The sequence below is a fragment of the Streptomyces sp. NPDC007205 genome, assembly GCF_040634095.1.
In the GTDB taxonomy this organism is placed as follows: domain Bacteria; phylum Actinomycetota; class Actinomycetes; order Streptomycetales; family Streptomycetaceae; genus Streptomyces.
This window is the reverse complement of sequence record NZ_JBEYEW010000017.1, coordinates 57,672-159,663: the sequence shown is the minus strand read 5'-3', so window position 1 is coordinate 159,663 and position 101,992 is coordinate 57,672. Positions and strand designations below refer to the sequence as shown.

At 71.4% G+C, this 101,992-nt stretch carries 89 protein-coding genes, 1 pseudogene and 1 riboswitch (1 of these 91 running past the window's edge); of the genes and pseudogenes, 57 read left to right on the top strand and 33 right to left on the bottom strand.

The features are described 5' to 3' along the window. The 8 genes and pseudogenes from ABZ624_RS26440 to ABZ624_RS26405 form a co-directional block, all read left to right on the top strand. Nucleotides 1–100 (top strand): annotated as a pseudogene (locus tag ABZ624_RS26440) (IS481 family transposase); the annotation flags it as partial. Nucleotides 101–287: 187 nt separating this feature from the next. Continuing rightward, nucleotides 288–1,847 (top strand): DUF4192 family protein, encoded by a 1,560-nt coding sequence (locus tag ABZ624_RS26435; protein ID WP_360093823.1) that lies wholly within the window; start codon nucleotides 288–290, stop codon nucleotides 1,845–1,847. 467 nt (nucleotides 1,848–2,314) lie between these two features. Then, on the top strand, nucleotides 2,315–4,498 hold the full coding sequence (locus tag ABZ624_RS26430) for a glycogen debranching N-terminal domain-containing protein (protein ID WP_360093820.1): 2,184 nt from the start codon (nucleotides 2,315–2,317) through the stop codon (nucleotides 4,496–4,498). Between the two features lie 129 nt (nucleotides 4,499–4,627). Then, on the top strand, nucleotides 4,628–5,386 hold the full coding sequence (locus ABZ624_RS26425) for an NUDIX hydrolase (protein WP_360093817.1): 759 nt from the start codon (nucleotides 4,628–4,630) through the stop codon (nucleotides 5,384–5,386). 164 nt (nucleotides 5,387–5,550) lie between these two features. After that, a complete protein-coding gene (locus ABZ624_RS26420) occupies nucleotides 5,551–8,526 on the top strand; it encodes an ABC transporter ATP-binding protein (RefSeq protein ID WP_360093814.1) in 2,976 nt (991 codons plus the stop codon). Between the two features lie 162 nt (nucleotides 8,527–8,688). Further along, nucleotides 8,689–9,576: a FadR/GntR family transcriptional regulator gene (locus ABZ624_RS26415; protein WP_360093811.1), complete on the top strand. Its 888-nt coding sequence runs from the start codon at nucleotides 8,689–8,691 to the stop codon at nucleotides 9,574–9,576. A 436-nt stretch (nucleotides 9,577–10,012) separates the two neighbouring features. Beyond that, the gene (locus ABZ624_RS26410) at nucleotides 10,013–11,554 is read left to right on the top strand and encodes an RNA polymerase sigma factor (protein ID WP_360093808.1); all 1,542 of its coding nucleotides are present in this window, start codon (nucleotides 10,013–10,015) and stop codon (nucleotides 11,552–11,554) included. A gap of 121 nt (nucleotides 11,555–11,675) precedes the next feature. Continuing rightward, complete coding sequence (locus ABZ624_RS26405; RefSeq protein ID WP_360093805.1) at nucleotides 11,676–12,536, top strand: serine protease; 861 nt, start codon at nucleotides 11,676–11,678, stop codon at nucleotides 12,534–12,536. Between the two features lie 96 nt (nucleotides 12,537–12,632). Here the strand turns inward: ABZ624_RS26405 and ABZ624_RS26400 are convergent, their stop codons facing one another. After that, entirely contained in the window at nucleotides 12,633–12,869 is a 237-nt protein-coding gene (locus ABZ624_RS26400) for a hypothetical protein (protein WP_360093802.1), read from the bottom strand. 440 nt (nucleotides 12,870–13,309) lie between these two features. Between ABZ624_RS26400 and ABZ624_RS26395 the strand changes: the two genes are divergently transcribed. From ABZ624_RS26395 to ABZ624_RS26370, 6 genes are all read left to right on the top strand, one after another. Further along, a complete protein-coding gene (locus ABZ624_RS26395) occupies nucleotides 13,310–15,433 on the top strand; it encodes a DNA topoisomerase IV subunit B (RefSeq protein ID WP_360093799.1) in 2,124 nt (707 codons plus the stop codon). A gap of 529 nt (nucleotides 15,434–15,962) precedes the next feature. Continuing rightward, nucleotides 15,963–16,484: a DUF1453 domain-containing protein gene (locus tag ABZ624_RS26390; protein WP_360093796.1), complete on the top strand. Its 522-nt coding sequence runs from the start codon at nucleotides 15,963–15,965 to the stop codon at nucleotides 16,482–16,484. Further along, nucleotides 16,481–17,632: a histidine kinase gene (locus ABZ624_RS26385; RefSeq protein WP_360093794.1), complete on the top strand. Its 1,152-nt coding sequence runs from the start codon at nucleotides 16,481–16,483 to the stop codon at nucleotides 17,630–17,632. The genes ABZ624_RS26390 and ABZ624_RS26385 overlap by 4 nt, the downstream gene beginning before the upstream one ends. Beyond that, nucleotides 17,629–18,318, top strand: a complete 690-nt coding sequence (locus ABZ624_RS26380; protein WP_360093791.1) for a response regulator transcription factor — start codon at nucleotides 17,629–17,631, stop codon at nucleotides 18,316–18,318. The genes ABZ624_RS26385 and ABZ624_RS26380 overlap by 4 nt, the downstream gene beginning before the upstream one ends. Before the next feature lie 69 nt (nucleotides 18,319–18,387). After that, on the top strand, nucleotides 18,388–18,939 hold the full coding sequence (locus tag ABZ624_RS26375; protein ID WP_360093788.1) for a DUF485 domain-containing protein: 552 nt from the start codon (nucleotides 18,388–18,390) through the stop codon (nucleotides 18,937–18,939). Next, nucleotides 18,936–20,528, top strand: coding sequence for a cation acetate symporter (locus ABZ624_RS26370; RefSeq protein WP_360093785.1), 1,593 nt, complete (start codon nucleotides 18,936–18,938; stop codon nucleotides 20,526–20,528). Before ABZ624_RS26375 ends, ABZ624_RS26370 begins: the two co-directional genes overlap by 4 nt. Before the next feature lie 18 nt (nucleotides 20,529–20,546). Here the strand turns inward: ABZ624_RS26370 and ABZ624_RS26365 are convergent, their stop codons facing one another. After that, a complete protein-coding gene (locus ABZ624_RS26365) occupies nucleotides 20,547–21,239 on the bottom strand; it encodes a response regulator (protein ID WP_360093782.1) in 693 nt (230 codons plus the stop codon). Between the two features lie 157 nt (nucleotides 21,240–21,396). Between ABZ624_RS26365 and ABZ624_RS26360 the strand changes: the two genes are divergently transcribed. From ABZ624_RS26360 to ABZ624_RS26350, 3 genes are all read left to right on the top strand, one after another. Further along, complete coding sequence (locus tag ABZ624_RS26360) at nucleotides 21,397–22,212, top strand: ABC transporter ATP-binding protein (RefSeq protein WP_360093779.1); 816 nt, start codon at nucleotides 21,397–21,399, stop codon at nucleotides 22,210–22,212. Beyond that, nucleotides 22,202–23,065 (top strand): ABC transporter permease, encoded by an 864-nt coding sequence (locus ABZ624_RS26355; RefSeq protein WP_360093776.1) that lies wholly within the window; start codon nucleotides 22,202–22,204, stop codon nucleotides 23,063–23,065. Before ABZ624_RS26360 ends, ABZ624_RS26355 begins: the two co-directional genes overlap by 11 nt. Nucleotides 23,066–23,137: 72 nt before the next feature. Continuing rightward, nucleotides 23,138–24,190, top strand: coding sequence for an ABC transporter substrate-binding protein (locus ABZ624_RS26350; protein ID WP_360093773.1), 1,053 nt, complete (start codon nucleotides 23,138–23,140; stop codon nucleotides 24,188–24,190). 32 nt (nucleotides 24,191–24,222) lie between these two features. Here ABZ624_RS26350 and ABZ624_RS26345 read toward each other — a convergent pair whose 3' ends face one another. The 4 genes from ABZ624_RS26345 to ABZ624_RS26330 form a co-directional block, all read right to left on the bottom strand. Then, nucleotides 24,223–24,903, bottom strand: coding sequence for a response regulator (locus ABZ624_RS26345; protein ID WP_360093770.1), 681 nt, complete (start codon nucleotides 24,901–24,903; stop codon nucleotides 24,223–24,225). Beyond that, entirely contained in the window at nucleotides 24,900–26,579 is a 1,680-nt protein-coding gene (locus ABZ624_RS26340) for a sensor histidine kinase (protein ID WP_360093767.1), read from the bottom strand. Before ABZ624_RS26340 ends, ABZ624_RS26345 begins: the two co-directional genes overlap by 4 nt. An 85-nt stretch (nucleotides 26,580–26,664) precedes the next feature. Beyond that, a complete protein-coding gene (locus ABZ624_RS26335; RefSeq protein WP_360093764.1) occupies nucleotides 26,665–27,606 on the bottom strand; it encodes a sucrase ferredoxin in 942 nt (313 codons plus the stop codon). Between the two features lie 54 nt (nucleotides 27,607–27,660). Then, the gene (locus ABZ624_RS26330) at nucleotides 27,661–28,920 is read right to left on the bottom strand and encodes a citrate synthase (protein WP_360093761.1); all 1,260 of its coding nucleotides are present in this window, start codon (nucleotides 28,918–28,920) and stop codon (nucleotides 27,661–27,663) included. A 113-nt stretch (nucleotides 28,921–29,033) separates the two neighbouring features. On the opposite strand from ABZ624_RS26330, the gene ABZ624_RS26325 reads away from it, so the two are divergent. Continuing rightward, nucleotides 29,034–30,200 carry a citrate synthase/methylcitrate synthase gene (locus ABZ624_RS26325; RefSeq protein WP_360093758.1) on the top strand — a complete coding sequence of 389 codons (1,167 nt, stop codon included), beginning with the start codon at nucleotides 29,034–29,036 and terminating at the stop codon, nucleotides 30,198–30,200. A gap of 119 nt (nucleotides 30,201–30,319) precedes the next feature. Further along, nucleotides 30,320–31,393: a GTP-binding protein gene (locus ABZ624_RS26320; RefSeq protein ID WP_360093755.1), complete on the top strand. Its 1,074-nt coding sequence runs from the start codon at nucleotides 30,320–30,322 to the stop codon at nucleotides 31,391–31,393. Here ABZ624_RS26320 and ABZ624_RS26315 read toward each other — a convergent pair. Beyond that, a complete protein-coding gene (locus ABZ624_RS26315) occupies nucleotides 31,390–33,849 on the bottom strand; it encodes a DNA topoisomerase IV subunit A (RefSeq protein ID WP_360093752.1) in 2,460 nt (819 codons plus the stop codon). The two genes, ABZ624_RS26320 and ABZ624_RS26315, sit on opposite strands and share 4 nt — an antisense overlap. A 258-nt stretch (nucleotides 33,850–34,107) precedes the next feature. Here ABZ624_RS26315 and ABZ624_RS26310 point away from each other — a divergent pair, with 258 nt between their 5' ends. From ABZ624_RS26310 to ABZ624_RS26295, 4 genes are all read left to right on the top strand, one after another. Then, nucleotides 34,108–35,502, top strand: coding sequence for a pitrilysin family protein (locus ABZ624_RS26310; RefSeq protein WP_360093749.1), 1,395 nt, complete (start codon nucleotides 34,108–34,110; stop codon nucleotides 35,500–35,502). After that, nucleotides 35,499–36,887: a pitrilysin family protein gene (locus tag ABZ624_RS26305; RefSeq protein WP_360093746.1), complete on the top strand. Its 1,389-nt coding sequence runs from the start codon at nucleotides 35,499–35,501 to the stop codon at nucleotides 36,885–36,887. The genes ABZ624_RS26310 and ABZ624_RS26305 overlap by 4 nt, the downstream gene beginning before the upstream one ends. A 213-nt stretch (nucleotides 36,888–37,100) precedes the next feature. Further along, nucleotides 37,101–37,296: riboswitch (cyclic di-AMP (ydaO/yuaA leader) on the top strand. 12 nt (nucleotides 37,297–37,308) lie between these two features. Beyond that, a complete protein-coding gene (locus ABZ624_RS26300; protein WP_360093743.1) occupies nucleotides 37,309–38,052 on the top strand; it encodes a M23 family metallopeptidase in 744 nt (247 codons plus the stop codon). A 197-nt stretch (nucleotides 38,053–38,249) separates the two neighbouring features. Continuing rightward, nucleotides 38,250–38,936 (top strand): GntR family transcriptional regulator, encoded by a 687-nt coding sequence (locus ABZ624_RS26295; RefSeq protein ID WP_360093740.1) that lies wholly within the window; start codon nucleotides 38,250–38,252, stop codon nucleotides 38,934–38,936. Nucleotides 38,937–39,076: 140 nt separating this feature from the next. On the opposite strand, the gene ABZ624_RS26290 is transcribed toward ABZ624_RS26295, so the two are convergent. Beyond that, nucleotides 39,077–39,358, bottom strand: coding sequence for an HPr family phosphocarrier protein (locus ABZ624_RS26290; protein WP_114255742.1), 282 nt, complete (start codon nucleotides 39,356–39,358; stop codon nucleotides 39,077–39,079). A gap of 178 nt (nucleotides 39,359–39,536) precedes the next feature. Between ABZ624_RS26290 and ABZ624_RS26285 the strand changes: the two genes are divergently transcribed. The 4 genes from ABZ624_RS26285 to ABZ624_RS26270 all read left to right on the top strand — a co-directional run bounded on the left by ABZ624_RS26285 (nucleotide 39,537) and on the right by ABZ624_RS26270 (nucleotide 45,054). Then, on the top strand, nucleotides 39,537–42,422 hold the full coding sequence (locus ABZ624_RS26285; RefSeq protein WP_360093737.1) for a GNAT family N-acetyltransferase: 2,886 nt from the start codon (nucleotides 39,537–39,539) through the stop codon (nucleotides 42,420–42,422). Between the two features lie 160 nt (nucleotides 42,423–42,582). Next, nucleotides 42,583–43,170 carry a DUF5998 family protein gene (locus tag ABZ624_RS26280; protein WP_360093734.1) on the top strand — a complete coding sequence of 196 codons (588 nt, stop codon included), beginning with the start codon at nucleotides 42,583–42,585 and terminating at the stop codon, nucleotides 43,168–43,170. After that, the gene (locus tag ABZ624_RS26275) at nucleotides 43,170–44,360 is read left to right on the top strand and encodes a nucleotide pyrophosphatase/phosphodiesterase family protein (protein ID WP_360093731.1); all 1,191 of its coding nucleotides are present in this window, start codon (nucleotides 43,170–43,172) and stop codon (nucleotides 44,358–44,360) included. Before ABZ624_RS26280 ends, ABZ624_RS26275 begins: the two co-directional genes overlap by 1 nt. 43 nt (nucleotides 44,361–44,403) lie before the next feature. Beyond that, nucleotides 44,404–45,054, top strand: a complete 651-nt coding sequence (locus ABZ624_RS26270) for a thymidine kinase (protein WP_360093728.1) — start codon at nucleotides 44,404–44,406, stop codon at nucleotides 45,052–45,054. A 531-nt stretch (nucleotides 45,055–45,585) separates the two neighbouring features. On the opposite strand, the gene ABZ624_RS26265 is transcribed toward ABZ624_RS26270, so the two are convergent. Further along, nucleotides 45,586–46,377 (bottom strand): VOC family protein, encoded by a 792-nt coding sequence (locus tag ABZ624_RS26265; RefSeq protein WP_360093725.1) that lies wholly within the window; start codon nucleotides 46,375–46,377, stop codon nucleotides 45,586–45,588. Between the two features lie 322 nt (nucleotides 46,378–46,699). Between ABZ624_RS26265 and ABZ624_RS26260 the strand changes: the two genes are divergently transcribed. After that, a complete protein-coding gene (locus ABZ624_RS26260; protein WP_360093722.1) occupies nucleotides 46,700–47,551 on the top strand; it encodes a sulfurtransferase in 852 nt (283 codons plus the stop codon). 56 nt (nucleotides 47,552–47,607) lie between these two features. On the opposite strand, the gene sepH is transcribed toward ABZ624_RS26260, so the two are convergent. From sepH to ABZ624_RS26245, 3 genes are all read right to left on the bottom strand, one after another. Further along, on the bottom strand, nucleotides 47,608–48,648 hold the full coding sequence (sepH, locus tag ABZ624_RS26255) for a septation protein SepH (RefSeq protein WP_360093719.1): 1,041 nt from the start codon (nucleotides 48,646–48,648) through the stop codon (nucleotides 47,608–47,610). 443 nt (nucleotides 48,649–49,091) lie between these two features. Further along, the gene (locus tag ABZ624_RS26250; protein WP_360093716.1) at nucleotides 49,092–50,411 is read right to left on the bottom strand and encodes a D-arabinono-1,4-lactone oxidase; all 1,320 of its coding nucleotides are present in this window, start codon (nucleotides 50,409–50,411) and stop codon (nucleotides 49,092–49,094) included. Then, the gene (locus ABZ624_RS26245) at nucleotides 50,371–51,609 is read right to left on the bottom strand and encodes an MFS transporter (RefSeq protein ID WP_360093713.1); all 1,239 of its coding nucleotides are present in this window, start codon (nucleotides 51,607–51,609) and stop codon (nucleotides 50,371–50,373) included. Before ABZ624_RS26245 ends, ABZ624_RS26250 begins: the two co-directional genes overlap by 41 nt. Before the next feature lie 173 nt (nucleotides 51,610–51,782). Between ABZ624_RS26245 and ABZ624_RS26240 the strand changes: the two genes are divergently transcribed. Beyond that, nucleotides 51,783–52,910, top strand: a complete 1,128-nt coding sequence (locus ABZ624_RS26240) for a ferrochelatase (protein WP_360093710.1) — start codon at nucleotides 51,783–51,785, stop codon at nucleotides 52,908–52,910. An 8-nt stretch (nucleotides 52,911–52,918) separates the two neighbouring features. Further along, a complete protein-coding gene (locus tag ABZ624_RS26235; protein WP_360093707.1) occupies nucleotides 52,919–53,734 on the top strand; it encodes an inositol monophosphatase family protein in 816 nt (271 codons plus the stop codon). Nucleotides 53,735–53,938: 204 nt separating this feature from the next. Here ABZ624_RS26235 and ABZ624_RS26230 read toward each other — a convergent pair whose 3' ends face one another. Next, entirely contained in the window at nucleotides 53,939–54,112 is a 174-nt protein-coding gene (locus ABZ624_RS26230) for a hypothetical protein (RefSeq protein WP_023546087.1), read from the bottom strand. Between the two features lie 414 nt (nucleotides 54,113–54,526). Here ABZ624_RS26230 and ABZ624_RS26225 point away from each other — a divergent pair, with 414 nt between their 5' ends. From ABZ624_RS26225 to ABZ624_RS26210, 4 genes are all read left to right on the top strand, one after another. Beyond that, nucleotides 54,527–55,180 carry a response regulator transcription factor gene (locus tag ABZ624_RS26225; RefSeq protein WP_360093703.1) on the top strand — a complete coding sequence of 218 codons (654 nt, stop codon included), beginning with the start codon at nucleotides 54,527–54,529 and terminating at the stop codon, nucleotides 55,178–55,180. Nucleotides 55,181–55,186: 6 nt separating this feature from the next. Further along, nucleotides 55,187–56,443 (top strand): HAMP domain-containing sensor histidine kinase, encoded by a 1,257-nt coding sequence (locus ABZ624_RS26220; protein ID WP_360093700.1) that lies wholly within the window; start codon nucleotides 55,187–55,189, stop codon nucleotides 56,441–56,443. Between the two features lie 392 nt (nucleotides 56,444–56,835). After that, nucleotides 56,836–57,132, top strand: a complete 297-nt coding sequence (locus ABZ624_RS26215) for a DUF4193 domain-containing protein (RefSeq protein ID WP_003997302.1) — start codon at nucleotides 56,836–56,838, stop codon at nucleotides 57,130–57,132. 13 nt (nucleotides 57,133–57,145) lie between these two features. Continuing rightward, entirely contained in the window at nucleotides 57,146–58,099 is a 954-nt protein-coding gene (locus ABZ624_RS26210; RefSeq protein WP_360093697.1) for a hypothetical protein, read from the top strand. On the opposite strand, the gene ABZ624_RS26205 is transcribed toward ABZ624_RS26210, so the two are convergent. Continuing rightward, the gene (locus ABZ624_RS26205) at nucleotides 58,096–58,560 is read right to left on the bottom strand and encodes a DUF3093 domain-containing protein (RefSeq protein WP_360093694.1); all 465 of its coding nucleotides are present in this window, start codon (nucleotides 58,558–58,560) and stop codon (nucleotides 58,096–58,098) included. The two genes, ABZ624_RS26210 and ABZ624_RS26205, sit on opposite strands and share 4 nt — an antisense overlap. A 58-nt stretch (nucleotides 58,561–58,618) precedes the next feature. Between ABZ624_RS26205 and ABZ624_RS26200 the strand changes: the two genes are divergently transcribed. The 7 genes from ABZ624_RS26200 (at nucleotide 58,619) to ABZ624_RS26170 (ending at nucleotide 65,240) form a co-directional block, all read left to right on the top strand. Beyond that, the gene (locus ABZ624_RS26200) at nucleotides 58,619–59,203 is read left to right on the top strand and encodes a PaaI family thioesterase (protein WP_360093691.1); all 585 of its coding nucleotides are present in this window, start codon (nucleotides 58,619–58,621) and stop codon (nucleotides 59,201–59,203) included. Beyond that, nucleotides 59,200–59,751, top strand: a complete 552-nt coding sequence (gene dut, locus ABZ624_RS26195) for a dUTP diphosphatase (RefSeq protein WP_360093688.1) — start codon at nucleotides 59,200–59,202, stop codon at nucleotides 59,749–59,751. The genes ABZ624_RS26200 and dut overlap by 4 nt, the downstream gene beginning before the upstream one ends. Before the next feature lies 1 nt (nucleotide 59,752). Beyond that, a complete protein-coding gene (locus ABZ624_RS26190; RefSeq protein WP_360093685.1) occupies nucleotides 59,753–60,517 on the top strand; it encodes a DUF3710 domain-containing protein in 765 nt (254 codons plus the stop codon). A 200-nt stretch (nucleotides 60,518–60,717) separates the two neighbouring features. Then, a complete protein-coding gene (locus ABZ624_RS26185) occupies nucleotides 60,718–63,300 on the top strand; it encodes a sensor histidine kinase KdpD (RefSeq protein ID WP_360093682.1) in 2,583 nt (860 codons plus the stop codon). Continuing rightward, the gene (locus ABZ624_RS26180; protein WP_360093679.1) at nucleotides 63,297–63,986 is read left to right on the top strand and encodes a response regulator; all 690 of its coding nucleotides are present in this window, start codon (nucleotides 63,297–63,299) and stop codon (nucleotides 63,984–63,986) included. Before ABZ624_RS26185 ends, ABZ624_RS26180 begins: the two co-directional genes overlap by 4 nt. Before the next feature lie 60 nt (nucleotides 63,987–64,046). Next, nucleotides 64,047–64,445: an OB-fold nucleic acid binding domain-containing protein gene (locus ABZ624_RS26175; protein ID WP_076095565.1), complete on the top strand. Its 399-nt coding sequence runs from the start codon at nucleotides 64,047–64,049 to the stop codon at nucleotides 64,443–64,445. 3 nt (nucleotides 64,446–64,448) lie between these two features. Beyond that, nucleotides 64,449–65,240, top strand: a complete 792-nt coding sequence (locus ABZ624_RS26170) for a DUF3159 domain-containing protein (protein WP_360093676.1) — start codon at nucleotides 64,449–64,451, stop codon at nucleotides 65,238–65,240. A 62-nt stretch (nucleotides 65,241–65,302) separates the two neighbouring features. Here the strand turns inward: ABZ624_RS26170 and ABZ624_RS26165 are convergent, their stop codons facing one another. The 3 genes from ABZ624_RS26165 to ABZ624_RS26155 all read right to left on the bottom strand — a co-directional run bounded on the left by ABZ624_RS26165 (nucleotide 65,303) and on the right by ABZ624_RS26155 (nucleotide 66,919). Next, nucleotides 65,303–65,974 carry a TrkA family potassium uptake protein gene (locus tag ABZ624_RS26165; protein WP_360093673.1) on the bottom strand — a complete coding sequence of 224 codons (672 nt, stop codon included), beginning with the start codon at nucleotides 65,972–65,974 and terminating at the stop codon, nucleotides 65,303–65,305. Beyond that, nucleotides 65,974–66,645, bottom strand: a complete 672-nt coding sequence (locus ABZ624_RS26160) for a TrkA family potassium uptake protein (protein WP_360093670.1) — start codon at nucleotides 66,643–66,645, stop codon at nucleotides 65,974–65,976. Before ABZ624_RS26160 ends, ABZ624_RS26165 begins: the two co-directional genes overlap by 1 nt. A gap of 127 nt (nucleotides 66,646–66,772) precedes the next feature. Continuing rightward, nucleotides 66,773–66,919, bottom strand: coding sequence for a hypothetical protein (locus ABZ624_RS26155; protein ID WP_360093829.1), 147 nt, complete (start codon nucleotides 66,917–66,919; stop codon nucleotides 66,773–66,775). A 161-nt stretch (nucleotides 66,920–67,080) separates the two neighbouring features. On the opposite strand from ABZ624_RS26155, the gene ABZ624_RS26150 reads away from it, so the two are divergent. From ABZ624_RS26150 to ABZ624_RS26140, 3 genes are all read left to right on the top strand, one after another. Next, on the top strand, nucleotides 67,081–69,135 hold the full coding sequence (locus ABZ624_RS26150; RefSeq protein ID WP_360093667.1) for an APC family permease: 2,055 nt from the start codon (nucleotides 67,081–67,083) through the stop codon (nucleotides 69,133–69,135). Between the two features lie 146 nt (nucleotides 69,136–69,281). Further along, a complete protein-coding gene (locus ABZ624_RS26145) occupies nucleotides 69,282–70,610 on the top strand; it encodes a TRAM domain-containing protein (RefSeq protein WP_360093664.1) in 1,329 nt (442 codons plus the stop codon). A 437-nt stretch (nucleotides 70,611–71,047) separates the two neighbouring features. Next, nucleotides 71,048–71,185 (top strand): hypothetical protein, encoded by a 138-nt coding sequence (locus tag ABZ624_RS26140; protein ID WP_360093661.1) that lies wholly within the window; start codon nucleotides 71,048–71,050, stop codon nucleotides 71,183–71,185. Nucleotides 71,186–71,435: 250 nt separating this feature from the next. On the opposite strand, the gene ABZ624_RS26135 is transcribed toward ABZ624_RS26140, so the two are convergent. The 5 genes from ABZ624_RS26135 to ABZ624_RS26115 all read right to left on the bottom strand — a co-directional run bounded on the left by ABZ624_RS26135 (nucleotide 71,436) and on the right by ABZ624_RS26115 (nucleotide 76,375). Then, nucleotides 71,436–72,131 carry an MBL fold metallo-hydrolase gene (locus tag ABZ624_RS26135; protein WP_360093658.1) on the bottom strand — a complete coding sequence of 232 codons (696 nt, stop codon included), beginning with the start codon at nucleotides 72,129–72,131 and terminating at the stop codon, nucleotides 71,436–71,438. 89 nt (nucleotides 72,132–72,220) lie between these two features. Continuing rightward, nucleotides 72,221–72,739, bottom strand: coding sequence for a 3-isopropylmalate dehydratase (locus ABZ624_RS26130; RefSeq protein WP_360093655.1), 519 nt, complete (start codon nucleotides 72,737–72,739; stop codon nucleotides 72,221–72,223). Next, nucleotides 72,739–73,992, bottom strand: coding sequence for an aconitase/3-isopropylmalate dehydratase large subunit family protein (locus ABZ624_RS26125; protein WP_360093652.1), 1,254 nt, complete (start codon nucleotides 73,990–73,992; stop codon nucleotides 72,739–72,741). Before ABZ624_RS26125 ends, ABZ624_RS26130 begins: the two co-directional genes overlap by 1 nt. Continuing rightward, nucleotides 73,992–74,903: an isocitrate lyase/PEP mutase family protein gene (locus tag ABZ624_RS26120; RefSeq protein WP_360093649.1), complete on the bottom strand. Its 912-nt coding sequence runs from the start codon at nucleotides 74,901–74,903 to the stop codon at nucleotides 73,992–73,994. The genes ABZ624_RS26125 and ABZ624_RS26120 overlap by 1 nt, the downstream gene beginning before the upstream one ends. A gap of 26 nt (nucleotides 74,904–74,929) precedes the next feature. After that, nucleotides 74,930–76,375, bottom strand: a complete 1,446-nt coding sequence (locus ABZ624_RS26115; protein ID WP_360093646.1) for an MmgE/PrpD family protein — start codon at nucleotides 76,373–76,375, stop codon at nucleotides 74,930–74,932. 120 nt (nucleotides 76,376–76,495) lie between these two features. On the opposite strand from ABZ624_RS26115, the gene ABZ624_RS26110 reads away from it, so the two are divergent. Further along, entirely contained in the window at nucleotides 76,496–77,185 is a 690-nt protein-coding gene (locus ABZ624_RS26110; protein WP_360093643.1) for a GntR family transcriptional regulator, read from the top strand. Nucleotides 77,186–77,315: 130 nt separating this feature from the next. Here ABZ624_RS26110 and ABZ624_RS26105 read toward each other — a convergent pair whose 3' ends face one another. The 3 genes from ABZ624_RS26105 to ABZ624_RS26095 form a co-directional block, all read right to left on the bottom strand. Next, complete coding sequence (locus ABZ624_RS26105) at nucleotides 77,316–77,471, bottom strand: hypothetical protein (protein ID WP_360093640.1); 156 nt, start codon at nucleotides 77,469–77,471, stop codon at nucleotides 77,316–77,318. A gap of 403 nt (nucleotides 77,472–77,874) precedes the next feature. Then, nucleotides 77,875–78,273, bottom strand: a complete 399-nt coding sequence (locus ABZ624_RS26100; RefSeq protein WP_360093637.1) for a PIN domain-containing protein — start codon at nucleotides 78,271–78,273, stop codon at nucleotides 77,875–77,877. Next, on the bottom strand, nucleotides 78,270–78,590 hold the full coding sequence (locus tag ABZ624_RS26095) for a hypothetical protein (RefSeq protein ID WP_360093634.1): 321 nt from the start codon (nucleotides 78,588–78,590) through the stop codon (nucleotides 78,270–78,272). Before ABZ624_RS26095 ends, ABZ624_RS26100 begins: the two co-directional genes overlap by 4 nt. Before the next feature lie 357 nt (nucleotides 78,591–78,947). On the opposite strand from ABZ624_RS26095, the gene ABZ624_RS26090 reads away from it, so the two are divergent. The 3 genes from ABZ624_RS26090 (at nucleotide 78,948) to ABZ624_RS26080 (ending at nucleotide 81,620) form a co-directional block, all read left to right on the top strand. Then, nucleotides 78,948–80,261, top strand: a complete 1,314-nt coding sequence (locus ABZ624_RS26090; protein ID WP_360093631.1) for a phosphatase PAP2 family protein — start codon at nucleotides 78,948–78,950, stop codon at nucleotides 80,259–80,261. A gap of 47 nt (nucleotides 80,262–80,308) precedes the next feature. Next, the gene (locus ABZ624_RS26085; protein ID WP_360093628.1) at nucleotides 80,309–80,674 is read left to right on the top strand and encodes a hypothetical protein; all 366 of its coding nucleotides are present in this window, start codon (nucleotides 80,309–80,311) and stop codon (nucleotides 80,672–80,674) included. A 124-nt stretch (nucleotides 80,675–80,798) separates the two neighbouring features. Then, entirely contained in the window at nucleotides 80,799–81,620 is an 822-nt protein-coding gene (locus ABZ624_RS26080; protein WP_360093625.1) for an SDR family oxidoreductase, read from the top strand. A gap of 27 nt (nucleotides 81,621–81,647) precedes the next feature. Here the strand turns inward: ABZ624_RS26080 and ABZ624_RS26075 are convergent, their stop codons facing one another. The 6 genes from ABZ624_RS26075 to ABZ624_RS26050 form a co-directional block, all read right to left on the bottom strand. Then, nucleotides 81,648–82,808 (bottom strand): MAB_1171c family putative transporter, encoded by a 1,161-nt coding sequence (locus ABZ624_RS26075; protein ID WP_360093622.1) that lies wholly within the window; start codon nucleotides 82,806–82,808, stop codon nucleotides 81,648–81,650. Beyond that, on the bottom strand, nucleotides 82,795–83,295 hold the full coding sequence (locus tag ABZ624_RS26070) for a regulator component (protein WP_360093619.1): 501 nt from the start codon (nucleotides 83,293–83,295) through the stop codon (nucleotides 82,795–82,797). The genes ABZ624_RS26075 and ABZ624_RS26070 overlap by 14 nt, the downstream gene beginning before the upstream one ends. Nucleotides 83,296–83,470: 175 nt before the next feature. Then, complete coding sequence (gene meaB, locus ABZ624_RS26065) at nucleotides 83,471–84,475, bottom strand: methylmalonyl Co-A mutase-associated GTPase MeaB (RefSeq protein ID WP_360093616.1); 1,005 nt, start codon at nucleotides 84,473–84,475, stop codon at nucleotides 83,471–83,473. A 6-nt stretch (nucleotides 84,476–84,481) separates the two neighbouring features. After that, a complete protein-coding gene (gene scpA, locus ABZ624_RS26060; RefSeq protein WP_360093613.1) occupies nucleotides 84,482–86,644 on the bottom strand; it encodes a methylmalonyl-CoA mutase in 2,163 nt (720 codons plus the stop codon). Then, nucleotides 86,644–88,446: a methylmalonyl-CoA mutase family protein gene (locus tag ABZ624_RS26055; RefSeq protein WP_360093610.1), complete on the bottom strand. Its 1,803-nt coding sequence runs from the start codon at nucleotides 88,444–88,446 to the stop codon at nucleotides 86,644–86,646. Before ABZ624_RS26055 ends, scpA begins: the two co-directional genes overlap by 1 nt. Nucleotides 88,447–88,531: 85 nt before the next feature. After that, nucleotides 88,532–89,041 carry a MarR family transcriptional regulator gene (locus tag ABZ624_RS26050; RefSeq protein WP_360093607.1) on the bottom strand — a complete coding sequence of 170 codons (510 nt, stop codon included), beginning with the start codon at nucleotides 89,039–89,041 and terminating at the stop codon, nucleotides 88,532–88,534. A 114-nt stretch (nucleotides 89,042–89,155) separates the two neighbouring features. Between ABZ624_RS26050 and ABZ624_RS26045 the strand changes: the two genes are divergently transcribed. Continuing rightward, entirely contained in the window at nucleotides 89,156–89,671 is a 516-nt protein-coding gene (locus ABZ624_RS26045) for a YceI family protein (protein WP_360093604.1), read from the top strand. Nucleotides 89,672–89,673: 2 nt separating this feature from the next. Here ABZ624_RS26045 and ABZ624_RS26040 read toward each other — a convergent pair whose 3' ends face one another. After that, the gene (locus ABZ624_RS26040) at nucleotides 89,674–91,383 is read right to left on the bottom strand and encodes a hypothetical protein (protein WP_360093826.1); all 1,710 of its coding nucleotides are present in this window, start codon (nucleotides 91,381–91,383) and stop codon (nucleotides 89,674–89,676) included. 279 nt (nucleotides 91,384–91,662) lie between these two features. On the opposite strand from ABZ624_RS26040, the gene ABZ624_RS26035 reads away from it, so the two are divergent. The 5 genes from ABZ624_RS26035 to ABZ624_RS26015 all read left to right on the top strand — a co-directional run bounded on the left by ABZ624_RS26035 (nucleotide 91,663) and on the right by ABZ624_RS26015 (nucleotide 96,004). Next, nucleotides 91,663–92,052 (top strand): cell division protein SepF, encoded by a 390-nt coding sequence (locus ABZ624_RS26035; RefSeq protein WP_360093601.1) that lies wholly within the window; start codon nucleotides 91,663–91,665, stop codon nucleotides 92,050–92,052. Nucleotides 92,053–92,729: 677 nt separating this feature from the next. Further along, a complete protein-coding gene (locus ABZ624_RS26030) occupies nucleotides 92,730–93,935 on the top strand; it encodes an ATP-binding protein (RefSeq protein WP_360093598.1) in 1,206 nt (401 codons plus the stop codon). Further along, on the top strand, nucleotides 93,932–94,300 hold the full coding sequence (locus ABZ624_RS26025; RefSeq protein WP_360093595.1) for a nucleotide pyrophosphohydrolase: 369 nt from the start codon (nucleotides 93,932–93,934) through the stop codon (nucleotides 94,298–94,300). The genes ABZ624_RS26030 and ABZ624_RS26025 overlap by 4 nt, the downstream gene beginning before the upstream one ends. A 166-nt stretch (nucleotides 94,301–94,466) precedes the next feature. After that, a complete protein-coding gene (locus ABZ624_RS26020) occupies nucleotides 94,467–94,955 on the top strand; it encodes a DUF6099 family protein (RefSeq protein WP_360093592.1) in 489 nt (162 codons plus the stop codon). A 125-nt stretch (nucleotides 94,956–95,080) separates the two neighbouring features. Next, nucleotides 95,081–96,004: an LLM class F420-dependent oxidoreductase gene (locus tag ABZ624_RS26015; protein ID WP_360093589.1), complete on the top strand. Its 924-nt coding sequence runs from the start codon at nucleotides 95,081–95,083 to the stop codon at nucleotides 96,002–96,004. Nucleotides 96,005–96,055: 51 nt separating this feature from the next. Here ABZ624_RS26015 and ABZ624_RS26010 read toward each other — a convergent pair whose 3' ends face one another. Next, nucleotides 96,056–96,973 (bottom strand): D-alanyl-D-alanine carboxypeptidase, encoded by a 918-nt coding sequence (locus ABZ624_RS26010; RefSeq protein WP_360093586.1) that lies wholly within the window; start codon nucleotides 96,971–96,973, stop codon nucleotides 96,056–96,058. 122 nt (nucleotides 96,974–97,095) lie between these two features. Here ABZ624_RS26010 and ABZ624_RS26005 point away from each other — a divergent pair, with 122 nt between their 5' ends. The 3 genes in view from ABZ624_RS26005 to ABZ624_RS25995 are tightly spaced (at most 58 nt apart) and all read left to right on the top strand, a layout consistent with a single transcriptional unit that may run on beyond the window. Next, nucleotides 97,096–98,034 carry a hypothetical protein gene (locus ABZ624_RS26005; RefSeq protein WP_360093583.1) on the top strand — a complete coding sequence of 313 codons (939 nt, stop codon included), beginning with the start codon at nucleotides 97,096–97,098 and terminating at the stop codon, nucleotides 98,032–98,034. A gap of 58 nt (nucleotides 98,035–98,092) precedes the next feature. Then, nucleotides 98,093–99,556 (top strand): 3' terminal RNA ribose 2'-O-methyltransferase Hen1, encoded by a 1,464-nt coding sequence (locus ABZ624_RS26000; protein ID WP_360093580.1) that lies wholly within the window; start codon nucleotides 98,093–98,095, stop codon nucleotides 99,554–99,556. Next, nucleotides 99,553–101,992: the 5' portion of a polynucleotide kinase-phosphatase gene (locus ABZ624_RS25995; protein WP_360093577.1), read on the top strand. 107 nt of this gene lie beyond the right edge of the window; only the first 2,440 of its 2,547 coding nucleotides appear in the window; its start codon is at nucleotides 99,553–99,555; its stop codon lies off the right edge, out of view. The genes ABZ624_RS26000 and ABZ624_RS25995 overlap by 4 nt, the downstream gene beginning before the upstream one ends.

Here is a 101,992-nt window from a genome sequence, read left to right as displayed (position 1 = left end):
AGACTTCCTGCACACCTACAACCACCACCGCTGCCACACCGCACTCGGCGGCCACCCACCGATCAGCCGCGTGAACAACGCTTCAGGTCAATACATCTAGCGCGGCCCGGGATAGGCGTTGCTCGTCCTGTTCCATGCGTTCCATGCGTTCCATCGAACAGGACGGCACCGACAAGCGGGCGGCCTCCGGGCGCGGGTGTGGACAACCCCGACGGCCTTGTCGTGTCCCTGGCCCGACTTATCCACAGACGCAACCGGAATCTCAAGATCCGCGGGATCGTCGGCGCATGACGAACCACAGCGAAACGACCGGACCGTTCGAAAACAGCGACATCTCGGGACGGGAGCCGTTCACGGACCTGTCCGCGCGTGACACGCAGGTCACGCTGCGCACCCCCGCCGAACTGGCCGACGCCCTGCCCTACCTCCTCGGCTACCGCCCGGAGGACAGCATGGTGCTGGTGGCCCTGCACGACCGCGAAGGCCAGGGCAGGTTCGGCGGCCGGGCCCGGCTCGGCATCCCCGCGAACGAGGAGGACTGGGAGGCGGCCGCACGCCAGCTGGCCCAGGGACTGGTGACAGGCAGCGAACGACGAGGCGCCCGGCCCGAGCAGATGGTGGCCTACGTCTGCCAGGAACCCGCCCCGGGCGAGTCCGGCCGCGACGTCAAACGACGGCTCGAGCGGCTGGCCCACCTCCTGCGCACCCAGTGCGGGGACCTCGACGTCCCGGTCATCGAGGCACTCTGCATCTCCGACGGCCGGTTCTGGTCCTACTGCTGCCCGGTCCAGGGCTGCTGCCCCGAGGACGGCTCGCCGATGGGCCTTCCCGGCACATCCGTGCTGGCCGCCGCGGCCACCTACGCCGGCATCCAGGTGCGCGGCACCCTCCGGGAGTTGCGCACCAGGCTGCAGCCTTGGGAGACGACCGCGGCCCTGGAGCAGGAGATCGCCCTCGACGCGGCCGGGATGACCTTGGTGCCCCGCATTCTCGACGAGGGGTCCCGCGCGGAAGTGGCGGAGGAGACCCTGGGCCTCGCCGAGCAGCTCATCCGCCGCTTCGCCGCCGCCGCACCGGTGTCCGGCGCCCACCCGGCGGACCTGCGTGACGACGGCCTCCTGACACATGACGAGGCGGCGACGCTGATCCTCGGACTCCAGGACCGCACGACCCGCGACCGGGCGGCCGTCTGGATGGAGGACGACGAGGCGGCTCCCGCTCTGCGGCTCTGGCGCGCCCTGGCCCGCCGCTGCGTCGGCCCCTACGGCGAGCACGCCGCGGCCCCGCTGACCCTGGCCGGCTGGGTGGCCTGGTCCACGGGTGACGAGTTGGAGGCGCGTGAGGCGCTGGCCATGGCACTGGGCGCGGATCCCGACTATCTGTTCGCCCGGCTGCTTCACCAGGCCTGCAACGACGGCATCGATCCGGAAGCGATCCGCCGCTGCCTGCGCGCGGATCGCGCGGGGCATACACCGGCGGACTACACCGCACAGCCGCATCCGGAGAGGAAGGCGGCTCGGGCCGCGCTCCCGGCAACCGAAAGCGCGACGCCCGGCGCGAGTGCCGGTGCGAACGGCGAGAGCCCCGAGGAGGCCCGGGGAACGGGCACGCGCCGACGGCGCCGTGTGCGATCCGCCGACGGAAGTGACGCCCCTCGCACGGCTCGCTCCACGGACGGCCGGCGCAGGCCGGCCGGCTCCCGTCCGGGCTCCTCGGCAGCCGAGCCCGTGCGCCCCGGCAGCCGTGGCCAGGGCGGCACGCGTGCGCGGGCGGCAGAGCCGGGCACCCCCACGACCAGCGCAGCCCCGTCGGCAAGCGACCGCCGCAAGCCCGAGGAGGAAGGGTGAGCGTCGTGCGGGGGAGCGCGGGCGGAGCCCTGGTCCAACAGGTCCGCGTGAGGAAGACACGCGGCCCGGCAGCGGAATCCGCGGGATGCGGCGCACGCGCCTGGAGGTCGCCGCGGAACCGCTCTCGTGCGAGCCGGAGCGGCTGCCGTGACGGCGGCACACTTCTGGCCCGCCTGGCCGGCAGGGCCCACCGGGCACGCACGACCGCTCGGCCGGCACGCGGCGGCCCGTCGCGCATGCGTGGGTGGCAGCGGATCACCACCGGCCTGAATCGCACCACCTCCCTCGCGCGTCGCCATCGGGCCGGCTGCCCCGAGGCCGGCCGTGACCCGGACGACTCTCCCTCCGTTCACCTGAGTGGCGGAACGCCTGGACGGGCCCTGCCGCCGTACGACCCTTGTTCCCCGGGGCGTCTCCCCGGTCGCCCAGCACGGCATAGGCGCACCGAGCGCAGAGGAAGCCATCCCATGCACCAGCAGCCGACTCCGCCCTCCACCGCCGCCGACGAACGCCCGCCCTGGAACCGGCACGACCTGTTCCCGCCGGACGGTGCCGCCCCGGCACGGCGCACGGTCGGTGCTCTGACCTCGGCCAAGAGCCCCCGGCCGAACGCCTCGGCAGGTCACCCGAGGCCACCGGCCCCGGGCCGCGGCAGCCGGCTCACCGCAGCCCCGCCGGTGCCCACCCCCCGGGGCAACCGCGCGGCGCCCGAGCTGCCGTCGACGCACGCCGCCTTGATCTGTGTCGCCCTGCCCGGCCTCGCCATCTCCGGTGACGGGCAGCTGGCCGGCCGGGGGCTGGACGGGTTCTACCGAGGTGGCAGGCGTCTGCTCTCACGGTGTCAGGTCCGCGTGGCCGGCCGCGAACCGCTGGCCGTGCAGGCCAGGATGACCGGTGCCGACAGCGCCCGCTTCGTGGGGACACTGCGCGCTTCCCCGTCGGCGGGCCCCGATCCGGATGTCGTGGTCGAACGGACCCGTCGTGCCGACGGAACCGAACGGATCACGCTGCGCAGCACAGCCGCGCGACCGCTGAGGCTGCCCCTGGAGATCGCCCTCGGTACAGACCTCGCCGAACTCGGCACCATCGCCTCCGGCCGGGCAGGGCCCGAACTCCCGGCCACCGTCCACGACTCGGGCCTGCGCTGGGCCACCGCTGGTGCCGCAGCCTCCGTCACCGCCGACCCGCCGCCCTCCGACGCCCTCGCGTCCGCCGGACTGCTGCGCTGGGAACTGGAAGTGCCTCCGGGCGGCACAGCAGCGGTGGAGCTCCGGGTGCGGCTCGACGGCGCGGGCCCGCTGCGGGCGGCGGGTCACGTCACGACCAGTCCGTTCGGTCCCGCCAAGGCGACAGGCGACGATCACCGAGTGGGTCCGCTGCTGCACACGGCGGTGGCCGACCTCCAGGCTCTGCTCCTGCGCGACCCCGCCCACGCCGCCGACACCCATCTCGCGGCGGGCGCGCCCTGGCGCTGCGGACTGGCCCCCGCCGAGGCCCTGGCGGCGGCCCGCATGGCGCTGCCGCTCGGCACCCGGCTCGCCGCCGGCACCCTGCGCACCCTGGCCCGCACCCAGCTCCCGGACCGGAGCCCGCAGCCCGGCATGGTCCCCGGTCCACGACGTGACGCCGGTCCGCTCCTTCCACCGGGATGCACGGGCACGGAGGCCACACTGCTCTTCCCCGTCCTGCTCGCCGAGGCCCGCCGCTGGGGACTGCCCGAGCAGGAGACGAGGGAGCTGCTGCCCGCGGCAGAACGCTGTCTCGCCTGGCTGCGGGCCACTGTCGGCGACGGCCCCTACCTTCACGACCCCCAGCCCGGGGGCCCGGCGCGCTGCGAGACGCAGGCACACGCGCATCGGGCGGCCCTGCTCGGCGCCGATCTTCTGGACGCGTACGACCGCCCCGGCGCCGACGGGTTACGCCAGTGGGCCCAGGCCTTGCAGGCGGCCTTCCGAGCCGACTTCTGGGTCGCGGACCGCGGCGGCGGACGCCCGGCCGCCGCCCTGGCACCGGACGGTCGCCCCGTGCCGCACCTCGGCTCCATCACCGTCCACCTCCTCGACACCGGCCTGCTCGGTTCCGGCCGGTTCGCCCCGGGCCTGCTCGACCCCGTACAGACCGACCACCTCGCCCGGCTGTTCGGCGCCCCCGCCATGGACGCGGGCTGGGGGCTGCGCGGTCTCGGCGCCAAGGAGACGGGACACAACCCGTTCGGCCACCGGACCGGAGCCGTCCGGGTGCACGACACCGCGCTCGCCATCGCCGGACTGGCCGCCGCCGGCTACGAGAAGGAAGCCGGCGGCCTGCTGAGAGGTCTGCTGGAAGCGGCGGAACACTTCGGCCACCGGCTGCCGGAGATGTTCGCCGGTGAGCAGCGCACCACCGGGAGCGCGCCCCTTCCGCACCCCGCGGCCTGCCGGCCGGCGGCCACCGCGGCAGCGTCTGTGGTCATGATGCTCACCTCGCTCGCGGGTATCCGCCCCGACACCCCCGCCCGCACGGTCACCCTGTGCCCGGTGCGGAGCGCGCCGCTCGGCGAACTCGGCCTGACCGGGTTGCGGGTCGCCGGCGCGCCGTTCGCCGTGCGGGTCAGCCGGCTGGGGCTCGCCATGGTCGAGGAGGCGGCGGACGGCCTGCAACTGGGAGTGTGACATCGCCGACGCCGCTGGGACGAAGAGCGGGTGCCGGTGCTGCGCCCCGTACCGGAACGAAGCGGAACCACCGCCGATACGCCCACCGAAGGGAGTGCTTATCGTCAGGAAGACGACTATGATCGCCGCATGCCCTACGACCCGTCAGCCTTTCCGCCCTTCGCCGTCACCGTGGACCTGGTCGTGCTGACCGTGCGCCGCCATGCCCTGTGCGCGCTGGCGATCCGCAGGGGCGAGCCACCGTTCCAAGGGCGCTGGGCGCTGCCCGGCGGTTTCGTACGGGCCGACGAGGACCTCACCCAGGCGGCGGCGCGTGAGCTCGCCGAGGAGACCGGGCTGTGCGCACACGACCCCGAGGTCCCGGTCCAGGACAACGGGGCACACCTCGAACAGCTCGCCACCTACGGTGACCCCAAGCGGGACCCGCGCATGCGTGTGGTGAGCGTCGCACACCTCGCGCTCGCGCCCGACCTGCCCGCCCCGCGGGCGGGCGGCGACGCCAGCAACGCGCGTTGGGCACCGGTCGAGGAACTGCTCCAGCAGAGCGGTTACGGCCGCGACGGCGAGCCCGTGGCGCCGCTCGCCTTCGACCACGCCCAGATCCTCGCCGACGGTGTGGAGCGGGCCCGGTCCAAGATCGAGTACTCGTCGCTGGCCACCGCGTTCTGCCCGAGCGAGTTCACCGTCGGCGAGCTGCGCAGGGTGTACGAGGCGGTCTGGGGGGTGGCGCTCGATCCGCGCAACTTCCATCGCAAGGTCACCGGAACCCCCGGATTCCTCGTCCCCACCGGAGGAACGACCACGCGCCAGGGTGGCCGGCCGGCGCAGCTCTTCCGGGCTGGTGGCGCCACCCTGCTCAATCCGCCGATGCTGCGCCCCGAGGTCTGAGGCGTACAAGCCGCCGAGCCGCCCGGATGGTCCGGCGCGGCGAGTGCACATGCCGAGGCGGGCTCCATCGAACGGTGGACGCGAACGGGCTCGGCCCGCATTGCGTGCGACAGTAGACCGGGTTATACCGGAAAAACCGGACATTGCGCGCTATCTTGCTGCAGGTGATCCATGCCTTCGGACTGACCAGCGATCCCCGCAAGGCGCACCCGCCCGCCGTCGACGACGTCTCCTTCGAAGCGCGCGCGGGAGATGTCACCGTGCTCCTCGGAGGCGCCGGCGCGGGCAAGACGACGGCGCTCAGACTGATGCTCGAGCTGCAACAGGGGCGCGGCATCACCTACTTCAGAGGGCGGCCCCTGCACCGGATCGCCCATCCGGCACGGGAAGTCGGCGTGCTCCTCGGCGACGTACCGGGGCATCCGGCCCGCTCGGTCCGTGGCCATCTGCGCATGCTGTGCGCGGCCTCGGGAGTTCCCGCACGGCGGGCCGACGAGGTCCTCGAAGCGGTCGGCCTCGTCAGCCTCCGCGAGGAGCGCCTCGGTACGCTCTCGCGCGGTATGGACCGCAGACTCGGCCTGGCCTGCGCCCTGCTGCCCGACCCGCACACGCTCGTCCTGGACGAACCCACCGACGGACTCTCCGCCCGTGAGGCGCAGTGGGTGCACGGCATGCTGCGGGCCCACGCCGAGCAGGGCGGCACGGTGTTCCTCACCTCCGCCGACCCCAAGGAAGCCGCGCGCACAGCCGACCGGGTCGTCACCCTGGATGGCGGCAGACTCGTGGCCGACCAGGACGTGCGGGAGTTCAGCCGTACCCGGCTGCGTCCGCGCGTGGCCGTCCGCAGCCCGCACGCGGCGCGACTCGCGGCTCTGCTCACCAAGGAGGCCCGTACCGGCCGCCGCTCCGTCGAAGTCGTACACGAGGGCGGCAACCGCCTCTCGGTGTACGGCTCCACGACCGCCGACATCGGCGAGACGGCGTTCCGCCACGGCATCCTCGTCCACCAACTCGCCGACGAAGTGGGCGACATGGGACCGGGTGCCGGTGCCGGACCCGACATGCTCGCGTCGGAGGAGACGGGTGCGGCGGCGCCGAAGGAGTCGGCGGTGGAGCGGGATCAGGTCGCCATGCCAGGCGCTTCGCCGGCGGAACCGGAGCCGACCGTGCGCGGCCTCCCGGCGGGGGAGTCAGGCGCACCGGGTGCCGGTGCGGGACTCGCCGCCGTCCCGTTGGGGGAGGCGGGCGCGGGAGCGGCGATCGAGTCGGCGGCGGAGGGGGACCAGGCTGCCGTGCCGGGCGCTTCGCCGGTGGAACCGGAGTCGATCGTGCGTGGTTTGTCGATGCTGGAGCCCGAGACGGCCGTGTGCGACTTGCTGACGGTGGAGCCGGGCGCCTCAGGCCTCGGTGTGGCGGCGTCGGCGTCAAAGCCCTCGGCGTCAAACTCCTCGGCGTCCGGCTCGTCGTCGGCCGAGCCGGGTGTGTCGACGCTCGGCTCGTCCGTGCCGGAGCAGGTCGCGGTGGTGTCCGGCCTCTCGTCGGCAGAGCCGGGCGTCACGCCGCCGGGTGCCTCGGCGAGAGAGCGCGGCACCATGCCGTTCGGGTTCTCGGTGGGCAACCGCGAGAACGCCGCAGCAGACACCTCGGCGCCGCAGCGGGCGGCGCCCGGCGGCTCCCTCGGCGAAGAACCGCCGGTGGAGGAAGCACCCCCGTCGGAGCAGAAGGGGCGGGCCCTCGGTGCCGAGGTGGCGTCGCTCGGGCAGGCAACCGACGTCTCCTCGGATGAAGAACCCTCGGCGGCAGAGACGGCGCAGGCCCTCAGCGATGAGGTGCCGTCGCGCGGAGAGACATCCGACGCCCGGCCGGGTGCTGAGCAGACAAAGACCACTCGCCCCGTGACGACCGAGGGCGCGTCGCCTGACGACACCGCCACGGAGGCCAGAGGGGCGGCGCCCGGCGTCGAGCCGGACGCCGTGGACGCGCCAGGCGGCGTGGACGGGCCCGTCGGTGTGGGCGCGCCCGAAGTCGTCGCGCGCGACGGCGACGACGGGCCCATCGGCGAGGACGCGCACGGCGAAGGCGGAGCCGGAGCTGTCCCCGCAGGGGTGCTCGCGGGAGCCGCCGGCAGCCGGACCGCCGAAGCCGCGACCACGGCGAGCATCCGGCATGACGCGACTTCGCCGGCCGGGGACCCGCAGACCGGCGGCACGAACATCGCGGCCCGCGGTATCACCGCCCTCCGTACCCGACTCCCCGGCGCCAGGAATCCCGGCAACGGTCAACCGCACTCCGCACGAGCCGCCCGTCCCGACGACGTCAGCACCCCCGACGCCCTGCCCCCGCTCCCGCCCCCCATCTCCGTCCGCCCCGCCCCCAGCCCCCTCCGCCCCCTGCGCTACGAGATCCGACGCGCCACCGGCATCGGCGTCGGCTTCCTCACCTGCGGTGCCGTACTGGTGGTGTCCGCGCTCACCGCCGTACTGCTGGCCAGGCTCGGCCACACCCCGCAGGCTCGGCTGTTCGGCGCGTGGCCGCGGGAACTGCCGCTGCCGCCCGCGGCCCTCGCGGCAGGGCTGCTCGGTGCGCTGGCCTTCGGGGACGAGTTCCGCCATCCCGCCCTTGCGGCGGACCGCGGCACCGTGCCCCGCCGGCTGGGGCTGCTCACCGCGAAGCTGCTCGTCTCCGGAGCCACCGCGATGATGCTGGCCTTCCTCACCGTCGGCTGCGACGCCGAAGCGCTCTACATCGTCTACGGACGGGAGCTGACGCAAGTTCCCGCCGACTGGCTTTCGCTGAGCGTCAGTTGGTTCGGTCTGATCATCGGCTGCGCCTGGGCGGGTGTGCTGGCGGCCGGCGTGTTCCGGTCCACCACGGGTGGCCTGGCGGCCGTACTCGCCGTGCCCGTTGTCGTCGCCCCCCTCGTACACGAGGTCATGCGGGGACCGGCCCTCCACATGGCGACCGGGTTCCCGGTGCGGATGCGGGAGGTCCACCTGCTGCAGTGGCCCTTCGGAGGCGAGCGCTACCTGCTCGGGCTGGCGCGCGTGCTCACCCAACCCGTGGGCACCGCACTGGTGTTGTCGCTGTCGGCACTGCTGTGCGCGTATCTGTTCACGACGCTGCGCACCCGGTTCCGGTGACGAGCATGAGCACACTTCCGATCCTGCCGTGCGCACAACTCCCCGCGGAAAGCCCATTTCTTTCCGATAAGGCGTCAATTGCGACGGGGTGAGCGATCACCCTTTCGTGTGCTTTTCACCAAAGACCTCAAGGGAGTTGGAGGCGACGCCGACAAAGGATCCGTGAGTACCCTTGCGCACACCATGATGACCGCCGCCCGCTCCACCGACTCCGGTCTGGCCGGCCCGGGCGATCTCGACCGCTACCCCTACGCGGAGTCCCAGGTGGGTGATCGCGTCGCAGCGCCCTCCTGGGAAGGCGCGGACCCCGACCTGGGCCGCGTCGGCCGTCGTGCCGCGGGCAGCCGCGGACGTGGACTGCACGGCCAGCTCGTCCAGCAGCTGGGCCAGATGATCGTCTCCGGCGACCTCGGCGCCGACCGTCCGCTGGTGCCCGAGGAGATCGGCCAGCGCTTCGAGGTCTCCCGCACCGTCGTCCGTGAGTCCCTCCGCGTCCTCGAAGCCAAGGGCCTCGTCAGCGCCCGCCCGAACGTCGGCACGCGCGTACGTCCCGTCAGCGACTGGAACCTGCTGGATCCGGACATCATCGAGTGGCGGGCCTTCGGCCCCCAGCGCGACGACCAGCGCCGCGAGCTGAGCGAGCTGCGCTGGACGATCGAGCCACTCGCCGCCCGGCTCGCCGCCGGACACGGGCGCGAGGAGGTGCAGCAGCGCCTCTGTGACATGGTCGAGATCATGAGCCACGCCATGGCGCAGGGCGACGCGCTCACGTACTCGCGCGCCGACAGCGAGTTCCACTCCATGCTCATCCAGATCGCCGGCAACCGCATGCTGGAGCACCTCTCCGGCATCGTCTCGGCCGCGCTGCAGGTCTCGGGCGGCCCGGTCACGTCATGTGACCGGCCGAACGAGGCGTCCCTCGCGCAGCACGCGCGGATCGTCGACGCGCTCGGTACCGGCGACGGCACGGCGGCCGAGGCGGCCATGCGTCAACTGCTCACGGTCCACCCCGAGGTCGAGCGCGTGGTGCCCGCGCCGCGCGAGCACTGACCTCCGCGGCCAAGGCGGTGCGGTCGCCGGTGCGTGGCATCCTCGTGGTGCTCGCGGCGGCGCCGGACTCGGATGCTGGCCGTCGCCGGACCCTGCCGGACCCTGTGCGGTCCGGCGGGGTCCAGCGGTGCGAGGGGTCTCCGAGGTCATGCGCGCGACCGGGTATGAGCCCAGATTGATCTCATATGTCTATGTCTGACTGCTTTTGATGGCCTACGGGGTGTGACTCGGGCCACGCAGATTGGGCGTAACGCTCCTGGAAACAGCGCGATGACCTAAGAGGTGACAGCCGCGAAGGGAATACGGACGCCATGACAGGCGCTGTGCATCTTCCCGGCCCCGCCCGCGCCGTCGGCCCATCCCCAGGCCGGTGGTCGGCTCCTGTCCGCAGTGGACGGTGCCGGAAGCCGTTTTCCAACGTTCCGAGAGGTTGTTCGTGTCGGCCAGCACATCCCGTACGCTCCCGCCGGAGATCGCCGAGTCCGTCTCTGTCATGGCGCTCATTGAGCGGGGAAAGGCTGAGGGGCAGATCGCCGGCGACGATGTGCGTCGGGCCTTCGAAGCTGACCAGATTCCGGCCACTCAGTGGAAGAACGTACTGCGCAGCCTCAACCAGATTCTTGAGGAAGAGGGTGTGACGCTGATGGTCAGTGCCGCAGAGCCCAAGCGCACCCGCAAGAGCGTCGCAGCGAAGAGTCCGGCGAAGCGAACCGCCACCAAGACGGTCGCGGCGAAGACGGTGACGACCAGGAACGCCACCGCCACCACGGCCGCCCCCGCGGCGCCCGCCGCTCCGATCGCGGCCGATTCCGCAGAGGAAGCCGCACCCGCCAAGAAGGTCGCGGCTAAGAAGACGACCGCCAAGAAGGCGGTCGCCAAGAAGACCGTCGCAAAGAAGACGGCCGCAAAGAAGACCACGGGCAAGAAGGACGACGCCGAGCTTCTCGAGGACGAGGTTCTCGAGGACACCAAGGTCGCCGACGAGCCCGAGGGCGCCGAGAACGCGGGCTTCGTCCTGTCCGACGAGGACGAGGACGACGCGCCCGCCCAGCAGGTCGCCGCGGCCGGCGCCACCGCCGACCCGGTCAAGGACTACCTGAAGCAGATCGGCAAGGTCCCCCTGCTCAACGCCGAGCAGGAGGTCGAGCTCGCCAAGCGCATCGAGGCGGGTCTGTTCGCCGAGGACAAGCTGGCCAACGCCGACAAGCTGGCGCCCAAGCTCAAGCGCGAGCTGGAGATCATCGCCGAGGACGGCCGCCGCGCCAAGAACCACCTCCTGGAGGCCAACCTCCGCCTGGTGGTCTCCCTGGCCAAGCGCTACACCGGCCGCGGCATGCTCTTCCTGGACCTCATCCAGGAGGGCAACCTCGGTCTGATCCGCGCGGTCGAGAAGTTCGACTACACCAAGGGCTACAAGTTCTCCACGTACGCCACCTGGTGGATCCGTCAGGCCATCACCCGCGCCATGGCCGACCAGGCCCGCACCATCCGTATCCCGGTGCACATGGTCGAGGTCATCAACAAGCTCGCGCGTGTGCAGCGCCAGATGCTCCAGGACCTGGGCCGCGAGCCCACCCCGGAGGAGCTGGCCAAGGAACTCGACATGACCCCGGAGAAGGTCATCGAGGTCCAGAAGTACGGCCGCGAGCCCATCTCGCTGCACACTCCGCTGGGTGAGGACGGCGACAGCGAGTTCGGTGACCTGATCGAGGACTCCGAGGCCGTCGTCCCCGCCGACGCCGTCAGCTTCACGCTCCTGCAGGAGCAGCTGCACTCCGTTCTGGACACCCTGTCCGAGCGCGAGGCCGGCGTCGTCTCCATGCGGTTCGGTCTCACCGACGGTCAGCCGAAGACCCTCGACGAGATCGGCAAGGTGTACGGCGTGACGCGGGAGCGCATCCGCCAGATCGAGTCCAAGACCATGTCGAAGCTGCGCCACCCGTCGCGTTCGCAGGTGCTGCGCGACTACCTCGACTAGGTCGCAGTCGTACGACGGCGAAGGCCCGGCTCCCCCGCGGGAGCCGGGCCTTCGCGCTGCGCGCAGCCGTGTCGTGGATCACCCTGGGTGTCCCAGTACCAGCCCAGAGTGAGGAGCCTGCATGCGTCTTTCCGTTGCCCGGTCACTGATCCGGCCGCTTGCCCTGGCGGCCACCATGACCGTGATACCCCTGGTCAACGCGACCCCTGTGGCCGCCGACAGCATTGTCGTCGGTGGCTTTTCGATAGACGTCTCCCAGGCCCCGTGGACGGTCGCGCTGTCCAGCCGTGACCGGTTCGGCGGTACGCGGGCGGGCCAGTTCTGCGGCGGCGTGGCGGTCGCCCGCACGACGGTGCTCACCGCGGCTCACTGCGTGGGCGAAGACGTCCTCGGGGCCCCGCCGAGCCGCGTGCGCGACCTGAGGATCATCGCGGGCCGCACCGATCTGCTGTCGGACGGGGGCGAGGAGATCGCCGTACGTGACGTCCGGATCAACCCGGGATACGACAGCGAGACCCACGCCGGCGACTTCGCCGTGCTCACTCTCGCCAGGGAACTGCCGCAGAGTGCGGTCGTCGCCATGGCGGGTGCGGGTGACCCGGCCTACGCGCCAGGCACCCAGGGCCTGGTCTCCGGATGGGGGGACATCACGGGCGCGGGTGCCTACCCGCACACGCTGCACGCCGCACGCGTGCGCGTGCTGGCCGACGACCTCTGCACCCGCGCTTACCCGGGCGGCCCCGACGGCAGCTACCGCGCCGACAGCATGCTCTGCGCCGGAGAACCGGCCGGCGGCCCGGACGCCTGCCAGGGCGACAGCGGCGGCCCGTTGGTGGCCGCAGGGCGGCTGATCGGGCTCGTGTCCTGGGGGAGCGGCTGCGGCAGGCCGGGCAAGCCCGGCGTCTACACGCGTGTGTCCGACGTCGTACAAGGCCTGGGGGCGGCCTCAGGGAGCCAGAAACGGCTCCACGGGCGCTCCTGAAGCGTTCACGGCAATGACGCGGGCGGTCGCTCCTCGAGAGGAGCGACCGCCCGTTCACCGGCCTGTGCCGGGGCTGGCTCGTCGTGTATGCGAGATTCAGCGCTCTTCTTCAGAAGCAGCGGTGTTGTTCGGAACGGAGGTCAGCCGCTCCGACTCGTCCTGTATCTCAGCGGCGATCTTCTTGAGTTCCGGCTCGAACTTGCGACCGTGGTGGGCGCAGAAGAGCAGTTCTCCGCCGCTCAGCAGGACGACGCGCAGGTATGCCTGGGCGCCGCAGCGGTCGCAGCGATCGGCGGCCGTCAGCGGGCTCGCGGGGGTCAGAACAGTAGTCACGTCGCCTCTTCTCTAGCTCGACGAGCTGTCGTACCAGGGTCAACATCCAACCAGCCCGAAAACGTTCCCGCTCGTGGCTTTTCCTCGAAAAAAATCTTCCGGGGCGGCCGGTTGCTGCCGGTTGGCGGCGAATGTGCCGTAGTGCGTCTCTTGGGTGCTTACGGTTTCGCGCGGTGGTGGGTCTTGGTCCTCCCGGCCGGGTTGCCGGTTGTTCATGAGGACGTGCCCGGAGCCTAAATGGTTCATGCCTCCAAGGGAACGTGATGTGTACTTCACCCCATCGAGGGATCGAACGTGTATGCGAGCTTGGACTAGTCTGAGTTCTCGACGAGGGTGGCGTTACACCGGCTCTACCAGGCCTCGGTACCCTCTGAGCGGCGACCGAAGCCGTCCCCTTACCCAGTAGGGGGCCAACTGAAATTCAGCGAGGAGCGAACCGCGTGACCGCCGATACGTCCGTGCCGTCCACAGCGCTGCTGGCAGGAGCAGACCGGGACGGTTCCAACTACACCGCGCGGCACCTGCTCGTCCTCGAGGGCCTCGAAGCCGTGCGCAAACGCCCGGGCATGTACATCGGCTCGACCGACAGCCGCGGTCTGATGCACTGCCTGTGGGAGATCATCGACAACTCCGTGGACGAGGCCCTCGGCGGCTACTGCGACCACATCGATGTCGTCCTCCACGACGACGGCTCCGTCGAGGTGCGGGACAACGGCCGCGGCATCCCCGTGGACGTGGAGCCCAAGACCGGCCTGTCCGGCGTCGAGGTCGTCATGACCAAGCTGCACGCCGGCGGCAAGTTCGGCGGTGGCTCGTACGCCGCCTCCGGCGGTCTGCACGGCGTCGGCGCCTCCGTGGTCAACGCCCTCTCCGCCCGCCTCGACGTCGAGGTGGACCGTGGCGGCCACACGCACGCCATCAGCTTCCGGCGCGGTGTGCCGGGCGCCTTCGCTGCCGACGGTGCCGACGCGAAGTTCGAGGCCAAGAGCGGCCTGCGCAAGACCAAGAAGATCCCCAAGGCCCGCACCGGCACGCGCGTGCGGTACTGGGCCGACCGGCAGATCTTCCTCAAGGACGCCAAGCTCTCCCTGGAGAACCTGCACCAGCGCGCCCGCCAGACCGCTTTCCTCGTGCCGGGCCTGACCATCGTCGTCCGCGACGAGTTCGGCCTCGGCGAGGGCGGCAGCAAGGGCGAGGAGTCGTTCCGCTTCGACGGCGGCATCAGCGAGTTCTGCGAGTACCTGGCGGGCGACAGGCCGGTCTGCGACGTGCTGCGCTTCTCGGGCCAGGGCACCTTCAAGGAGACCGTCCCGGTCCTGGACGAGCACGGCCAGATGACCCCCACCGAGGTCACGCGCGAGCTGGGCGTCGACGTCGCGCTGCGCTGGGGCACGGGCTACGACACCACGGTCCGCTCCTTCGTCAACATCATCGCCACGCCCAAGGGCGGCACCCATGTCGCCGGCTTCGAGCAGGCCCTCACCCAGACGATGAACGACGTACTGCGGGCCAAGAAGATGCTGCGGGTGGCCGAGGACAACATCGTCAAGGACGACGCCCTGGAGGGCCTCACCGCCGTCGTCACCGTGCGCCTGGCCGAGCCGCAGTTCGAGGGCCAGACCAAGGAGGTCCTCGGCACGTCGGCGGCCCGCCGCATCGTGAACAACGTGGTCACCAAGGAGCTGAAGGCGTTCCTGACCGCCACCAAGCGGGACGCCGCCGCCCAGGCCCGGGTCGTCATGGAGAAGGTGGTGGCCGCCGCCCGTACCCGCGTCGCGGCCCGCCAGCACAAGGATGCCCAGCGGCGCAAGACCGCCCTGGAGTCCTCCTCCCTGCCGGCGAAGCTCGCCGACTGCCGCAGCGACGACGTCGACCGCAGCGAGCTGTTCATCGTCGAGGGCGACTCCGCGCTCGGTACGGCCAAGCTGGCGCGGAACTCCGAGTTCCAGGCTCTGCTGCCGATCCGCGGCAAGATCCTCAACGTGCAGCGGTCGTCGGTGACCGACATGCTCAAGAACGCCGAGTGCGGTTCGATCATCCAGGTCATAGGAGCCGGCTCGGGCCGTACCTTCGACATCGACCAGGCCCGCTACGGCAAGATCATCATGATGACCGATGCCGATGTGGACGGCTCCCACATCCGCTGCCTGCTGCTCACGCTGTTCCAGCGCTACATGCGGCCGATGGTCGAGGCCGGCCGGGTCTTCGCCGCGGTGCCGCCGCTGCACCGCATCGAGGTCGTCCAGCCGAAGAAGGGCCAGGACAAGTACGTCTACACGTACTCGGACCGCGAGCTGCGCGACAAGCTCATGGAGTTCCAGAGCAAGGGCATCCGGTACAAGGACTCCATCCAGCGCTACAAGGGTCTGGGCGAGATGGACGCCGACCAGCTGGCCGAGACCACGATGGACCCGCGTCACCGCACCCTGCGGCGGATCAACCTTTCCGACCTGGAGGCCGCCGAACAGGTATTCGACCTGCTGATGGGTAATGACGTGGCGCCGCGCAAGGAGTTCATCTCCAGCTCGGCGGCGACGCTGGACCGGTCGCGCATCGACGCGTAGCCGCTGCGCTGGGCCTTGGCCGACGGGGCTTCGGCCAACGGGGTGCTTTCCTTGGGCGGGCTGAAAGGGCCTGCCTGAGGCGTGCGGCACGAGCGGAGGCGGCTGCAGCAGGGGCCGACGGGGCTTGTCGGCCGGCGAAGGGTGATGATCGGTCGTTCTTCGCCGGCCGGGTGGTCGCTCGGGGGGTGTTCGGGTTCCGGCGGGGTGTGGTCGGTCGTGGCCGCCGTCGTGTTGGTCGTCCGTCGGCTCACCCATTCCACGCCCATGTCGGCACTCCTGCCACGGTCGGGTGGGAGTCCGCGTCGCCTGCGCCGGTCGCCCCGGTACGTCGCCATGTCCGACCACTGCCTTCGCCCCACCCCGCTTCTGCCCCTGCTCGGTCTCTACACCCGTGGGTGGAGACCAACCGCTCCAGGTTTCCACCCTTGATCCACCCCGGCGCCGATCTCCCGACCTGTGCTTTTCCGTAGCTTCGTAGGTGTCGGCAGCGCCCGCTCCCGGCACCACCTTCTTGCTCACGGAGGATCCGATGTCCGGGCTCGTCAACGCGCTGGTGATCGTGGCGGTCGCCGCCACCGTGATCGCGCGGCAGTTCCGCGCCCGCGCGATCAACACCGACCGGCGCTGGTGGCTCCTCCCGGTGATCCTCGCCGTCGTCGCGCTGCGCGAGCCCGGCATCCTCGACGCCCATCACCGCGCGGAATCCGCCGTACTGCTCGCGGTGGAGTTGCTCATAGGCGTGGCCACCGGCGCCGGCTGGGCGTGGACGACCCGCGTCTGGACGGCCCCGGACGGCGTCGTCTGGACCAAGAGCACCAAGGCAAGCCTCGCCGTATGGGGCGTGGGCATCGCCCTGCGGATCGGTCTCTTCGCCCTCGGCCTCGCGCTCGGCCTGCACCAGAACAGCTCCGCTCTGATGCTCACCCTCGGCACCACTCTGCTGGTCCGCGACGGCATCCTGGTCTGGCGGGCGCAGTCCCTCGGCACCGCGGACCGTCCGGCCCCGGCGTACGGTGACGACGTGCGGTCGGCCCGGAAGGAGCGCGCGTGACGGAGTACGCCTTGACCCGCTGGCCGTCGCGAGAGGCGCTCGGCCGCGAGGGAACCTCCCGCCCCCGGCGCATGATCGCCTGGGCCGTGAGACTGCTCGTGCTCGCACTGCTGCTGTGGAGCGCCTTCAGCCAGAGGCATGTCGGCGTCTGGAGCGGACTCGCGGCAGCGGCGGGAGTACTCCTCGCCGCTCTCGTCTCCTGGGCCTTCTTCCGGACCACCTACCAGCACCGGCTGGTGCCCTCCCTCGCGCTCATCGGCATCCTCCTGGGGATCGCCGTCGTCGCCGAGACCACGGGATTCAGAGCGCCGGCCCTGGTGCTCTGGTGCGGCTGCGGAATCAGCGCCCTGGAACGGCTCCCGCTGGGAGCAGCAGCACCCGTCGCGTCGGTCGCGTTGGCTTCGTACTCCGTGTTCAACAACGACGCGTGGCTGACCACGGCCGCCACCGTGGCCGGCATGGCCCTCGCCGGATACGTCCTGCGGCTGGACGCGGAGGCCCGCGGCAACGCGCAGCGGCTCCTTGCCCAGGAGCGCGCCGCCCGGGCAGCCGAAGCCGAGTCCGCAGCGCTGGGCGAGCGAGCGCGGATCGCACGAGAGATCCATGACGTACTGGCCCACAGCCTCTCGGCGCAGCTGGTGCACCTGGAGGCGGCCCGGCTGCTGATCGAGAACGGCGCGGACCGCGAGCGGATCCTGGAGCGGGTGGTGGCCGCGCGGGGCATGGCTCGCGACGGACTCGCCGAGACCCGGCAGGCTCTGTCCGCGCTGCGGGGCGAGCTGACCCCGCTGGAGGACTTTCTGAGCGAACTCGTCAGCGGAGCCGACGGCGCCGAGGTCACCGTGACGGGTGACCGCAGGCCCTTGCCGGCCGAGGCCTCCCAGGCCGTGCGCAGAGTGGCCCAGGAAGCGCTGACGAACGTCCGCAAGCACGCGCACGGAGCCAAGGTGCAGCTGCGGCTCGACTACAGCCGGCACGAAGTGACCCTGGAGGTACGGGACTCGGGCGGGCGGCCGGGTGAACTGACGGGGTCAGGAGGGGGATACGGTCTGCTGGGCATGCGGGAGCGTGCCGAGTTGCTGGGCGGCTCTCTGGACGCGGGGCCGGGCGAGGAGGGGTTCGTGGTGACGCTGAAGGTGCCCGTATGACGGAGACGGAAGGGGAGAAGAAGCCCGCACGGGTGGTGGTCGCCGACGACCAGACCGTGGTCCGGGAGGGCATCGTGATGCTGCTCGGGCTGCTGCCCGGCGTGGAGGTCGTGGGTGCCGCGGGAGACGGCGAGGAGGCGGTGCGCCTGGTGGCGGAACTGGCACCGGACGTCGTCCTGATGGATCTCAGGATGCCCCGCTGTGACGGCGTGGAGGCCACCCGGCGGATCCGGGCGCAGTACCCCGGGACCCAGGTCGTGGTGCTCACCACGTTCGCGGACGACGAGTCGTTGTTCCCCGCGCTGCGCGCCGGCGCCCGGGGCTATCTGACCAAGGACGCAGGAGGTGACGAGATCGTGCGTGCCGTGGAAAGCGTGCTGTCGGGGGACGCGGGCCTGTCGCCGAGCGTCCAACGCCGGCTGCTGGAGCGGCTGTCACAGCCCGAGCCCGGCCCGCCGGTGACCGCCGATGCGCCGCCCGACGGACTGACCGCGCGGGAGACCGAGGTCCTGCTGCTGATCGCCGAAGGACTCAGCAACCAGGAGATCGCCCGCAGGCTGCATGTGTCGACCGCGACCGTGAAGACACACATCAACAATCTCTTCTCCAAAACGGGACTCAAGGACCGGGCGCAGGCGGTGCGTTACGCCTACAGCAAGGGGCTGGTGCGGCCGCCCGCGCAGTGAATCACCTGATGGGGTGAAGAGCCCAGGGAAGAAGAGTCGGAGATCTTCCCGGTCTGTCCATCCTTGGGCATGCAGTCAAGCAACGATCGTCCTCGGGGAGCCGGGGACGGTCCCGAGAGCTCGGCCGAGAACCGGGAAGACCATGACGTGCCGCCCTCCCGCGACGCGGCGTACGAGGACCCTTGGCACGACGCGTCGGCCTCGTGCTGGGGCGAGCTGGACGGCACCGGTGTGCCGGCGCCGGCCGTGCCGCCCGCTCGCGCGGAGCGGAGCGGAACGTCCGTCCGTGCCCGGGACGTGTACGCCGAGGTGCAGCGCAGCGCAGCCTTCCAGGAGGTGCGCACCAGGTACCGGCGGTTCGTCGTACCGGCAGTCGCCGTGTTCCTCGTCTGGTACGTGAGCTATCTGGTCACCGCCACGGCAGCTCCGGGGCTCATGGCCCGGCCCGTGGCCGGGGCGGTGAACGTGGGCATGCTGGCCGGGCTGGGACAGTTCGTCACCACGTTCCTGTTCACCTGGGCCTATACACGGCATGCGCGGCTGCGTCGGGACCGGGCGGCGCTGGAGCTGCGCTGGGACACCCAGGAACTGACCCGCGGAGCACGGGGAGACGCCTCGTGACCGGTCACCACCAGACGCTGGCGCTGCTGCTGTTCAGCGGCTTCGTGGCCGTCACCCTCGGGATCACGACGTGGGTGAGCCGTCGCCGGCACGGTTCGGCCGAGGAGTTCTATGCGGGAGGGCGGTTGTTCTCTCCGATGGAGAATGGTTTTGCCATCGCGGGTGACTACATGTCGGCCGCCTCCTTCCTCGGGGTCACCGGGCTGATCGCGCTGTACGGGTACGACGGGATGCTGTACGTCGTGGGCTTTCTCGTGGCCTGGCTGGTGGTGCTGTTCCTGGTGGCCGAACTGGTCCGTAACTGCGGGCGGTTCACGCTGGCCGACGTGGTGGCCGCGCGGATGCGTGAGCGGCCGGTGCGGATCGCGGCGGGAACTTCCTCGGTGATGGTGTCCGTTCTGTATCTGGTGGCACAAATGGTCGGCTCGGGCAGCCTGGTGGCGCTGCTGCTGGGGCGGACGAGCGGGGCTGCCGGGGCCTGGGCGGTCATCGGGGTCGGGGCGCTCATGGTGATCTATGTGTCGTTGGGAGGGATGCGGGCCACCACCTGGATCCAGATCGTGAAAGCGGTCCTGCTGCTGAGCGGCACGATCGCGCTGACCGTGCTGCTCCTGCTGCGCTTCCACGGCGACGTCGACCGGTTGCTGCTCACGGCCGCCGAGCGCAGCGGTCACGGAAGGGCGTTCCTGGCGCCGGGCCTCAAGTACGGCGGCACCTGGACCGCACGCCTGGACTTCATCAGCCTGGGACTCGCCCTGGTGCTGGGCACGGCGGGACTGCCGCACATCCTGTCGCGCTTCTACACGGTGCCCACCGCGCGGGCCGCCCGCCGTTCCGCGGTGTGGTCGATCGGGCTGATCGGCGGGTTCTACCTGATGACGATCGTGCTCGGCTTCGGAGCGGCCGCGGTCGTCGGGCCGGATGCGGTACGCGGTTCGAACGCGGCAGGGAACACAGCGGTGCCCCTGCTCGCGCTCGAGCTGGGCGGCGGCGCGGGTTCCACTGGCGGAACGGTTCTCTTCGCGGTCGTCGCCGCCGTCGCGTTCGCCACGATCCTCGCCGTGGTCGCCGGCATCACGCTCGCCTCATCGGTGTCGGTGGCGCACGATCTGTACGCGTCGCTGCGGCGCTCGCGCCCCACGGTGCGCAGCGAGGTGGCGGTGGCGCGGTGGGCGGCGGTCGGCATCGGCGTCGTGGCGATCGCGCTCGGTCTGCTGGCCCGTGATCTCAACGTCGCTTTTCTCGTCGGTCTGGCGTTCGCCGTCGCCGCGTCGGCGAACCTTCCGGTGCTGCTGTATTCGCTGTTCTGGCGGGGTTTCACCACCCGCGGAGCGGTGTGGGCCGTGTACGGCGGGCTGATCCCGGCGCTGGGACTCGTGCTGCTCTCGCCGGTGGTGTCCGGCAGCCCGGCCTCGCTCTTCCCGGACGTCGACTTCCAGTACTTCCCCTTGCAGAACCCGGGCATCGTCTCCATCCCGCTCGGCTTCCTCGCCGGCTGGCTCGGCACGGTCACCTCGGTCGAGGCCGCGGACGAGGCCAAGTACGCCGAGACGGAGGTACGGTCGCTGACCGGCGCCGGGGCTGCGTAGCAGGGCGCGCGGCTCACCCTAAGGCGCCACCCAGGCGTACCGGTGCTCGGGCCGGCCGGTGTCGCCGTACTTCAGGGAGAGCCGGAGGCGGCCGACCTGTTCCAGGTGGCGGAGGTAGCGCTGGGCCGTGGAGCGGCTCAGGCCGGTCCTGGCGGCCACCTCGTGGGCCGACAGCGGCTGGTCCGCGCGGTGCAGAACGCCGCAGATCAGATCGGTCGTGGGCTCAGAGTGGCCGCTCGGCAGGCCGGGCGCCGACGGTGCGGCAGTGGTGCGCAGCGCCCCGAAGATCCGGTCGACCTGCTCCTGCCCCGTCAGGCCCCGGCCGCCGACGCGGTCCACCGTGCGACGCAGGGCGGCATAGGAGTCGAGGCGGGCGCGCAGGGCGGCGAAGGTGAAGGGCTTGACCAGGTAGTGCAGGGCGCCCAGGCGCATCGCCTGTTGGACGGTCGTCACATCACTGGCCGCGGTGATCATGATGACATCCGTGCCGTGGCCCTGCTCCCGCATGAGATGCACCAGGTCGAGACCGGTCCGGTCGGGCAGATAGTGGTCGAGCAGGACCAGGTCGATGCCGCCGCGTTCGACGGCGGTCAGGGCCTGGGCGGCGCTGTGCGCGCGGGCGGCCACCCGGAAGCCGGGAACCTTTCCCACGTACTTGGCGTTTATCTCAGCGACGCGGAAGTCGTCGTCCACGACCAGGACGTCAATCATCAGGCCTCTCCTAAGGCCGGCGAGCGTTAAGCCCGTGTTTCGTGCTCCGCAGTTCTAGCGCGAGCAAAATGAGCACAACAGGCTCTTGCGAGCAAAAGAAAGGCTTGTGCTCACAAGACTCCTGCTGTGGCCGGGGCCACACCTACCGTCCCGGGCCATGAGCGCACACACCAGCCCCGCCATTGAGCTGCGGGGCGCGAGCAAGACCTTCAGAACCCCGTCAGGGGGACTGCACACGGCCGTGCGCGGTCTGGACCTCACCGTCCGACGCGGCGAGTTCGTGGCTGTCGTAGGACCGACCGGCTGCGGCAAGTCCACCACGCTGACGCTGGTCAGTGGCTTGGAGGAGCCCACCGAGGGCGACGTGCTGGTGGCCGGCGAGCCGGTCGACGGCGTCGGCGACAAGGTCGGCTTCGTCTTCCAGCAGGACGCCACGTTCCCCTGGCGCACGGTCCTGTCCAACGTCATGGCCGGCCCGCGCTTCCGGGGCATACCCAAGGCCGAGGCCAAGGAGAAGGCACGGGAGTGGCTGGCCCGCGTCGGACTCGCCGCCTTCGAGGACCGCTACCCGCACCAGCTCTCCGGTGGTCAGCGCAAGCGCGTCGCCCTCGCCGCCACGTTCGTCAACGACCCCGAGATCCTGCTGATGGACGAGCCGTTCTCGGCGCTGGACGTGCAGACCCGGGCCCTGATGTCGGACGAGTTGCTGGAACTGTGGGAGGGCACGGGAGCCTCCGTCGTCTTCGTCACCCATGACCTGGAGGAGTCCATCGCGCTCGCCGACAAGGTCGTCGTGATGACCGCCGGACCCGCGACCGTGAAGCAGGTCTTCGACATCGACCTGCCCCGGCCGCGCAAGGTCGAGTCGGTGCGCCTTCAGCCGCGGTTCATCGAGATCTACCGTGAGATCTGGGAGTCCCTCGGCGAAGAGGTCCGCATCACCCGTGAGAGGGGTGCCGCTCATGTCGCCTGAGGTCATCAACGCGCCGGTCGTCGACACGGCCAAGGTCCCGGGCCGCGCCGAGTCGCGGGCCCAGGCCGCCCGCAGACGCAAGCTGGTCGTCTCCGCCGCGCGGGTCCTCCTCCTGGTGGCCGTGCTCGGCCTGTGGGAAGGGCTGTCCCGGGCCAAGATCATCGATCCGTTCAACTTCTCGATGCCGTCGCAGATCTGGGACCAGATCTGGACCTGGGTGATGCACGGAACCGCGCTCGGATCGCTGGGCGAACAGATCTGGTACACCCTCTACGAGGCACTCCTCGGCTGGGTCTTCGGTGTGGTTGCCGGTGTGTTGCTCGGCATTGCGCTCGGGCGGATCAGATTGCTCGCCGAGGTCCTTGGTCCATACATCAAGGTGCTCAACTCGATCCCCAGGATCGTCCTGGCGCCGATCTTCCTGATCTGGTTCGGACTCGGGCCGTCCTCCAAGGTCGCCTCCGCCGTCGTGCTGGTCTTCTTCCCGGTGTTCTTCAACGCCTTCCAGGGCGCCCGGGAGGTGGACCGCAACCTGGTGGCCAACGCCCGCATCCTGGGCGCTAGCGACCGCCGGGTCACGCTCCAGGTGGTCATCCCGTCGGCCACCTCCTGGATCTTCACCAGCCTCCACGTCAGTTTCGGCTTCGCGCTCATCGGCGCCATCGTCGGCGAGTACATCGGCGCCACCAAGGGCATCGGCCTGCTCGTCTCGCAGTCGCAGAACACCTTCAACTCGGCCGGTGTGTACGCCGCGATGGCCATCCTCGCGGTCGTCGCCCTCGCCGCCGAAGGACTGCTCACCTTCGCCGAGCGCCGCATCTTCCGCTGGAAGCCCGCCGGTTCCGACGACTGACCGGCCCCGCCCCGGAGCAGACCCGCCCCCCACGCCTTCCCCGCACCGCCCTCTCACAAGGACGTGAACCGCATGCGCAACACCGCCAGATACGCTTCCCTGGCCGCCGCCGGCCTGCTCGCCCTCTCCTCGCTCACCGCCTGCGCCAACGACGCGGCCGGCTCCACCGTCGACACCGGAAGCGGCGGCGGCAAGGGTGAGACGGTCAAGATCATGGTCGGTGGCCTGGACAAGGTCATCTACCTGCCCGCCATGCTCACCCAGCGCCTCGGCTACTTCCAGGCCGAGGGTGTGAATGTCCAACTCCTCAGCGAGCCCGCCGGTGTCCAGGCCGAGACCGCGCTCGTCTCCGGCCAGGTGCAGGGAGCGGTCGGCTTCTACGACCACACCCTCGATCTGCAGACCAAGGGCAAGTCGGTGGAGTCGGTCGTGCAGTTCTCGCACGCGCCCGGCGAGGTCGAGGTCGTCTCGAACAAGGCGGCCGGCGACCTGACCTCGCCCAAGGACTTCAAGGGCCGCAAGCTGGGCGTGACCGGTCTCGGTTCCTCCACCGACTTCCTCACCAAGTACCTGGCGGTCAAGAACGGCGTGAACGTCAGCGAGTTCTCGCCCGTGGCCGTGGGGGCAGGGCCCACGTTCATCGCGGCCCTGCAGAAGGGGGCGATCGACGGCGGTATGACCACCGACCCGACCGTCGCGACCGTTCTGGACAAGAAGGCCGGCAAGATCCTCCTCGACATGCGCACCCCCGAGGGCTCGCAGAAGGCACTCGGCGGGCCGTACCCGTCGTCAAGTCTGTACATGCAGACGGACTGGGTCAACGGACACAAGGACACCGTCCAGAAGTTGGTCAACGCATTCGTCAAGACGCTCAAGTGGATGTCCACCCACAGCGCCGACGAGATCGCCGCGAAGATGCCCGCCGACTACTCCCAGGGCAACAAGACGCTCTACGCACAGGCCATCAAGAGCACCCTGCCGATGTTCACCGACGACGGCGTGATGCCCCAGGGCGGCCCGGAGACCGTTGAGAAGGTCCTCAAGTCGTTCAACCCCAACATCAAGAACGCCAAGGTCGACTTGAGCAAGACCTACACGACCGAGTTCGTCAACGCTGCCAAGTAGCTGCCAAGCAGCCGCCAAGCAGACGAGCCCGCTCAGCCGCGGGTCGCCCACACGTAACGGTGTTCCGGGCGGCCCGCGTCGCCGTACTTGAGGGTCAGCCGCGCCCGTCCCGTGCGCTCCAGGAGCTTCAGATACCGCTGGGCCGTCTGCCGGCTCACCCCGGTCCGCTCGGCGGTCTCCTGGGCGGACAGCGGCCCTCCGGCGTTCATCAGCGCCTGGCGCACCAGCTCGGCCGTCGTGGGGGAGTGCCCCTTGGGCAGTTCTGGCTCCGACGGCGCGGACAGGGCGCGGAAGATGCGGTCCACCTGGGCCTGCTCGGCCTCGCCGCCGCCGTCCAGGGTGCGCCGCAGCTGCGCGTACGCCTCCAGCTTGGCGCGCAGACCGGCGAAGGCGAACGGCTTCACCAGGTACTGCAGCGCCCCCTGCCGCATCGCGGCCTGGACGGTCGACACGTCCCGCGCCGCCGTCACCATGATCAAGTCGGTCTGGTGGCCGCGCCGGCGCATCTCCCGCACGACCGCGAGACCGGTGTCGTCGGGCAGGTAGTGGTCCAGCAGGACCAGGTCCAGCCACGGCAGCGCCTCCACCTGGCGCAGCGCCTCGGCCGCGCTGTGCGCCTCGCCGGCCACATGGAATCCCGGCACCTTCGCCACGTACGCGGCGTTGACCCGGGCGACGCGGATGTCGTCGTCCACGACCAGGACCTCGATCATCGGGCCTCCTCCCCGGTGAGGGCGGCAGGCTCGGCGGACTCCTTGAGTACCGCGGGTTCCAGCTCGGGATCGGTCAGCGCCTCCGGCAGAACCACGGTGAACTCCGCACCGCCGCCGTCCGCCGCGTCCACCCTCGCGGTCCCGCCCTGCCGTTCGGCGAGCCGGCGCACCAGCGAGAGCCCGATGCCCCGCTTTCCGTGCGCGGGCGGCTTCTTGGTGGACCAGCCGTCAGTGAAGATCAACTCCCGCTGTTCGGCCGGGATTCCGGGGCCCGTGTCGCGGACCCTGAGCACGACCGTACGTCCCTCGGTGCGCAACTCGACCTCCACGCGCGCGTGCAGTGTGCCGGCGACCGCGTCGAGGGCGTTGTCCACCAGGTTGCCCACCACCGTGACCAGACCCCGCGGATCGATCAGCCGGTCCGGCAGCCTGGTGCGCTCCGACACCCACAGTGCGACACCGCGCTCGGCCGCCACGGTCGCCTTGCCGACCAGCAGTGCGGCCAGCAGGGGATCCTGGATCTTCTCGGTGACCTGCTCGGCGGTGACCCGGTGGTCGCCGACGACCTCGCCGACGAACTCCACGGCGTCGTCGTACATCTCCAGTTCCAGCAGTCCGAGCAGGGTGTGCATGCGGTTGGCGTGTTCGTGGTCCTGGGCGCGCAGGGCGTCGATCAGCCCGCGCGTGGAGTCCAGTTCGCGCCCCAGCTGCTCCAGCTCGGTGCGGTCGCGCAGGGTGGCCACGGCGCCGCCGTCGTCGGTGGGCATGCGGTTGGCGACCAGCACCCGCTGCCCGCGCACGGTGAGCAGGTCGGTGCCGGTCACCCGGCCGGCCAGCACGTCCGTCGTACGGCCTGCGCCGAGTGCCTCGTCGGGGGTCTGTCCGACGGCCTCGTCGCCGATGCCCAGCAGCCGCCGCGCCTCGTCGTTGAACAGGCGGATACGGCCGCCGCGGTCGAGGGCGACCACGCCCTCACGGATGCCGTGCAACATCGCCTCCCGCTCCGCGAGCAGCGCCGAGATGTCGGAGAAGGCCAGGTCCCGGGTCTGCCGCTGGACCCGGCGCGAGATCAGCCAGGCGGCCAGCGCACCCACCGCGAGAGCGCCCCCGGCGTACGCGAACAGCCCCGGGATCGCGCTGATCAGCCGCGCCCGCACACTGTCGTAGGCGATACCGACCGAGACCGCCCCGATGATGCGGTGGTGGGCGTCGTACAGCGGCACCTTGCCGCGCGCGGATCGGCCCAGGGTGCCCTTGTCGATCTCCATGACCTCATGGCCGTTCAGGGCGTCCTCGGGACTCGTGGAGACCTGCTGGCCGATCTGCGAGGTGGTGGGGTGCGACCAGCGCAGCCAGTGCCGGTCCAGCACCACGATGTACTCGGCGTGCGTGGTCCTCCGGATCCGCTCGGCCTCCTTCTGCACCGGGCCGTCCGGAGTCGGCGGGGTGGTCAGGACGCCCTCGGCGATCTGCGGGTCCTGGGCCGTGGTCTCGGCGATGGCCAGCGCGCGGCGCATCGCCTCCTGGTCCAGCTGCTTGCTCAGCGGCGCCAGGAACAGCCCGGTCGCGAGCACCGCGACCCCCGCGGCGATCGCCACCTGCATCAGCAGCACCTGCGAGAAGACCCGCCGTGGCATACCGAGGCGCAGACGGCGTGCGGAGGGCGTGGGGCTCATACCCATGACGGTACGTGGAAGGGATCAGCACGCCCCAGGGGGTGTGGTGGGGATCTCTTGGCCGGTTCTTGAACGAGGTGGCCGCTCAGCTCGCCAGCGCCGTGGGCCTCAGCTCGCGCACGTCGACCACGTCCATCCGCGCGGGCGTCCCCAGCACCGCCGCGCCGCAGCTCTCCGGACGGGGCGGCAGCGACGCGCCCTGGGCCACGGTCACCCGCCAGCGCCGGCCGTCGGCGTGTCCGACGGTGACCTCCCAGCGCGGAGCCCGGCCTTCGGTCCGTACGACGCCCAGCACCTCCGCCCGGTACTCGCCCGCGGCCGACCGGACGGCCAGCTCGGCCGCCTGACAGGGCCGTTCCCAGGCCGAGCACCCGCGGCACCCCTCGACCACGACGCGCCCTTCCTGGACACCGTGCAGCGCCTCCTTGACGGTGTGCGCCTCTACGCGGCCGTAGGCGTAGCCGTACGGCAGCACGAGCACCGTCGGCGAGAAGCGATGTCCACCCAGATGGGTGACCTCCCAGACGCCGCGCACTCCGGAGGCGGCCAGTTCGGCGGCCAGGGGGCGGCCCAGGAGGGCGCAGCAGCGGTCCCGCTTGCCGTTGGTGCACACGAGCGCGAGCGGGTCGCCGCGGTGCGGCCGCCCGCCGAGCGCGGTACCGAAGGAACGGTGGTCACCTGCTCCGAGGGCGGCGAAGTCGAGCCCGAGCAGCCGCCGGGGGTCGCGGATCCTTGCGCTGTGCAGCCATACGCGGCCCGGCACGGTGTGGGCGGCGTACAGCTGCCGGACGGCGGGCCTGCCCGGGTCGGCGTGACGTCCGGGGCGCCGGATGAGCGCGACGCGTACGCCGGTTCCCTCGGCGGCCGACTCCAGGGCCCGGCCCAGTGCGGGGTCGAGGTGGCTCGAAGTGAGCGCCGTGGCGCCCCACGGGCCGGCCTGTTCCAGCAGCAGCCACGTCGTCGCCGTGGCCGCCGTACCGGAAACGGGCTCGTCGAGGCTTCGGGAGACGGTCGCGCACCTACTCACAGAGGTGAGCCTAACCTGACTCTCTTCGCGGCGACTTCCGGCCGTCGTAGTGTCCTACTCCGGGAGGGGCTGGGGAGGCCGCGGGCCGACGTAGTGGCCGACGGGGCGCATGCGCAGGGGGCGCTCGCCGTACTCCTCCAGGGCGTGCGCGATCCAGCCCGCCGTCCGTGCGACGGCGAAGATCGTCTCGCCTGCCGTGGCCGCCATGCCGCTGGACGCGGTGAACACCGCCAGGGCCAGGTCGACGTTGGCGTGCAGCGGGGTGTGCCGCGCGGTCGTGGCGACGATGTCGCGGGCGGCGAGCAGGGCGGACTCCGCGCGCGGGACCTGCTCCAGGAGGCCGAACAGCACGCGCGCGCGGGGGTCCTCGCCGGTGTACAGCCGGTGGCCGAGCCCGGGGACGCGGCGGCCCGCGCGCAGTTCGTCGGCGATCACCGGGACCGCCGTGCCCTGGTCGAGGACGTCGAGCAGCATGCGGTGGGCCATGCCGCTCGCGGCACCGTGCAGCGGGCCCTCCAGGACGCCGAATCCGGCTGAGACGGCCGCGTAGGCGTGTGCGCGGGCCGAGGCGGCGACGCGGACCGCGAGCGTGGAGGCGGCCAGGTCGTGGTCGGCGAGCAGGGCGAGGGCGGTGTCCAGGACGCGCAGCGACGCCTCGTCGGCGGGGCGGCCGGTCAGCCGGGCCCACAGCCGGTGGGCGAGCGGGCCGTCGTCCTTGTGGGCGTGCCGGGCCGGCGGCAGCGCGGCCACGAGGGTCGGGATGAGGATCCGCGCGGTGTTCAGCACGGCGTCCTCCGACAGGTCGAAGCGCAGCGGGTCCTCGGCCGCCGCGGCGATCGCCGCGACGCGCAGCCGGTCGGTGGGGGAGGCGTGCTCGCTCAGGGCGTCGACCGCGCGGCGGGCCACCTCGACGGTGGGTCCGGGCGCGGAGAAGGTGACGCCCGGGGTCAGCCGGCCCGTCCACAGCCATTCCGCGACCTCCTCGTAGGAGTGACGCAGGGACATCTCCACGGCGTCCACGCCCCGGAAGAAGTACTGGTCCCGCTCGATCAGCGTGATCCGGGTCCGGACGGAGAGGTCCCCGCCGGAGCCCGGGCTCACGGCCGCCTCGCGCCGGTGGCGCCGGGCGAGGGCCTCGACCTCCTTCGCCTCGAAGGTGCTGGCGCGACCGCCGGGCTCGCGTCTGCTGCTGAGCAGGCCGCGGCTCACGTACGCGTACACGGTTTCGGGCTTCACGCCGAGCAGTTCGGCGGTCTCCTTGGTGGTCAGCCTCCGCCCGGGACGGCCGGGGGGAGCGGGTTCGTGATCGCGCATGGGGGTCACCGTAGCCGCCTCCGCATATCTTGATCGCGCCACATTGATTAAATCAACATTGACAAAGAATTAGTCAAGCATGGACAGTCTGATCAAGTCCAGGGAGGAGAACCATGGCCAACAACAGGACCGCAACCCCGCTCATCGACGCACCGCGCGGTCTCGCCGGCGTCGTCGTCACCGAGACCGAGATCGGCGACGTCCGCGGGCGGGAGGGCTTCTACCACTACCGCCAGTACTCGGCCGTCGAACTGGCGCGGACCCGGGGCTTCGAGGACGTCTGGCATCTCCTGGTGCACGGCTCGCTCCCGGACGCCGAGCGCCGCGCCGCCTTCACCGCCGAGACCGCGGCGCTGCGCCGGCTGCCCGACGAGGTCCGCGCGGCGCTGCCCGCGATCGCCGCGGCCAGCCGCCTTTCCGGCCCGCTGTCCGGACTGCGCACGGCCCTGTCGCTGCTGGGTTCGGCGCGGGACCTGCGACCGGTGTACGACATCGACGCGGACCGGCGCCGCGCCGACACCGTGGCGGTCTGCGCGGCCGTACCCACGCTGCTCACCGCCCTGTACCGGCTCGGACAGGGCCTCGACCCGGTCGAGCCGCGCGAGGACCTGTCCTACGCGGCCAACTACCTGTACATGTTGAACGGCGAGGAACCCGAGCCGCGGCGGGCGCGTGCTGTCGAGCAATACTTGATCTCAACCATTGATCATGGATTCAACGCGTCGACCTTCACCGCCCGCGTCATCGCCTCCACCGGCGCCGACGTGGCCGCCTGCCTGACCGGAGCCGTGGGCGCCCTGTCCGGTCCGCTGCACGGAGGCGCGCCCAGCCGGGCCCTGGACACCCTGGACGCCATCGGCACCCCGGACCGGATCGACCCCTGGATCCGGGAGCGGGTGCTCGCCGGCGACCGGATCATGGGCTTCGGACACGCCGTCTACCGCACGGAGGACCCCCGTTCGCGGATGCTGCGGGAGATCGCCCTCGGATTCGGCGGTCCGCGTGTGGACTTCGCGGTGGAGGTCGAGCGCCGGGTCGAGGCGATCCTCGCCGAGCTGAAGCCCGGCCGCGAACTGCACACCAACGTCGAGTTCTACGCCGGCGTGGTCATGGAACTCTGCGGCCTGCCCCGCGAGATGTTCACCCCCACCTTCGCCGCCGCACGGGTGGTCGGCTGGAGCGCCAACATCCTGGAACAGGCGGCAGACTCGAAGATCATCCGGCCGGTGGCGCGGTACGTGGGGCCGCAGCCGCCGGTCGCGGTACCGGCCGCCCGCTGACGGCGCGAGGCGACCGCAGCGCCCTCTTATGCTGGTCCGGCAGCCGGTCCACAGGGGCCCGGCCTCCGATGGGCCCCGGTCCACCGGGGCCGCCCCGTCCACAGCAGAGAGGTCACCCGTTGGGGAACAGCAGCGGTCCGCAGATCCCGGTCGTCGTGCTCGCCGGTTTCCTGGGCTCCGGAAAGACCACACTCCTCAACCACCTCCTGCACCGCAGCGGAGGCAGCCGCATCGGGGCGATCGTCAACGACTTCGGGGCCATCGAGATCGACGCGATGGCCGTCGCGGGCGCCCTCGGCGACTCCACCGTCTCGCTGGGCAACGGCTGCCTCTGCTGTGCCGTCGACGCCGGCGAACTCGACCTCTACCTGGACCGGCTCGCCGACCCCGACACCGGCATCGACGTGATCGTCATCGAGGCCAGCGGGCTCGCCGAACCCCAGGAACTGGTGCGGATGGTGCTGGCCAGCGAGCATCCGAGGGTCGTCTACGGCGGCCTGGTCGAGGTCGTGGACGCCGCCGAGTTCGACGACACCCGTGCCCGGCACCGCGAGATCGACCGGCACCTGGCCCTCGCCGACCTGGTGGTGGTCAACAAGCTCGACCGCGCCGCGGACGGTGAGCGGGTCCTCGGCCTGGTGCGGTCCCTCACGGACCGTGCCGCCGTGGTCCCCGCCACCTACGGCCGGATCGACCCCGAGTTCCTCTTCGACTGCCGGCCGGGCGAGGAGCGGATCGGACAGCTGTCCTTCGACGACCTGCACGAGCACACCGGGGACGACGGGCACGAGGAGCACGCCGGTCATCTGCACACCGGCTACGACAGCCTGTCCTTCACCTCCCAGGTCCCCCTGGAACCCCGCCGGCTCATGCGGTTCCTGGACAGCCGGCCCGAGGGGCTGTACCGCATCAAGGGGTACGTCGAATTCGGGCCGTACGACCCCCTCAACCGGTACGCCGTGCACGCCGTCGGCCGGTTCCTGCGCTTCTACCCCGAGCCCCCGGGCGCTGTCGGCGACCGCCTCACCCAGCTCGTGCTGATCGGCTCCGGCATCGACACGGAGGCTCTCGGCCAGGAGCTCAAGGGGTGCGAGAACGACGCCCCACACGCCGACGAACACGGCATGTGGGGCGTCCTGCGCTATGTCCAGGGCTCCGAGGAGGAGCCCGACGCGGTGTCCTACGAGGCCTAGAGCACCGGCCCCGCGACCACCGACACCGTCTTCGGCAACGACGTGCCCGAGCCGTCCCGGCGCGGGTCCAGCTCCGGCAGCTCCGCGGGGGTGCCGGTCTTCTGCGCCGCGCGCGCGGGAGCCGGTCCCGCCCAGGCCAGCGCCAGGCAGTCCTCGCCCTTCAGGAACCGCTGGCAGCGCACGCCGCCCGTGGCCCGGCCCTTGCGCGGGTACTGGTCGAACGGTGTCAGCTTGGCCGTCGTATGCACCGAGTCGTCCAGCGTGCCGCGCGAACCCGCCACGGTGAACACCACCGCGTCGGCCGCGGGGTCGACGGCCGTGAAGGAGATCACCTTCGCGCCCTCGGTGAGCTTGATGCCCGCCATACCGCCCGCCGGGCGGCCCTGCGGGCGCACGATGGACGCCTGGAAGCGCAGCAGCTGCGCGTCGTCGGTGATGAACACCAGGTCCTCGTCGCCGGTGCGCAGCTCCACCGCGCCGACGATCCGGTCGCCCTCCTTGAGGGTGATGACCTCCAACTCCTCCTTGCTGGACGGATAGTCGGGCACCACACGCTTGACGACACCCTGCTCGGTGCCGAGCGCGAGCCCCGGCGACGACTCGTCCAGCGTGGTCAGGCAGACCACCGTCTCGTCGTCCTCCAGGGAGACGAACTCCGCCAGCGGCGCGCCTCCGGACAGGTTCGGGGCCGCCGCCGTGTCCGGCAGCTGGGGCAGGTCGACCACGTTGATCCGCAGCAGCCGGCCCGCCGAGGTCACCGCCCCGATCTCGCCGCGCGCGGTCGCCGGGACCGCCGAGACGATCACGTCGTGCTTGACGCGCTTGGCGCCCTCCTGCTCCGTGAACGGCTCGGCGGTCGCCGTACGGGCCAGCAGACCCGTCGAGGACAGCAGCACCCGGCACGGGTCGTCGGCCACCTGCAGCGGCACCGTGGCCGCGGTGGCACCGGCGGACTCCAGCAGGACCGTGCGCCGGTCGGTGCCGAACTTCTTGGCCACCGCGGCCAGTTCGGCCGAAACCAGCTTGCGCAGCTCCGTGTCGGAGTCCAGGATCCGGGTCAGCTCCGCGATCTCCGCGGTGAGCTTCTCCTTCTCCGCCTCCAGCTCGATCCGGTCGTACTTGGTGAGCCGGCGCAGCGGCGTGTCGAGGATGTACTGCGTCTGCACCTCGCTCAGCGAGAAGCGCTCCATCAGGCGCTCCTTGGCCTGCGCGGAATTCTCGCTGGACCGGATCAGCCGAATGACCTCGTCGATGTCGACCAGCGCGGTGAGCAGGCCCTCGACCAGGTGCAGCCGGTCGCGCCGCTTGCCGCGGCGGAACTCGCTGCGGCGCCGGACCACGTCGAAGCGGTGGTCGAGGTAGACCTCCAGCAGCTCCTTCAGACCCAGCGTGAGCGGCTGGCCGTCCACCAGGGCGACGTTGTTGATGCCGAAGGACTCCTCCATCGGGGTCAGCTTGTACAGCTGCTCCAGGACCGCCTCCGGCACGAAGCCGTTCTTGATCTCGATGACCAGGCGCAGGCCGTGCTCACGGTCGGTGAGGTCCTTCACGTCGGCGATGCCCTGGACCTTCTTCGCGTTGACCAGGTCCTTGATCTTCGCGATGACCTTCTCGGGACCGACAGCGAAGGGCAGTTCGGTGATCACCAGGCCCTTGCGGCGGGCTGTCACCGTCTCCACCGACACCGTCGCGCGGATCTTGAAAGTGCCGCGGCCCGTCGCGTACGCGTCCCGGATGCCGTCCAGGCCGACGATCCTGCCGCCGGTGGGCAGGTCGGGGCCCGGGACGTGCCTCATCAGCGTGTCCAGGTCCGCGCTCGGATACCGGATCAGGTGGCGGGCGGCGGCGATCACCTCGCCGAGGTTGTGCGGCGGCATGTTCGTCGCCATGCCGACCGCGATGCCCGAGGAACCGTTGACCAGCAGGTTCGGGAAGGCGGCGGGCAGTGCCACCGGCTCGCGCTCCTGGCCGTCGTAGTTGGGCGCGAAGTCGACGGTGTCCTCGTCGATCGACTCGGTCATCAGGCTCGTCGCCTCGGCCTGGCGGCACTCGGTGTACCGCATGGCGGCCGGCGGGTCGTCGTTGCCCAGCGAGCCGAAGTTGCCGTGGCCGTCGACGAGCGGCACACGCATGGAGAACGGCTGCGCCATGCGCACCAGTGCGTCGTAGATCGACGCGTCACCGTGCGGGTGCAGCTTGCCCATGACCTCGCCGACGACACGCGCGCACTTCACATAGCCGCGGTCGGGGCGCAGGCCCATCTCGTTCATCTGGTACACGATCCGGCGGTGCACCGGCTTGAGGCCGTCACGGGCGTCCGGCAGTGCGCGCGAGTAGATGACCGAGTACGCGTACTCGAGGTAGGAGCCACGCATCTCGTCCACGACGTCGATGTCGAGGATCTTCTCCTCGTACGAATCGTCGGGCGGCGGGGTCTTCGTGCTGCGGCGGGCCATCGCTGCCGGCTCCTTGCTGAAGCGATTGACTGATCTGACGCGGACCATTGTGGACCGCGGCACTGACAGCCCGTGCCAGCACCCGGTCACAGCGTGCTTCCCGGATCTCGCGAGCCGGGTCCGGGGCAGGCTACGCGATCCGCTCTGGGCGTACGTCCGCGGGAACTTCGCCGAGCCCCCGCACGCTGTGCATACAGTGGCAGGAACGGCAGGAAGACCGCGGTTTTCACAACCGCATCCGCTCGCGAAGGGACGTACATGCCCATGGGTCACACGACCACAGCCGAGGCAGGCTCCGGGGGCCTGACAGCGACCGAGCACCGCCTGGCCAACGGTCTGCGCGTGGTGCTTTCCGAGGACCACCTGACCCCCGTGGCGGCGGTCTGCCTCTGGTACGACGTCGGCTCCCGCCACGAAGTCAAGGGACGTACCGGCCTGGCTCACCTTTTCGAGCACCTGATGTTCCAGGGCTCGGCACAGGTCAAGGGCAACGGTCACTTCGAGCTGGTGCAGGGCGCCGGCGGCTCGCTCAACGGCACCACCAGCTTCGAGCGCACCAACTACTTCGAGACCATGCCCGCCCACCAGCTGGAGCTCGCCCTCTGGCTGGAGGCCGACCGCATGGGCTCGCTGCTCGCCGCCCTGGACGACGAGTCCATGGAGAACCAGCGGGACGTCGTCAAGAACGAACGCCGCCAGCGCTACGACAACGTCCCCTACGGCACGGCCTTCGAGAAGCTGACCGCCCTGTCGTACCCGGAGGGCCACCCCTACCACCACACGCCGATCGGCTCCATGGCGGACCTGGACGCGGCCACCCTGGAGGACGCCCGCCAGTTCTTCCGCACCTACTACGCGCCGAACAACGCAGTGCTCTCCGTGGTCGGCGACATCGACTCCGAGCAGACCCTCGCCTGGATCGAGAAGTACTTCGGCTCGATCACCGCGCACGACGGCAAGCCCGCCCCGCGCGACGGCTCCCTGCCGGAGGTCATCGGCGAGCAGAAGCGCGAGGTTCTCGTCGAGGAGGTTCCGGCGCGCGCCCTGATGGCCGCCTACCGGCTCCCGCACGACGGCACGCGCGCGTGCGACGCGGCCGACCTCGCCCTGACCGTCCTCGGCGGCGGCGAGTCCTCCCGCCTGTACAACCGGCTGGTGCGCCGCGACCGTACGGCCGTCGCGGCCGGCTTCGGCCTGCTGCGCCTGGCCGGCGCGCCCTCGATGGGCTGGCTGGACGTGAAGACCTCCGGTGACGTCGAGGTGCCGGTCATCGAGGCCGCCATCGACGAGGAGCTGGCCCGGTTCGCCGAGGAGGGCCCCACGCCCGAGGAGATGGAGCGCGCCCAGGCCCAGCTGGAGCGCGAGTGGCTCGACCGGCTCGGCACGGTCTCCGGCCGCGCCGACGAACTGTGCCGGTACGCCGTCCTGTTCGGCGACCCGCAGCTCGCCCTCACCGCCGTCAAGCGCGTCCTGGAAGTGACTCCTCAGGAGGTCCAGGAGGTCGCCAAGGCCCGTCTGCGCCCCGACAACCGCGCGGTCCTGGTCTACGAACCGAAGGCCCCGGAGGAGGCCCCGGACGCCGACGTCCCCGAGGACCCGGAGCAGGAAGCGACCGTAGAGGCCGGTAACGAGAACGAGGAGACGGCCAAGTGACCGAGCTCGCCACCATGGAGTTCCACCCCCAGCCGCAGCCCGGCGAGGCCCGGCCCTGGGCGTTCCCGGCGCCCGAGCGCACCGCGCTCGACAACGGCCTGACCGTGCTGCGCTGCCACCGCCCCGGACAGCAGGTCGTCGCCGTCGAGGTACTGCTCGACGCGCCCCTGGACGCTGAGCCGGCCGGCCTGGACGGCGTTGCCACGATCATGGCGCGGGCCTTCTCCGAGGGCACCGACAAGCACTCCGCCGAGGAGTTCGCCGCCGAGCTGGAGCGCGCGGGCGCCACGCTCGACGCGCACGCCGACCACCCCGGCGTCCGGCTCAGCCTGGAGGTCCCCGCCTCCCGCCTGGCCAAGGGCCTTGGCCTGATCGCCGACGCGCTGCGCGCGCCCGCCTTCGCCGAGAGCGAGGTCGAGCGGCTGGTCCGCAACCGCCTGGACGAGATCCCGCACGAGCTGGCCAACCCCTCCCGCCGGGCCGCCAAGGAACTCTCCAAGGAGCTGTTCCCGGCGACCTCGCGCATGTCGCGTCCCCGCCAGGGCACCGAGGAGACCGTCGAGAAGATCGACGCCACCGCCGTACGCGCCTTCTACGACCGGTACGTACGCCCCGCCACGGCCACGGCCGTCGTGGTCGGCGACCTCACCGGCATCGACCTGGACGCGCTGCTCGGCGACACCCTGGGCGCCTGGACGGGCACCACGGGCGAGCCGCGGCCCGTGCCACCGGTGGCCGCGGACGACACCGGCCGCGTGGTCATCGTGGACCGGCCCGGCGCCGTCCAGACCCAGCTGCTCATCGGCCGCGTCGGCGCCGACCGGCACGACCGTGTGTGGCCCGCCCAGGTGCTCGGCACCTACTGCCTCGGCGGCACCCTCACCTCCCGCCTGGACCGCGTCCTGCGCGAGGAGAAGGGCTACACCTACGGGGTGCGCGCCTTCGGACAGGTCCTGCGGTCCGCACCGGACGGCACGGGCGCCTCGATGCTCGCCATCAGCGGCTCCGTGGACACCCCCAACACCGGTCCCGCGCTGGAGGACCTGTGGAAGGTGCTGCGGACCCTCGCGGCGGACGGCCTGACCGACGCCGAGCGGGACGTGGCCGTGCAGAACCTCGTCGGGGTGGCGCCGCTGAAGTACGAGACCGCGGCGGCCGTGGCGAGCACGCTGGCCGACCAGGTCGAGCAGCACCTGCCCGACGACTTCCAGGCGACGCTGTATCAGCAGCTGGCCGCGACGGGCACGGTGGAGGCCACGGCGGCCGTCGTGAACGCCTTCCCGGTGGACCGCCTGGTGACCGTCCTCGTCGGTGACGCGGCCCAGATCAAGGCGCCGGTCGAGGCGCTCGGCATCGGCGAAGTGACCGTGGTGGCGGCCGAGTAACAACGGCACGCACGCGTGGGGCCCTGACGGTCTACACACCGTCAGGGCCCCAGCTCTTCCACTCCCTTCCCCAGATGCCCGATTTGAGGCGGAGGTTGCCTGTCTGCCCTGTGGGATGCGCTACAAAGGCCCGGATTCGTTTGGGATTCGAAAGCCGCCTTCCGTAGCGTCGTCCGGGCTGTTCGTCAGGCAGTGCGCCGCACCCGCGGCACCGGACAGCCATCGCCGAGTCCCCGTACGGCGCGAGCCAGGGGAGCCGGGGACCCACCCTCCTGTCGCCGCCTTCGCGGCTGGAGGGGCCCAAGTCCCTGGGGTGAATCGGACGCCCACGCGTGAGCGAGGGGGTCCGTAGGAGACCTTCCTGCTCCGAACCCGTCAGCTAACCCGGTAGGCGAGAGGGAAGGAAAGGACCAGCCACTTCATGGCGTTCATGTGCGCCACCGGGAAGCACCGCAAGCCCGGCCGGGTCAAGCGCACCACCGCTCAGGCGGCCGGCATCGCGGCCCTCACCACCACCGGCGTCATCGGCACCCTCGCGGCGTCCCCGGCGACGGCCGCCGAGAACACCGCCGAGCAGACCGGCCTCACCCCGGTGATCAGCGTCGGCGACGACATCGCCGAGCAGATCGACGCACAGGCCGCCGCCCAGCAGCAGGCCGCCAACCAGAAGGCGGCCGAGCAGGCAGCGGCCAAGAGGGCCCAGGAGATCCGCGAGGCCAGGGCGCGCGCCGCCAGGGAGGCCGAGCGCAAGCAGCTGAACGCCTTCGTGGTCCCGATAGCGAACTCCTACGTCTCCACCGGCTACCAGGCCGGCAGCTCCCTGTGGTCCTCCGGCCACCACACGGGCATCGACTTCCACGCGGCCAGCGGCACGCCCGTTCACGCGGTCGGCACGGGCACCGTCGTCTCCACCGGGTGGGGCGGCGCGTACGGCAACGAGATCGTGATCAGGATGGCCGACGGCATGTACACCCAGTACGGCCATCTGTCGTCGATCGGCGTCACGGTGGGCCGGCAGGTCACCCCGGGCCAGCAGATCGGCCTGTCCGGCGCGACCGGCAACGTCACCGGTCCGCACCTCCACTTCGAGGCCCGTACGACCCCCGACTACGGCTCGGACGTCGACCCCGTCGCCTACCTCCGCAAGCACGGCGTGAACGTCTGACGACCCTGCCTCCCCCCGCGCAGCCCCGGCCCGCACCGGCCGGGGCTTTCGCTGATTTCCGGGGCGCCCACCGGATCCGCTGACCAAAAAATATCCATGGATTCCGGCCCGCCGTCGGAATGTCCGACGCATTGGAATAGAGTCACGGAACACGCGTCCATCGTCGACGTTTCACGGGGATTAGACGGAGGTCGGTCATGCGTATTCCGGCGCACTCGGTGTGTACGGCGATCCGGGACGACATCGTCGCCGGTGTCCACGAGCGCGGCGGCCGCCTCACCGAGGAAGTCCTGGCCCGCCGCTACGGCGTCTCACGGGTCCCCGTCCGCGAGGCCCTGCGCACCCTGGAGGCCGAGGGCTTCGTGGTGACCCGCCGGCACGCGGGCGCATGCGTGGCCGAACCGACCGAGCAGGAGGCCGCCGACCTGCTGGAGATGCGCAAGCTCCTGGAGCCGCTCGGGGCCGCCCGGGCCGCCCAGCGCCGCACGGAGGCCCACCTGAAGGTGCTGCGCGGCCTGGTCAGGCTCGGTCAGGAGCGGGCCAGGCGGGGCCACAGCGACGATCTGCGCTCCCTGGGCGGCTGGTTCCACGAAACGCTCGCCCAGGCCTGTGGCAGCCCCTCGCTGACCGCGATGCTCGGCCAGCTGCGGCACAAGATCGCCTGGATGTACGCGGTGGAGGCGCCGCCGAGCCCGGTGGAGGCCTGGGCGGAACACGGCGCCATCGTCGACGCGGTGGCGCGCGGCGACGGCGAGCGTGCGCGGGCGGTCACGGCGCTGCACACCGAGCGGGCGACGGCCGCGCACCGGCTGCGTTTTCCCGGGTCCGCCGATCGTGTGAGGACTTCGCAACACGCCGTAAACATGTCGAGTCTTCGGCATTAACACGGGCGCCGTATACAAAGAAGGGTCTATTCGTCGGGAGTGAATTTCCGACGCCCTTTTATCATGCGCCCTGAATTCACGGTCCGGAAAACGCGGAAGCCGCGCCACCCGGAATGGGCGGCGCGGCTCCCGCGCCTTGCTCAGACGGTCTCGGGCAGCTCTTCCAGGCCCTCGGAGACCAGCTTGGCCAGACGGTCCAGGGCGGCGTCCGCGCCCTCGGCGTCGGAGGCGAGGACGATCTCCTCGCCGCCCTGGGCGCCCAGGCCCAGGACAGCCAGCATGGAGGCCGCGTTGACGGGGGTGCCGTCAGCCTTGGCGATCGTCACCGGGACGCCTGCGGCCGTGGCGGCTCGGACGAAGATGGAGGCGGGGCGGGCGTGGAGGCCCTCGGCCCAGCCGACGTTGACGCGGCGCTCAGCCATGTGTTGCTGCCCTTCAGTCTTCAGGGTTGTCTAGACCAGTTTCCCATATCGTGAAGCGTGCCCGGAGCGGGCCTTCGGCCTGCCCCGGCGTGTCGTCGGACCGCGGCCTCGGTCCGAGTCGTCGTCCTCCACAGACTGCCCCGCGCCGTTGTCGTACGCGAGCCGTACTCTGGGGCCCATGCAGACCTCGGCGGACCGGCAGGACCGGCACCAGTACCCCGCCCACTGGGAGGCGGACGTGGTGCTGCGCGACGGGGGAACCGCCCGCATCCGGCCCATCACCATTGATGACGCCGACCGCCTGGTCAGCTTCTACGAGCAGGTCTCGGACGAGTCGAAGTACTACCGCTTCTTCGCGCCGTACCCCAGGCTCTCCGCCAAGGACGTCCACCGCTTCACGCACCACGACTTTGTGGACCGGGTGGGACTCGCGGCCACCATCGGCGGCGAGTTCATCGCCACCGTACGCTATGACCGCATCGGTGCCGACGGTCTGCCCGCCTCCGCGCCCGCCCACCCGTCTCCCACCGCCCTTGCCGGAGGGCGCTCCGCGCCCGCCCCTCCTGAAACGGCCGAGGTCGCCTTCCTCGTGCAGGACGCCCACCAGGGCCGCGGGGTCGCCTCCGCCCTGCTGGAGCACATCGCCGCCGTCGCCCGCGAGCGCGGCATCCGTCGCTTCGCCGCTGAGGTGCTGCCCGCCAACAGCAAGATGATCAAGGTGTTCACGGACGCCGGCTACACCCAGAAGCGCAGCTTCGAGGACGGCGTCGTACGCCTGGAGTTCGATCTCGAACCCACCGACCGCTCCGTCGCCGTGCAGCGCGCGCGGGAACAGCGCGCCGAGGCCCGCTCGGTACGGCGGCTCCTCGCGCCCGGTTCCGTGGCGGTCATCGGCGTCGGCCGCGCCCCCGGCGGCGTCGGCCGCAGCGTCCTCGGCAACATCAGGGACGCCGGGTACGGCGGCCGGCTGTACGCCGTGAACAAGGCCTTCCCGGAGGGCGTCGAGGAGGTCGACGGGGTGCCGGCGCACCGGTCCGTGCGGGACATCGACGGCCCGGTGGACCTCGCCGTCGTCGCCGTACCGGCCGGGTACGTGCCCGCCGTGGTCGCCGAATGCGGAGAACACGGGGTGCAGGGGCTCGTGGTGCTCTCCGCCGGGTACGCCGAGAGCGGGCCCGAGGGGCGCGAGCGGCAGCGGGCGCTCGTGCGGCAGGCGCGCGCGTACGGCATGCGGATCATCGGCCCGAACGCGTTCGGGATCATCAACACCGCACCGGACGTCCGGCTGAACGCCTCCCTGGCCCCTGAGATGCCCCGCCCCGGCCGCATCGGCATGTTCGCGCAGTCCGGCGCCATCGGCATCGCCCTGCTGTCCCGGCTGCACCGGCGCGGGGGAGGGGTCACCGGGGACACGGGCGTGTCCACCTTCGTGTCCGCCGGCAACCGCGCGGACGTCTCCGGCAACGACGTCCTCCAGTACTGGTACGACGACCCCGAGACCGACGTCGCCCTCATGTACCTGGAGTCCATCGGCAACCCCCGCAAGTTCACGCGCCTCGCACGGCGGACGGCGGCGGCGAAACCGCTGGTCGTGGTGCAGGGAGTAGGCTCCGCGCCCCAGGGGCACGCGGTACGGGCGACCCGGCTGCCGCACGCGACCGTCTCCGCGCTGCTGCGGCAGGCCGGGGTGATCCGGGTCGAGACGATCACCGAGCTGGTCGACGCCGGGTTGCTGCTCGCGCGGCAGCCGCTTCCGGCGGGGCCCAGGGTGGCGATCCTCGGGAACTCCGAGTCGCTGGGGGTGCTGACGTACGACCGCTGTCTCGCCGAGGGGCTGCGGCCGTCGCGTCCGGTGGATCTGACGACGGGGGCGACGGCGGAGGATTTCCATCGGGCGTTGACGCGGGCGCTGGCCGACGACACGTGCGACTCCGTCGTGGTGACGGCGATACCGGCCATCGGGGAGGCGTCGCCGGGGGATGCGGAGTTGGCGGAGGCGTTGCGGTCGGCTGCGGCGGCGGTTCCCGGTAAGCCGGTGCTGGTCGTGCATGTGGAGCTCGGAGGGCTTGCGGAAGCGTTGTCGGCCGCGGCCAGTACGGCACCTCAGGCCGTTGACAAGGCACCCGGTACCGCGGACGGTGCCCACCCGTTCCCCCCTGCGGAACGACTGCCCAGCACGCCTGCGGCTCCTCCGGAAGGCACGCATCTCATCCCCGCCTACCCCGCCGCCGAGCGGGCCGTTCGAGCGCTCGCCGAGGCTGTCAAGTACGGGCAGTGGCGGCGGGAGGCCATGGATCAGGGGAAGGTGCCCGAGTACGACGACATCGACGAGAAGGGTGCCGCGCGGCTGATCGGCGAGCTGCTCGCGCGTGGGGAGGGGCTCACGATCTCCGACGCCGAGACCTGCGAGCTGCTCGGGAAGTACGGCATCCCGGTGCGGCGAGCGCTCCCCGCCCCCACGCCCGATGCCGCCGCCGAGGCCGCCCGCACCCTCGGCTACCCGGTGGCTCTCAAGGCCACCGCCCCGCACCTCAGGCACCGCGCCGACCTGGGCGGCGTACGTCTCGACCTCGCGGACGAGGAGCAACTGCGCCGGGCCTACGCCGAGTTGACGGAGCTGTTCGGCGAGCCGGAGGAGCTGCGGCCGGTGGTGCAGGGCATGGCGCCGCGCGGCGTCGACACCGTCGTACGGGCGGTGATCGACCCGGCGGCCGGGGCCGTGCTGTCCTTCGGGCTCGCCGGGGCCGCCTCCCAGCTGCTCGACGATATGGCGCACCGGCTCGTCCCGGTCACCGACCGGGAGGCGACCTCGCTGGTGCGCTCGATCCGTACCGCGCCGCTGCTGTTCGGCTGGCGCGGCTCCACGCCCGTCGACACCCCGGCGCTGGAGGAGCTGCTGCTGCGGGTGTCCCGGCTGGTCGACGATCACCCGGAGGTGGTCGCCGTCACCCTGGAACCGGTCGTCGTCGCCCCGCACGGCGTGAGCGCCCTCGGCGCCACGGTACGGCTCGCGCCCCCGCCCGCCCGCGACGACCTCGGCCCGCGCACGATGCCGGCCTACTGACCGGGCGTGGGGGAGCGCATGGAGATCGCCGGCCTGGAGGCCGACTTCGTCGCACCCGCCCACGGGACCCGTCCCGGGGCCGCCACGCGCGTGTGCGCAGGTTCCCGGGGTCTGCGCGACTGGCCCGGACCCCCCCTGCCCACGGATTAGGATGGACGCCATGGCCAAGACCAGTACGACGACCCAGGGGCTGCGCGCGGCGATCGAGCGCAGCGGCTACTACCCGGCCCTCGTGGCCGAGGCGGTGGAGGCCGCTGTGGGCGGCGAGCCCATCCGGTCGTACCTGGTCCACCAGGAGACGACGTTCGACCAGAACGAGGTCCGCCGGCATGTCACGGTGCTGGTCCTCACCGGCAACCGCTTCATCGTCAGCCACACCGACGAGCAGGCCGCCGACAGCACCTCCCCGACGCCGTACGCCACCACCTCCACCGAGTCCGTGAAGCTCGGCCGGATCTCCTCGGTCGTGGTCAGCCGTGTGGTCGCGAACCCGGAGCAGTACGTGCCGGGCACGCTGCCCCGGGAGGTCGTGCTGACGATCGGCTGGGGCGCGGTCAGCCGCATCGACCTGGAGCCCGCCGCCTGTGGCGACCCCAACTGCGACGCCGACCACGGTTACACCGGCAACTCCACGGCGGACGACCTCAGCCTGCGCGTCAGCGAGGCCGGGGACGGTCCGGAGACGGTGCGCCAGGCGCTCGCCTTCGCCCAGGCCATCTCGGAGGCGACCGCGGACATCGCGCGCTGATGTCCCAGCTCTCCGCCTGGGACCACCCGGAACCGCTCGCCCTGGACACCGCGCCGCTGCCCGAGTACGGCACCGGCTCGCTCGCCGATCTGCTGCCCACCCTGGCCGCCGGAATGGACGTCCCCGGCATGACCGCGACGATCCCGGAACTGACCGCCGCCGACCGCGTCTGTGTCTTCCTGATCGACGGGCTCGGCTGGGAGCAGCTGCGGGCCCACCGGGACGAGGCGCCCTTCCTGACCTCGCTGCTCGGCACCTCGCGCGGCGGCACCGGCCGCCCGCTGACCGCCGGCTACCCGGCGACCACCGCGGTCTCCCTCGCCTCCGTCGGCACGGGCCTGCCGCCCGGCGCCCACGGCCTGCCCGGCTACACGGTCCGCAACCCGGCCACCGGCGAACTGATGAACCAGCTCCGCTGGCAGCCGTACACCGATCCGCGCGCCTGGCAGCCGTATCCCACCGTCTTCCAGCTGGCCCAGGCGGCCGGGGTGCACGCCGCCCAGGTGACCTCCCCCATCTTCGAGCACACTCCACTGACCAAGATCGCGCTCAGTGGCGGCAGCTTCCACGGCCGGCTGAGCGGCGAGGACCGCATGGACCTCGCGGCCGGGCAACTGGCCGCCGGGGACCGCTCGCTGGTCTACACGTACTACTCCGAGCTGGACGGCGCCGGGCACCGCTACGGCGTCGCCTCCGACACCTGGCGCGGCCAGCTGATGTACGTCGACCGGCTCGCCCAGCGCCTCGCCGAGCAACTGCCGCCGCGCAGCGCGCTCTACGTCACCGCCGACCACGGCATGGTCGACGTCCCGTTCGACGAGGAGCACCGCCTCGACTTCGACACGGACTGGGAGCTGCGCGCCGGGGTCGCCCTGCTGGGCGGTGAGGGCCGAGCGCGGCACGTGTACGCGGTGCCGGGCGCCGAGAACGACGTACTGACCGTCTGGCGCGAGGTGCTCGGCGAGCAGTTCTGGGTGGCCTCGCGGGACGAGGCGATCGCGGCGGGCTGGTTCGGGCCGCACATCGACGAGCGGGTGTACCCACGGCTCGGGGACGTGGTCGCGGCAGCCCACGACGACGTCCTGATCATCGCGTCCGAGCGGGAGCCCAAGGAGTCGGCGCTGGTCGGCAACCACGGTTCGATGACGCCTGCCGAGCAGCTGGTCCCGCTGCTCGAAGTACGCTCCTGAAACCCTCCGTTCCGACTGTTTGCCGAAAGGTGCTCAACTCCTCATGCCCGAGCTGGTGTTCTTCTCCGGAACGATGGACTGCGGGAAGTCGACGCTGGCTCTGCAGATCGAGCACAACCGCTCCGCGCGCGGCCTCGTCGGCATGATCTTCACCCGCGACGACCGCGCGGGCGAGGGCAAACTGTCCTCCCGGCTCGGCCTGGTCACCGACGCGGTGGAGGTCGCCGACGGCCAGGACCTGTACGCCACGCTCGTGGAGCATCTCTCGCAGGGCCGCCGGGCCGACTACGTGATCGCGGACGAGGCGCAGTTCCTCGGCCCCGAGCAGATCGACCAGCTCGCGCGCGTGGTGGACGATCTCGGACTGGACGTGTACGCCTTCGGGATCACCACCGACTTCCGCTCCAAGCTCTTCCCCGGCTCGCAGCGGCTGGTGGAGCTGGCCGACCGCATCGAGGTGCTCCAGGTGGAGGCGCTGTGCTGGTGTGGCGCCCGCGCCACGCACAACGCCCGCACGGTGGGCGGCGAGATGGTCGTGGAGGGCGCCCAGGTGGTCGTCGGCGACGTCAACCAGGCGGCGGGCGAGGTCGGCTACGAGGTGCTGTGCCGTCGCCACCACCGCCGCCGGATGACCGCCGCAACGGCCCGCGCGGCAGCCCTCTCCCCGGACGTCCTCCCCGTCTCCCTGTCCTGACCCTCCCGCCCCCCGAGCGCCTCTCCCGCCCCCAGAGCGCCTCTCCCAGCCCGTCCCGGCCCGTCCCGGCCGCGCTGAGCCCGACCCTGACGCATCTTGAGCCCGCCCCGCTTCCGGCCCGCCCCGCCCCGCTCCCGGCCCGCCCCGCTCCCGGCCCGGCCTGGGCCTCTCCGCTCGGCTCGGCGGTCTTGAAGCCGGGTCCGGTCCGGGCCCGGCCTGGGGCCTCTCCGCTCGGCTCGGCGGTCTTGAAGCCGGGTCCGGTCCGGGCCCGGCCTGGGCCCCTCCGCCCGGCCTGGCGTGCCCTGAGCCAACCCCGCTCGTTCCCGGCACGCCCCTGAGCCCGGTCGGCCCCGTTCAGCCACGTCCCGAGCCGGTCCGGCGCCCTCGCGTGCCCCGCGTCCTTGGCCGGTCCCGGTGCTTCCCGAGCCTCGCCGAGCCCCGCCGAGCCTCGCCGGGTCCGGCCGAGCCCCGCCGGGTCCCGCCGGGTCCGCCTGGGCGTCCTGGGCCGGTCCGGGGGCGCCGCCGTTTCGCTCAGTGCGGGTTCTGGACCATCGAGAACTCCGCGCCCTCCGGGTCCGCCACCGTGGCCACGCGGCCGTGCGGGCTGTCGTGCGGTGGCCGGATGACCCGGCCGCCTAGGTCCGCGACCTGACGCGTCGTCGCATCGGTGTCGGCGACTTCGAAGTACGTCTGCCAGTGCGGTCCGCGATCACGGGGCAGGGCGTGGCCCACGCCGTGCAGTCCGGCCACCGGGCGCCCGGCGAGGTGGAGGGTCACGTAGTCGAAGTCGGCGGACACCACCGGCTCCTGCTCGTAACCGAACACGGTCGCGTAGAACTTGGCGACACTCTCGGTCTCGAAGGTCACCAGCTCGTTCCACGCCGGCGTTCCGGGCACACCGGTGATCGCGGTGCCGAGATGCACGGAGCCCTGCCAGATGCCGAACACCGCCCCGGAGGGGTCCGCCGCGATGGCCAGCCGCCCGGCCTCCGCGGCGTCCAGCGGGCCGACCGCCACGGTGCCGCCGCACTCCCGTACCGTGTCGGCCGTGTGGTCCACGTCGTCCGAGGCGAAGTACGGCGTCCAGGCGATCGGCAGCCGGCGGTCCGGGGGCAGCTGGCCCATGCCCGCCACCTCGTGCCCGTCCAGCAGCGCCCGCACATACGGGCCGAGCTGCTGCGGGCCCGGCCGGAACTCCCAGCCGAACAGCTCACCGTAGAACTCCTCGGTGGCGCCCAGCCCGTGCGCCATCAGGCTCACCCAGCAGGGCGTACCGGACGCACGCCGCGCGTGCGGACCGGCCGGCTCCCGTGCCTCGGTCATCGATCACTCTCTCCCCGGCCCCTCGCGGTGGCCGTGTCGCTTCCGCTCCCCGGAAGGGGTGTCCACGCCGGCGGCGGGTACGCCCGTGCCGGTGCCCGCATCCTCCACGGCTGCCTCGTGCGATACCGCGCAGCCGCCCGGCGCTACCTCCGGGAGGATGCCCGATCTGCCGTCCTTCGCCGCTTTCTGACGCGGGCCGGCGGGTGTCCGTCGGCTGTACAGCCCGTGCTCGATCCCGTACGCCTGGTGATCGAGCGTGTCCGGCCGAGCAGAGTAGCCGGACCTGGACGCCGCGGCCACCCCTGGCGTAAGGATGGACGCCATGACAGCCATCATCACCGCAACCGATCTCGCGCACGAACTGGCCGGGGACCGCCCGCCGCTGCTGCTGGACGTGCGCTGGCAGCTGAGCCTGGCCAAGGCGGCGGGCGCGCCGGCCTTCGACGGCCGGGCCGAGTACGCGGCCGGTCACCTCCCCGGCGCGGTCTTCGTCGACCTGGACCGTGAACTGGCCGGAGTGCCCGGGGAACGCGGCAGGCATCCGCTGCCGGACCTCGCGGAGTTCGGTGCCGCGATGCGCCGTGCGGGCGTGTCGGCCACCCGCCCGGTCGTCGTGTACGACGGCGGCCAGGGCTGGGCGGCGGCGCGCGCCTGGTGGCTGCTGCGCTGGACGGGTCACCCGGACGTGCGGGTCCTCGACGGCGGTTTGGCGGCCTGGGAGGGCGAGCTGTCCACCGAGGCGCCGGAGATGGCCGAGGGCGACTTCCGGCCGGCACCGGCCGCCGCGGGGCTGCTGGACGCGGACGGGGCCGCCGCCCTGGCCCGCGCGGGCGTACTGCTGGACGCGCGTGCGGGGGAGCGGTACCGCGGGGAGGTGGAGCCGGTGGACCGGGTCGGCGGGCACATCCCGGGCGCGGTGTCGGCGCCCACGACGGAGAACGTGGGCCCCGACGGCTGCTTCCTGCCCGCGGTGGAGCTGCGGGACCGCTTCAAGGCGCTGGGCGTCTCCGCGGACACCGAGGTGGGCGTGTACTGCGGTTCAGGCGTCTCCGGTGCCCACGAGGTCCTCGCCCTCGCCGTGGCCGGCATTCCGGCGGCCCTGTACGTCGGTTCGTGGTCCGAGTGGTCCTCGGACCCGTCCCGTCCGGTGGCCGTAGGTGCGGATCCGCAGTAGCGGCAGCCGGAAGCGGGGGCACGCGTGCGTGCCCCCGCCTTTGCCGTACGGCCTGCTTACTCCTGCTTCTTGCGCCGCGTGCCGAACACGATCTCGTCCCAGCTCGGGACGGCCGCGCGGCGGCCGGGGCGGACGCCGTCGGCCTCGGCCTGCCGGTCGGTCGCGCCGATGAGCCGGTCGCGGTGGCTGCCCACGGAGCGGGGCATGAGGACGTCCGCGTAGGCCGAGCCGGCCGAGGCGGCGGGGGCCGGCGGCTCCTCGGCGGCCGGTTCGTCGGCGGGCTCCTCCGGTGTCTCCGCCGGGCGCTCGGGGACCACCAGGTCGCCCCGGAAGCTCGGCACGGCCTCCAGCAGGCTGGTCAGCGAGTCGCGTTCGCCCGTGCTGTCCTCGGTGGGTTCGGAGGGCGGCGCGGGCAGGCTCGGACGTTCCCGGTCGCTCCGGTCGAGCGCGCGGTCCATCGAACGCTCGCGCGGCAGGCGGGCGATGCGCGGGACGAACGGGAAGCTCGGCTCGGGCACGGCGAGGTCGTCGGACTCGCCGATGAGCGAGCGCGCCTCGTCGTCCACGGCCTGGACGAGCCGCCGGGGCGGGTCGTACGTCCAGCTCGCCGAGTGCGGTTCGCCCGCGACCTGGTAGACGAGGAGCACCTCCCAGGTGCCGTCGTCGCGGCGCCAGGAGTCCCACTGCACGGTGTCCTTCTCGGCGCCGCGCAGCAGCAGTCGCTCCTGCACGGCCTCGCCGAGCAGCGGGCCGGAGTTCTCGCCGGGGCGGCGGACCGGGGTCTTGCGGGCGCGCTCCGCCATGAAGGCGCGCTCGGCCAGCACGGGCCCCTCGAACCGCCGTACGCGGTCGACGGGGATGCCGGCGAGCTGGGCGACCTCTTCCGCGGTGGCCCCGGCACGTATACGCGCCTGGATGTCACGCGGGCGCAGATGGCTTTCGACCTCGATCTCGATCTGACCGAGACGGGGCCGGTCGCCGCGCACGGCGGCGCGGAGCCGTTCGTCGATCGGAAGCGTGTACTCCGTAGAGTCGGCAGCCTTGAGCACCAGCCGTGTGCCGTCATTCGAGACGGCCACGACACGCAGTTCGGGCATGGGGACCTCCCGGGTGGTGCCTGCCGACGTCACGTGCGTCGCTGCTTCCGCTAGTCGAGTGTGGCCTGCCCGGGTGCAGCCTGCCACAACCTTGCCGAGTTGCCCGGCGTGTCGGGCACGGACCCTGGGGCGCCGTTATGGCACGGTTACCCGTTCGCAACGCTAAGTGACGAAATCTGTCACCCTGTGCAACTAGCCCCCTCCCGGCGGTCCTGCAAGGCCGCGGACACCCTGGTGGGAGACCGGACCCAGGGCTCGCAACAGTACTCCATTTGGACCATGTGCGTGGATGGGCGCGCCGCCCAACTTCTGACAAGGCTTGCGACTTGGCCCCTGGCAACCGGTTTTACCGATCACGAACGTGGCGGACTTCACGCAATCCGCAGAAACGGAACTATTGGTTTCGTCGGCACGTCCCTCCCTCGGAAAGTCCGTCACGAGGCCTACGACCCCAGAACCCTGCGCAAGTAGTCGTTCTGGAACAGCCGTTCCGGGTCAAGGCGGTCCCTCAGTGCGGTGAACTCCCCGAAACGCGGGTACACGCGCGCGAAGTACTCCGCGTCCCGCGTGTGCACCTTGCCCCAGTGCGGCCGGCCCTCGTGCGCGGTGAGGATGCGCTCGGCGGCGGTGAAGTAGGCGTGGTAGGGCGTCCCCCGGAACATGTGGACGGCGACGTAGGCGCTGTCCCGGCCGGACGCGGTGGACAGGGTGATGTCGTCGGCCGGGGCGGTGCGCACCTCCACGGGGAAGCTGACGCGCAGCCCCGAGCGGTCGACCATGGTCCTCAGCTCCCGCAGCGTCTCCGCCAGGGCCGCGCGCGGGACGGCGTACTCCATCTCCACGAACCGCACCCGGCGCGGCGAGGTGAAGACCTTGTAGGGGATGTCCGTGTACGTCCGCGCGGACAGGGCCTTGCTGGAGATCCGGGCGATGGCCGGGACGGTGGCGGGGACGGCGCGGCCGACCCACTGGGCCACCTGGAAGACGCCGTTGGAGAGGAACTCGTCCTCGAACCAGCCGGCCAGCTGCCCCACGGGCCGCTCGGGGCCGGCACTGCGGTTGTTCCGCTTGGTGTTGGTGCTGCCGGTGTGCGGGAACCAGTAGAACTCGAAGTGCTCGTTCTCGGCCCACAGCTGATCGAACTCGGCGAGGACCCGCTCGAACGGCATCGGCTCCTCCCGCGCGGTGAGCAGGAACAGCGGCTCCACGGCGAAGGTGATCGCGGTGACGACGCCGAGGGCACCGAGGCCTATTCGGGCGGCCGCGAAGACGTCCGGGTTCTCCTTCCCGGAACAGGTGAGCACCGAGCCGTCCGCCGTGACGAGTTCGAGGCCCTTGATCTGGGCGGCGATGGAACCGGACTCACGGCCCGTGCCGTGCGTGCCGGTGCTGGTGGCCCCGGAGACGGTCTGCTCCATGATGTCGCCCATGTTGGTCAACGACAGGCCCTCGCGCGCCAGAGCCGCATTGAGTCTCTTGAGCGGGGTGCCGGCCTCCACCGTGACCGTCATGGCTTCGCGGTCAATCCTGCGGATTCCGGTCAACAGTTGAGGGCGGATCAACACACCGTCGGTGGCCGCGATCGACGTGAAGGAGTGGCCGGTCCCGACCGCCTTCACCTTGAGGCCGTCCTCGGCCGCAGCGCGCACCGCCGCGGCCAGCTCGTCCACCGACGCCGGCGCGACCTGCCGGGCGGGCCGGGCGGAGACGTTCCCGCCCCAGTTACGCCAGGTGCCGTTCTTCCCGCTCGCTGTGCTGCTCAACGGTGCCTCCCCGACCCGCGGCCGGCCTGCGCAGCCGACGGTACCCCAGGAAACCGACCGCGACCGCGACGGCCCCGGACACGGCCGGAACCCCGTACCCGGCCCGTGCCCCGGCGGCGTCGATCACCCAGCCGGCCATGGCGGAGCCGAGCGCGACGCCGACCGCGAGGCCGGTGCTCACCCAGGTCATGCCCTCGGTGAGCTGCGCGCGAGGTACGTGCTCTTCGATGAGGGACATCGTCGTGATCATCGTCGGTGCGATGGACAGCCCCGCAACGAACAGTGCCACGGCCAGAAGCGGCAGGTTTCCGACCAGTAGGAGGGGGATCATACTCACGGCCATCGCCGCCACGCCCAGGAGCCAGCGGCGTTCCGGCGCCCCGGCGAACCGGAGCAGCCCGAAGACCACGCCGGCCGCACAGGAACCGGCCGCGTACAGCGCGAGGACCACGCTCGCCACGCCCTTGTGGCCGCGCTCGTCGGCGAAGGCGACGGTGACCACGTCCACGGAGCCGAAGATCGCGCCGGTCGCCATGAAGGTCGCCACCAGCACCTGCAGGCCGGCCGAGCGCAGAGCCGTACCGCCGCCGTGCTTCTCGCGCGGGTGCGGCTCCGGCTCGGTGGCGCGCTGGGCGGTGAGCCAGAAGACGCCGGCGGCCAGGAAGCAGGCGGCGAGCAGCGGCCCGGCCTCCGGGAACCAGGCCGTGGACAGCCCGATGGAGATGATCGGGCCGAAGATGAAGCAGACCTCGTCGACGACCGACTCGAACGAGTAGGCGATGTGCAGCTTCGGCGTGCCCCGGTACAGCGCCGCCCAGCGGGACCGGATCATCGCGCCCAGGCTCGGCACCGAGCCGATCCCGGCCGCGCACACGAACAGCACCCAGTCCGGCCCCTTCAGGTGCGCGGCGAGCAGCAGCCCGGCCGCCGCCGCGAGCGCCACCAGGGTGGCCGGGCGCAGCACCCGGCGCTGCCCGTGCTGGTCGACCAGGCGGGAGATCTGCGGGCCGATCGCCGCGGCGGACAGCGCCATGGTGGCCGACAGCGCGCCCGCGAGCCCGTACCGCCCGGTCAGCTGGGAGACCATCGTGACCACGCCGATGCCCATCATCGACAGCGGCATCCGGCCGAGGAATCCCGCGGCGGAGAACGCCTTGGTTCCGGGCTCGGCGAACAGGGCTCTGTAGGGGCTGGGCAACAGGGTCTCCGAAGCGGCTCGGTAAGGCGCGAATGCGGCCGATACAGCTTACGAATTAGGACACCCTAATTGCACCCCTGTTGACTGCGGGAAATACCGGCATAAACCTACTGGAACCCGACTCGTCACCCCACTGTTGCCCGGCTGTCAGCGCCGGGTGGCAGGATCGAGACATGCCAGACGCGCTCGATGCCACCCCCTACGACGCCCTGCTCCTGCTCTCCTTCGGCGGCCCCGAAGGCCCGGACGACGTGGTCCCGTTCCTGGAGAACGTCACGCGCGGGCGCGGCATCCCGAAGGAACGCCTGAAGGAAGTCGGGCAGCACTACTTCCTGTTCGGCGGGGTCAGCCCCATCAACGACCAGAACCGCGCCCTGCTGGACGCCCTGCGCAAGGACTTCGCCGAGCACGGCCTGGACCTGCCGGTCTACTGGGGCAACCGCAACTGGGCGCCGTACCTCACCGACACCCTGCGCGAGATGGTGGCCGACGGCCGCCGCCGCATCCTGGTGCTCGCCACCAGCGCCTACGCCTCCTACTCCGGCTGCCGCCAGTACCGCGAGAACCTCGCCGACGCGCTGGGAACCCTGGAAGCCGAGGGCCTGGAGCTGCCGAGGATCGACAAGCTGCGGCACTACTTCAACCACCCCGGCTTCGTCGAGCCCATGATCGACGGCGTGCTGCGCTCCCTCGCCGACCTTCCCGAGGACGCCCGCGCGGGCGCCCACATCGCCTTCACCACACACTCCGTCCCGACCGCCGCCGCCGACACCTCCGGGCCCGTCGAGGCCCACGGCGAGGGCGGCGCGTACGTCGAGCAGCACCTGGACGTGGCCCAGCTGATCGCCGACGCCGTCCGCGAGCGCACGGGTGTGGACCACCCCTGGCGGCTGGTCTACCAGTCCCGGTCCGGCGCCCCGCACATCCCATGGCTGGAGCCGGACATCTGCGACCACCTGGAGGAGCAGCACGCGGCGGGAGTCCCGGCCGTCGTGATGGCGCCGATCGGCTTCGTCTCCGACCATATGGAGGTCCTGTACGACCTCGACACCGAGGCCACGGGCAAGGCCGAGGAGCTGGGCCTGCCGGTGCGCCGCTCGGCCACCGTGGGTGCCGACCCGCGGTTCGCCGCCGCCGTCCGCGAGCTGATCACCGAGCGTGCCGCCGTGGAGCGCGGCCAGGAGGTCGCCCCCTGCGCCCTGGGCGCCCTCGGCGCGAGCCACGACATCTGCCCGGTCGGCTGCTGCCCGTCCCGTACGCCCCGCCCGGCCGCCGCCGGCGCCGACAGCCCCTACGCCTGAGGAGCCCCGTGACCGATGCCCTGCACCGGGAACTGCTGGAGCTGGCCCAGGAGGCCGCCCGCCGGGCCGGAGAGCTGCTGCGGGACGGCCGCCCGGCCGATCTGGCCGTGGCGAGGACCAAGTCCAGCCCGATCGACGTCGTCACCGAGATGGACATTGCCGCGGAGAAGCTGATCACCGATCTGATCTCCGGTCGGCGGCCCGACGACGGCTTCCTCGGCGAGGAAGGTGCCTCCAGCGAGGGCACCAGCGGCATCCGTTGGGTGATCGACCCGCTCGACGGGACGGTGAACTACCTGTACGGGCTGCCGACCTGGGCGGTGTCCATCGCGGCCGAGCAGGACGGCGAGACGGTCGCCGGGGTCGTCGCGGCCCCGATGCGCGGCGAGACGTACCACGCCGTGCGCGGGGGCGGCGCCTGGGTCACCGGCGCGTGGGAGGGCGAGCAGGCGCTCGCCTGCCGTCCCGCGCCCCCGCTGGACCAGGCGCTCGTCTCCACCGGTTTCAACTACGTCGCCGAGGTCCGCGCGCGTCAGGCCGAGGTCGCCGGCCGGCTCATCCCGCTGCTGCGGGACATCCGGCGCAGCGGCTCGGCGGCGGTCGACCTGTGCGATGTGGCCTGCGGCCGGCTTGACGGGTACTACGAGCGGGGGCTGAACGCGTGGGACTTCGCGGCGGGTGACCTGATCGCCCGGGAGGCGGGCGCGCTGGTCGGTGGGCGGCCGGGGGAGCGACCGTCACGGGAGCTGACGGTGGCGGGTGCGCCGGGTGTCTTCCAGCCCCTTCAGCGGCTGCTGGAGGACTTCGGGGCGTGGCACGACTGAGGCGGGGGCCGAGGCGGGTCCGGCACCGCCGATGACCGCCGTCGTGGCGGAGCGCCGTTGCGGCGGGAGAGAGGCACCTGCGGGAAGAGAGGCACCTGCGGGCGGAAGAAGCCGGCACCGGCAAGGTTCGCAGCGAGAAACCGGCAGACGCAAAGGGACCCCGGCGCTGGATTCGCCGGGGTCCCTTCTTGCGCTTTCGGCCGATCAGACGCGTGACGCGCCGACCTCCACACCGTGTTCGGCGGCGAGGCGTCGCAGGTCGTCGAGCTCTGCCTGCTCCACTTCGACGAGGAAGTCGTCACCCTCGTCACGAGCCCGCGACAGGTCGGACTCGGTCGCCCTTATGCGCTGCAGAAGTCCTGCGGTGAAAGCGTCCATGCTGCGCCCCCTCGTCCTGGGTCGTGGGTCGGTGGCACGGGGGTGTGCCTGTTGGGAAAGGGGCGATCACGTCTCTCGCAGGTGCCCAGCGCTGCCCTGCCGGGCGGCGACGGTGCCGGACACCCACGCCCACTCTGCGGAAGCGGATGGCGGAGTACCACATGGTGCTGCGGCACATGCAGAGCGTGATCGCGGGGTGTAAAGCCGTCCTCCCCCCGCTCCCCTGCCCGGAAACCTCAACCGGAACAGAAAATCTCGTATTCCTGCCCGCAACGCCGGTCGGAGCGGTCCGCAACCCGCCTTACAGCCGACTTACGGCCGAAAAGGGCAGGATGGAGGTCACACCCCACGAAGACCCCTGCCCGCACGCGCCCACGGTGTGCTGTGCGGGTGGACAGAGGAAGGACTTGCGACGTGCGCGTACTCGTCGTCGAGGACGAGCAGCTGCTCGCCGATGCGGTGGCCACCGGACTGCGCCGGGAGGCCATGGCCGTCGACGTCGTGTACGACGGTGCGGCCGCCCTGGAGCGCATCGGCGTCAACGACTACGACGTGGTCGTCCTCGACCGCGACCTCCCGCTCGTGCACGGCGACGACGTCTGCCGCAAGGTCGTGGAGCTGGGCATGCCCACGCGCGTGCTCATGCTCACCGCCTCCGGTGACGTCAGCGACCGGGTCGAGGGCCTGGAGATCGGCGCCGACGACTATCTGCCCAAGCCGTTCGCGTTCAGCGAGCTGATCGCGCGCGTGCGCGCCCTCGGCCGTCGTACGAGCGTGCCGCTGCCGCCGGTCCTGGAGCGCGCCGGCATCAAGCTCGACCCCAACCGCCGCGAGGTGTTCCGGGAGGGCAGGGAGATCCAGCTGGCGCCCAAGGAGTTCGCGGTGCTGGAGGTGCTCATGCGCAGCGAGGGCGCGGTCGTCTCGGCCGAGCAGCTGCTGGAGAAGGCCTGGGACGAGAACACCGACCCGTTCACCAACGTCGTGCGGGTCACCGTGATGACCCTGCGCCGCAAACTCGGTGAGCCACCGGTGATCGTCACCGTCCCCGGCTCCGGCTACCGGATCTGATCCGCCATGGCCGCCACCCCCGCGCCGCCCCAGGCGCCACCGAAGCCCACCTGGGACCCGAGAAGGCCGCAGCCCCCCTTCCCGTGGCTGCGCCCGACCATCCGGATACGGCTCACGCTGCTGTACGGCGGCATGTTCCTGATCGCCGGCATCCTGCTGCTGTCGATCATCTATCTGCTGGCCGCGCAGGCGATCAGCACCGGCAACCAACCGCTGTTCAAGATCGTCAGCGGTTCGCAGATACGGGTCACCAGCGACAACTGCCCCGCGATCACAGCGATCAACTCCAGCCCGCTGCCGCTGTCGGACTTCAACGACGCGATCGCCCACTGCGTGGACCAGCAGCGCCAGACGGCCCTGGACGATCTGCTCAGCCGCTCGCTGCTGGCCCTGCTCGGTCTCGCCGTGATCGCGTTCGCGTTCGGTTACGCGATGGCCGGCCGTGTGCTGTCCCCGCTCGGCCGGATCACCCGCACCGCCCGCCAGGTGGCCGGATCCGACCTGTCCCGCCGGATCGAGCTGGACGGCCCGGACGACGAGCTGAAGGAACTGGCGGACACCTTCGACGACATGCTGGAGCGGCTGCAACGGGCCTTCACCGCCCAGCAGCGCTTCGTCGGCAACGCCTCGCACGAGTTGCGCACTCCGCTCGCGATCAACAGAACGCTGCTCGAGGTCCATCTGTCGGACCCGAACGCCCCGGTGGAGCTGCAGCAGCTCGGCAAGACGCTGCTGGCGACCAACGAGCGAAGCGAACAGCTGGTCGAGGGCCTGCTGCTGCTCGCCCGCAGCGACAACCAGATCGTCGAGCGAAAGCCCGTCGACCTGGCCGAGGTCGCCACCCAGGCCATCGACCAGGTGCACGCCGAGGCCGACACCAAGGGCGTGAAGATCCGCGGCGAGCGCAAGCCCGCCGTGGTGCAGGGCAACGGCGTGCTGCTGGAGCGGATCGCGCTGAACCTGGTGCAGAACGCCGTGCGGTACAACGTGTCCGAGGACGCTTGGGTCGAGGTGAACACCGGGGTCGAGCACGGACAGGCGGTGCTGACCGTCACGAACACCGGGCCGGTGGTACCGGCGTACGAGATCGACAACCTCTTCGAGCCCTTCAGACGGCTCCGTACGGAGCGCACGGGCAGTGACAAGGGCGTCGGCCTCGGCCTGTCCATCGTCCGGTCGGTGGCGCGCGCACACGGCGGCCACATCGTGGCGCAGCCCCGCGAGGGCGGGGGCCTGGTGATGCGGGTCACTATGCCGTTGTGATCCGGACCGACACACGCGGAGGATGTTCGCTTTGCGCGGAATTTTCGGGACGCCGGACGGGGTTCACATTGTGTGATCAATCACATGGGCGGATTTCCAGCCATGTACGCTCCGTGATCATGACACATGGCAGAAAGCCGGGAAAGTCCTGGTTTTCAGGGCTCTTGATCACGGGAAGTACACGGTGAGGCGCCTTTGAGGTGCGGCATTCGAACCGTGTACGGTCCTCACCGCCGTCCAAGCCGATCACTCTTGAGAGGTCGGGTTGGGTGTCGATTGAGTAACAGACCTTGATGTGAGGCAAAATCTCCGCCTCAGGTCGGGCACAAGTCCGGCCTCTCACGCGTTACGTGCGCTGGAGACACCGCAGACACCCAGAGGGGGAGAGCGATATGGCAACCGATTACGACACTCCACGCAAGACCGACGACGACGTCGACTCGGACAGTCTCGAAGAACTGAAGGCCCGGCGGAACGACAAGTCCACCTCGTCGGTCGACGTCGACGAGTTCGAGGCCGCCGAAGGCCTCGAACTGCCCGGCGCCGACCTTTCGAACGAGGAGCTGGCCGTTCGGGTACTGCCCAAGCAGCAGGACGAGTTCACCTGCATGAGCTGCTTCCTGGTGCACCACCGCAGCCAGCTGGCCCGTGAGAAGAACGGTCAGCCGATCTGCCGCGACTGCGACTGAGGTCGGGTCGGCCGTGACTGGCTCGACCCCTCCACGGAAGCGCCGCTTCCCTCTCGGGAAAGCGGACCAAGGGCCGTCCGACGGCCCGCACGGCGCGCGTGACGACGAGCGGGGTTCACCGGGCGAGGTGGCCCCGCTCGCACCGGCGACCGACCGGGCGGACCGCCCGGCGCCGGTGCGGCAGCCCGCGCCCGCCGCACGGCTGGGGGTACCCCCGACTCGAACGGAGTCGAGAGCTTGGGGGAGGGCGGCGGTGATGCGTGACAAGGCCCGGGACCTGGCCCGGGAAGGGGCCCGCAGGGGCGGCAGCCGCGCCCGCGCGGGGCTGGCGTACCTCGCGGACCGGATCATCGAGATCGCCCCGCGTGTCCCCGTACGCGACCTCACGACCTTGCGCCGGCAGTTCCCGGAGCTCGGCCCCGAAGAACTCGCCGACAAACTCGTGGGGGGCGCGGCGGCCGGCACCTCGGCGATCGGGGCCGGGATCGGAGCGGTGGCGATGCTGCCCGTGCCGCCGGCCATGCCGACGGAGCTGGCCGCGGAGATCACCGGGGTCGCCACGATCGAGCTGAAGCTCATCGCCGAACTGCACGAGGTCTACGGCGTACGACCGCCCGGGAACCTCAAGACCCGCACCACCGCGTATCTGTCCTCCTGGTCGGAGGAGCGCGGGATCGACGTGATGAAGCCGTCGACGTACGACACGGCCCTCGGCGGCCGCATGAAGCGCGAACTGCGCCAGCAGATCATGAAGCGGATGGTCCGTGACCTGCCCCACCTCATGCCGTTCATGGTGGGCGCCGCGGTCGGGGCGGTCCTGAACCGCAGGGACACCAGAAGGCTCGCCGTCCGCATCCGGGCCGACCTGCGCAAGATCCAGGTTCCGTGGGAGGAACTGCCGGAACTTCCCCCGCTGGAGAAGCCGGCGGACCCGCTGAAGCTGCGGGATCTCCCGGAGGAGCTCTAGGCGTCGGCCTTCCGGGCCGCCTCGATCGCCGCCGCCAGCTTCTCCGGCTCCCGCGTCGACAGGTACAGGTACGGCGTCGGGTCCTCCGGGTCGGTGACCTCCACCCGCAGGGCCGTCGGGATGTAGGCGCGCAGCAGCAGGAAGGCGCGGGTGTCGGCCTTGTACGTCCGCCAGGCGCGGGCCTCCTCCGCGTCCAGCACCTCCGACCCGCCCAGCGCCGACACCGGGACCTTCGCCTCGCCCGCGATCAGCGAGTCGCCCACCACACGGATGCGCGGGGAGCCGTACGCACTGGCCACCACCGCCGCGGCCGCCGTACCGCCGACCAGGCCGCCGAGCAGCGGCAGGGTGCCGAACGGGAGCAGTATCAGGGCGAACGAGACACCCACGAGAAAGCTGATCAGCCACCACGAGCGGGGGGCGGTGAGGCGTTCTTCGTAGGGGGTGGCGGAGAGCTGCATGGAGCCAAGCTTGGCACGGGATCCTGATACGGCGGAGGCGCGGGTAAGGTCTGCGGCTGTGAGTGGTAGTTCCGCAAGCCTTCAGCCCCCCGCCGACGCGGTGGAACCGGTACGACACCCCGACGCGCCCGCGCCCGGGGAACTCCTCGGTGCCCACTACGAACACTGTTTCGGCTGCGGCCCCGGGCAGTCGCACGGCCTGCACCTGGAGGCCCGCGCCGGTGACGGAGTCTCGCTGACCGCCGAGTTCACCGTCCAGCCCGCCCACCAGGGCGCCCCCGGCCTCGCCCACGGCGGAGTGCTGGCCACGGCCCTGGACGAGACCCTCGGCTCGCTGAACTGGCTGCTGCGGACCATCGCCGTCACCGGCCGGCTGGAGACCGACTTCGCGCGGCCGGTCCCGGTGGGCACCACGCTGTACCTGGAGGCCGAGGTCACCGCCGTCGCCGGGCGGAAGATCTACTCCACCGCCACCGGACGCATCGGCGGCCCCGACGGGCCCGTCGCCGTCCGCGCCGACGCCCTCTTCATCGAGGTCAAGGTCGACCACTTCATCGACCACGGCCGCGAGGAGGAGATCCAGGCCGCCATGAGCGACCCCGACCAGGTCCGGCGCGCCCGCGCCTTCGAGGTGAACCCGTGAGCCGCGATCCCCTGAACGTGCTGCTGCGGCGCATCGATACGGATGTACCGCTTCCGGCGTACGAGCATCCCGGGGACGCCGGAGCGGATCTGCGCACCACCGAGCCGTGCGAGCTGGCGCCGGGGGAGCGGGCCGTGCTGCCCACGGGCGTGTCGATCGCCCTGCCCGAGGGGTACGCGGCCTTCGTGCATCCACGCTCCGGCCTCGCCGCCCGCTGCGGCGTCGCCCTGGTGAATGCCCCGGGGACGGTTGATGCCGGGTACCGTGGGGAGATCAAGGTGATCGTGGTGAATCTCGATCCGCGCGCGAGCGTGCGGTTCGAGCGCTTCGACCGGATTGCCCAACTGGTCGTCCAGCAGGTCGAGAAGGTCCGCTTCCAGGAGGTCGCGGAACTTCCCGGCTCGGCGCGGGCCGAAGGGGGCTTCGGGTCCACCGGTGGCCATGCCGCGGTGGGCGGCGAGAGCGGCACAAGCGGTCAGGCCGCCGAGGGCGGTCCGACGGGTGGGAATCGATACGCTTCGGTCGTATCCGACCGGGAAGGACAGTGACGTGTTCGGACGTCGCAAGAAGAAGGGTGCCGCCGAGGACGCGGCCGGCGAGGCCGAGCAGGTCGTCGACAGCGTCGACACCGAGGCGGACGAGGAAGCAGAGGCCGAGCGCGAGCGCGTCCGGCTGGAGCCCGGGCCGCGGCCCGACGGGCCGTGGGACAGCGACGAGGTGCGCGACCCGAGTGAGGGCCGCGTGGACCTCGGCGGGCTGTTCATCCCGGGCGTCGACGGCATGGAGCTGCGGGTCGAGGTCGCCGGTGACGCGATCGTCGCCGCGACCGTCGTGCTGCGCGACAGCGCCATCCAGCTGCAGGGCTTCGCCGCGCCCAAGCGCGAGGGCATCTGGGGTGAGGTCCGCGAGGAGATCGCGTCCGGCATCACCCAGCAGGGTGGCATCGTCGACGAGGTCGAGGGGCCGCTGGGGTGGGAGCTGCGGGCGCAGGTGCCGGTGCAGCTGCCGGACGGCACGGGTGGTTTCCAGGTCGTACGGTTCGTCGGTGTGGACGGTCCGCGGTGGTTCCTGCGCGGTGTGATCTCCGGGCAGGGCGCGGTGCAGCCGCAGGCCGCGGGGCTGCTGGAGCAGATCTTCCGGGACACGGTCGTGGTGCGCGGTGAGGGGCCGATGGCGCCTCGCGACCCGATCGTCCTCAAGCTGCCGAACGATGCGCAGATGGTGCCCGAGGGAGTCCAGCAGGAGGAGTCCTCGCGGTTCTCCGGGGGGATGGGACAGCTGCAGCGCGGTCCGGAGATCACCGAAGTTCGATAGACCGTGGGGTCACGGGCCGCGCCTTTGTGGGGGTGCGGCCCGCTTTTGCATGGCTCGTCGAGCACTGAACCGCCGTGGCGGGCTGGTCATCAGGGTTGCGTCAAAGTTGTCCCGTGCCCAGCCGCCTGTCCTGTTTGCCGTGATTGTTGGCCGTAAGGTCGACGCTGCGTAGGCAGCAGTCACCGGAAGACAATGGAGCCATGGCACGCGGCAAGCTTCGGATCTACCTCGGCGCGGCACCGGGCGTGGGCAAGACCTACGCGATGCTCTCCGAGGCGCATCGCCGCGTGGAGCGGGGCACCGACTGTGTCGTGGCCTTCGTCGAGCACCACGGCCGGCCGCGCACCGAGGTGATGCTGCACGGCCTGGAACAGGTGCCGCGCAAGCAGCTGGAGTACCGGGACACCGTCTTCGGCGAGATGGACGTCGACGCCGTGCTGCGCCGGGCGCCCGCCGTCGCCCTGGTCGACGAACTCGCCCACACCAACGTCCCCGGCTCCCGCAACGCCAAGCGCTGGCAGGACGTGGAGGAACTGCTCGCCGCGGGCGTCGACGTCGTCTCCACCGTCAACATCCAGCACCTGGAGTCACTCGGCGACGTCGTGGAGTCGATCACCGGGGTGCGGCAGCGCGAGACCGTCCCGGACGAGGTCGTACGACGTGCCGACCAGATCGAGCTGGTCGACATGTCCCCGCAGGCCCTGCGCCGCCGCCTGGCCCACGGCAACATCTACCAGCCGGACAAGGTCGACGCGGCCCTGTCCAACTACTTCCGGCCCGGCAACCTCACCGCCCTGCGCGAGCTGGCGCTGCTGTGGGTGGCCGACCGGGTCGACGAGTACCTGAACCAGTACCGCAGCGAACACCGGGTCTCCAGGATCTGGGGGTCGCGCGAGCGGATCGTGGTCGGGCTGACCGGCGGCCCCGAGGGACGCACCCTGATCCGCCGGGCCGCGCGGCTCGCCGAGAAGGGCGCCGGCGGCGAGGTGCTCGCCGTCTACATAGCGCGCAGCGACGGCCTGACCGCGGCCTCCCCGAAGGAGCTGGCCGTCCAGCGGACCCTCGTGGAGGACCTGGGCGGCACCTTCCACCACGTCGTCGGAGACGACATACCAGCCGCCCTGCTGGCCTTCGCGCGTGGTGTCAACGCCACCCAGATCGTGCTGGGCTCCTCGCGCCGCAAGGTCTGGCAGTACGTCTTCGGGCCCGGTGTCGGCGCCACGGTCGCCCGGGACTCAGGACCCGACCTCGACGTCCACATCGTCACCCACGAGGAGGTCGCCAAGGGCCGCGGGCTGCCCGTCGCCCGGGGCGCACGGCTCGGGCGGGCCCGGATCATCTGGGGCTGGGCGGTGGGTCTGGTGGGGCCGGCCGTCCTCGCGGTGCTGCTGAACACGATCGAGCTCGGCCTCGCCAACGACATGCTGCTGTTCCTCGCGGTCACCGTCGCGGCGGCGCTGCTCGGCGGCCTGCTGCCCGCGCTGGCCTCGGCGGCCTTCGGCTCGCTGCTGCTGAACTACTTCTACACCCCGCCGCTGCACCGGCTGACCATCGCCGATCCCAGGAACATCGTCGCCATCGCGATCTTCTTCGGCGTCGGCATGTCGGTCGCCTCGGTGGTGGACCTCGCGGCCCGCCGCACCCACCAGGCCGCCCGGCTGCGCGCCGAGTCGGAGATCCTCTCCTTCCTCGCCGGGAACGTGCTGCGCGGCGAGACCAGCCTGGAGGCGCTGCTGGAGCGGGTCCGGGAGACCTTCGCGATGGAGTCGGCCGCGCTGCTGGAACGGGCGGGCGACGTCGAGCCGTGGACCTGTGCCGGGCGCGCCGGGTTCGGGCGTCCGCTGGAGCGGCCGGAGGACGCCGACGTCGACATGCCCGTCGGCGACCACATGGCGCTCGCGCTCACCGGCCGGGTGCTGCCCGCCGAGGACCGCCGGGTGCTCGCCGCCTTCGCCGCGCAGGCCGCCGTCGTCCTGGACCGCCGGCGGCTGCGGGAGGAGGCCGACCAGGCACGCACCCTCGCCGAGGGCAACCGCATCCGCACCGCCCTGCTGGCCGCCGTCAGCCACGACCTGCGCACGCCCCTGGCCGGCATCAAGGCCGCGGTGTCGAGTCTGCGCTCCGACGACGTGGCCTGGTCCGAGGAGGACCAGGCGGAGCTGCTGAAGGGCATCGAGGAGGGCGCCGACCGGCTCGACCACCTCGTCGGCAACCTCCTCGACATGTCCCGCCTGCAGACCGGTACGGTCACCCCGCTGATCCGCGAGATCGACGTGGACGAAGTGGTCCCGATGGCCCTGGGCGGCGTACCCGAGGACAGCGTCGAGCTGGACGTGCCCGAGACCCTGCCGATGGTCGGGGTCGACCCCGGGCTGCTGGAGCGGTCCGTGGCCAACCTGGTGGAGAACGCCGTCAAGTACAGCCCGCGCGGGCGGCCCGTGCTGGTCTCCGCGAGCGCCATGGCGGACCGGGTGGAGGTGCGGGTGGTGGACCGCGGGCCGGGTGTGCCGGACGAGGCCAAGGACCGTATCTTCGAGCCCTTCCAGCGGTACGGTGACGCCCCGCGCGGCGCCGGGGTCGGGCTCGGACTCGCGGTCGCCCGGGGCTTCGCGGAGGCCATGGGCGGCACCCTCAACGCCGAGGACACGCCGGGCGGGGGGCTCACCATGGTCCTGAGCCTGCGGGCCGCGGGATCGGGTCCGGAGCCCCTGGAGGCGGTGGCGGACCTCGCAGAATCTCCCACGGGGGAGGACGTTGCAGAACCAGAAAGGCAGACCCTATGACGACCCGGGTGCTCGTGGTCGACGACGAGCCGCAGATCGTGCGCGCCCTCGTGATCAACCTCAAGGCGCGCAAGTACGAGGTCGACGCGGCCCCCGACGGTCGTACGGCCCTCGAACTCGCCGCCTCCCGGCACCCCGACGTGGTCGTGCTCGACCTGGGTCTGCCCGACATGGACGGCGTCGAGGTGATCAGGGGACTGCGCGGCTGGACCCGCGTGCCCATCCTGGTCCTGTCCGCCCGGCACTCCTCCGACGAGAAGGTCGAGGCGCTGGACGCGGGTGCCGACGACTACGTCACCAAGCCCTTCGGCATGGACGAGCTGCTGGCCCGGCTGCGGGCCGCGGTACGCCGGGCCGAGCCGGTCGGGCCCGGCGAGGACGACCTGACGACCCTGGAGACCGAGGGCTTCACCGTCGACCTGGCCGCGAAGAAGGTGAACCGCGCCGGCAGGGACGTCCGGCTCACCCCGACCGAGTGGCACCTGCTGGAGGTGCTGGTCCGCAACACCGGGCGCCTGGTCAGCCAGAAGCAGCTGCTGCAGGAGGTGTGGGGGCCGTCGTACGGGACCGAGACGAACTATCTGCGCGTGTACATGGCCCAGCTGCGCAGAAAGCTGGAGACGGACCCGTCGCACCCGAAGCACTTCATCACCGAGCCCGGCATGGGGTACCGCTTCGAGAAGTGAGCCGGGCTGCGAAGTGAGCTGGGCTACGGTGCCGTCGGTCGGCCCCGGTACGCTTCAGGTATGAGCGCTGTTCCTCGTTCCGAAAAGCCGGCCGGCCGGTTCCGGCGCATGCTCGACCGGCTTTCCTCCTCGCAGGAGGACCTGGAGTCCGAGGAGCTGCGGGAAGACGCCGAGACGGCGGGCTGTACGAAGATCGGTGACTGCCACGACCGGCAGATCGTCACCGTAACTGGTACCTTGCGCACGGTCACCTTGCGACCGCGCGCCGGGGTCCCCGCCCTGGAGGCCGAGCTGTTCGACGGCTCCGCCGCGCTGGACGTGGTGTGGCTCGGCAGGCGTTCCATCGTGGGCATAGAACCGGGACGCAAGCTGATCGCATCGGGCCGGATCTCGATGAGCCGGGGCCGCCGGGTGCTCTTCAACCCGAAGTACGAACTGCGACCCCTCGGACGGGAGTAGCCGGTGACGTCCCTCGACAAGCCGACCGAAAGCACCGCCCAGAATCCCCCCGACGAGACCGGCGACGCCCGCGCGGTGACCGAGGCCGCCTTGTTCGAGGCGTTCGGCGGTGTCCGCGGCATGGTCGAGACGGTCGTGCCGGGCCTGCTCTTCGTCGCGATCTTCACGGTCAACAAGGACCTGCACGTGTCGGCGATCGCGGCGCTGATCGTCTCCCTGGTCCTGGTCGTGGTCCGGCTCGCCATGAAGGACACCGTCAAACACGCCTTCAGCGGTGTGTTCGGCGTGGCCTTCGGCGTGGTCTTCGCGATGTTCACCGGCAACGCCAAGGACTTCTACCTGCCCGGCATGCTCTACACGCTGGGCCTGGCGCTGGCGTACATCGTCACGACCCTCGCCGGGGTGCCCCTGATCGGCCTCATCCTCGGTCCGGTCTTCAAGGAGAACCTCTCCTGGCGCACCCGCAACCCCGGCCGCAAGAAGGCCTATGCGAAGGCCAGTTGGGCCTGGGGCCTGATCCTGCTCGCCAAGTGCGCGATCCTCTTCCCGCTCTACTGGTGGTCCGACACCGCCAAGCTCGGCTGGGTCCTGGTCGCCCTGAAGATCCCGCCGTTCCTGCTGGCGGTCTGGCTCACCTGGGTCTTCCTCGCGAAGGCGCCCGCGCCCATCGACGTGTTCGCGGAGATGGAGGCGGAGGAGAAGGCGGCCGAGGAGAAGGCGGCCGAGGAGAAGGCGGCAGAGGACAGGAAGGCCGCGGCCGAGGCCGCCGGCGGCAGGCACCGCCGAGAGGCGTAGACGGCCGTCGTACGACGAAGAAGGGCGCCCTTGCTGCCAAGGGCGCCCTTCTCGACATGAGGTCAGGCTTCCTCGCGCCGCACCGACAGCAGCTCCTCCAGCTGCTCCTCGCGGGCCTGGGCGGCCACGAAGAGGAGTTCGTCGCCCGCCTCCAGGGAGTCTTCCTTGGACGGGGTGAGCACGCGGGTGCCGCGGATGATCGTGACCAGGGAGGTGTTCTCGGGCCACTCGACGTCACCGACCTGGGTGCCGGCCAGGGCCGACTCCTCGGGCAGGGTCAGCTCGACGAGGTTGGCGTCGCCGTGGCTGAAGCGAAGCAGCCGGACCAGGTCGCCGACCGAGACCGCCTCCTCGACCAGGGCCGACATCAGGCGCGGGGTGGAGACGGCCACGTCCACGCCCCAGGCCTCGTTGAACAGCCACTCGTTCTTCGGGTTGTTGACACGGGCGACGACGCGCGGGACGCCGTACTCCGTCTTGGCGAGCAGCGAGACGACCAGGTTGACCTTGTCGTCGCCGGTCGCGGCGATGACGACGTTGCAGCGCTGCAGCGCCGCCTCGTCCAGGGACGTGATCTCGCAGGCGTCGGCCAGCAGCCATTCCGCCTGGGGCACCCGCTCCACCGAGATGGCGGTCGGGGCCTTGTCGATCAGCAGCACCTCGTGGCCGTTCTCCAGCAGCTCGCCCGCGATCGAGCGGCCGACGGCGCCGGCTCCGGCAATGGCGACCCTCATCAGTGACCGCCCTCCTCTTCCGGGCCCTGGGCGAACGCCGCCTCGACCTTCTCGACCTCGTCCGTCCGCATCATCACATGCACGAGGTCGCCCTCCTGCAGCACCGTCTGCGAGGTCGGCAGGATCGCCTCGCCCAGGCGGGTCAGGAACGCCACGCGGACGCCCGTCTCCTCCTGCAGTTTGCTGATCTTGTGACCGACCCACTTCGCGGAGGCGTGCACCTCGGCGAGCTGGACGCCCCCGGTGGGGTCGCGCCACAGCGGCTCGGCGCCCGAGGGCAGCAGGCGGCGCAGCATCTGGTCGGCGGTCCAGCGGACCGTGGCCACGGTGGGGATGCCCAGGCGCTGGTAGACCTCGGCGCGGCGCGGGTCGTAGATGCGCGCCGCCACGTTCTCCACGCCGAACATCTCGCGGGCCACGCGCGCGGAGATGATGTTGGAGTTGTCACCGCTGGAGACGGCGGCGAAGGCGCCGGCCTCCTCGATGCCCGCCTCGCGCAGGGTGTCCTGGTCGTAGCCGACGCCGGTGACCCGGCGGCCCCCGAATCCCGGGCCCAGCCGGCGGAAGGCGGTGGGGTCCTGGTCGATCACGGCAACCGTGTGCCCCTGTTGCTCCAGGGTCTGGGCAAGAGTGGAACCCACTCTTCCGCAGCCCATGATGACGATGTGCACGACCGTCCTTCCGGTGTCCAAAAGTTACTGCTCAGCATCAGGGTCTCAGACCGACGCCCAAAGCTACACACGGGCGCCAGGGGGTGGGGACCCCCGTGCGCGGGTTCCCCTTCATCACGGTCCGCGATCACGCGTCAGCGGAGTCGGCGGTCCGCGTCCCCACGATCACCGGGGGCGGGCGCCGGCGAGTGATGCTGCGCACGCTGCACAGGGTCAGAATTCCGAGGCCGAGGAGGGCGAGAGTCGCCCCGATCAGCTCCGCGGTGGCGGGCATGGGACCTCCGAGGTGCGAAGACAGGCGGGGTCTGCCATCTAGGCACGGGGAGCGCGCGGACCGCGGAATCCGCAGTTCAGTGCGCCTCTGATTTCACTCGTGAGGCAGAACACGGGCACCGGGTGGGCGGCTGCCTGTTCGAAGGCCTACCATCCTCTGTCGTGTCCAAACTGACCGACGTGCCCAAACGGATTCTGATCGGGCGCGCACTGCGCAGTGACCGGCTGGGCGAAACGCTCCTGCCGAAGCGCATCGCACTCCCCGTCTTCGCCTCCGACCCGCTGTCCTCTGTCGCCTACGCGCCGGGGGAGGTCCTGCTGGTCCTGTCCATCGCGGGCGTGTCGGCGTACCACTTCAGCCCCTGGATCGCCGTCGCGGTCGTCGTGCTGATGTTCACGGTCGTCGCCTCCTACCGCCAGAACGTGCACGCCTATCCGAGCGGCGGCGGCGACTACGAGGTCGCCACCACCAACCTCGGGCCCAAGGCGGGCCTCACCGTCGCCAGCGCCCTCCTCGTCGACTACGTCCTGACCGTCGCCGTCTCCATCGCCTCCGGCATCGAGAACCTCGGCTCGGCGGTCCCCTTCGTGGTCGAGCACAAGGTGCTGTGCGCGGTCGCCGTGATCCTCCTGCTGACGCTGATGAACCTGCGCGGCGTGAAGGAGTCCGGCAAGCTCTTCGCGATCCCGACCTATGTGTTCGTCGGCGGCGTCTTCATCATGATCGCATGGGGCGCCGTCCGCGGTCTGCTCCTCGGCGACACCATGCGCGCACCCACCGCCGACTTCCACATCAGGGCCGAACACCAGGGCCTCGCGGGCTTCGCGCTCGTCTTCCTGCTGTTGCGCGCCTTCTCCTCCGGCTGTGCCGCGCTCACCGGTGTGGAGGCCATCTCCAACGGCGTCCCGGCCTTCCGCAAACCCAAGTCGAAGAACGCGGCGACCACGCTGGCGCTGATGGGCGGCCTCGCCGTCACCATGTTCTGCGGCATCATCGCCCTCGCCATGTCGACCAAGGTCCGCATGGCCGAGAACCCGGCCACCGACCTGCTCCGGGGCGGCCACCCGCTCGGCTCCGGCTATGTCCAGAACCCGGTGATCTCCCAGGTCGCCGAGGCGGTCTTCGGCAAGGGCAGCTTCCTGTTCGTCGTCCTCGCGGCGGCCACGGCCCTCGTGCTGTTCCTGGCGGCGAACACGGCGTACAACGGCTTCCCGCTGCTCGGCTCGATCCTCGCCCAGGACCGCTACCTCCCCCGCCAGCTGCACACCCGTGGCGACCGCCTCGCCTTCTCCAACGGCATCGTGCTGCTCGCGGGAGCGGCGACGCTGCTGGTGGTCATCTACGGCGCCGACTCCACCCGGCTGATCCAGCTGTACATCGTCGGTGTGTTCGTGTCCTTCACGCTCAGCCAGACCGGCATGGTCCGGCACTGGAACCGCCACCTCGCGGTCGAGGAGGACCCGGCCAAGCGCCGCCACATGATGCGCTCCCGCGCGATCAACGCGTTCGGTGCCTTCTTCACCGGCCTGGTGCTGGTCGTCGTCCTCGTCACGAAGTTCACGCACGGCGCCTGGGTGGCCCTGCTCGGCATGTGCATCTTCTACGCGACGATGACCGCGATCCGGAAGCACTACGACCGCGTCGCCGAGGAGATCGCCGCCCCCGAGGAGCCCACGGACGACGACCTGGTCCGCCCGTCCCGGGTGCACTCGGTCGTTCTCATCTCCAAGATCCACCGCCCGACGCTGCGCGCCCTTGCCTACGCCAAGCTGATGCGCTCGGACAGCCTGGAGGCGCTGACGGTCAACGTCGACCCGGCCGAGACCAAGGCGCTGCGCGAGGAGTGGGACCGGCGCGGCATCGACGTACCGCTCAAGGTCCTGGACTCGCCGTACCGCGAGGTCACCCGGCCGGTCATCGAGTACGTCAAGAGCCTGCGCAAGGAGTCCCCGCGCGACGCGGTCTCCGTGATCATCCCCGAGTACGTGGTCGGCCACTGGTACGAGCACCTGCTGCACAACCAGAGCGCCCTGCGCCTGAAGGGCCGCCTGCTCTTCACGCCCGGCGTGATGGTCACCTCCGTGCCCTATCAGCTGGCGTCCTCGGAGGCGGCCAAGATGCGGGCCCGCAAGCGGCAGGAGTGGAGCGCACCGGGTGCCGTACGACGGGGTCCGGCGGCGGAGCGGCCCAAGGAGCCGTCGGCGGCCAAGGAGTGACCCCGGGCGCTGATCCCGCCTGCTGAGCCCTGGGGCACCGAGCCCGGGGTTCGGCCTGGCCTGTGGTGAGCGGCCGGACGACAGCCACGTAGACTGGTGGGCTGTTGTCCGGCCGTTTCCTGTTTCCGATCTGGAGTCACCCCGCCATGCAGGCAGAACCGAAGAAGTCGCTGGCCGGGGAGGAGTACGAGGTCGAGATCGGCCCCGTCGCCCACGGCGGCCACTGCATCGCCCGTACCGCCGAGGGCCAGGTGCTGTTCGTCCGGCACGCGCTGCCGGGCGAGCGCGTGGTGGCGAGGGTGACCGAGGGCGAGGAGGGAGCCCGCTTCCTCCGCGCGGACGCGGTGGAGATCCTGGAGGCGTCCAAGGACCGCGTAGAGGCACCCTGCCCCTTCGCCGGCCCCGGCCGCTGCGGCGGCTGCGACTGGCAGCACGCCAAGCCCGGCGCCCAGCGGCGCCTCAAGGGCGAGGTGATCGCCGAACAGCTCAAGCGGCTCGCCGGACTCACGCCCGAGGAGGCCGGCTGGGACGGCACGGTGATGCCGGCCGAGGGCGACAAGCTGCCCGCGGGCCAGGTCCCGCAGTGGCGCACGCGCGTCCAGTACGCCGTCGACGCCGAGGGCCACGCGGGTCTGCGCCGCCACCGCTCGCACGAGATCGAGCGCATCGACCACTGCATGATCGCGGCGGAGGGCGTCAGCGAGCTCGGCATCGAACGGCGGGACTGGACCGGCATGGAGTCGGTCGAGGCGATCGCCGCGACGGGCTCGCAGGACCGCCAGGTGATCCTGACCCCGCGCCCGGGCGCCCGCCTCCCGCTGGTGGAACTGGACAAGCCGGTCTCCGTCCTCCGCGTCGACGAGAAGTCCGGCGGAGTCCACCGCGTGCACGGCCGCCCCTTCGTCCGCGAACGCGCGGACGGCCGTACCCACCGCGTCGCGAGCGGCGGCTTCTGGCAGGTCCACCCGAAGGCGGCCGACACCCTCGTGACGGCGGTCATGCAGGGCCTGCTGCCCCGCAAGGGTGAGACGGCGCTCGACCTCTACTGCGGGGTGGGACTGTTCGCGGGCGCGTTGGCCGACCGCCTCGGCGAGAAGGGCGCGGTCCTCGGCATCGAGTCCGGCAAGCGGGCGGTGGAGGACGCGCGGCACAACCTCGCCGACTTCCCGCGGGTCCGCATCGAACAGGGCAAGGTCGAGTCGGTCCTGCCGCGCACGGGCATCACGGAGGTCGACCTGATCGTCCTCGACCCGCCCCGCGCCGGCGCCGGCCGCAGGACGGTCGCCCACCTCGCCTCCCTGGGCGCCCGCCGCATCGCCTACGTCGCCTGCGATCCCGCTGCGCTGGCCCGCGACCTGGGGTACTTCCGGGAGGGCGGCTACCGGGTGCGGACGCTTCGGGCGTTCGATCTGTTTCCCATGACGCATCATGTGGAGTGCGTCGCCATCCTTGAGCCCGCCGAAAAGGGGCTCTGACCTGCGTGTTCTTCTGATTCATCATGCGTGGCCGGGTGTGCTCGACCTGTTCCCCAAAGTCCACCGCGTGGAGCGTGTCGCAGGCTCCCGCCACGTGTCTCACCTGCGGCTTCGCGCAGCGGGGCGCGGGTGGGGAGCGCTCTGCCGGCCGACTGTCGTCGAGACCGAATCGAGAATCTTGGCTGGCGCCCGCGGTCTCGATCCCGGTGGTTGCCAGTGCGCGGTTGCGGCGCACGGAGGACCAGAAGGACCAGGCGATCAGGAGACGCCCACGAGGGCGGTGATGACTTCGTTGATCTCGCGGGCGCGGACGTACATCGCGCCGCTGCCGTGGTCGCGGAACGCCCGCGTGGCTGGGCACTGACCCGCCTCTCGTCGGAGATCACCCTGCCGCGGATTTTTCAGGAACTCGACTCTGAGCAGCGCACTCGGACGACATGCTGCGTGATGCCGACGAGGAGGTGGCGCGGACCGCGTGGCGCGTCGCTGTTGTCCTCGTGCCCGAGGACGAGAAGAAGTACTGGTCGACGAACTGGTCATGCGACTCGGCCGCGTCGACCGCAATGTGCGGCTGAGCCTGAGCCGGGCCCTCGTCGACTTCGGTGACGTGACCGAGCCCGCACTGCTCGAACGGCTTCGCGCTGTCGATGCGTCGGGCAATGTCGAACTCATGCAGGAGCTCAACTCGCCAGTGCCGCGCGCAGATTGCAGTGCCTCCTGGCCCGGCCGGAGGGGGTGTTGGTTGCCGCCGAGCTGCTGGCCGGGGTGGTGGTCCTGGCCGGATCCGACCCCGACGTGTCGCGGGCGCGCCCTCTGCCGTAATGCTCAGGATTCCCGGGGTAGTTGCTGAAGGAATTGCTGGAAGGTGTGGACCTCGCTGCCGGCCAGCGGGACGCCGTGAGCGAAGCCGACTGCTTGGAGGTCCTGGGGGATGCGGGCCAGGCTGCCGAGTCGCAGGTCGGGATCGGCGGCGAGTGCGGCGGGGCCGATGGCGAGTTTGCCGCGGTTGAAGGCTGCGTCCCCCATGAGGATGGTCCGGCTCGGTTCGTGCAACAGCACGATGTGGCCGGGTGAGTGGCCGGGGGTGTGGATGACGCGTAGCCCGTCGCTGCCTTCCACCATGTCTCCGTCGGAGACGATGCCGTCGGCGGTGGTGGGGGCCCAGTGGAGTTTGGGCAGGTGGTCGATGAGGCGGCCGATGGCGCCGGAGCGTCCTTGGGCCGGGACGCGTCCGGCTTCCAGCCAAGCGCGGTCGGCGTCGTGGATGAGGATGTGCGCGCCGGTGTGGCGGCGGAGTTCTGCGGCGCCTTGTACGTGGTCGGGGTGGGCGTGGGTGAGGATGACGCGGCGGATGTCCGAGGGCCTGCGGCCCAGGTCGGCGACCGTGTGGAGAAGTGCGCCGGGGGCTTTGGACCATCCGACGTCGACGAGGGTGAAGCCGTCGTCGCCCTCGACGAGGAAGGCGTTGTCACGCTTGCTGGTGGCGATCCGGGTGATGCCGGGAGCGAGCTGGCTGTGCATGAGAGTTCCTTGGATCGTGGCGGGCGCAATTCCAGACGGGGCAGAGAACTGTGCGGGTGCGGATAGCGACACCGCTCCCGGCACGTGGCTCATTGGCCGCGTGCGGCCGGGGCGGGTATGTAGCCTTCGCGGGCGAGTTTCGGCAGGATGCCGCCGTTGGCGAGGATGTCGAGGACCAAGGGCGGTAGCGCGCCTGCGTTCAGCCGGGTTCCGGACTTGGTGTTCTCGGCCCAGCCTTCGGTGAGGTCGAGGCGTGCGGTGTCGCCGTCGGTGAACGCCTTGGTGGCGCCGGGGACGGTCAGGGCGGGCAGGCCGTGGTTGATGCAGTTGCGCAGGAACAGGGAGTTGAACTCCTCCGCGATCAGCGCGGCGATGCCCAGCTCACGGAAGAGCGCGGCGACGGGACGGGACGAGCCGAGGCCGAAGTTGCGGCCCGCCACAACGATGTCGCCTGCCTCGGCCTTGTTGGTCCACCCCGGGCGCAGCTCGTAGAAAATGTGCTTCGCGGCTTCGGGCACGGGCAGTTTCATGGCGAACGCGGGGTACATGGCGTCGGTGGTGACGGAGTCGCCGACTACCCAGACGCGTCCGGTGATGAGGGTGTCCATCAGCTGAGTTCCCCTCGCGGGTCGGTGACGTGGCCGGTGAGGGCGGAGGCTGCGACGGTGGCGGGGGAGGCCATGTAGATCTCCGCGTCGGGGCTGCCCATGCGGCCGGTGAAGTTGCGGGTGGAGGAGGTCAGGCACACCTCGCCGGGGGCGAGCAGGCCCATGTGGTAGCCGAAGCATGCGCCGCAGGTGGAGTTGGTGACCACCGCGCCGGCATCGGCGAGGTCTTGCAGGTAGCCGGCGCGCATGGCGTCCTTGTAGACCTCCTGGGAGGCCGGCGTGATCAGCAGGCGTACTCCCGGTGCGACTTTGCGGCCACGCACGGTGTCGGCGGCGATCTTGAGGTCTTCGAGTTGTCCGTTGGCGCAGGACCCGATGAAGCACTGGTTGACCGGACGCTTCTCGATCGCTGATATCGGCAGCGAGTTGTGGCTGACGGTGCCGGGGCGGGCGACGTAGGGCTCCAGCGACGAGAGGTCCACGCTGCGTACGGCGGCGTAGGCGGCGTCAGGGTCCGGGTCGGCTGCTGTGTAGGAGCCGGGGGGTGCCCCGTGGGCGGCGAGGAAGTCACGGGCGAGGTCGTCGATGGGGAAGGTGGAGAAGTCGGCGGAGATTTCGGCGCCTTGGGTGGCGATGGTGCGCCGGTCGTTCATGGGGAGGGAGGCGAGGCCCGGTCCGCCGTATTCGAGGTTGTGGTTGGTGGCGTCGCCGTAGGTTCCGGCGATGTACAGGAAGATGTCCTTGCCGGAGACGGCGTCGGGCTTGGTGCCGGTGAATTCGTAACGGATGGTGGGCGCGGCCTGGAACCAGGTCTTGCCGGTGCACAGGATGGAGTACACCTCCGCGGGGCCGAGACCGCGGGCGGCGGTGTTGTAGGCGCCTCCGGCGCAGGTGTGGGAGTCGGTGCAGGCGAGGATCTCGCCGGGGCGGGCGAGGCCGTTCTCGGCGATGACCTGGTGGCAGATGCCGTGGCGGCCGACGTCGTAGAACTTCTCTATGCGGAAGTCGCGGGCGAAGGCGCGGGCGTGGGTGCCGCCCATGGCGTCGTGCACGTTGGGGGCGGGGACGGCGTGGTCCATGATGACCGCGACCTTGTCGGGGTCGTTGATCTTCAGGGGTTGGACCCAGCTGGTGGCGAACTGCAGGTCGATCATCACGGTCATGTCGACGTCGCAGACCACCGTGTCACCGGCGCCCACCTTCTCCAGGCCGGCTTTGCGGGCGAGGATCTTCTCCATCATGGTCATGCCCATCAGGCACCGTCCTTGGTGTGGTCGCGGTAGCGCTCGCCGAACGCGGACCACTCGCGCAGCCCGACGAGTTCGAACAGGCCCTGCGGGCCGGGCGTGGCTTCGGGCATGGTGCCGCCGAGGCGGCCCAGAGCCTCCAGCCCATGGAGGACGTAGGGGGCGAGCAGGGCTCCGGGGTGGATGGCGATCCGGAAGCCGAGTTCGGCGAGCCGCTCGGGTGCGGTGTCGGGGGTGAGGCCGCCCTGCACCATATTGATCAGCAGCGGGGCGTCCACCTCGGCGGCGATCTTCTCGATCTCCCCGATGTTCTGCGGAGCCTCGACGAAGAGGACGTCGGCGCCCGCGGCCGCGTAACGGCCCGCGCGGTCGATCGCCTCGTCGATGCCCAGTGGCCCGCGGGCGTCCGTACGGGCGATGATCACCAGGTCGTCGTCGGTGCGTGCCTGGAGGGCGGCGTCCAGCTTCTCGGTGAATTCCTCGGGGGAGACGAGCTCCTTGTCGGGCAGGTGGCCGCACCTTTTCGGAAATGCCTGGTCCTCCAGGTGGAGGGCGGCTACCCCGGCCTTCTCGTATTCGCGCACGGTGCGCGCGACGTTCATCGGTGCGCCGTAGCCGGTGTCGGCGTCGGCGATGAGCGGAATGCCGTCGAGTGCCGTGACCACGATGCGGGCCCGGTCGGTCATCTCGCTCTGGGTGAGCAGCCCGATGTCGGGCAGACCGAACCCGGCGACGGACACCCCCGCGCCGCTGAGGTAGGCGGCGCTGAAACCGGTGCGGGCCACGAGGTGGGCGGAGAGGCCGTCGAACACGCCCGGGGCGGTGATCAGCCTGTTTTGGGCGAGCAGTGAGCGTAGCCGGCCACGCGCGGCGGTGGGCGTCGCCGAGGTGGAACTTCCCTGTGGAGACGGTGTCACGAGGACTCCTCGCAGTTCGTGATGGGTCAGTCGAGGACGCCGCGCGCGGGGGCGGCGAGCAGGTCGACCAGGCGGCGGAGATCCGGCTGGTCTTCGAGGTCGAGGACGATGTGTTCGATCTCGGCGGCGCGGTCGGCATCGATGACGCCGGCGGCCAGCGCCCGGTACTTCTCCCGGATCTCGACGTTCGTGAGCGGATCGTCCGGGCCGCCATGAGGCTGGTTGAGGGCCTGGGTGACGACCGAGCCACCGCGCAGCGCGATCGTGAGGCGGGTGTTGTAGCCGCGCTGGGTCCAGCTGGGATCCTGCGGCTCGTCAACCTGCTTCACCTCGGTGCGGCCGATCAGCTGCCAGACGTCGTCGGCGTCGATCCGGGCCGGCGTGAACTGCTCAGGGCGCACGTGGCCGTCCAGGAGGGCCACGGCGGTGGCGTAGGCGATGTTCATCTGGGCACCGATGGTGGTCAGAGGGCGTTCCGGGGGCCACCACCCGTGGTGGTAGATCGCGTCAGGTACCTCGATGCGGAGGGATTCGATGTCGTCGGCACCGAGCGTGCGGCCGTCGGTCATCGCGAGGGCGGCGTCGATGGCGGGGTGGAGCCCGCCCATCGCCGCATGGATCTTCACCGTGATCTGCTCGGTGTTCCATTCCTGGCCCAGGCCCTTGGTGATCTGGGTGGCGTCGGGGTTGTGGCCTTCACCGAAGGTGGACAGGAACCCGCCGTAGGGGCGCTCGAAGACCTTCTTGATGCCGGTGTAGCCGGCCTGGGCGAGCCCGGCGGCGTAGAAGCCGTTGCGGGAGGCCAGGCCGTGGTGCATCCGCTTCGACATCGCCTCGTACTGCGCGGCCATCAGGCCGGCGGACTGTGTGGCGGCCAGGCCGAGCGCGTCCTCGAACGCGGCGGCGTCCAGGCCGCGCAGCGCCCCGGATGCGGCGGCGGCAGCGTGCGTCCCGAAAACCGAACCGGAGTGCCAGCCACGGGAAAGCATTTCCGAACCGTGCAGCGCCAGGCCCACCCGGGTGCCGGTCTCGAAGCCCAGGACCGTCGCCCGCAGGAACTGCGCGCCCGTGACCGACGGCAGCTGCGACGCGGTGGACAGCAGCGCGGGCAGCACCAGGGAAGTGCTGTGCAGCGGGGCGGCCGGGTAGTAGTCGTCCAGCTCGAAGCCCTGGATGAACGTGCCGTTGAGCACCGCGGCCGCCGGGCCGCTGGTGGTGCGCCCCCAACCGATCACCGGAACGTCCCCGGTGCCCTCCAGGCCCAGGACCGCCTCGACGGCCGTGCGCGACCACGGCAGCCGGGCACCGATCAGTGCGCAGCCCAGGCCGTCGAGCACCAGGTGCGCGGCCCGCTCCCGCACCGAGGCGGGGATCTGCTCCAGCGAGGTGGCGGTCAGCCACGTGGCCAGCTGCCCCGTGGGGCCCCTCGGGTCGGTGGGCTGTCGGGTGGTCGTTGGCGTCGGTGCGGACACCGCGCTCACCTCCAATGTCGTGGAACCCGGATCGGGCGGAAGGAGTGGTGCCGTCCCCCGGACACTTACATTATAATTTATAACATCTAGTTTTATGGGGTCGGTGGGTAGCATGTGCGGGTGGCTCTCAAGCGAACCTCTCTACCCCGTACCGCCGAGGCCGTGGCCCTTGCGGAACTCCGCGACGCGATCGTCCGCGGTGACCTGGCCCCCGGCGCGCCGATCCGTCAGAGTGCGGCTGCCGAGGAGCTGGGGCTGAGCGTCATCCCGGTCCGTGAGGCCCTCAAGACGCTGGCCGGGGAGGGGATCGTGACGTACGTCCCGCAGCGCGGTTACACCGTCACCGAGCTGAGCCCGCAGAGTGTGGACGGCATCTTCCGGATCAGGGGGCTCCTGGAGGCGGAGGCCGAGGGGAACGCGGCGGCCCGGATGCGGTCCGAGGACATTGCCGCGATGCGCACTGCTCTGGAGGCTCAGCGTGCCGCCGTCGCCAGGGTCGATGTGCAGGGCGTGATCACCCACAACCGGAATTTTCACTTCGCACTGCTCGACCGCTGCGACAACGAATGGATGCTGCGCTTCGTCCGGCAACTGTGGGAGGCCCTGGAGCCGCACCGCGCCCTGTCCTACCGCCGCGGAGCCGCCTCCGGCGACCTTGCGCGGATCGAGGCGATCCTCACCGAGCACGACGACATCGTCACCGCCTTCGAGGACGGCGACCGGGCTCTCGCACTGCGCCTGCTGGCCGAGCACCGCACGCAGGGGCGCTCCGATTTCCACCGGCTGCTCAGTTCACCCGAGGGCCGGTAGGGCGCTCGCCGCGCTCTTGCCGGGTCGCCACTGAGGAGCGCAGGAACCGGGGGGATGCCGTTCACGTGCATGCCTCTGTGGTCCGGTGGGTGCGCCCGCAGCCGTCAGTTACGAGTGCGGGTGCAGGAGGTCAGATTCCTTCGAGGCGGATCGCGTCGGTCTTGGGGCCGAGAACGGCGACCGCCACGCTCATCAGGGCGAGCAACGTGGCGCACAGCAGGTACGGGGATCCCGCGCCCAGCGCGTGGAGGATCGACAGGGTGCAGAACGGCAGGGCGGCTGCCATCAGCCTGGAGTGCGCACAGGTACGGCCCGGAGCCGTGTGGCGGACCTCGCTGGGAAGCAGCTCGGGTCCATATGCGCGCGAGACGGTCGCGTCGATGCCAGGTCGCCGATGAGTCCGTAGGCGCGTTCGGTCACGGCCGTGCGATGGGTGGCGGTGCCCTGCGGGGCGCGGGCCTTGTCGTCGCCGACGGGCGTCCGCTGCTCGCGGTGGAGCGGGCGCGGCCCGCGCGCTCGGTGGCTGCCGAGCGAGTGGGCGGTGGAGGTGTTGGCGGCGAGCTCTCACTCGCCACCTCCCCCCGGGGGGTCAGGTGCTGCGCTGGGCCAGCTCGGTCCGGCCGGACGGAGCGCATGGCTGCTGTTCCGCGGCCCACGGAGTCGCACAGCAGCCGGTGCGGCGGCTTGGATCAGACCTTCTCGGCGGCCACGCGGGGGTGGGCGGCGGTGAGCATGCTGATGTCCTCGACGTCGGAGGTCAGGATCGTGACACGGCCCGACTGGGTGAGGGCGGTGGCGCAGAGCATGGCGTCGATGGCGTACTTGTGGCCGTGGAGCCCGGCCGCACGCAGCAGGCCGGCGGCGGACTGGGCGACGGCCTGGGTGACGGGCTCGACCCGCAGCCGGGAGAGCGTCCACTTCAGTGCGGCGTCGTTGATCTTCGGGTGGACCACCTCGACGAGAACCGCGGCCGAGGTGATCACCGGAAGGTCCGCGTCGCGGGCGGCGGTGAGCCACTCATGGACCTCCCGGTCGCGCTGCACGGCCTTGGCCAGGCCCTCGGTGTCCAGGATGAGTGCGCCGCTCACGCGGTCGCCCCGGCCCCGGAGGCGCCGCCCGTGAGCTTGGCCCGCTTGGCGGCCACGGCCTCCGGGTCGGCGGCGCCGTTGGTCTTGTCGAAGTCGGCGATCAACTCGTCCAGGTTGTCACGCTCGATCTGTCGCTGCGCGGCCTTCTCGAGGTAGGCGGACACGCCCCGCTTACCGACCCGCTCGCGGATCGCCTGGAGGGTGCCGGCGGTCAGGGAGACGGAGATGCCGCTGCTGGGGCCGTCGCCGGGAGGGAAGTCGGTGCCGGCCGTACCGTCGCGATCGTGCGGCGCCTCCTCGATCCGCCCAGCCCCCACCGTCCGACCACCATCGACCTGGGAGCGCGGGCGGCGGACGCGGACCGCGACGTGTCCGGCACCTGGGCGGCAGGGCCCGCGATGTGACCGTGGGCCCGGCCCTGTTACCCCGTCCGGGTGACCGTCGACCGTTCCGGCCCGGCGTCATCCGTCGTGCGCAAGTCTCGTCCCAGCCGGCTTCAGCGAAGACGCCACAGCGACGACTTCACGATCCGGCTGATCACCGGGGCGCCCGCATCACTCCGATAACATGTTCGAGCTCGCGATGATTACCTTCATCGCTTTTCCTTTATTTAGTCCATATCGAACAAATCGGCCAGACGATTGATATCTAGAGCGTCGCGGGTGTTTTCGCGCATGAACAGCAGGACGGTGCTGTGGGCCGCAGCGGGTGTGGCGGCTCTCGGATTCCTCATCGCGCTGGAGATCGCCGCACGCCGCTACGGTCAACCGGGGCCGCTCACCGACCAGGTGAAAGGGGTGATCTGCGCCCCGAAACCGGGGCCGCTGTACGGCGGCATGGCGTTGATGATGGTAGTGCTCACCTGGCGGCAACGGTTCATCGCGGCCGGTGCCGCGATCGGCATCGACGTCGTCTTCGCGCTGGTGCGGTGGGCGGTCGACGCCAAGGTGGACGAAGGACATTCCTTCGGCAACGGCGCGTTGTGGGTGATGTTGGGCTGTGCGGTCATCGCCCTCACGCGCCGCACCGGCGCCGAACGCGCGCTGCTGCTGAAGGGCGTCGGGCTGGGCCTGCTGCTGGTGGCCGGCCGCAAGGCCGGCGACACCTGGCTGCTCATCACGTCCAAGGCCCGCCCGTCGGTGCTCGACCAGTACGTGGCAACCGCCGATCACGCACTGGGCAACCCGTCATGGCTGGTGGGCCGGATCGTCGGGGCCACCGGCCCGCTCGGCCCCCGTCTTCTCCACGTGGTCTACGCACAGCTCGCGGTGGCCGCGGTCGTCGTCGCGCTGTACCAGCTGCGCGACGTGGCGGTCGAGCGCCGCTTCCCGAGCCATCATCTGGTGCGCACCTTCCTGGTGATCGGCCTCGTCGGACCGGGCATCTACATGATCTTCCCGGTGGTCGGACCGGTCTTCGCCTACGGCCCGGGTGCCTCCGGCACCGGCGGCCTGCACTGGGCGGTGGCCGACCTGTGGCCCCACACACCGCCGCCGATCAGCCCCCCGCACCCGATGCCGTACGACGGGATCACCCCCCGCAACTGCATGCCCAGCCTGCACACGGCATGGGCCACCGCGATCTTCATTCACTCCCGCAAGGGCCCGCGGATCCTGCGCTGCGCGGGCACGTTCTGGCTGGTCGCCACGCTCACCGCAACACTGGGATTCGGCTACCACTACGGCGTGGATCTCGTCGCCGGCGTGGTGTTCGCGCTCACCATCGAGGCAGCGATGCGCTCGCTCGACCGCGGCTGGGACCGGCCGGGAATCCAGCTGGTCCTCCATGGCGCGACGGTCTTTGCCGCGCTCCTGGTGTCGTACCGCTTTCTGCCGGTGGAGATGGCCATGCATCCATGGGTGTGCGGGCCGCTTCTCCTTCTGGCCATGGCCTCGGTGGTCTACGGCTACCTGCGGACCACCAGGCTCTGGGAACCGGCTGCCGCACCGACGCGGCAACCGGGACCGCAACCCGAGCCGGTTTGCTGATCGTCTGTGTCTATCCTGGTCACGGCCGTACAGGGGGAAGGGTGACGATGGAATCGTTCTGGTGGGTGCTGGTCGTCTTCGGGATGGGTGGCTTCGGGTGGGCCGCCGACACCGTCCGTACCGCGTTGAAGAACCGGCATGAGCGGAAGCTCGAACTGATGGAAGCGGCGAAGCAGGAGCGGCTCGCCCTCGAAGCGGCCCATCGGGCGCCGGAACCCGTGTGCGGGTGTACCCACCACCTGGCCAAGCACGACAAAGAGGGCCGTTGCCACGAACGCGTGGAGATCCCCACGGCCTGGGACGAGCACAAGAAGCCGTTGCGCTACGAGGCGGGGCAGTGCAACTGCCAGCAGTACGTCGGCCCGCAGCCACTGTCCCAGGTGTTCGCCGAGGACCTGACGGACCGGATCTGAGCCGGCCGCGCGACCGGTGCCTGACTCGCGCCTGTCTCAACATCATCGGTGGTGAACCCCGCGGCCTGTGCCCCCGTCTACGATCGAATCCGTTTTGTGGTCTCGGACAGAGGGTCGAAGAACAGTGACGGACAAGCGAGTTGTCATCGTGACCGGCGCGGGCTCGGGCATCGGCGAAGCCACCGCGCGGCTGCTGTGCGAGGGCGGGCACCACGTGGTCGCCTCCGGGCGGCGGGCCGAACCGCTGCAGCGGCTCGAAAAGGAGACCGGAGCGCTGGCGTGTCCGTCCGATGCGGGCGACCCCGCCGCCGTCGACGGCCTCGTGCGGGCGGCCCTGGACGCCTACGGGCGGCTCGACGGGCTGGTGCTCAACGCGGGTATCGGGCGCGGCGGAACCGCCGGAGACCTGTCGCTGGAGGACTGGGACAACGTCATGCGGACGAACGTCACCGGTCCGATGCTCCTCCTGCGCGCGGCGATGCCGCACCTGGTGCAGACGCGGGGAGCGGTGGTCGGCGTCGCGTCGGTCTCGGCGTTGCGCAACGGCCAGGGCAACGCCCCGTACGCCACGTCGAAGGCCGCCCTGCTGCAGCTGTGCCGTTCCGTCGCCGTCGACTACGGGCGGCAGGGGGTGCGCGCCAACGTGGTGTGTCCCAGCTGGATCAGGACCGAGATGGCCGACCGGCGCATGGCCCGTTTCGCCCAGGAAGCGGACCTGGGCGACGGCGGCATGGAGGCTGCCTACGAGGAGGCGACCAGGCTGCTGCCCATGGGCCGGCCGGGCGACCCGCGTGAGGTCGCCGAGGCGATCAGCTGGCTGCTCTCGCCGGCGGCGTCCTTCGTCAGCGGCGCGGTGCTCACCGTGGACGGCGGGGCCACGGCCGTCGACCTCGGCACCGTGGCGTTCGACCACCACATCGCACCGCGCGGCGGCAGCGAACTCTGACCCCGTGTGCTGTCCGACGCCTCCGCGTCAGGGGCGTGGGGAGTGCAGCGCGCCGGGCACCGTGGCGAACGGGTCCGTGGGGGAAGGCCACATCCTGGCGATCGCCAGGAGCGTTGCCGCGCTGCCGCGTTCGACGCCGGGCAGCGGGCACGGGGCGGACGGCGCCGCGCCGCTGAGCTTGGCCCGCCGGGCCTCGTCCAGCGCGCCGGCGAGTGCCGCCGCGGCCAGGCGATCCCCCCGCATCCCCGCACGGCCCGCCCGCCGGTGAGCCGTGTCGTACGCCTCCGGCCGGACGTACTGCTGCAGTTCCAGGAGCGCGTCGTACGTCTCGATGATCTGCCGGTGCGCCTGCAGCGCCCACGACGAGCGGGGCCGCAGCACTGCCTGCAGCCGGGTCCGCTGCGGGCCGGCGAGGGCCACCTGGGGGACCGCGACCACCAGATCACGCCACAGCGGCCACAGCTGCCAGACGGTCCGCAGCGCCGCCATGGACCGGGCGAGCGCGGTGGCGGTCGGCACCAGCAGCGAGGCCGCGCGGAAGAAGCCGTGCGCGCTGATGACCACGGACAGGTAGGGCATCAGGTCCTGGTCGGGCACGTAGAGGTGGTAGAGGTAGCCGAACCAGAAGACCAGGGCCAGGACGCTGCCCATCGCGAACATCCGGAGCGACCACACCAGGTCACGGTCGCCCGTGCGCAGGCTGTACGGCCAGCAGACGACGACGGCGGCGGCGTCCCCGGCCAGATGGGAGACGGCGAGGATCAACCAGTACAGGGACGAGGCCGTGGCCGGACCCTGGGGCGACGCCGGGGCAGCCGTCTGAGTGACACCGAGCAGGTCCAGCGCGAGCAGCGAACCCAGGGCCGTCACCAGGCCCAGGATCACGGTGACACGCTGGTGCCGGGCCCGGGTGGAGTCGACGATGAAGAGGAGCACCAGGCCCGCGCTCAGCACGCCGATCAGGTTACGGGTCAGCGAGACCGTGTGGGCGCCGACGCCGAGGGCCGCGAACCGGGCCACGACCTTTGGCTGGAAGAGCGTGATGGCGATGGTCGCGGCGAGGACCGTGAGCCACAGTCCCCGCTGGTTCGGCAGGCGCAGCGCCGGACCCGCCCGCCAGACGAGGGCGATCCACAGGGTGACGACACTGCAGACCCCGACGTGGTCCGCAAGCTCAGTCGCTGTCAACGTCCGTCACTCCCAGGAAGGCACCGAGTCGCCCCAGGGGGCCTGCCGGGCGACCGGGCTTCCCGGCGCTCTGTATCAGACTGGCGATCATCTCGGCTTCTTGTTCCTCGCTGGTCGTGTAACTGGTCCGGGCCATGAGCCGGTTGACGAAGTGCGGCTGGAGCTGGAGATCTCCGACCAGTGGACCGGCCAGGTCCTCGGCCCGGTTGGTGACGCCCCGGTGGTGATCGCAGAGCACATGGCCGATCTCGTGGAGGATGATGTGCTCCCGGTGCAGGGGCGCGGTCCGTGCCTCGTAGAAGATGTAGTCGGCCTTGTCGGTGCCCATCCACAGCCCGCAGACCCCGGTCGCCGCCACCTCCTCGGGCAGCTCCCGCAGCACGAGAGGGCGGCCCCTCAGCTCCTGCACCTGCTCACGTATCGCCTCGAAGGGCAGGGAACGCTGGACGCCGAGATCGCGCAGGATCGTCAGGCATCTGCGTTGCAACGCGACGTAATCACCGGTTGTCCTCACTTACTGTCTTGACCCCCTTCCGATGAAGACAGCTCGTGGCACGTCACGTTGTGCTTGCGGCCCGAACTCGACCCAAGCTAACCAACCGTCCGCCGCTGGGACCAAGTCCGGGCCGCCTTGTGCCCGGCCTTTGGCTCAAATCCGGCGCTCAGGCCCCGGCCGGGGGGATCGTCCGGCCCTCGAACGCCTCCAGGATGCGTTCCGCCGCCAGGGTCGCGGTCAACCGGCCCTCCCGCACCTGCTGTTCCAGTCCGGGCGCGGCCTCGCGCACCGCCGGGTCGGCGTGCAGCCGGCCGAGCAGTTCGTCGCGGACCATCGCCCAGGTCCAGCCGACCTGCTGATCGCGCCGCTTGGCGGCCAGCCGCCCGGTGGAGTCGAGCAGGGCGCGATGCCGCTCCAGGCGCTCCCACACCGTGTCCAGACCCGTCGACTCGCGGGCGCTGCAGTGCAGCACCGGCGGGGTCCAGAACGCGTCCTTGCCGTGCATCAGCCGCAGCGCGCCCGCCAACTCGCGTGCCGCCGCCCGCGCGTCGCGCTCGTGCGGGCCGTCCGCCTTGTTGACGGCGATCACGTCGGCCAGCTCCAGGACGCCCTTCTTGATGCCCTGCAGCTGGTCCCCGGTACGGGCCAGGGTCAACAGCAGGAAGGAGTCGACCATGTCGGCGACCGCGGTCTCCGACTGGCCCACGCCGACGGTCTCGACGAGGATCACGTCGTAGCCCGCCGCCTCCATCACCACCATCGACTCCCGGGTGGCCTTGGCGACCCCGCCCAGCGTGCCCGCGCTGGGGGAGGGCCGGACGAAGGCCGCCGGGTCGACCGCCAGGCGTTCCATACGCGTCTTGTCGCCGAGGATCGAGCCGCCGGTGCGCGTCGAGGACGGGTCGACCGCGAGGACGGCGACCCGATGGCCGAGCGAGGTCAGCAGCGTGCCGAACGCGTCGATGAACGTCGACTTGCCCACGCCCGGCACCCCGCTGATGCCGATCCGCCGTGCCCGGCCGCTGTGCGGGAGGAGCTGCGTCAGCAACTCCTGCGCCAGCGCCCGGTGCTGCGGCCGGGTGGACTCGACGAGCGTGATGGCGCGGGCCACCAGGGCCCGCCTGCCGTCGAGCACACCCTTCACATACGTGTCGAGATCGATCGCTGCCATGCGGGATCAGAGGTCGTGGCCGAGGTCGGCCGCCAGCCGCTTCACCAGGTCGTACGCCGCGTCCGGGATCACCGTTCCCGGCCCGAACACGGCCACGGCGCCCATCTCCAGCAGGGTCGGCACGTCCTGCGGCGGGATCACCCCGCCGACCACGACCATGATGTCCTCGCGGCCCTCCTCGGCGAGCTTCTCGCGCAGCGCCGGGACGAGGGTCAGGTGGCCCGCGGCCAGCGAGGACACGCCGACCACGTGGACGTCCGCCTCGACCGCCTGCCGGGCGACCTCCTCCGGCGTCTGGAACAGCGGGCCGACGTCGACGTCGAAGCCGAGGTCGGCGAAGCCGGTGGCGATCACCTTCTGGCCGCGGTCGTGGCCGTCCTGGCCCATCTTGGCGACCAGGATGCGCGGCCGGCGCCCCTCGGCCTCCTCGAAGGCGTCCACCAGGGCACGGGTGCGGTCCACGTTCGGCGACTCGCCTGCTTCGTTGCGGTACACCCCGGAGATCGTACGGATCTGGCTCGCGTGCCGGCCGTACACCTTCTCCAGGGCGTCGGAGATCTCACCGACGGTCGCCTTGGCGCGGGCCGCGTGCACGGCCAGCTCCAGCAGGTTCTCCTTGCCGTCGGCCGCCCGGGTGAGCGCGTCCAGGGCGTCCTGGCAGGCCTGTTCGTCCCGCTCCGCGCGCAGCCGCCGCAGCTTCTCGATCTGCTGGGCGCGTACGGAGGAGTTGTCGACCTTGAGGACCTCGATCTGCTCGTCGCTGTCGACCCGGTACTTGTTGACGCCGATCACCGGCTGCCGCCCGGAGTCGATGCGGGCCTGCGTCCGCGCCGCCGCCTCCTCCACGCGCAGCTTCGGGATGCCGGCGTCGATGGCCTGCGCCATGCCGCCCGCCTGCTCGACCTCCTGGATGTGCGCCCAGGCCTTGCGCGCGAGGTCGTACGTCAGCCGCTCCACGTAGGCGCTGCCGCCCCAGGGATCGATGACCCTTGTCGTCCCCGACTCCTGCTGGATGAGCAGCTGGGTGTTGCGGGCGATGCGCGCGGAGAAGTCGGTGGGCAGGGCCAGGGCCTCGTCGAGGGCGTTGGTGTGCAGCGACTGGGTGTGGCCCTGGGTCGCCGCCATCGCCTCCACGGCCGTACGCGTGACGTTGTTGAACACGTCCTGTGCGGTCAGCGACCAGCCCGAGGTCTGCGAATGGGTGCGCAGGGACAGGGACTTGGTGTTCTGCGGCTCGAACTGGGAGACCAGCTTGGCCCACAGCAGCCGGGCCGCCCTGAGCTTCGCGACCTCCATGAAGAAGTTCATGCCGATCGCCCAGAAGAACGACAGCCGCGGTGCGAACGCGTCCACGTCCAGGCCCGCCTCGCGGCCCGCGCGGAGGTACTCCACGCCGTCCGCGAGCGTGTACGCCAGCTCCAGGTCGGCCGTCGCGCCCGCCTCCTGGATGTGGTAGCCGGAGATGGAGATGGAGTTGTAGCGCGGCATCCGCTGCGAGGTGTACGCGAAGATGTCGGAGATGATCCGCATCGACGGCTTCGGCGGATAGATGTAGGTGTTGCGGACCATGAACTCCTTGAGGATGTCGTTCTGGATGGTCCCGGCCAGCTTCTCGGGCGGTACGCCCTGCTCCTCCGCCGCCACGATGTACAGCGCGAGCACCGGCAGTACGGCGCCGTTCATCGTCATCGACACCGTCATCCTGTCGAGGGGGATCCCGTCGAACAGCTGCCGCATGTCGTAGATCGAGTCGATGGCCACGCCCGCCATGCCGACGTCACCCGTCACGCGCGGGTGGTCGCTGTCGTAGCCGCGGTGCGTGGGCAGGTCGAAGGCGACCGACAGGCCCTTCTGGCCCGCCGCCAGGTTGCGCCGGTAGAAGGCGTTGGACTCCTCGGCGGTGGAGAAGCCCGCGTACTGGCGGATCGTCCAGGGCTGGTTGACGTACATCGTCGGGTACGGGCCGCGCAGATACGGCGCGATACCGGGGTACGTCCCCAGGAAGTCCAGGCCCTCCAGGTCGCGGCCGGTGTACAGCGGCTTGACCCCGATGCCCTCCGGGGTCTCCCACACCTGCTGTTCGCCGCCGGTCGCCGCACGCCATTCCTCGGCACTGCCGTCGGCGACCGGCGTCCCCAGCTCGATGCCGGAGAAGTCGGGGATTCCCATCAGGACACTCCCATGCGGTCGAGGGTCGCGGACAGCACGGCCACGGCGTCGCAGCCCGCGAAGACGTACGAGTCGATGCCGGAGTACTCGGCCGGGCGACCGGCGAGGAACACGTGCCGGGCGCCTGCCGCGCGCAGTGACTCGGCGGTCTGCCCGGCCTGTTCGGCGTACAGGGCGTCGCTGGAGCACAGCACGGCCTCGGTGGCGCCGCTGTCCTCGAAGCGGCCCTCGGTGACCGGCTCGATGCCACCCGCCTGGAAGAGGTTGGAGGCGAACGTCGCGCGCGCGGTGTACGCGGCGGCCGGGCCGATCGTCGCGAGGTAGACCCGCGGGCGGGTGCCGGTCGCGGCCAGGTGGGCGTCGGAGCGGGCGCGCAGTTCCTCGTACGCCTCGTCGCGGCGCACCCGCGGCAGACCGCCGGACGGCGGCTCGGGCGCGGGCTCGCGCTCCACCGGCTTCTCGGCGAGGAACGGGAACTCGCTGACCCCGGTGATGGGTTCGCGCCGCTTGGCGAGCTGCTTGGAGCGCTCCGCCCAGGTCGTCGCGAGGTCGGTGCGCAGCCGGCCGGAGCGCAGTACGGCCGCCTGACCGCCGTCGCGCTCGATCGTCCGGAAGAACTCCCAGGCTGCCTGGGCGAGTTGGTCGGTGAGCTGCTCGACGTACCAGGATCCGCCCGCCGGGTCGATGACCCGGGCCAGGTGCGACTCCTCGATGAGGATCGTGGAGGTGTTGCGGGCGATCCGCCGGGAGAACGCGTCGGGCAGGCCGAGCGCGTGGTCGAACGGCAGCACGGTGACCGAGTCGGCGCCGCCGACCCCGGCGGCGAGCGTCGCGACCGTCGCGCGGAGCATGTTCACCCACGGGTCGCGGCGGGTCATCATCACCGGCGAGGTCACCGCGTGCTGCACCTGCGCGCCGGGAACCGCGCAGACCTCGGCGACCCGGGCCCACAGCCGGCGTGCGGCCCGCAGCTTGGCGATGGTGAGGAACTGGTCGGCGGTGGCCGCGTAACGGAACTCCAGCTGCGCCGCGGCCTGTTCGGGGCTCAGTCCGGCCTCGGTGAGGTCCCGCAGATAGGCCACGCCGGTGGCGAGCGAGGCGCCCAGCTCCTGCGCGGCCGAACCGCCCGCCTCGTGGTACGGCAGCGCGTCCACGGTGAGCGCGCGCAGCCCGGGGTACTGCTCGGCGCAGCGCGCGGCCAGGGCGGCGTACGACGCGAAGTCCAGCGGGGTGCCGGTGCGGGCCTCGTACCCGAGCGGGTCGCCGCCCAGATTGCCGCGTACGGCCTTGGCGTCGACGCCGTGGTCCGCGTACAGCCGCAGCAGCGCCTCGGCGGCCTGCTCGGTGTCCCGGCCCGCGTCCAGGACCACCGGCGCCAGGTCGAGGTACACGCCCTGAAGCGCCCGGCCCAGCCCGTCGACCGGGATGCCGCCCTCGCCCAGCACGAGCCACAGCGAGGTGCCGCCGTTCTCCAGGTCGGCCAGAGCGGCGTTCTCCGCGTGGGCGGTGTGCCGCTGCCGTACGTCCCAGCCGCCCGTGGTGTTGCCCTCGGGGCGGCTGCCGCGCACATACGGGGCGAAGCCGGGCAGACCGGGGTCGGGCGCGGCGTCGCGCGCCGTGTAGAGGGGCCGGGTGCGCAGCCCGTCCTCCAGCGTCGTGGACAGAGCGTCCTCAGCTGCCGCGCCCGAGACTTCCTTGCCCGACTTGCGCAGCACGCCCTCGACCAGGCGTTGCCACTGCTCGTGTGTCGCGTCAGGGAACTCGGCGGCCAGTGAGAGCCCGTCGTCAGGCAGGACCGTCATGGCTCGGATGCTAGGGCAGCATGCTCAAGTGAGTGCAGGGCAGGGGCTGTGAGGTTTCCCTCCTTGCCCTTGTGACCTGTGCCGCTCAGTCGCCGGACGGCTCCTCGTCCGGGTCCGGCAGCTCCGGTACGAGTGCGCACATGGCCGCGCGCTGGTCGGGGCCCATGGAGTCGGCGAGGGCCTGCCGGACGGTCCCGGCGAGCAGGGCGGAGGTCTCGCCGAGCAGGTCACGGGCCTTGTCGGTGAGGGCGACCTGCACGCCGCGCCTGTCGCCGCACACCGACCTGCGGGTGACGAGACCTGCCCGCTGGAGGCAGGCGACCTGGTAGGTGAGCCGCGTCTTGGGGCGGCCGAGGAGGTCGGCGACCTGGGTCATGCGCAGTCCGGTGCGGGGCTGCTCCGCCAGCAGGCACAGGATCAGGAACTCGTCGTGGGAGACGTCGAGGGCCTCCTTCACGACCGACCGCAGCCGCTGCTCCACGGCGCCCGTGGCGGCCAGCAGGATCATCCACGCGCGCAGCTCGTCGGGCAGCAGGCCGGCGCCTGCGGCGGGGCATCGCAGCTGGTCGGCGGGGGGCGCGTCGGAGTCGGGCATGAGACGAGTCTAACCGTGGTGCAAATTTGGACGACTTGGTTGTCCAATTTTGGATGAGGGGCTAGCGTGGCGGCAGTCATCCAAATTTGAACCACTCGACCCGGGAGTACGACCATGACCGTCGCCGTGCAGACAGGCACCTGGCAGCTCGACCCGGCCGCGTCCACCGTGGCGCTGCGGCACCGGACCCTGTGGGGCCTGGTCACCGTGAAGGGCACCTTCACCGCCGTCAGCGGCTCGGGTGAGGTGCGGCCCGACGGCTCGGCCGCCGGCACGGTGACCCTGGACGCCGCCTCCCTGGACACCCGGCACGCCAAGCGCGACACCCATCTGCGCTCGGCCGACTTCTTCGACGCCGGCACCCACCCGGAGATCACCTTCGCCGTCCGCGGTGCCGACCGCCTCGACGGCGACGGCGTCCGGATCACCGGTCAGCTGACCGTGCGGGGCATCGGCAGGCCCATGACCCTCACCGCGCGCCTGACCGGCACGGGCGCCGACGCGGTCACCCTGGAGACGGAGTTCACCGTGGACCGCGAGCAGTTCGCCATGGGCTGGAACCAGCTGGGCATGATGCGCGGCCTGACCACGGTGACGGCGGGGCTGCGCTTCACCCGCACGGCCTCCTGAGGTCAGCCCTCGGGGTCGAGCTCGGCCCGCTTCACGTCCCGCGTGGACAGCGTCTGCGGGGTCGCCGTGAACGCCCGCAGCCGCAGCCGGGTGCTCTTCTTCACCGGCACCGTGAACCTCCCGGAGGGCGCCCGGAGTTCGACGGTCGCCGTCGTGTGGGCGGGAATCGTGGCCGGTCCGCGCACCTGGGTCCAGTACTGGTTCATGCCCTGGCCCGTGGTGATCATGTAGTGCGGGATGAGCGCGTCGTCGCCGGTGTTGGTCACCTTCACCGACATCGCGGAGACCGTGTGCACGGACGGGCGTCGGACCGCCGTGATGTCCATGCGCAGCGGCGGCCTGCCCGTCGCGGCGAGGGTCGCGCTCAGCAGGGCCGGCGCCACCAGCAGCACCACGGCCGTGACCAGGGCGGGCCGACGGCGCGTGCCGGTCAGCCACCGGGGCCGCGGCTGCCAGGCGCCCGAGAAGTCCGACAGCGGCACGGTGATCGCCGCCGCCAGCCACAGCGGCGTCATCAGCAGGTAGTAGCCGTCCTGGGAGCGGGTCGCCACATAGAAGGCGCACCAGGGCAGCACGGTCGCGGCCGGACCCAGCCGCCGGACGAACAGCGCGAACAGGGCCAGCAGGGCCGCGGCGAGCAGCATGCTCGCGTGGCCGTACCAGTCGAGCCGGTCGCTGCCGTGGGTGAAGTACAGCGAGATGCTCACCAGGCCCTGGCCGTGCAGCACCGCGCCCTGGGTCAGCGGCAGCGCGATGCCGCCCAGCCACGGACCCGGCTCGGTCACGATGAAATACGCGTTGAGCAGCAGCCAGGTGAGGACCGCGATCCCGAGGATCCGCAGCACCACCCGCGCGGCCTGACGCCCGCCGAGTTCACCGCGGCGCACGGCGTAGATCCCGGCCAGCAGGAACGGGGTGACGAACCAGGGGAGTTGCTGTGCCGCGCACGCGGCGCCGAGGCACGCCGCCCGCGCGATCCCGGCCGGGCCCAGCCGGCCCCCGGCGCCGAGCCGCGGCCAGCGCACCACCACCGGTACCAGCAGGACCAGGCCGACGATGGCCGGATAGCCCTGACGGGCGTACATCGGCAGGAAACTGAAGCCCAGACAGAGCATCGTGGCCGCGGAGCGCCAGGGCGCCGGCAGCAGCCGCCACAGCATGACCGTGCCCGCGATCAGCACCACCGTCACCGCCGCCGTCGCCGGCGCCCCGTTGTGGCCGAGCCACAGGAAGGGAGCGGTGATCAGCGGGGTCAGCGGGGGATAGCCGTACGTGAAGTCGTAACCGCCGGTCGTCGTCGCCGTCAGGGCGACGCCCTTGAGGCGGAAGAGCCACGGCCACGGGTGGTCGTAGAGCTGGTGCCCGCCCACCATCTCCTTCGCGGCCTGCGTGGTGAGGACCGCCTCGTCGCCGCCGGCGTGGTTCAGCGCCCAGGCGCACAGCGTGAGGACGATCGCCGTCCCCAGCACCACGAGGTCCAGGCGGGCCAGCGAACGCGTCCGGCGAACCGTGAGGGCGAGCACGCCGGTCACCAGGATCGAGGCGTAACAGAGGGAGACCGCGGCCGCCAGGACCAGATGGTGCGTGGCCGCCTGCGCCCACACCGAACGCGTGCCGATGAACAGGCTGACGTCGGCGAGCAGGGTGAGTACGCGATGCCACTGGGCGGGGGGTCCTTGGACCTCCGCGCGGGCAACCGGGAGGGCGGACACCGCCGACTGTGTCCGCCGGCCGGGTGCCACCTGCTGGGTTTCTGCCAAGTGCACGGGAGTGGACGCTATCGGGGGTGGATGGCCGACACATGGCCGGACGTGAAGAGAACGGTATGAGCGCGGTAAGAAGCGGGCGTAAGCGTACATGTGCCGCGGTTCGCTTCCCGCTGGGGGGCACCGGAGCGGTCGCGCAGTGTGTCGCTGTTGGGCCGAACGGGTGACTTGGCGTAAGAATTGGCTGGTGCAGGCAATGAGTGCGAGTCAGGTCGGGGGGAGCCGGTGAGCCGTTACGACGTCACCGATGAACAGTGGGAAGGGCTCGCCCAGGTCGTGCCGCTGCGGGGCCGCGACGCCTGGCCGTCCGCGGTGAGCCACCGCTCGCTGCCGGACGCCGAGACCGAGACCCGGCGCCGGTTCGTGGTCCTGCGGGTCAATGTCTTCGCGGACGCCCGCGAGGTCGCCGAGACCCTGATGACCGGCGCGCCGGTCCTGCTCGACCTGACCGGCGCGGAGACCGAGGTCGCCAAGCGCGTCCTCGACTTCAGCACGGGCGTTGTCTTCGGCCTGGGCAGCGGGATGCACCGCGTCGACCGCAATGTGTTCCTCCTCACCCCACCCGGCACGGAGGTCAGCGGGCTGATGGAGGGCGTGGGCGTGTCGGGGAACTGACCTTGCCACCGGCGGCCGAGCGCGGCACCTGCGGCGGCTGAGCCTGAGGTGTTCGTGATGAGCGCGGTACCCGAGGCGGCGGAGTCCGGGGACTCGGCGACGAGCGCGTGACGCGGCTGCGCGCCGGGCGCGGGAGTCGGCCTTCCCGGTCGGCCGGTCGGTGCCGTGCGGCCGGCGGGTGCAGTGATGCCGGCCGGTGAGCTTCAGCGGCGGTGAGGTGGTGCCGGCGCCGCCCTTCCCGGCGGGATCGGCGGTGGTGGTGCTCTGAAGTCCGCTTTGTGTTTCGGCGGGTTCGGTGGTGCCGCGGAGTCCGGCTGTGCTTGGGCGGGGTTGGTGGTGGCGCCGCGTGGTCCGGCTGTGCTCGGGCGTGGTCGATGGTGGTGTTGCGATGTCCCGCTGTGCTTGGGCGGGTTGGGTGGTGGTGTTGCGCTGTCCGACTGTGCTTCAGGGGACGGCCGTGGTGGTGCCGCGGCCGGTGCTGCGCTTCGCGGCGGGATCGGCCGTGCTGGTCCGGCGGTGCGCGTGGAGGCGGCATGGCCGGTGGGCCCGTCGCTCCTCGCCCGCTGTCACTCGACCGAGTGGCCCCGGTGCCGTTTGCGCCTGCCCGATCGCCCGATCGTAGGAAGGTGCCGGACAGGAAACGGTTCGGCAGATGGGCCGGGTCCTACGGTCCGGGCATGGCCGTGCCCTCCGTGTCCGCCCAACCGCCGGCGGCCGACGTCTCCACCGCGACCGTCCCCGCGCAGTCCCGCGAGCCCCGTGAGTCCCCCGACGTGCGCGCCCGGATCACCGAGTTGCGGCTGTCGGCCTTCGCCGGGCACCGGGGGGCCGGATTCCGGCTGGGGCCCGTCACCCTGTTCACGGGGCGCAGCGGCGCGGGGAAGACGACCGCGCTCGCGGCCTACGAGGCGCTCGCCCGGCTCGGCGGCGGAGCCTCGCTCTACGAGGTGTTCCCGGACCCGGTGGCCTGTGTGCCGCAGCGGGCGCGCCCCGACGCGGGAGGACGACGGGGGTTCCGGATCGGGTGTACCGCCGACGGCGCCGAGGGACCGGTCCGGCTCGACGTCGCCGTACAGGCCGAACCGGACCTCAGGATCGTGGGGGAGCGGCTGACCGCGCGCGGGGTCGTCCTGCTGGAGACCGCGCTGCGCGACCCCGGGCGCGGTACCGTCCAGGCCGCCTGGCACACCGCGGGCTCCGCCCCGGTGACCCGTGCCCCGCTGCCCGACGACCGCCTGGGCACCGCCCTGCTGCCGCTGCGTGTCGCCGGCAAGACGGACGGACAGCGCCATGTGCTCGCCGCGGCCGAGCAGATGGTGGTCGCCCTGCGCTCCGTCTTCCCCTGCGATCCCCGCCCCGAGGGCATGCGCACCCCCGTCCGCACCGGCTCCGGCCGGCTGCTGCCCGGCTGCGACAACCTCGCCGAGGTGCTGTGGCGCACCCGCGCGGAGTGCGCCCGCCGGCACGGCCTGCTGGTCGAGGCGCTGAGCGCGGGCTGCGCCGGGCCGGTGACCGACCTGGTCGCCGAACCGCTGCCGGACGGCACGGTACGGGCGCTGCTCGACCGCGGCGCCGGCCCGCGCACCGAACTGGCCCGGCTCGGCGACGGGGAACTGCGCTATCTCGCGCTGACGTTGGTCCTGCTGACCGGTCCCGGCGTCCTGGACCTGGACGCGCCCGGCGAGGTGCCCGACGCCCTGCGCACCCTCACCGTCCTCACCGACGGCTTCGACCGCTGCCTCGACCCGGCCCAGCGCCGGGAACTGCTGCGGACGGCCGTCCGGATGGGTGCACGCGGACACATCCGGTGCGTGGGCGCGGTGAGCGACGCCTCGTGGGCGGCCGGGACCGAGGGCGTCACAGTGGTACACCTGGACGCGTGACGGAACCTCTCGACCTGGCCCGACTCCAGCGCAGGCTCACCGAGTTCGCGGCCGCCCGGAAGTGGCAGCCCTACCACACCCCCAAGAACCTCGCCGCCGCGCTCTCGGTGGAGGCCTCCGAACTGGTCGAGATCTTCCAGTGGCTGACCCCGGAGGAGTCGGCGCGGGTGATGGCCGACCCCGGCACCGCGCACCGCGTGACGGACGAGGTCGCCGATGTCCTCGCCTATCTCCTGCAGTTCTGCGCCGTGCTCGGCATCGACCCGCTGGCCGCCCTGTCCACCAAGATCGACCGCAATGAACAGCGCTTCCCGGCGCCGGGAGCGGAGGGCGGCTCCGAGGGACGCGAACTGCCGGAGGGATGAACTCCGTTGTTACTCTCCGGAGTCAAACCACCTGTCGAATCCGAATTGTTGTCCACAGATTTCCGTCTACCTCTGGCTTTTCGCCCGACGCGCCTTCACTCTGGGTAGTGGACAAGGGAGTTCCAGAGGGCGTGCGGAGACGCACGCGGAAGGACGGGGGCGACACATGGATGCGGTACGGCTGATCCTCACGAGCCGACGTGCCCTGGCGGGCGGCGCCGACGCGGGCGAGATCATGGCGGAGGTGTGGCAGGCGCAGGCCCTGGCCCAGGCGATCGGCAGCCGGCTCGCGGTCTCCGGCCCGCCGGAGCTGCGCGGCGAGGCGCTCGGCCTGACGGAGCTGGCGGGCCGGGGCTGCGGAGTCCTCGACCCGCCCGAACTGGACCTGGGCGATCTGCGCGCCGCCCAGCTCACCGAGCTGGACGACGCCCGCGAGACGCTGCTGTGTCTCGGCGGTCTGCTCGGCGAGGTCGGCATAGCCCTGGTCGGCGTGGCCAGCGCCGCGGCCGACGAGACGACGTACTGGCAGTGCATGGAAGCCATCGACGCGGCCGACGAGTCCCGCGACCGCGTCCTGGAGATGCTGCGCAAGCTGGCGGCACGGGAGGAGGCGTTACAGGAGGACGGCAACCGGAACAGCCCGTCCGGCGTGTGAGGACGGGGCCGTTCAGGCGGGTGAGGACGGGGCCGTTCAGGCGGGTGATTTTCACCCGACCGTGGACGGCCGTGCCCGGCGGTACCGGCGAGGCGGACGCGGTGTGCGGCGTGCAGGATAGATGTATGGACCTTCGAATCTTCACCGAGCCCCAGCAGGGCGCCACCTATGACACCTTGCTCACCGTGGCGAAGGCCACCGAGGACCTGGGCTTCGACGCCTTCTTCCGCTCCGACCACTATCTCTGTATGGGCGGCTCCGACGGCCTGCCCGGCCCCACGGACGCCTGGATCACGCTGGCCGGCCTGGCCCGCGAGACCAAGCGCATCCGCCTCGGCACCCTGATGACTGCAGGAACCTTCCGGCTGCCCGGCGTGCTCGCCATCCAGGTCGCCCAGGTCGACCAGATGTCCGGCGGCCGGGTGGAGCTGGGCCTCGGCGCGGGCTGGTTCGAGGAGGAGCACAGGGCGTACGGCATCCCGTTCCCGAAGGAGAAGTTCGCGCGGCTGGAGGAGCAGCTCGCGATCGTCACCGGGCTGTGGGCGGCCGAGGTCGGCAAGACCTTCGACTTCCACGGCACGTACTACGACCTGACCGACTCGCCCGCGCTGCCCAAGCCCGCCCAGCAGAAGGTCCCGGTGCTCATCGGCGGCCACGGCGCGACCCGTACGCCGCGGCTGGCCGCCCGGTACGCGGACGAGTTCAACATCCCGTTCGCCTCCGTCGAGGACAGCGAGCGGCAGTTCGGCCGGGTGCGGGCCGCCGCCCAGGCGGCGGGCCGCGGCGCGGACGCGCTGACGTACTCCAACGCGCTCGTGGCCTGCGTCGGCCGGGACGACCAGGAGGTCGCCCGGCGCGCCGCCGCGATCGGCCGTGAGGTGGACGAGCTGAAGGCCAACGGCCTGGCCGGCTCGCCGGCCGAGGTCGTCGACAAGATCGGCCGGTACGCCGGGATCGGCTCCCAGCGGATCTATCTGCAGGTGCTGGACCTCGATGACCTGGACCACCTGGAACTGATCTCGGCCCAGGTCCAGTCCCAGCTGTCGTGACCGACGGGCGAGGCCGCCGCCGCCGGGGACAGCGGCGGCCTCGCCCGTGTGTCAGCCGCGCTGCGCGAAGCCGTAGTCGAGGATCTTCGCGGCGTCCTTGAAGCGCTGGTCCGGCGAGGTGTCGGCGAGGATCGTGCCCACGACCGTGCGGCCGCCGCGCGTCGCCGCGAACACCAGGCAGAACTTCGCCTCCGGCCCGGAGCCGGTCTTCACGCCGATCGCGCCCCGGTAGGTGCCGAGCAGCGTGTTGCTGTTGTTCCACGCCTCCATCGCGTGCGTGCCGCCACCCGGCCGGTAGGACTTCATGTCCTTGTACACCGGGGTGCCGACGACCTTCTTGAACGTCTTGTTCTTCAGTGCGGTCGCGGCCAGCTTGGTCAGGTCGCGCGACGAGGCGAAGTTGTGGCCGTTGGACACCCCGTCGAAGCCGTCGAAGTGGGTGTCGGCCAGGCCCAGTTCCCGTGCCTTGCCGTTCATCTCGGCGATGAACGACTTGGTCCGCTGGGCCGTCGTCGATCCCGTGCCGTAGGTGTCCGCGAGCGCGTAGGCCGCGTCGCAGCCCGACGGCAGCAGCAGGCCGTACAGCAGGTCTCCGACGCTCATCGAGTCGCCGAGGATCAGACGGGCGCTCGAATAACGCTGGGTCTTCGTGGTGGGGTCGATGACGTAGTCCGTGTACTCCTTCTTGATCTTCACCTTGCGGCTCAGGTCCAGGTGGGGCTGCGACAGCACCACCAGAGCCGTCATGATCTTCGTCGTGGACCCGGTCCGCAGCCGTGCGTCCGGCGCCTGGCCGAACAGCGTCTTCCCCGTGGCCGGGTCGAAGGCGTACGCGCCCTCGGCCGGCACCTGCGGTGCCGGGGCCGCCTGGGCGGGAGCCGCCGCGAGGACCCCCGTGCTCAGGACCGCCCCCGCCAGTGCCGCGACGACGGTCCGTCTGCGGGCGCGGACTCCGTGGCCGTTGGTCATGGTCACCCCTTGCGTCAGTGGTCAGTTGACGAGGGATCACTATGCCGTAACGGTGGATGTTCTGTGGGGGAACTGTGGGCTCCATCACGGCGCCCATGATCCGGGCCTGGTCGGATGGCCTGGTGCGCAAAGTCCTTCCTCTCGCCCTCACCGGCCTGTTCGCCCTGTCGGCCTGCCAGATGGCCGATCACGACGACCCCGCCGACGAGGCCCGCCGCCTCAACACCATGGCGGCGCTCCCGCTGCACGCCTACATCCCTGACCCCGCGTCGGACGGCGTCAAGGCCGTCAACAGGGCTCAGTGGGTCCTGGGGAAGAAGTGCATGGTCCGCCTGGGATTCGCCGGCTTCGCGATCCTCGACACCAAGACCGTCGAGTCGACCTACCCGGTCCGGCAGGGGGAACTCGCGGACGAGGGCACGCCCGGTGACGACAGCCCCTACGGCGTCGTCGACCCCGACCTGGCGTCCGAGCACGGCTACCACAACCGGACACCGGACACCTCCGCGCAGCCCCAGGAGTGGCCCGCCGACCAGTACACCGCGCTGACCGGAAGCCACGGATCCGGCGACAGCCGCTTCGCCCACGGCCACCGCATTCCCGAGGGCGGGTGCCTGGGGGAGGCGACGCGGAAGATCTACGGCCCCGCCCCCAAGGTGACGAAGGTCAACGGCGTGAAGCTCACCGGCTCCTACTCGCTGGCCTTCCAGCTCTGGTACGAGTCCCGCACGAAGGCGAGCGGGGACCCGGCCTGGAAGAAGGCCGACCGCGCGTGGTCGGCCTGTATGAAGAAGAAGGGCTTCACCTACCCCGACCCGGACAAGGCCTCCGTCGACTCCCACTGGCTGGGGCACGGCAAGCCGTCGGACAAGGAGAAGGAGACGGCGACCGCCGACGCCCGGTGCAAGCTCGACACCGGTTACGTCCCGGCCGTGCAGTCCCTCGAAGCACGCGCGCAGAAGACCCTGATCCGCGAGAACAAGGGGAGGCTGGACACCATGCGGGCGGCGGTCGAACGGGCCGTACGCAACGCCCGGACGGTCATCGGCCACGAGAAATAACGGGCACCGCGAGAAAACCGGTGGTCAGCGGCGCCTTACGACCGGAAGACTCGGACGTGTGTTCCTGACGATCTCCACACGCGGCGACGACGCCCACCCGGCCACCGACCTCGGGTACCTGCTGCACAAGCACCCCGGCAAAGCGCAGAAGTTCTCCACGTCCCACGGCACGGCGCACGTCTTCTACCCCGAGGCGGACGAGCGGCGCTGCACGGCCGCGCTGCTGCTGGAGATCGACACGCTCGCGCTGGTCCGCCGGGGCAGGGGCAAGGGGCGCGGGGGTGCCCCCGACGCGGCGCTCGCGCAGTACGTCAACGACCGCCCGTACGCGGCCTCCTCGCTGCTCGCGGTCGCGCTGAGCGGCGTCTTCTCCAGCGCCCTGCGCGGGGTGTGCACCGCCCGCCCCGAGCGGGCGGCCACGCCGCTGCCGCTGCGCATCGAGGTCCCCGCGCTGCCCGCCCGCGGCGGTCCGGACCTCGTACGACGGCTGTTCGAGCCGCTCGGCTGGAGCGTGACCGCCGACCCGGTCCCGCTGGACACCGAGTTCCCGCAATGGGGCGACTCGCGGTACGTCCGCCTCGTCCTGGAGTCGGAGACGCTGACCCTCGCCGAGGCCCTGCGCCACCTGTACGTCCTGCTGCCGGTCCTCGACGACGCCAAGCACTACTGGGTCTCCTCCGACGAGGTCGACAAGCTGCTGCGGGCGGGCGAGGGCTGGCTGCCCGCCCACCCGGAGCAGAAGCTGATCACCAGCCGGTATCTGTCCCGCCGCTGGTCGCTGACCCGGCAGGCGAGGGAGCGGCTGGAGCTGGTGCGCCTGGCCGAGGCCGACGACAGCGAGGTCGAGGACATCGACAACGCGGTCGAGGAGGAGACGGAGACGGAGGAGAAGCCGGCCCCGCTCGCCGTTCAGCGCCGGGAGGCGATCCTCGCGGCCCTGCGCGCATCCGGCGCCGCTCGCGTCCTCGACCTCGGCTGCGGACAGGGCGAGCTGGTACGGGAGCTGCTGAAGGACGTGCGGTTCACCGAGATCCTCGGAGTCGACGTGTCCGTGCGGGCGTTGACCATCGCCGCCCGGCGGCTGAGGCTGGACCGCATGGGGGAGCGGCAGGCGTCCCGGGTCAGGCTGGTGCAGGGCTCGCTCGCCTACACGGACAAGCGGCTCCAGGGCTATGACGCCGCCGTGCTCAGCGAGGTGATCGAGCACCTCGACCTGCCCCGGCTGCCCGCCCTGGAGTACGCCGTGTTCGGGCACGCCCGCCCCCGCACGGTCCTGGTGACCACCCCGAACGTCGAGTACAACGTCCGCTGGGAGACCCTGCCCGCCGGGCACACCCGGCACGGCGACCACCGCTTCGAGTGGACCCGCGCGGAGTTCCGCACCTGGGCGCGGACGGTGGCCGAACGCCACGGCTACGACGTCGAGTTCGCCCCCGTCGGACCGGAGGACCCCGAGGTCGGACCGCCCACCCAGATGGCACTGTTCACGATCAAGACCGAGAAGGAGGCGAAGGCGGCATGACCGAGACACCACAGAACAAGGGGCGGGTCCTCCCCGTCACCGACCTCTCCCTCGTCGTCCTCGTCGGCGCCTCCGGCTCCGGCAAGTCCACGTTCGCGCGGCGGCACTTCAAGCCCACCGAGGTGATCTCCTCGGACTTCTGCCGCGGGCTCGTCTCCGACGACGAGAACGACCAGAGCGCGACCGGGGACGCCTTCGACGTCCTGCACTACATCGCCGGCAAGCGGCTGGCCGCCGGCCGCCGCACCGTCGTGGACGCCACCAGCGTGCAGCAGGACGCCCGGCGTCAGCTGATCGAGCTGGCCAGGAAGCACGACGTACTGCCCATCGCCATCGTGCTGGACATGCCCGAGGAGGTGTGCGCCGAGCGCAACGCGGCCCGCACCGACCGCGCCGACATGCCCCGCCGGGTCATCCAGCGGCACATCCGCGAACTGCGCCGCTCCCTGCGCCACCTGGAGCGCGAGGGCTTCCGCAAGGTGCACGTCCTGCGCGGCGCCGAGGAGGTGGAGAGCGCCACCGTCCTCACCGAGAAGCGCTTCAACGACCTCACCCACCTCACCGGCCCCTTCGACATCATCGGCGACATCCACGGCTGCTCGGCCGAACTGGAGGCGCTGCTCACCAAGCTCGGCTACGTGGACGGCGTGCACCCCGAGGGCCGTACCGCCGTCTTCGTCGGCGACCTGGTCGACCGCGGCCCGGACACCCCGGGCGTGCTGCGCCGGGTGATGACGATGGCCGAGACGGGCAACGCCCTGTGCGTGCCGGGCAACCATGAGAACAAGTACGGCCGTTACCTCAAGGGCCGCAACGTCCAGCACACCCACGGACTCGCCGAGACCATCGCGCAGATGGAGGGCGAGAGCGAGGAGTTCAAGGAGCGGGTACGGACGTTCCTGGCGGGCCTGGTCAGCCACTACGTCCTCGACGGCGGCAGGCTGGTCGTCTGCCACGCCGGCCTGCCCGAGAAGTACCACGGCCGCACCTCCGGCCGGGTCCGCTCACACGCCCTGTACGGCGACACCACCGGCGAGACCGACGAGTTCGGGCTGCCGGTGCGCTACCCCTGGGCGGAGGACTACCGGGGCCGCGCGGCGGTGGTCTACGGCCACACCCCGGTCCCCGAGGCGACCTGGCTGAACAACACCATCTGCCTGGACACCGGCGCCGTCTTCGGCGGCAAGCTGACCGCGCTGCGCTGGCCGGAGCGCGAGCTGGTCGACGTACCGGCCGAGCGGGTGTGGTACGAGCCGACGCGTCCGCTGCGCGCCGAGGCGCCCGGTGGGCAGGACGGCCGGCCGCTGGACCTGGCGGACGTGCACGGCCGCAGGGCCGTGGAGACCCGGCACGCGGGCATGGTGGCGGTCCGCGAGGAGAACGCGGCGGCGGCCCTGGAGGTCATGAGCCGCTTCGCGACCGACCCGCGGCTGCTGCCGTACCTGCCGCCGACCATGGCGCCGACGGCCACCTCGCAGGCCGACGGCTACCTGGAGCACCCGGTGGAGGCCTTCGCGCAGTACGCGGCGGACGGGGTCGAGCGGGTCGTGTGCGAGGAGAAGCACATGGGCTCGCGGGCCGTGGCCCTGGTGTGCCGGGACACGGAGGCGGCGACGAAGCACTTCGGGGTGGACGGTCCCACGGGCTCGCTCTGTACCCGTACCGGCCGCCCGTTCTTCGACGACGAGAAGGTGACCGAGGAGATCCTCGGCCGGCTCCGCTCGGCGATCACGGACGCCGGACTCTGGGACGAACTGGCCACCGACTGGCTGCTGCTGGACGCCGAGCTGATGCCGTGGTCGCTGAAGGCGTCGGGTCTGCTGCGCAGCCAGTACGCGGCCGTGGGCGCCGCGTCCGGCGCGGTGTTCCCGGGCGCGCTGGCCGCCCTGGAGGCCGCCGCCGCACGGGGCACGGACGTGAGCGGCCTGCTGGACCGGCAGCGGGAACGCGCCGCAGACGCCGCCGCGTTCACGGCCGCCTACCGCCGCTACTGCTGGACCACGGACGGCTTGGACGGCGTACGTCTGGCGCCCTTCCAGCTGCTGGCCGTGCAGGGCCGCAGCCTCGCCGCGCTGCCGCACGACGAGCAACTGGCCCTGCTCGACCGGCTGGTGGAGCACGACGGCACCGCACTGCTGCAGACCACCCGGCGGCTGTACGTCGACACCGGCGACCCGGAGTCGGTGCGCGCGGGTGTCGACTGGTGGCTGGAGATGACCGGCCGCGGCGGCGAGGGCATGGTCGTCAAGCCGGTCGGCGCGCTGGTCCGGAACAAGGACGGGCGGCTGGTGCAGCCCGGCATCAAGTGCCGTGGCCGGGAGTACCTGCGGATCATCTACGGGCCCGAGTACACCCGCCCGGACAACCTCGCCAGGCTGCGGCAGCGGTTCCTGAACCACAAGCGGTCCCTCGCCCTGCGCGAGTACGCCCTCGGCC

Coding starts and splice junctions, on each gene's coding strand:
- ABZ624_RS26055 (WP_360093610.1), bottom strand. CDS start 88,446: ATGACGGTCCTGCCTGACGACGGGCTCTCACTGGCCGCCGAGTTCCCT.
- ABZ624_RS26340 (WP_360093767.1), bottom strand. CDS start 26,579: ATGAGCCCCACGCCCTCCGCACGCCGTCTGCGCCTCGGTATGCCACGG.
- ABZ624_RS26300 (WP_360093743.1), top strand. CDS start 37,309: ATGGCGTTCATGTGCGCCACCGGGAAGCACCGCAAGCCCGGCCGGGTC.
- ABZ624_RS26325 (WP_360093758.1), top strand. CDS start 29,034: ATGGCCAACAACAGGACCGCAACCCCGCTCATCGACGCACCGCGCGGT.
- ABZ624_RS26435 (WP_360093823.1), top strand. CDS start 288: ATGACGAACCACAGCGAAACGACCGGACCGTTCGAAAACAGCGACATC.
- ABZ624_RS26140 (WP_360093661.1), top strand. CDS start 71,048: ATGCTGCGTGATGCCGACGAGGAGGTGGCGCGGACCGCGTGGCGCGTC.
- ABZ624_RS26330 (WP_360093761.1), bottom strand. CDS start 28,920: ATGCGCGATCACGAACCCGCTCCCCCCGGCCGTCCCGGGCGGAGGCTG.
- ABZ624_RS26180 (WP_360093679.1), top strand. CDS start 63,297: ATGACGACCCGGGTGCTCGTGGTCGACGACGAGCCGCAGATCGTGCGC.
- ABZ624_RS26155 (WP_360093829.1), bottom strand. CDS start 66,919: ATGCCCGCCACCGCGGAGCTGATCGGGGCGACTCTCGCCCTCCTCGGC.
- ABZ624_RS26430 (WP_360093820.1), top strand. CDS start 2,315: ATGCACCAGCAGCCGACTCCGCCCTCCACCGCCGCCGACGAACGCCCG.
- ABZ624_RS26090 (WP_360093631.1), top strand. CDS start 78,948: ATGAACAGCAGGACGGTGCTGTGGGCCGCAGCGGGTGTGGCGGCTCTC.
- ABZ624_RS26405 (WP_360093805.1), top strand. CDS start 11,676: ATGCGTCTTTCCGTTGCCCGGTCACTGATCCGGCCGCTTGCCCTGGCG.
- ABZ624_RS26015 (WP_360093589.1), top strand. CDS start 95,081: ATGGACCTTCGAATCTTCACCGAGCCCCAGCAGGGCGCCACCTATGAC.
- ABZ624_RS26130 (WP_360093655.1), bottom strand. CDS start 72,739: ATGGACACCCTCATCACCGGACGCGTCTGGGTAGTCGGCGACTCCGTC.
- ABZ624_RS26085 (WP_360093628.1), top strand. CDS start 80,309: ATGGAATCGTTCTGGTGGGTGCTGGTCGTCTTCGGGATGGGTGGCTTC.
- ABZ624_RS26215 (WP_003997302.1), top strand. CDS start 56,836: ATGGCAACCGATTACGACACTCCACGCAAGACCGACGACGACGTCGAC.
- meaB (WP_360093616.1), bottom strand. CDS start 84,475: ATGGCAGCGATCGATCTCGACACGTATGTGAAGGGTGTGCTCGACGGC.
- ABZ624_RS26360 (WP_360093779.1), top strand. CDS start 21,397: ATGAGCGCACACACCAGCCCCGCCATTGAGCTGCGGGGCGCGAGCAAG.
- scpA (WP_360093613.1), bottom strand. CDS start 86,644: ATGGGAATCCCCGACTTCTCCGGCATCGAGCTGGGGACGCCGGTCGCC.
- ABZ624_RS26240 (WP_360093710.1), top strand. CDS start 51,783: ATGCCAGACGCGCTCGATGCCACCCCCTACGACGCCCTGCTCCTGCTC.
- ABZ624_RS26290 (WP_114255742.1), bottom strand. CDS start 39,358: ATGGCTGAGCGCCGCGTCAACGTCGGCTGGGCCGAGGGCCTCCACGCC.
- ABZ624_RS26010 (WP_360093586.1), bottom strand. CDS start 96,973: ATGACCAACGGCCACGGAGTCCGCGCCCGCAGACGGACCGTCGTCGCG.
- ABZ624_RS26135 (WP_360093658.1), bottom strand. CDS start 72,131: ATGCACAGCCAGCTCGCTCCCGGCATCACCCGGATCGCCACCAGCAAG.
- ABZ624_RS26165 (WP_360093673.1), bottom strand. CDS start 65,974: ATGAGGGTCGCCATTGCCGGAGCCGGCGCCGTCGGCCGCTCGATCGCG.
- ABZ624_RS26145 (WP_360093664.1), top strand. CDS start 69,282: ATGCAGGCAGAACCGAAGAAGTCGCTGGCCGGGGAGGAGTACGAGGTC.
- ABZ624_RS26175 (WP_076095565.1), top strand. CDS start 64,047: ATGAGCGCTGTTCCTCGTTCCGAAAAGCCGGCCGGCCGGTTCCGGCGC.
- ABZ624_RS26185 (WP_360093682.1), top strand. CDS start 60,718: ATGGCACGCGGCAAGCTTCGGATCTACCTCGGCGCGGCACCGGGCGTG.
- ABZ624_RS26355 (WP_360093776.1), top strand. CDS start 22,202: ATGTCGCCTGAGGTCATCAACGCGCCGGTCGTCGACACGGCCAAGGTC.
- ABZ624_RS26045 (WP_360093604.1), top strand. CDS start 89,156: ATGACCGTCGCCGTGCAGACAGGCACCTGGCAGCTCGACCCGGCCGCG.
- ABZ624_RS26315 (WP_360093752.1), bottom strand. CDS start 33,849: ATGGCCCGCCGCAGCACGAAGACCCCGCCGCCCGACGATTCGTACGAG.
- ABZ624_RS26270 (WP_360093728.1), top strand. CDS start 44,404: ATGCCCGAGCTGGTGTTCTTCTCCGGAACGATGGACTGCGGGAAGTCG.
- ABZ624_RS26375 (WP_360093788.1), top strand. CDS start 18,388: ATGCAGTCAAGCAACGATCGTCCTCGGGGAGCCGGGGACGGTCCCGAG.
- ABZ624_RS26125 (WP_360093652.1), bottom strand. CDS start 73,992: ATGGGCATGACCATGATGGAGAAGATCCTCGCCCGCAAAGCCGGCCTG.
- ABZ624_RS26285 (WP_360093737.1), top strand. CDS start 39,537: ATGCAGACCTCGGCGGACCGGCAGGACCGGCACCAGTACCCCGCCCAC.
- ABZ624_RS26105 (WP_360093640.1), bottom strand. CDS start 77,471: ATGGCAGCCGCCCTGCCGTTCTGCACCCTGTCGATCCTCCACGCGCTG.
- ABZ624_RS26260 (WP_360093722.1), top strand. CDS start 46,700: ATGACAGCCATCATCACCGCAACCGATCTCGCGCACGAACTGGCCGGG.
- ABZ624_RS26275 (WP_360093731.1), top strand. CDS start 43,170: ATGTCCCAGCTCTCCGCCTGGGACCACCCGGAACCGCTCGCCCTGGAC.
- ABZ624_RS26295 (WP_360093740.1), top strand. CDS start 38,250: ATGCGTATTCCGGCGCACTCGGTGTGTACGGCGATCCGGGACGACATC.
- ABZ624_RS26310 (WP_360093749.1), top strand. CDS start 34,108: ATGCCCATGGGTCACACGACCACAGCCGAGGCAGGCTCCGGGGGCCTG.
- ABZ624_RS26030 (WP_360093598.1), top strand. CDS start 92,730: ATGGCCGTGCCCTCCGTGTCCGCCCAACCGCCGGCGGCCGACGTCTCC.
- sepH (WP_360093719.1), bottom strand. CDS start 48,648: ATGCCCGAACTGCGTGTCGTGGCCGTCTCGAATGACGGCACACGGCTG.
- ABZ624_RS26280 (WP_360093734.1), top strand. CDS start 42,583: ATGGCCAAGACCAGTACGACGACCCAGGGGCTGCGCGCGGCGATCGAG.
- ABZ624_RS26205 (WP_360093694.1), bottom strand. CDS start 58,560: ATGCAGCTCTCCGCCACCCCCTACGAAGAACGCCTCACCGCCCCCCGC.
- ABZ624_RS26230 (WP_023546087.1), bottom strand. CDS start 54,112: ATGGACGCTTTCACCGCAGGACTTCTGCAGCGCATAAGGGCGACCGAG.
- ABZ624_RS26380 (WP_360093791.1), top strand. CDS start 17,629: ATGACGGAGACGGAAGGGGAGAAGAAGCCCGCACGGGTGGTGGTCGCC.
- ABZ624_RS26425 (WP_360093817.1), top strand. CDS start 4,628: ATGCCCTACGACCCGTCAGCCTTTCCGCCCTTCGCCGTCACCGTGGAC.
- ABZ624_RS26345 (WP_360093770.1), bottom strand. CDS start 24,903: ATGATCGAGGTCCTGGTCGTGGACGACGACATCCGCGTCGCCCGGGTC.
- ABZ624_RS26050 (WP_360093607.1), bottom strand. CDS start 89,041: ATGCCCGACTCCGACGCGCCCCCCGCCGACCAGCTGCGATGCCCCGCC.
- ABZ624_RS26350 (WP_360093773.1), top strand. CDS start 23,138: ATGCGCAACACCGCCAGATACGCTTCCCTGGCCGCCGCCGGCCTGCTC.
- ABZ624_RS26220 (WP_360093700.1), top strand. CDS start 55,187: ATGGCCGCCACCCCCGCGCCGCCCCAGGCGCCACCGAAGCCCACCTGG.
- ABZ624_RS26265 (WP_360093725.1), bottom strand. CDS start 46,377: ATGACCGAGGCACGGGAGCCGGCCGGTCCGCACGCGCGGCGTGCGTCC.
- ABZ624_RS26020 (WP_360093592.1), top strand. CDS start 94,467: ATGGATGCGGTACGGCTGATCCTCACGAGCCGACGTGCCCTGGCGGGC.
- ABZ624_RS26390 (WP_360093796.1), top strand. CDS start 15,963: ATGTCCGGGCTCGTCAACGCGCTGGTGATCGTGGCGGTCGCCGCCACC.
- ABZ624_RS26365 (WP_360093782.1), bottom strand. CDS start 21,239: ATGATTGACGTCCTGGTCGTGGACGACGACTTCCGCGTCGCTGAGATA.